Source organism: Micromonospora sp. CA-269861, from assembly GCF_050948505.1.
GTDB lineage: Bacteria > Actinomycetota > Actinomycetes > Mycobacteriales > Micromonosporaceae > Micromonospora.
In genome coordinates this window covers 4163504-4276562 of the sequence record NZ_CP192014.1, presented here as the reverse complement: position 1 = coordinate 4276562, position 113059 = coordinate 4163504, and the positions used below count along the sequence as shown (strand labels likewise).

Below are 113059 nucleotides of genomic sequence, written 5' to 3'. Positions count from 1 at the left end.
GCGGTCATCGTGGCCCGCGCCTGATCCGACGCCCGGCCATCGGATGTGCCGTGGGCGCCGCCCTGGGACACCGTCGCCGGCACGGGCGTCGACGGCGCCTGCGAAGGACGCGAGGCAACGCGTGCGGCCGCGGAGGCCGCGGCGGATGGCGCGGACGTGACCTGCGGGGACGACGGGGGCCGGGTCGGCCGGCTCGATGGAACGGTGGCGGGGCTGGCCGACGGCGTCGGCACCGGAACATCCGACGGCAGGGGCAGCGGGTCCGTCGACGGTAGAGGTAGGGGCAGGGGCAGCGGGACGACGACGGTCGGCAGCGGTACGGGGACGGACAGCTGCACCTCGACCACGTCGGCTACCGAAACCTTGACGCCCTGCGGCGAGGTGGCGATCTCCACCAGCGGGAGACGCGACGGCGGCGGGGTGTCGGCGTGGGCGGGGTTGGCACCGAGGACCGCGCCCAGCGCCACCGCGCCGAGCGCCACCGGGGGAAGGCTGTGCCTCAGCCGCATCAGAGGGAGGCCGTCGGCAGCGGTGTGGCCAGCCCCGCCCGGTCCGGCTCACCGGTGCGGTGCCGCTGGCCGAGCGGGTGCCCCTCGCACCCCGCCGTTTCCTCCATGTGCGGGTTCTTGCCCCGGGAAACCGCGGACTACACCTCCTGTCGATGTCTCCGTTGGGCTATGTGGACCGAGCTTGAGTGCAACTGGCCGGTTCACACCCGGGCCTCGGTGGGTGTCGGGGTGGCGTCGAGCGGCAGGTCACGCAGCCGGCGGATCGGCGTCGACAGGTAGATGATCGGGGACAGCACGGTGAGCGCCCCGAAGATCAGCAGGGTGGTGCGGGCACCGAGCGGCCCGGCCAGGATGCCGGCAAGCAGACCGCCGAGCGGGATGGCACCCCAGGAGACGAACTTGACAGTGGCGATCACCCGGGACAGCAGCTCCGGCGGGCTGGCGAGCATCCGGTAGGTGCGGGTGGTCACGCTGAGCACCACTGTGGAGCTGGCGAAGATGAGGTTACCGACGGCGAAGGCCAGGAATGCGGCGGTGCCGCTGCCCAGCGGGATGATGAGCGCGCCGACAACGCCGACGAAGGCCGAGATGATCAGGCCACGGGCGGTGCCGACGCGGTCGGTGATTCGGGTGGTCAGCGCCGCGCCGATGAGCGTGCCGAGGCCGTCGGCGGCGAGTAGCAGCCCGACCATGAACGGCGATGCGTGCAGTTCGCGCACCAGGTAGAACGGGAAGAGGGCCAGCATCGCGCCGTTGACGAAGTTCGTCGCGGTGGCGTCCCACATGGCCGGCCCGATGATCGGGTGTCGGAGCACGAAGTGCCAACCCTCACGGATCATCGTGACCATCGGTGTCCGCTCGGCCGGTCGCCGCACCCGCCGGGCCGGCAGGGTGCGCAGCAACACGGCGGACATCAGATAGCTGACGGCGTCCACGAACAGCGTCGGCACGGCACCCAGCAGCTGCACCGCGAGACCGCCCAGGGACGGCCCGCCCAGCGAGGTGGCGGCATGTGTGCCGGAGGTGAGGCTGTTGCGGGCCTGCAACTGCGCGGCCGGCACGATCTCCGGCAGGAAGGTCTGGTTCGCCACGTCGAACAGCACGTTGGCGAAGCTCATCACCAGAGCGACCGCGATCAGCTGGGCCACCGTCAGCATGTCGAACCACCAGGCCAGCGGGACCGACGCGATGGCGAGGGCCCGGACCAGATCCAGGGCGACCTGCATGCCGCGCAGCGCCACGCGCTGCACGATCACCCCCGCCGGCAGGCTGATCAGGAGGTACGCCAGATAGCCCGCGGCCGTGATCAGACCCATCTCGAAGGCCGACGCGTCGAGCACGGTCAGCGCGGTCAGCGGCAGAGCCACCGCACCGACCGCCGAGCCGAGGTGGCTGGTCGTGCCGGCGACCCACCACCGCCAGAAAGTAGTAAGTCCCATAATGGAACTCACTATAGGGGCCTGCGGGAGACGGCGTCGACCCCGCCGATGCGTTCGGCGAGGCGGGTGGAGGCCGTCGGGAGAGGACGTTTCACAGTCGCCTAACGGGTATCCAGGCGTACCAGTGCGACCGGCGGTGAACAGCTTCACGGAGTGAGGGGGCACCTGTCATGCCTGATCCACAGCCCACCATCGTGCTCGTGCACGGCGCGTTCGCCGAGTCAGCGAGCTGGAACGGTGTGCTCGAGCGGCTGGGCGCCGCGTACGACTCGGTAGCCGTCGCGAACCCGCTGCGGAGCGTCGCAGGCGACGCCGCCTACGTGCGGGATGTCGTCCGGGGGATCGGCGGGCCGGTCGTTCTCGTCGGCCACTCGTACGGCGGCATGGTGATCACCCAGGCCGCGGCCGGCGACACCTCGGTGCGGGCTCTCGTCTACGTCAACGCCTTCGCCCCGGACAGCGGTGAGTCGGCGCTGATGCTGTCCGCGAAGTTCCCCGGCAGCACCCTCGCGGACACGCTGGTGCAGTACCCCGTGTCGACAGGTGGGAACGAGGTGGCGATCGGCCAGGACCAGTACCACGCGCAGTTCTGCGCGGACTCGTCGGACGACGTGGCCGCGCTGATGGCCCGGACCCAGCGGCCGATCACCGAACAGGGCCTGGGCGACAAGCTCACCGGCGACCCCGCCTGGCGGTCGCTGCCCAGCTGGTTCGTGTTCGGGGACGCTGACAAGAACATCCCCGCCGAGGCGCACCGTTTCATGGCCGAGCGGGCCAACCCCCGGGGGCAGCGCGAGGTGGTCGGCGGCTCGCACGCGATGGCGGTCGCTCGGCCGAGCGAGGTCGCCGAGACGATCATCGAGGCGGTTCGGGGCGTGAGCTGAGCGGGCCGGACGGGCAGTCGAGAGGGTGGGCCGACGACGAGAGGTCGCCGACCCACCCCGTCTGCTGGACTACCGGATCCGCAGCTGCTGGTGGACCCCTGCGGTGGGGGCGTGCACCTGGTCACCGGAGTAGGCGACGTGCACCGGGTACACCCCTGCGGACAGCCCGTCGGTCGGCAGCTTGACGACGGCCGCGCCATCGCGGAGCGCAACCACCTGGGTGGTGCCGCCGAAGGTGACGGCGACCTCGCCGGTCACCTTCGGAGCCTTCCGGTGCGGCGACTGCGCCCGCACGTCGACGGTCAGCTCGAACGTCCCACCGCGGACGACCGAGGCCGGCGCCGCCTTCGCCTTCACCACGGCTCGTGCCGTGCCCGCAGGCGTCAGTGTGACCTGGGCGGAGCGTGACTTCGTCGGGTCGAGCACCGACGTCGCCATGACGGTGAGCGACGACGCGGTCTCCGTGGCGGCCACCGAGAGCAGACCGTCCGCGGAGATGGTGGTGCCCGTGGAGGTCGCGCCCTGGACCGACCACGTCACCGCCGGGCTCACACCCTCGTTCGTCGTCACCTGAGCGGTGAACTGCCTGGCCCAGTCCCAGCCCTTCGTCAGGTGCACCGTCGCGGGCGTCACCGCCACGGAGTCGACTCCCGACCAGAGGTGGTCCCGGGCGAAGATCGTGAACAGTTGGCCCGCCGTCATCCCGTCGTGCGCGCCGGGGACCTGGGTCGTCGCGGCAGCGTACCCCCGGGCCCGGAAGTTGGCGGCGATGGCGTTCTGGGCGTTGAGGTTGCCCTCGAAGACGCCATTGCCGAGGAAGACGGAGAGGTCTTCGTCCCCGACCGCGTTCGCGATGGTGTCGTAGTCCTGGGTGGTGAGCGACGGATTGCCGGAGAAGTGTCCGTAGAACGCGAACGTGGTCGGGTAGTTCTTGATGACGACGCCGCCCGTCATCCCGCCGTAGGAGAACCCGGCGTAGGCGCGCCCCGAGCGTTCGGTCGAGACGTTGTAGCTGCGCTCGATGAGGGGGAGGATCGTCTGGACCAGGTTGTTGGCCGCGTTGGTCTGGTTGTAGGAGGCGAAGCCGAGGCTGGTGCCCGTGAAGTGGTTGCCCATGGTGACGACCACCGTGGGCTCGATCTCACCCTTGGCGGTCATGTTGTCCAGGATGTTCGGGACGTTCGCGGGGACCATGAAGTCGGTCTCGTCGCCGAAGATGCCGTGGGCGAGATACGCGACCTTGTACGGCTGCGCGCGGTTGGCGTCGTAGTTGGCTGGCAGGTAGACGCCGAGGTAGTGACCGCTGTCGCCCAGGATCGTGGTGTACGGGACGTACGTGACGCTTCCCCGCTTCGTGCGGTCGGCGATCGGCAACTCGTAGTCCGCACGCTCCCTCAGCACCGGGTCGTTCTGCTTCTTGGCGTACGGCACGTGCACGGCATCGAGAACGTCGTTGTTCCTGACCCGGAACGAGGATTCGCCCGGGGGTCGAGGGTTCGTCGAGGCGGGATCCCAGATGCGCTTGTTCTCCCAGCCCTGGGTCGGGTCCCAGACCCGGTACCAGTAGCTGAGCCCTCCGGCGTGCAGCGGGACCGAGACCGACCAGTTCCCCTTCGGGTCCCTGGTCATGTCGCGGAGGAACTCGGTGCCTCCGGAGTGGTAGCGCCCCGGCTGCCACTCCTCCGGCTGATACCGGGTGGTGCCGGTGTTGACGTCGAGCACTGTCAGGTCCCCGGCAAGGCGGACCTGGGTGGCGTCGGGATTTCGGTAGACGAACGTGACGGTGTATCCGGTCGGCGAGTGGCGGTCCGCCTTGACTGTCGCACCCTGCACGATCGTGGGCCTGGCGGCGGCGGCCGGCGCGGGGACGACGGCCCCTGCGGCGAGTGCCGTGAACGCGAGAATCGAGACAGCAAGCCGTGGCCTGCGTCTTCCTGACGTTTCCCTCATGCGCGAAGACTCCTCTGTGGTCGCTCGTCGAGGTCTGGATCGGGCACTGGCAGTCGAGGGCTTCGATGGCCGCTAAATCGAATTAGCATCCGGAAGTGTGGCTGCGTACACCTTTCGATGTCAAGGGTGTCCGGCGCCCGGGGTCGGCGCGCGCCTCGACGGGTGCGCCACCCGCGGCCTGCGGATCCACCCGGCTGGCCACCGCTCGGATGGCAAGGTGATGTCCATGGACAGGAAGCACGTCGAGGATTGGCTCGCCGCCTATGAGCAGCTCTGGCGGACGCCGGGCACGGACGCGCTGGTCACGATCTTCACCGACGACGCGAGCTACCAGCAGGGGCCGTACTGGACGCCCGTCGTCGGTCTGCCGGCCATCGCCCGGATGTGGGACAAGCAGCGCAAGGGTCCTGACGAGGTGTTCCAGATGACCACGGAGATCGTCGCGGTCGACGGCGACACCGCCGTGTCGCGCCAGGAGGTCCGCTACGGCGACCCGGTCGACCAGGAGTACCGCGACCTGTGGGTTATGCGGTTCGCCGACGACGGACGGTGCCGGTCATTCGAGGAGTGGCCGTTCTGGCCGGGACAGCAGCCGGCCGACCCGCCTGACGGATCGTGACGACGAGCCAGCCGACAAGACCGCCGTGTCGCTCCACCCGCCGAGGAGAACCGATGACCGAGAAGAAGGAACCATCCAACGCGCAGAAGATGTTCGGCGACTTCGCGCCCGATCTTGTCGACTACACCGACAATCTGCTGTTCGGGCAGGTCTGGGAGCGCGCCGAGTTGGCGAAGCGGGATCGAAGTCTGGTCACCGTCGCCGCCCTGGCGAGCAGCGGCAACACCGAACAGCTCGCGTTCCACCTGGCCTTTGCCAAGCGCAACGGCCTCACCGAGGCCGAGTTGATCGAGGCGATCACCCACCTGGCCTTCTATGCGGGCTGGCCCAGGGCGGTGTCCGCGATGACCGTGGCCAAGCAGGTCTTCGCCGACCAGGACGACTGACCCGCCACCCGCACCGCGGGAACGCGGCGGTGACGCCGTAGCCGACAACGACCCGACCGAGCCCCCGTCCTCCGCGTGTGCGCCGTCACGGAGGTGGGCATGGTCGGGTCGTTGGGGTGCCGCGAGAGGGCTGCTACAGTCGAGATTGTTGCGGCCGCAAATTTATCAGCGGCAACTACTTTCCTGGGAAGGATGCCTGCGATGACCAAGCTCTCCGTCATCTACTACTCGTCCACCGGTACCCTCCACGCCATGGCCAAGCGCCTCGCCGAGGCTGGCGAGAAGGCCGGCGCCGAGGTGCGGCTGCGTCAGGTTCCGGAGCTCGCCCCGGCGGAGGCCATCGCCTCCAACGCCGCCTGGAGCCAGCACTTCGACGCCACGAAGAACGAGGCGAAGGCGACCGCCGACGACGTCGTCTGGGCGGACGCGGTGCTGTTCGGCACGCCCACCCGTTACGGCAACGTCGCCAGCCAGCTCAAGCAGTTCCTCGACACCCTCGGCCCGCAGTGGGCGCAGGGGCTGCTCGCCGACAAGGTGTACGCCGGGTTCACCGCGTCCATGACCGCGCACGGCGGCCAGGAGTCGACCCTGCTGGCGCTCTACAACACCATCCACCACTTCGGCGGTCTGGTCGTCGCCCCTGGCTACACCGACCCGCTCAAGTTCGCCGACGGCAACCCGTACGGCGTCTCGCACGTCACCGGTGGAGGCAACGACGCCCCGCTGGGCGACGCCCAGTTCGCTGCCCTCGACCACATGGCCGAGCGCGTCGTCAAGATCGCCGGGAAGCTCAGCGCCTGAGCGCGCTGCCGCCGTACCGGCGCCCGCGTCGACGCGGGCGCTCAGCTGGCCGAGGGCCGGTCTCCCGTCACGGGAGACCGGCCCTCGGCGCGCTCAGACCGCGATCGCCGCGATGGCGGCGAGCGGTCGGTGCTTGTCGGTGCCGGGCCGCCGGAGGCGTTCGACCTCCCGGAAACCGGCCTGGCCGAGTCGCTCGGAGATCTCGTCGACCGGCCAGCGGTAGGCGGTCAGGACCTTGTGGTCGAAGGCGCCGACCTCCTCGGCGTCGAAGACGCCCAGGACCAACCGTCCGGCCGGGACCAGCATCCGGCGGAACTCCTTGAGTACGCCGTCGAGCTCCTCCGGCGGAAGATGGATCAGCGAGTACCAGGCGAGGATGCCGTCGATGGAGTCGTCGGCGGCATCGAGGTGTTCCATCGAACCGAGGTGGAACTCGACGCTCGGGTGGGCCGCCCGTGCATGCGCGATGAACTCGGGGACCAGGTCGATCCCCACAGCGTCGACGCCCAGCTCGCAGAGGTAGCCGGTGATGTGGCCGGGCCCGCACCCCAGGTCGAGCACCCGACCGGGCCGGTTCGCCAGGTGTCGTCTGATGAAGGCGAGGTCGTCGAGGTCCACCTGCTGGCGCGTGCCGAACAGCTCGATGTAGAGCTCCGCTACGGATGTGTAAGCCTGCCGCACCGTGTCCGTTTCCATCGCGGAACTATACGGGCACCGGGCCGTGCCGAAGCGACGGCGGCTTGCCCTTCGCGGCTAATGCGGTTAGCCTTTAGCTAATCACGTTAGCTTCCTTGGAGGGCGTCATGACCGAATACCTGGGCATTGCCGGCAACACCATCGCCTACGAGGTGACCGGGCAGGGCCCGCTGGTCGTCCTGGCGCACGGCATGGGGGACAGCCGGCACTCCTACCGGTTCGTCGCTCCGGCCCTGGCCGCGGCCGGCTACCGGGTCGCCAACGTCGACATCCGCGGCTGCGGCGACTCCAGCCTCGGCTGGGACGGCTACAGCCGCACCGACATCGCTGGTGATCTCGTCGCCGTCGTGCGCCACCTCGGCGGCCCGGCCGTGATCATCGGCCAGTCGATCAGCGGCGGTGCCGCGACCATCGCGGCGGCCACCGCGCCCGAGCTGATCGCCGGCGTCATCGAGCTGGCGCCGTTCACCCGCGCGCAGTCCTTCGACCTGGGTGGGTTGGTACGGGTGAAGCGCTTCCGGGCCGGCTACCTCCAACTGGCGCAGGTGCTCATCCGGGGCAGCCTGGCGAACTGGCGCAGGTACCTCGACGTGGCGATCCCCACCAAGCCCGCCGACTGGGACAGCGAGCTGGCGCGCATCGGGGCCAAGATGAGTGAGCCCGGCCGGATGAAGGTCCTCCAGGCCATGGGCAAGACCAGCCCGGCCGACGCCGGTCGGCAACTGCCCCACGTCACCCGCCCCGTCCTGGTGATCCAGGGCAGCGCCGACCCCGACTGGGCCGACCCGCGGGCCGAGGGCGAGCGCATCCTCGCCGACCTGCCGCGAGGCCTCGGTGAGCTGGCTGTCATCGAGGGCGCGGGGCACTACCCGCACGTCCAGACGCCCGACCAGGTCCTCGCCCTGGCCCTGCCCTTCCTCGCCCGGACGCTGACAAGTGCCTAAGGCTCGACTCACCCCGGCGTCGGTCACCGAAGCCGGAGCCGCGCTCGTCGACGAGGTCGGCTTCGACAACCTCAGCATGGGCCTGCTCGCCGAGCGGCTCGGGATCAAGACCCCGTCGCTCTACAAGCACGTCGCCAGCCAGGCCGACCTGGCCCACCGGATCGCCATCGTGGCCATGACCGAGGTCGGCGACGCCATCCGCGACGCGACCCAGGGCCGGTCCGGCGGCGATGCTCTCGCCGCGGGCGCGCAGGCGATGCGGGCGTACGTGCGGGAACACCCCGGCCGGTACGCGGCAGCCAACGCCGCCCGCCCGACCGGCCCCGACGACCCGCTCATCGCGGCCAGCGAACGGGTGCTCGCCTCCTTGGCGGCGATGCTGAACGGGTACGGGCTCAATCCCGGCCAGGAACTCCACGCCATGCGGACGCTGCGCAGCGTCGTGCACGGGTTCGCGACGCTGGAGGTAGCCGGCGGGTTCCAGATCGACGCGTCCGTCGACGAGAGCTTCGCCTGGCTGATCAACTTCATCGATCAGGGCCTTCGCGCCGGCACCACCATCGGCAGCGTCGTCACCCGCTGACACCGGGCCGCGTCGACGCGTACGGGCCGCCTGGCCGTGCGGTGCCCATCCCCGGCGAGGGCTGCACGGATTCGCTCAGGCGTACGCGAGCAGGAAGTCGACGGTGCCGGTGCCGCCGGGTTGCCCGGCCGGAACGGGCAGGCCGGGTTCGCTGTTCAGCACGTAGAACCCGCCGCCGCCGATCAGGCGGGGAGTCACGGCCAGGATCTGCGCGGCCATGCTCGCCCCGGTCGGACGCACCACGCTGTCCAGGAGGAGTCGGAAGAGGTTCCCGTTCAGGTTCGCGACGTGCAGCACACGGTACGAGCGGGGGGCGGGCAGGCCGGTGCTCGTCAGGCCCCAGATCGGCACGATCTGGTTGCGCCACCGCGACGGGTCGTTGCTGATCGCACTGTCGTGGTTGTTCAGTTGCGTCTGGATTCCCGAGTGGATCCCCGCCAGGTGAATGTGCAGCTGGTCCTGCATCCGGATGGTCGGGTCGGCCGAGTTGACGCCCAACCCGATGTGGGGGTAGACGACGTGGCCCGGCTGCCCCGGCTGCGCGTTGTTCCACGCCTCCAGCCAGTAGTTCGGCGCGTTGGCGGTGGTGATGAACGGACACTCGATGCCGCTGATCCGGCAACTGGGGACGAGCAAAAAGTCATGGTTCGAGCCCGATCCTCCATTGAGGATGACGTACGTGGAGGTCGTCCGCAGACACTGGGGAAACGGTGGGCCGGTCTTCGTGCCCGCGCAGACCTGAACCCGGTCCCACAGGTCGTACCTGCCACCGGTATCGGTGGGGTAGCCGCACAGGGCCGAGGGTGTGGGGCAGGCAGCGGCGCCAGGGCCGCCGGGTCCCGATGGGGACGGCTCGGGGGCTGCGCCTCCGTCGGCCAACGCCCGGTCCGCGCCGACCAGACCCAGCAGTCCGGTGGCGCCGGCAGCGGTCCCCGAGAGCCTGACGAACTGACGTCGCGGCATTCCGCCCATCGTCACCCTCCGTGTTGCCTGTCAAGGCGAACATGAACGAGTCGAGATTAGGGCGAAAGCGGGCAATCATTGCGTCGGCCGGCGAACGGGTCGCCTGATCGTGTCGTCGCCGTGCGAGGATTTCCGGCGTGGCAGAGCCTGCTTCGACGCTGACCGGGATCCGCGCTCTGATCGACGAACTGGATGGGGAACTGGTCGGCCTGCTCGCCAGGCGGGAGGCGCTGGTCCGGCAGGCCGCCCCGCTCAAGAGCGACGGCCAGGCCGTCCGCGCGCCGGACCGGGTCGCGCAGGTGGTGGCCCGGGTCCGCACGCTGGCCACCGAGGCCGGCGCCGACCCGGATCTGCTGGAACGGATCTACCGGGGCATGATCCAGGCCTTCATCGACATGGAGGCCGACGAGCACCACCGCGTCAACGGCGGGTCGGCGCCGAGAACGCGGTGATCGCCCGGGGCGTACGCCGTCAGCTCGTGGAGCGGCCGTCACCGTCCGGGCTCGGCGAGGATGGCGGCACGTAGCCGAGCTCGTACGAAATCTTGTCGGCGGTCTCCAGGAGCAGCGGAAGGTTGCTCCTCAACTGATCGAGGCTTGCGATGACCTCGATCGCGGTGATCGAGGCGGCGGCGATGACCTGCCCCCGCGAGTCCCTGATCGGCGCGGCCACGCACATCACGTAGGCGTCGTGCTCGCCGTTGTCCACGGCCCAGCCGCAGTCGTGGATGCGGGCAAGTTCGGCTTCCAGGGCGTCGGGGTCGGTGAAGGTGGTGTCGGTGAATCTCTCGAAGACGACGTGGGAGAGGAGGCGGTCGCGTTCCTGGCGGGGTAGGTAGGCCAGGATCGTCTTGCCCACGGCGCTCGCGTAGATGGACACCGCGCGTCCCACCCGCGACGGCAGCTTGACGGCGTCGAACGCCGGGCTGTCCACCTTGTCGATATAAATGATCTCGTCGCCGGTCAGCTGCGCGAGGTGTACGGTGTGGCCGGTCTCGCGTTGCAGCGCACGGAGGTGTGCGGCCGCGGGCTGGCGGAGGTCCATCGAGCCGAGCGCGAGCTCGGACAACTCGATCAGGCCGCTGCCGAGCACGTAGGTGCCGGCGCCGGTCCGGCGGACGAAGCGCGCGGACTCCAGTGTCTGCAGGATCCGCAGGGCCGTGGACTTGTGGACGCCGAGCACGTCCGCGGCCTCGGTAAGGGACAGCGGGTGCTCCGCGGATCGACGGATGAGGTCGATCGCGCGGCGAATCGATTGCGCCAAGGCTCTGTCTCCGTTACCTCTCAGTGTGCTTGAGTGGGCACATGATTAGTAGTCCCGCCTTGCGGTGGGATGGTCCCGGTCTTCTCCGCAGGTGCGGTGCCGGGTTGACGTTTCACAGCCACCGGCCCGCCGAGGGGGGTCTTATGGTTGGCTCCACGTCCAGCCACCGGGCCACTCCCGGCGGTGCCGCAGTCGGCCGCGAGAGCGGCCAGGTTTCGTGCGGCGTTCAGGTCCCGGTCCAGGATCAGGCCGCAGGCGGTGCAGGTGTAGGTCCGCTCGGACAGGGCAAGTTTGGTTTTCGCCACGCCGCAGTCTGAGCAGGTCTTACTGGATGGATACCAGCGGTCAGCCAGGGCCAGTCGACCGCCGTTCCATATGGTCTTATACGCCAGTTGGCGGCGCAGTTCGGCGAACCCGGCGTCGGCGATGTGCCGAGCCAGCCGCCGGTTACGCAGCATCCCGGCCACGTGCAAGTCTTCTATCACGATCGTGCCGTACTCGCGTGCGAGCCCGGTGGTCAGCTTGTGCAGACTGTCGCGGCGCAGGTTCGCCACCCGCGCATGTGCCCGCCCGAGCCGGGCTTGAGCACGCTGCCACCGCCTGGACGGCCGCTGCCCGGACAGCCGGTCCGGGCGGGCCTTGCGCGACAGACTCCGTCCGAGAGCACGTAGCTTGCGTTGTGCGTTGTTGAGGTGGCGTGGGTTGGATACGAGCTCACCCGTCGACAACACTGCGAGGTGCTTCACACCCACGTCCACGCCGATCACCGCGCCGGGGCGGGCAGGCGTTCGTTCGGAGCGCTGCACTTCGACGGTGAATGACACCTGCCACCGGCCACCATCGCGGCGCACCGTGGCGGACAAGATCCGCGCCGTGTCCGCGTCGAGGCGGCGGGCGAGTTTCCGCGCTGACTCGTGCAGCTTCATCCGGCCCAATCTCGGCAACACGACGTGTCTACGGTCGGGTTCGACCTGGATGGCGCCGGTGGTGAATCGCACCGATGGGGTGGTGCGGCGGCGGGACTTGAAGCGGGGGAACCCGACCGCACGTCCGGCGCGTCTTCCCGATCGGGAGTCGGCCCAGTTCTTCAAGGCTCTGGCCAGGGCGTCGAGGCCGGTGTTGAAGGCTTCTTTGGAACACTCACGCCACCACGGCGCAACCTCGTCCTTTGCCGTGTTCCACGTCTTTCGAAGCGCGGGTAGTGACCACGCCATGGCTGGGATGAGCAGGTCCTCCGGTATGCCGTAGGTACGTTCGGCGACCCGCTGGTCCATCACTGCTTTCACCCGGGCCAGCGCCCAGTTGTGTGCGACTCGGGCCGCCCCCGCATTCGCTAAAACCGCGCGTTCCTGCGTCGGAGTGAGGTCGAGAGCGAACCGGTACGCCTGGATCGTCTTCACGCCGGGCCGTCCCCGATGGCAACCTCGACCGCCCGGCGGACACGGCTCGCGCCAACGCGACGTCCGTAAAGACGAGTGCACAACGACGTCAGGATCTCCGTCACGTCACGAACGAGGTCATCGTCCACCTCGGCAGGGTCGACCACCAGCAGCCGGCGACCCTGCGCGGACAACGCGGCCGCCACGTACTCAGCACCGAACCGGGCGACGCGGTCACGATGCTCGACCACGATCGTGGAAACCGCCGGGTCGCGCAACAGGGCGAGGAACTCCTTACGGTCGCCATTGAGCGCCGTGCCGACCTCGGTAACCACCCGATCGACGGAGAATGCTTGGCCGGTGGCCCAGACCGTGACCCTTGCAATTTGTCGGTCGAGGTCCGCCTTCTGGTCCACCGACGACACGCAGGCATACACCACAACCTGGCCCTTGCCCGAGGCCGCACCGGTCAACGGTTCGCCGACCATGATCAGACGCCCAAGTCGGTACGTGGGAACAGGCAGGGCCCCAGATTCGTGGCGTCGGCGTGCCGTCGCATACGAGATCCCGGTCTGCGCCGCCCACTGCTTCAAGTTCACGCGGCCACCATAGCGAACTAAAGCACACTCCTGACGATGGAGCGTCAGCTGCACCGCTTCCTCGCGCAACGGGCAGTGCGCCGCCGACGTTGTTGCAAAGAGCGCAATGCAGATAACGCATTGCGCAACCGCTACTTGACACTGTTGCGCATGACGCTACGATCGGTGGCAATTTGTCGGCTTGACGTCGCCTCGTGCCAGTGGAGTAACGATGGGTAGTCAGCGCGCTTGTTTCAGCATCGCCATTAGCGGACGACGCAGTTGGAACGGATCTGCCAGACCACCAAAGTCGCCAAGGAGATCGACCAGTTCGACCCGGTGCGGTTCGAGAAGCCCTGCGCACCGGACAACCTCGACGCGCTCGTCGACATCCGTCGCGCGTCGCCGGTGCCGATCACCGTGGGGGAGCGGTACTGCCGGCAGCGCTTCGCGCCCGGGCTGGCCCGCCCGGCGGTCGACTTCGTCTAGCCCGACGTGACGCACGCCGGCGGGATCGCCGAGCTCGCCTTCACCTCCACGTTCGCCGCGATTGAGCAGCACTCCCCCACACCGCGGCCGCTGCGGATGTTCCAGGACGCTGTCTTCGACATCCGTCCCCGCGACGAGCGGTCCTTCTTCAACCTGGAGAGCGCCTCATGACGGTGCCACGGCCCCGAGGACTGGCCGCGGACGCGGACTGGGTCGGTACCGCCGCCGAGGCGTTGCCGGACGATGCCGACAGCGTCCTCATCGGCCGGATCTGGGACCCGTCCGGCGACGGCCCCTCGCCGGTCACCGTCCGCGACGGCGAGGTCATCGACATCAGCCACCGGTTCCCGACCGTGCGCGACATCTGCGAGCTGCCCGATCCCGCCGCGACGGTGGCCGGGCTCGACGGGCCGCGGGTGGGCGACTTCGGTGAGATGCTGGCCAACACGGGGGCCGCGACCCGGGACCGTAGCCGACCCTGGTTGCTCGCCCCGGTGGACCTCCAGGCCCTCAAGGCCGCCGGAGTGACCTTCCCCATCTCGATGATCGAACGCGTGATCGAGGAACGGGCGCGGGGTGACCTGGCGCTGGCGGCGGACATCCGGCACCGGATGTTCGCCGACGTCGGTGTCGACCTGCACAGCCTGGAGGCGGGCTCGCCGGAGGCCGATCGGCTCAAGAGCCTGCTGGTCGCCGAGGGCATGTGGAGTCAGTACCTGGAGGTGGGGATCGGCCCGGACGCCGAGATCTTCACCAAGGGGCAGATTCTCTCCGCCGTCGGCACCGCCGTTCCGGTCGGTGTGCTCGCCGCGTCGACCTGGAACAACCCGGAACCCGAGGTCACGCTCATCATCCAGTCCAGTGGACGGATCGTCGGCGCCACCCTCGGCAACGACGTGAACCTGCGCGACATCGAGGGCCGCTCGGCGCTCCTGCTTCCCCTGGCCAAGGACAACAACGCCTCGTGCGCACTCGGCCCGCTGATCCGGCTCTTCGACGACGGGTTCGGTATGGATCGGGTACGCCAGCTCGAGGTGCGCCTGGAGGTCAGCGGCGTGGACGGCTTCCACCTGGAGGCGGTCTCGGAGATGACCCGGATGTCGCGTGACCCGGAGGAGCTGGTCCGCCAGCTGATCGGGCCGCACCACCACTATCCCGACGGCGCGGCGCTGATGCTCGGCACCATGTTCGCGCCGATCCAGGACCGGGACCGCCCCGGTGAGGGCTTCACCCACAAGGTCGACGACGTGGTACGGATCAGCTGCCCGGCGCTCGGCACCCTGGTCAACCGGGTGCGGCACGCCGAGGAGTGCGAGCCCTGGCACTTCGGCGTCCGCGATCTGATGGGCAATCTGGTGAGGAGAGGACTGCTGTGAACGTGGTCATCACGGTCGATCCGCGCGACGGACAGCGTCGCGCGACGGATCTCACCGAGACCGACGAGGCTCGGCTGGAGGTGATCGCCGGTCAGGCGTCGGCGGCGGCGCAGTGGCTCGCCGCCCGCGGGCGGCTCGGCCGCGCGGAGCTGCTGGACGCGATCGCCGCGTCGCTGGAGTCCCGTCGGGTCGACCTGGTCGCTGCCGCCGAGGCGGAGACCGGGCTGAGTCACGCGCGACTCGACGGGGAACTCACCCGGGCGGCGCTCCAGTTCCGGATGTTCGGCGAGGTGCTGCGCGACGGGGCGTACGTCGAGGCGACGATCGACCATGCCGCGGACACACCGCTCGGGCGCGGCCCGGACCTGCGGCGGATGCTCGTACCCCTCGGGCCGGTCGCTGTCTTCGGGGCCAGCAACTTCCCGTTCGCCTTCTCGGTTGCCGGCGGTGACACGGCCGCCGCGCTCGCCGCCGGGTGTCCGACGGTCCTGAAGGCCCATCCGTCCCACCCGCTGACCTCACACACCTCCGCCGCCGCGATCGAGGCGGCCGTCCGCGACCTCGGCGGGCCCGAGGGTGTCATCGCGATCGTGTACGGGGAGCAGGCTGGCCGTTCGCTGGTGCGCCACCCGGCGATCCGCGCGGCTGCCCTGACGGGCTCGGTCGGCGCCGCCCGCGCCATCCAGGCGGCCATCGACGAGCGGCCCGACCCCATTCCCCTGTACGCCGAACTGAGCAGCGTGAACCCGATCGTCGTCCTGCCCGACGCGGCAGCCGACCGGGGGGACCAGATCGCGGAGGGGCTGTTCGGCTCCTTCACGAACTCGGGCGGTCAGCTGTGCACCAAGCCCGGCCTGGCGTTCATCCCGTCGGATCCGGGTGGTGACCGCCTGGTCGACGCCATGCGGGCCAGAGTCGACTCGTCGGGCGGCACGGTCCTGCTCAACGAGCGCATCCGGGACGCGTACGAGAACCGGGCCGCGGAGTTCGAGCGGGCCGGTGCTCGGGTCTCGGCGCGTCCGCAGGTCGACCCCGGCGTGGGCTTCACCGTGGCCCCGACGCTCCTGGAGGTCGGCCTCTCCGGCCTGACCGCCGAGATCGCCGACGAGTGCTTCGGCCCGCTCCTGGTCGTGGTCCGCTACGACGACGACGCCGACCTCGACGCCGCGTTGGCCGCCGTCCCACCGTCGCTGACCGGCTCGCTGCACCGCGGACCGGCCGACGACGCCGACGTCGTCCGTCGACTGGTCGACGTGCTCGCGGCCCGCGCGGGCCGCATCGTCTTCGACGGCTACCCCACGGGTGTTCGGGTGTCGTGGGCCCAGCACCACGGTGGACCCTGGCCGTCGACGAACAACGTGCACACGTCGGTGGGCGCCACGGCGATCCGACGGTTCCTGCGCCCGCTGGCGTGGCAGGACGCCCCGGTCTGGGTCCTTCCGGACGAGTTGCGCGACGAGTACACCGCCATTCCCCGGCGAGTCGACGGGAGGTTGGCGCCAGCGGCCGAATAACCGCGTGAAGCTCATCATCCTGGGCTCCCTGGTGTCCGTGATCCCGCTGGTCATCGCGTTCTTCAGCCTCCAACGACACTGGCGCGGCGGACTGTCCGTCGGAGGTCTCCGGTAGGCCGCGACCAACCCCACCACACGCATCGATCGCCGCACAGGACGCGGCCGGACGGATGACAGAGAGGTGTGCTGATGTCGACGACGAATCGACCGCTGCGCAGCGCGCAGTGGTTCGGTGCGGAAGGCCGCAACGGATTCATCCATCGGTCCTGGATGCGCAACCAGGGGTTCGCGGACGACGTCTTCGACGGTCGCCCGGTGATCGGCATCGCCACCACGTGGTCGGAGCTGACACCGTGCAACGCCCACCTGCGCGACCTGGCCGAATCGGTGAAGCGCGGTGTGTGGGAGCGCGGGGGACTGCCGCTGGAGTTCCCGGCGATGAGCCTGGGCGAGCCGCTGATGCGACCCACGACCATGCTCTACCGCAACCTGCTGGCCATGGAGTTGGAGGAGTCGGTCCGCGCCAACCCGCTCGACGGGGTGGTCCTGCTCTCCGGCTGTGACAAGACCACACCCGGCCTGCTGATGGGAGCGGCGAGCGTCGACCTGCCGACCCTGATGATGACCGGCGGCCCGATGCTCAACGGCAAGTTCCGCGGCCAGGACATCGGCTCGGGCACTGTCGTCTGGCGGTTCACCGAGGAGATGCGGGCCGGTCGGATGACCGCGGCCGACTGCTCCGAGGCGGAGGTCGGCATGTCCCGCAGCCGGGGTCACTGCATGACCATGGGTACCGCCTCCACGATGGCCTGTGTGACCGAGGCGCTGGGCGTGCAACTGCCGGGGGCTGCCGCCGTGCCGGCGGTCGACTCCCGGCGGTACGCGCTCGCGCAGGCCGCCGGACGTCGGATCGTCGCCATGGTCGAACAGGACCAACGCCTGTCCTCGGTGCTCACGAGGCAGGCGTTCGAGAACGCCGTGCGGGTCAACGCCGCGATCGGCGGCTCCACCAACGCGGTCGTACACCTGCTCGCGATCGCCGGGCGCCTCGGCGTCCCCCTGTCACTGGAGGACTTCGACACCCTCACCGCCGACGTGCCCATGCTCGTCAACCTCATGCCCTCCGGGGCGTATCTGATGGAGGACTTCGCCTACGCGGGCGGCCTTCCGGTGGTGATGAAGGAGCTCGCCCCGCTGCTGCACATGGACCACGTCACGGTCAGCGGCAAGAGCGTGGCGGACAACGTCGACGGTGCCCAGTGCTGGAACCGGGACGTCATCGGCACCATGGAGGAGCCGATCCAGCCCGCCGGCTCGGGCACCGTGGTGCTGCGCGGTTCGCTCGCGCCGTCCGGGGCGGTGTTGAAGGTCTCCGCCGCTTCCGCGCAGCTCCTCACGCACACCGGCCCGGCCCTCGTCTTCGACCGGATCGAGGACTACGTTGTCGCGGCCGACGACCCGGACCTCGATGTCACCCCGGACACGGTGATCGTCGTCCGCAACGCCGGGCCGAGGGGCTACCCCGGCTTCCCGGAGGTGGGCAACGTGCCCATGCCACGACGGTTGCTCGCCGACGGCATCACGGACATGGTGCGGATCTCCGACGCCCGCATGAGCGGCACCGGCTACGGCACCTGCATCCTGCACGTAGCGCCGGAGGCGTCGGTGGGCGGTCCTCTCGCGCTGGTACGTACGGGTGATCTGGTCGCCGTCGACGTCGCGACGCGTCGCCTGGACCTCTTGGTCGACGACGCCGAACTCGCCCAACGTCGTGCCGCCTGGCAGCCTCCGAAGCCGGTGGCCGACCGGGGTTGGGTACGGCTGTACAGCGAGCACGTTCTGCAGGCCGACAGCGGCGCCGACCTCGATTTTCTCGTCGGTGGCAGCGGCAGCGAGGTGCCGCGTCACTCACACTGACGGCCACGAACGGACGAGGCCCACGAGGAACTGACTCCATGAAAGAACGGACGGCCCGCCAGTGCGAGTTCACGCAAAGACCGCTGTGACAGCGGCCGACCGGCCACCGGTGATGGCCGACGTCGCTCGCCTGGCGGGCGTGTCACACCAGACGGTGTCCCGGGTCATCAACGGGGCGCCCAGCATCAGGCGCGAGACGCGGGAACGGGTCCTCGAGGCCATTCGACGACTCGACTACCGCCCCAACACGGCCGCCCGTGCGCTCGTTCGCGGACGGTCCGGCATGATCGGCATCATCGGCACGGCCAGGACACTGTTCGGTCCGACGAGCATCCATCGCAGCGTCGAGGACGCCGCCCGAGCGGCCGGCTACTTCGCCACCTCGGTGAGCCTCTCCGAGGTGACGGTACGGGCGCTCAGCGACGCCACCGAACACCTCATGCGTGTCGGCGTGGAGGGCGTCGTGATGATCGCGGGCAACGACGAGGCTCTCGAGGTGGTGCGGATGACGCGCTCGGGTGTCCCCTTCGTCGTCGTGGAGGGCGACCTGTCCAGGGCCAGCGTGACAGTCGGCGTCGACCAGGTGCTCGGTGCCCGGATGGCCACCGAGCATCTCCTCGATCTCGGGCACCGAGAGATCGTGCACGTGAGCGGCCCACTCAACTGGGCCGAGGCCCGCGCCCGCCTCGAAGGCTGGCGGCAGGCGATGAGTGCGGCGGGCCTACGCCCACCGGAGCCGGTCGAGGGCGACTGGCGAGCGCACAGCGGCTACGTCGCCGGCCTGCGGATCGGCGCCATGCGCGCGACCACCGCGGTGTTCGCCGCCAACGACCAGATGGCCATCGGCGTGCTGCGCGCCCTGCACGAGCGCGGGCGGCGGGTGCCACACGACGTCTCCGTCGTCGGGTTCGACGACGTCCCCGAGGCTCCCTACCTCATTCCGCCGTTGACCACGATCCAGCAGGATTTCGGCGCGGTCGGTCGACGGGCCATCACGGCAGTCACCCAGGCCATCGACGACACCGTTCCGCAGCGCCTGCCGCTGGTCATCCCCAAGCTCGTGGTGCGGCAGAGCACGGCGCCGCCGACCCGGACCGGCGCCTGAACGGCCGCGACCTCCGTGATGTCCGCCGGCCCGTTCGGTTGGGTGGTGGGCGGCGGGTCGGTCGGTGGCGGGGTGGTCGGCGGCGGGGTGCCGTCACCGGCCGCAGGCACCGCACGGGGTGCGCGTGCGCAGGTGGTAGTCGGTGGACGTGACGACCAGGCCGAGCCCCATGACGAGGTACGCCGACATCGCCACCCACAGGAACGCGTCGGAGAACTCGCTGTACGAACCCGACGTCACCTGCACTATGCCCATGCCGAAGTAGGCCACGATGCCCGCGCCGAGCCCGAAGCCGGGCACCAACAGCAGCGGACGAGGAATGGTGCGACCGGCGAGCAGCGGCACCCACCCCGGCCAGACCTCACCCCAGTGGTGCACCAGCGCCAGCGGCAACAGCACCCCCGCCAGCACCAGGCCGATCTCCAACCCGATCAGGGAGGGATCCTGGTTGAGGATGTCGAATCCCACCACGAACTGAGCCGCGAAGCGGGTCACGAGGCCGGCCACCGCGGCGTATGCGGCCCAGCGCGCCCACCGCGCGGGTGTCGAGCGTCGCGCACCCGGTCGGACCGTCCGGCAGCAGTCCGGGCAGTCGCCCCGGGTGCGTCGCTGATAGCGCGCGGTGGTTAGCGCGAGCAGCACCGCTCCGGTGACACAGGCGAGCCGGCTGGCGAACGCCAGTGGGTCGAAGTACGGTCCGACGGTCAGCAGCAGGAAGCCCACCAGCTCCGGCAGCAGGATCGCGCTTGCCGCGACGAGCGCCCCGGCAACGGTCCAGGCCAGCCCCGCGAGCGCCGGCCGCCAGGTCGCCGCCCGGTCCAGGGCGACCGCCAGTACGCCTGCGGCCGCGCACAACGCCACCGACCGCCACCCGGTGAAGCCGAGCAGGTCCATCCCGAGCCGTCCGAATTCGGGAGCCTCGCCGACCGTCCACGCCAGACGCACGCCCCCGTATGCCACGGCCCAGCCGAGCACTGCGTACGTCAGGCCGTGGACGGTCCGACCGACGATCGGTGTCGATGTCGTCATGCGCCGATCCTGCCGGCGTCCGTCAACGGACGGACCCCGCTGACAGGGGACGCTGCTCCCTCGCGGGAGGGACCCGGCCGAACCGTGCGTACGGCGATCGGACCCGGGGGAGTGGCTGTTATCCGGACTGGGTGGGGTCGCCGGGCCCAGACAGCGTCGAGGTTCCGGTGCCGGACGCGGATCACGGGCGGTGCGAGTGGCGAGCTCGTCAACCAGCGCTGTCCCCTGTGGAGGCACCTGGTGTGGTGTGGATCCCCGACCTTCTATACCGTGGCACGGTCACGGGCGGCCACCTCCTGGGGCGGGCTGTCCCGCGACGACGTCGCGTACGCGTTCGATATGGGGGTTCGTCGTGACCATGGAATCGCCGACGACCGGCCACACCGAGGCTGGCGTGCAGCAGAAGATCGACACCTCGGTGCCGCATTCGGCGCGGATCTGGAACTACTGGCTCGGTGGCAAGGACAATTTCGCGGTCGACCGCGAGGCCGGGGACCAGTACCGCCAGGTCTTCCCCGGCGTTGTCGACGTAGCCCGGGCCTCCCGGCAGTTCCTGGTCCGCTCGATCATGTTCCTCGCCGCCGAGGCGGGCGTCCGTCAGTTCCTCGACGTCGGCACCGGCCTGCCGACCGCCAACAACACCCACGAGGTGGCCCAACGGATCGCGCCGGACGCGCGGATCGTCTACGTCGACAGCGACCCGCTGGTGCTGGTGCACGCTCGCGCGTTGCTGGTCGGCACGGCCGAGGGCAGGACCGCCTATATCGACGGCGACCTGCACGACCCGGCCGCGGTCATCGCCGAGGCCGGCAAGACGCTCGACTTCGCGCAGCCGATCGGTCTCATCCTCAGCGGCGTCATGGGTCACGTGCCCGTCTACGAGACGGCCCGCTCGATCACGCGGGAGTTGTTGGCCGTACTACCGAGCGGCAGTTACCTCTCCCTGAACGACGGCACGAGCCTGATCAGCGCCGAGATGCAGCAGGCGCAGGACGACTACAACGACAGCGGGGCGATTCCGTACACCCTGCGCTCATCCGACCAGATCGAAGGCTTCTTCGACGGCCTGGAGCTGGTCGAGCCCGGTGTCGTGCCGTGCCCGCAGTGGCGACCCGACGACGCGGTGGACACGCCTGCCGACATCGACGCCTTCGGCGGGGTGGGCCGCAAGCGCTGACGTGCCTGCGAACGGCTCAACGTCGGTGGTGATGTGCCGGCATCGTCAAATCAACCCGCACGGGTCGCCGCCCGCCTGATGATGTCAGGACGGGCGTTGGGGGTTGGGAGGACGATCAGCAGTGGCCGATCAGGCATCGGGAACGGTCGTCCTCACGGGAGCGACCAGCGGGATCGGAGAACCCGACGACATCGCCCGGATCGTGCTCTTCTTCGCCAGCGACGACTCGCGGTTCGTGACGGGCAGCGAGGTGGCTGGCGACGGCGGGCAGGTCGCCGGACAAGCCGACTATCAGGGCTTGCCGCAATAGCGGGCCGGCCGAATGCGTTCGGGCAGCGCCCACGCGGCGCGGGGTGAGGTGCCGGCCGAGGACGGCTACACCTGCGGCTTCGCCGCACTCGGCGTCGCCGGGCTGATGGCGCTTCTCGTCGCTCTGGCGGTGCCGAAACATCTGTCGCCGACACCGCCGGACACCGTTGACTCCCTTTGGGTCGAGGCGGTGTCCGTCCGGCGGTCTGAGCTACTGGGTCGGTTGCTCGGTCGGAGGCAGGACGCTCTGCACCGCCACGCAGGGGTCCGTCGCGGGTGCGGTGGCGTGGATCGCCTCGGCGGCGCGGGCGGCGAGGTCGCGGAAGACCCCGCGCTGCTTCTCGGGCAGTCCACCCAGCACGTGGTCCTCGGCGTGGGCGACGCGCCGTTCGGCCTCGATGAGCGTCTGACGTCCGCGTTCGGTGGCCACGATCCGTCGGGCGCGCCGGTCCTGGGGGTCAGGTCTGCGCTCGATGAGACCGGCGTTCGCCAGGTCGTCGATGACGTACGTCAGAACGCTGCGGTCGATGGCCAGGCGGGTGGCCAGGGCGCCCTGCGTGGGCACCTCCTCGTGTACGACGACGGCCAGGATGTGGTAGCCCCGGCTGCCGTGCGGCAGGTCCTTCAGTAGTTCCTCGACGTGCTCGTGCCAGCGGCGCAGCACCATGCCCAGAGACCAACCGAAGTTCGAACCGCGCTCGCGGTCGGCCGGCAGCTCGCAGGGGTCGGTCACGGACATATCCCGATGCTAGTGGGCGGCACGTTGATCATCTTCCGGCATCGTGGCAGCCGGGAATGATCGGCTCTGGAGATGTGTTGTCTGACAAACGTTAGGCTCAAAACATGATCTGTTGATCAAATGATCGCGTGGATGGTGGAGCAATGTCGGATTACGGGCACGAACTCCAGTTCGGGTCGTTCCTGACGCCGAATGCGCACGACCCGGACCGGGTGGTGGCGCTGGCCGAGCTGACCGAAGCGGCGGGACTGGACCTGGTCACCTTCCAGGACCACCCCTACAACGCCGAGTTTCTCGACACCTGGACCCTGCTGAGCTGGGTGGCCGCCCGCACGGAACGGCTACGGATCTCGGGGAACGTCCTCAGTCTGCCGCTGCGGCCACCGGCCGTGCTGGCCCGCGCCGCAGCGAGCCTGGACGGGCTGTCGCACGGCCGGTTCGAGCTGGGTCTCGGCGCTGGCGCGTTCTGGGACGGGATCGAGGGCATGGGGGCGCGCCGACTGACCGCGGGTCAGGGGGTCGCGGCTCTGCGGGAGGCGATCGACGTCCTGCGCGGTGTCTGGGACGACACCACCGACGGGCCGCTGCGGCTCAACGGGGAGTACTACCCCGTGCCCGGCATGCAGCGCGGCCCGAGGCCAGCACACGACATCAGCATCTGGCTCGGCGCGTACCAGCCGAAAATGCTGGCCCTGACCGGCCAGAAGGCCGACGGATGGCTTCCGACGCTGGAGTACCTGCGATCTCCGGACCGCACGACCGCCAACCGGCTCATCGACGAGGCGGCCATCGCCGCCGGCCGCGAGCCGCGGGAGATCAGGCGGCTGCTCAACCTGTTCACGGTCGACGTCTCGTCGCGCAGTCGTGGCTTCCTTCAGGGGCCCGCCGAGCAGTGGGTCGACCAGCTCCTACCGCTGGTCCTCGAGGAGGGGTTCAGCACCTTCCTGATCGGCCGTGACGACCCGCGCCTCATCCAGACCCTCGGGCAGGAGATCGCCCCCGCGCTGCGGGAGGCGGTCGCCAAGGAGCGCACCGGGGGTGGCCTCGGCGCCGACCGGGTCCGCGCGACCGCCGCGCTGGCCGAGCGGCACCCGGGCCTCGACTACGACGCGCTGCCCGCGTCGCTGGCCACCACGTCCGTCGAGCCCGGTGACCCGGAGTACGAGCGCGTACGCCACACCTACAGCTGGCACGGATCGCCGGCCCTGGTGATCCGCCCGCAGAACGCCGCCGAGGTGGTCGAGGCCGTGTCGTACGCCCGGACGCAGAACGTTCCGCTGTCGGTGCGCAGCGGCGGGCACGGCATCAGCGGCCGGTCGACGAACGACGGGGGAGTCGTCATCGACATGTCGAGGATGAAGAAGGTCGAGGTGCTGGACCGGGCGACCCGTCGGGTGCGGCTGGAGCCGGGTGCCCGGTGGGGCGACGTGGCCCAGGCGCTCGCCCCGTACGGCCTGGCCATGAGCTCGGGCGACTACGGGGACGTGGGTGTAGGTGGTCTCGCCACCACCGCCGGCGTCGGATACCTGGCGCGCAAGCACGGCCTGACCATCGACCACGTCGTCGCCGCGGAGATCGTCACCGCAGACGGCCGCCTGCTCCGCGTCGACGACGAGCACCACCCCGACCTGTTCTGGGCGGTCCGCGGCGCCGGTGGGAACTTCGGCGTCGTCACCGCGCTCGAGCTGGAGGCGTACGAGGTCGACAACGTCGTCTACGCCCAGCTCGTCGCGGACGCGACCGACACCGCCCAGCTGCTGCGCCGCTGGGGCCACCTCGTCGAGGACGCGCCACGGGAGCTGACGAGCTTCCTCTCCCTCTTTCCCGGCCGCCGTGGCAACCCACCTACCGCGCAGGTCACCCTCGTCTACGCCGGTGATGACATCGAGGCGGCGCAGTCTGCCCTGAGCCCGTTCCTGGAGATCGGGCCGATCCTCGATCAACAGGCACAGCTCGTGCCGTACCCGGCAATCGTCGTGCCGCCGGGCAACCAGCATCGTGGGCAGGGGCTGCGCGACACCCGGAGCGGTCTGTTGCACCACGTCACGCCGGAGGCGGCCGACCTGATGGAAAACATGATCCATTCTGGCGACGTGATGATCATGCAGCTTCGGTCCGTCGGCGGAGCGGTCAACGACGTCCCCCGCGGAGCGACCGCCTACCCGCACCGGGAGCAGAACTTCTCGGTGCTCGCCGCCACGGTCCCGGACCGCAGGCCCCGGCTCGACAAGCTGTGGGCCGAGCTGTACGCGCATCTCGACGGCATGTACCTCAGCTTCGAGAGCGACACCGATCCGGCTCGGCTGCTGGACGCCTGGCCCGAGCCCACCCTCGGCCGGCTGCGCGCCGTCAAGGCCACCTACGACCCGGACAACGTTTTCAACCGGAACTTTCCGATCCCACCGGCTGAGGCCATCGTCTAGAGGGCACCGGACAGGTACTCGCGGCGACGCTGCGGCTCGAACTTCTCGATCGCGTACCGCAGCATGACCCGTGGCATGACCCGGTAGCGGCGGACGAGGAACTCCTCCTCCGCCGCTCTGTCCCGGTTGCCCACCTCGCGCAGCATCCAGCCCACCGCCTTCCGGACGAGGTCGTGCGGGTCGTGCAGGAGCCGGTCGCCGAGTCGGAAGGTCCACTCGAAGTCGCCGGCCTTGATGAAGGCGAAGGTCGCCAGGACGGCGATACGCCGGTCCCACACGAGGCCCGAATCAGCCAACCGATCCAGGACGCTCCGGTCCTTGTCGATCAACCAGGGACCGACGATGTACGGCGCGGACGAGTCCACCAGGTCCCAGTTGTTGATGCGGTCGGTGTTGGCCAGGACGGTGCGGAAGATCTGACCCCGTTCCGGCTCGTCGCCCCTGGAGAACTTCCGGACCAGGATGAGCAGCGAGGTCAGCCGCTCCTCGTGCACGTCACAGGTGAGCAGCTTCGTCGCCTCGGCCAGCGAGAGGTCGCGCCAGAACCGGGCGGCCACCCTGCGCTGGTCGGGCACGGAGACACCGAGGGCCCGGTCACCCTCGCCGTACCCGCCAGGGACCATCTGGAGGAACCGGCTCGATGCCTCGGCTCGACGCGGATCGGCGAGGTTGGCGAGTTCCCGACGCACGTCGACGTTGGTGACCATGACCGCCCACGCTACCGGCTGAGCAACGCGGTCTCCCTGAAGTCAGAGGGTGGTCTCGTTGGGCAGCCCGAAGAAGTCGTGCCACTTCGCGCCGCCGAGAAAGCTGGTGCCGGTGGAGAGGCCGACGTAGACGTCGTTGAGGCTGCCCTTGGTGAAGGCGATGACGTCGTCCTTGCCGTCGCCGTTGTAGTCACCCAGGTAGGGGAACTCGCCAGGCAGGCAGAAAAAGTCGTTCCACTTGACGGTGGTGCCGGCGAACGAGGTGCCGGTGGAGACGGCCGCGTAGACGTCGGCATCGGCGTTGCAGGTGAACGTGACGATGTCGTCGCGGCCATCGCCGTTGATGTCCCCGACGCGCGGCTGTTCCGTCCCGACCGCGAACACGTCGTGCCACGTCTGCGCCGCCCCGAACGCGGCTCCCGTGGACAGGGCGACGATGACGTCCGACGCCGTGGCCGGTCCCTGGGTGAAGGTGATGATGTCGTCGCGGCCGTCGCCGTTGACGTCGCCGATGGCCGGGTACTCGCCGGCGATCGAGAAGTACTCGTGCCACTTCAGCGCTGTTCCGGTGAACGACGAACCGGAGGAGAGCGCGACGTGCACGTCTCCGGCACCGTCGTGGGTGAAGGCGACGATGTCGTCCCTGCCGTCACCGTTGACGTCCCCCACCGCGGCGACCTCGGTGTTCGGAGCGAACCAGTCGTGCCACTTGGTCGCGCCCGCGAAGGACGACCCGTTCGACAGTGCCACGTACACGTCGGCGAGCGAACCGTGGGTGAAGGCCACGATGTCGTCGCGCCCGTCGCCGTTGAAGTCCCCGGACAGCAGCGTCTCGTCGTTCAGGCCGAAGAAGTCGTTCCACTTCACCGACGTCCCGGCGAAGGAGGAGCCGGTGGACGCCGACACGTACACGTCGTTGAGCCCCCCACGGGTGAACGCGACGATGTCGTCGCGGCCGTCACCGGTGAAGTCCGTCGGCGATCCGGCCAGGTACCGGCCTCCCGAGCCGCCAGCGTTGACCAGAGAGATGTAGTAGTTCCAGTTCCAGTTGGGGCCGGGGTCGGTGTGGTCGTTGCCGGGCATCTCGTTGTGGCCCTTGATCGCCGCACGGGTCTTCGGCAGCCCGTACTTGTCACAGAGGTAGCGGGTCAGCGCGGCGGACGACCGGTACATGGCGTCGGTGAACCAGGCCGGGTTGTCCACGAACCCCTCATGCTCGATGCCCACGGCGTACGGATTGGCCGAGCGCGCGTGGTAGGCCGTGTCGCCCTCGCGCACCATCTGGGTGATCTCGCCGTTGCTCGATTTCACCACGTAGTGCGCACTCACCCCCGCCGACGGGTTCTGGAACCAGCTCACCGTGCCGGCGTACGACCCCTGGGTCACGTGCACCACCACCGTTGTTATCCGCGCGGATCGGCCGGCCTGGTAGTTGCCGCCGTAGGCGGACACCCACCGGGCCGGCGCGTACTCCGGCACCGCCGCCGTGACGTTCGCGCCGGCGGGCGCGACCCCGGCGTAGCGGCCGAGTTCGGGTCGGAGCGGTTGCGGCGCGACCCGTACCGGGCCCGCGGCGATACCGGCACGCAGCAGGTCGTAGACGTGGTCGGCGTAGAGCCGGGCGGTCGGCGCGTCGACGGCGGCGCTGTAGCGCGCCACCACCGGGTACCAGGCGGAGAGCCGGTCTCGTGCACTGCCGGTCAGACCCTCGTGGTCGGCCAGGTCGCGGAGCACCGCCGCGCCGCCCCGGACGTTGGCGGCGTCGACCGAGCGCAGGCGGTCGACGGGTTCGCCGGTGAGCGTGGCCGCCCGCTCCAGGCTGTGCTGGGTGGGGTTGCTGACGAGGTGCATGATCCCGTACCCGTTGGCCTGGCTGGGTAGGCCGCCGTGCCCGTCCAGGCGGGTCTCACCGTAGGCGACGGCGACCAGCAGGTCCCGGGGCACGTCGAACTCGGCGGCGGCCCGGGCGAAGTCAGCGGTGAGAGAACCGGGTGCCGCGGGGCGAGCCGCATCGGCCGGCGTGGCCGCGACCTGGCCGGCGAGCGCCGCCACCAGGAGAAGGGCGCACGTGCGCCTGGTCAGTCGCATGAGGTCTCCATTCCGCTGATCACAGCGTCGTCTCGCCGGTGAGGCCGAAGAAGTCGTGCCATCGGGTGGCGCCGAGGAAGCCGGTGCCGGTGGAGAGCGCGACGTGGACGTCGTTGGTGGCACCTTTGGTGAAGACGATGATGTCGTCCCTGCCGTCCCCGTTGGCGTCACCCAGGTACGGGAACTCGCCGGTCAGGCAGAAGAAGTCGTTCCACTTCACCGTCGTCCCGGCGAAGCCGGTGCCGGTGGAGGTGGCGGCGTACACATCGGCGTTGGCATCGCAGGTGAAGGTGACAATGTCGTCCCTGCCGTCGCCGTTGATGTCGCCGACGCGGGGTAGTTCGGCCCCGACGGCGAACAGGTCGTGCCATTTCTGTGCGGCGCCGAAGGAACTGCCGTTCGACAGGGCGACGATGACGTCGCTGGCGGTGGCGGGGCCCTGGGTGAAGGTGATGAGGTCGTCGCGGCTGTCGCCGTTGACGTCACCGAGGGCGGGAAACTCGCCGAACGGGCTGAAGAACTCGTGCCACTTGAGGCCGGGCCCGAAGCCGTTACCGGTGGAGAGAGCGACGTAGACGTCGCCGGCGGGGTTGTGGGTGAACGCCACGATGTCGTCGCGGCCGTCGCCGTTGACGTCGCCGACCGCGCCGATCTCCGCGCCGGGGGCGAACCAGTCGTGCCACTTGCCGCCGCCCCCGAACGAGGTGCCGGTGGAGAGCGCGACGTGGACGTCCCCGGTGTTGCCGTGGGTGAAGGTGACGATGTCGTCGCGGCCGTCACCGTTGACGTCGCCGGTGGACGCGGTCTCGCCACCGATGGAGAAGAAGTCGTTCCAGCGCACCGAGGTGCCGGTGTAGGAACTGCCGGTGGACGCCCCCACGTAGACGTCGGCGAGGGCGTTCTGGGTGAAGGTGACGATGTCGTCCCGGCCGTCGCCGGTGACGTCGGTAGCGGATCCACCAGTGATGGCGTGGGTGCGGGCCGCCTCGTTGAGCTGGATCCGTGCGGTGGCAGCGACCTGGTCGTACCGGTCGGGGAAGCCCGACCGTTGGACGCACTGGGCGATCTGGCCCGCGCTGTATCGGGGGTTGTCGCGGTCGCAGACGATTGCCCGGGTGACGTACTGGGTGCTGGCGTAGACCGGGTCCATGATCTGTTCCGGGGTACCCCAGCCGTAGTCCCAGCGCTGCTGGAACACCCCGAGTGACGACTTGTCGCCACACGGGAGGTTGTTCATGTGTGACTCGACCCAGCCCGCCTCGAACGCGGACAGCATCACCTTCTCGTTGGCGTTGTACGCGCGAGCGACCCGGTAGACGACAAGGGTCACCGCAGGATCGCGGTTGGCGGGGATGGAGGGGCAGGCCAGGGTGCCGACCGGGTCGGCGTGCGCGGGCGCTGCCGTGACCGTCGCCGCGGCGGTGCCGAGGGCGACCAGCACAGCCAGGAGAGAACGTCTCACGCTGCTCCTCACGGGGGTCGGGTGGTCAGCCAGGTGGCGTCACGATGCCGCCGGTGACGGGGATGTCGATTGCTGAGAGTGCCATCAGGGCGGTGATCGCTGTCAATGTCCCCTGAAGAATTCCTTCAATGCGAGGGTCGAGACAGGCAGGTATTGACAGCGACGATTGTCGTGGGTTTACTCGCCCGCAACCGCTGTCCATCCGCGCAGCGCGGCTGGACGAGTGCGTCAGGAGGGCAGTCATGGGTATGCGTCGTCGCACGCTTCTCGGTCGAGCCGCCGCGATAGGTGCGGCCAGCACGATCGGTTCCGTGAGCACGGTCCTGACAACGGCTGCCCCGGCTCGGGCTGCGGTGTGGAAGAAGCGGTTGACCGGTGCGGACCTTGACACGAACAGCCGCTGGCGGGTGGCAGGCACCGATCTGGGCATCCCGTACGTGCTGGAGAACGGATCGATCGGCTACCTCTTCGGTGACACCTTCAACACACCGTGGCCCGAGGGCCCGCCCGTGCCGAACGACTGGCGTTCACCTGTCATGTTGCGTTCCGCCGTCCATCCCGGTGCGCCGGGCGGAGTGGTCTTCGACAGCGCGGCCCGGGTCGTCGGCAACGGACGCGCGCCGGAACTGATGCACAACGGCCACCACGGCGTCGGCATCGACGGTCTTCCGGAGGTGACAGTCATCCCCAACGACGGCATCAGCTTTCCGGAGACCGGTCGGCAGGTCATCTCCTACATGAGCATCGAGAACTGGAACTCCGCCGGCCCGGCCGGGCCGCAGTGGAAGTCCCGCTACGCGGGGCTGGCCTTCTCCGACAACGGCAACGACTTCGTCCGTACGCCGCTCAAGTGGTGGAACGGCCCGGACAACAAGGACCCGTTCCAGATGTGGACCATGCAGCGCCACGGCGACCACGTCTACGTCTTCTCGGTACGGTCCGGACGGCAGGACGGCCCGATGATGCTGCGTCGCGTCCGGTGGGACCGGCTGTTCTACCCGGAGTCGTACGAGGGCTGGGGCTGGAACGGCGCGAACTGGGGATGGGGGCGGCCCTGCACTCCCATCCTCACCGGTCGCTTCGGCGAGCCGTCGGTGCGCCGCCTGAGTGACGGGACCTGGGTGATGTCGTACCTGAACTGCCAGAACGGCTGCGTCGTCACCCGGACCGCACCGGGGCCCGATCGCGTGTGGACGGCCGAGAAGATCCAGGTGACGAGCTGGCAGGAGCCCGCGCTCTACGGCGGGTTCATCCACCCCTGGTCGAGCGGCAACGCCGACGACCTGCACCTGATGATCTCGAAGTGGACCCGCACGCCGGACGGCCGGAGCACCGCGTACCACGTCAGCCAGTTCGTCGGCTCGGTCTGACCGCCTGCCGTTGCGCCGGGGTGCCCGACGCCGGTCCCACGCCGTGTGGGGCGGTGACGTGCTTAGCTGGACGAATGATCACTCCCGTTCCCCTCGGTACGTGGCCGACGCCGTTGGAGGCCGCGCCCCGGCTCGCCGCGCGGCTGGGGCTGGCCGAGCTCTGGTTCAAGCGTGACGATCTCAACGGCCTCGGGGGAGGCGGCAACAAGATCCGCAAACTCCGGTACACCTGCGCCCAGGCGATCGCCGACGGCGCCACCACACTGATCACCTCGGGGGCGCCGCAGAGCAACCACGCCCGGCTCACCGCTGCTGCGGCCGCGCGGCTCGGCCTCTCCTGCGTGCTGGTGCTCGCCGGCCCGCCCCCGGAGAGTCGGCGGGGCAACCTGCTGCTCGACGGGCTCGCCGGCGCGGAGATCGTCTGGGGCGGGGATCGTCCGCTCGCCGAGGTGGTGGCGGTCGAGGCGGAGCGACGGTCGGCGTACGCCATCCCGTTCGGCGGCACCTCACCCGCGTCGATCCAGGGCTATGTGGACTGTGGTCGGGAGCTGCGGGCCCAGTTGCCGGGCATCGACGGGGTCGAGGTCGTGGCGGCGCTCGGCTCCGGCGGGACGATGGCCGGGCTGGTGCGGGAGTTGGGCGCGCAGCGGGTGGTCGGCGTGGATGTCGGGGCCGTGCCGGACCCGCGGGCGACAGTCGCCGGTCTGCTCGTCGGCGAGGTCGAGCCGGACGCGCTGCGGATCGACGGCAGCCAGGTGGGTGCCGGTTACCGCACGCTTACCGACGCCGTCCGGGCGGCGCTGGAGGTGACCGCGCGTACCGAGGGGGTCTTCCTGGACCCGACGTACACCGGTCGGGCGATGGCGGCGCTGCTGGCCGGCAGCTTTCCGCGCGGTGACCGGGTCGTCTTCCTGCACAGCGGCGGCCTGCCGGGCCTCTTCGGCCACCCGGAACTGTAAAGGGCACCAACCGGGCACGTATGGCGGTGCCCCCCGGCGGGTTCGCTCCGGAGGGCACCGTGCCGGCCTGTCGACGGGTCAGACGCTCGCGAAGTGCTCACGGTAATCGCGGACGAACTCGGCGAAGGTCCGTGGCCGCCGGCCGACGATTCGCTCGACATGGTCGTTGGTGAAGTCGCCCCACCCGGAGCCGTAGGCGACCCGGTACTCGGCGAGGACCTCTGCCGACCACGTGTCGAGGCCGGCCTGGAGCAGGCCGTCACGTGCCTGGTCCGGGCTCTGCGGCACGTAGCGCACCGGCTGGCCGAGCGTACTGGCGATCTCGTCGGCCGCCTGGTCCAGGGTGATGCTCTCCGGCCCGGTGGGCATGTAGATCCTGCCCTCGTGCTGCTGCGGCGCGGCGAGGATCGCCGCCCCTGCGGCGGCGATGTCCCGGGCGTCGATCAGGCCGACCTTCGCGTCGCCGAAGAGGCCGTAGAGGTGTTCACCGGCCTTGGCGCCGAGAAGGTTCTGCATGAAGTGACTCGGTCGCAGGATCGTCCAGGGGATGCCCGACTCCTGCAGCTCGGCGTCGGAGAGCGCGTGCAGTCGGCCGTTGCGGGTGGGTGCGTCGTGCGCGGCGCCGATCGCGGAGAGCCGGACGATGTGCCGTACGCCGGCCTGCCGGGCCGCCCAGACCGCGTTCATGCTCTGGCTCGGTGCCAGCGGGCCCATCGGCATCAGCAGCCACAGCGTCGACACGCCCTCGAACGCCGGGGTCAGCGTGGTGGGACGGTCCAGGTCGCCGACGACGTACTCGACCCCGTCGAGCCCCGGCGTGCGGGACGCGTCCCGCACGAGGGCGCGGACCGGCTGCTTGCCGGCCAGCTCGCGCAGCACCTCCCGCGACACGGTGCCATTTGCCCCGGTTATCAGAATGGTCATGGTCATCCTCTCGGTCAGGCGGACCGCGGTCGGGCCACCGATCGCCGCCAGCGACGATATAGTCCATAAGTTGTACCGTCCAATGATTGGACCAAATTATGAAGCGCAGCACACTGAAGGAGCAGGACCCCGACCTCGGGATCCTGGCCGTGCAGCTCTCCGCGCGCGTCCAGCGGGAGATCTTCCGACGCTCGGCGGAGCAGGGGTTCGACGACGTTCGGCCCCGCCACGGCGCGGTCCTCGCGTACCTGGACGCCGAGGGCACCCGACCCGGCGAGCTGGCCCGGCTGGCCGGCCGCAACAAGCAGACGATGGGCGCGATCCTCGACGAGTTGGAGCGGCTGGGTTACGTCCGGCGTACGCCCGATCCGGCCGACCGCCGGGCAAAGTTGATCGTGCCGACGGAGCGGGGCCTGAGCTTCATGGCGGCCTCCGACGGCTTCGTGCACCTGATCGAGCAGAGACTCGCCGACACGCTCGGCCCCGACCGCTACCGCGACTTCAGGGACGCCCTGGGTCGCGGCGTGGCGAGCCTCCCGGCGACCGGCCAGGACACCGAGGGCTGAGCCGGCATGCGCCGGCGTCAACCGGGTACGCCGCCGTGGCCCCCAGGGCCGGCGGAACGCCCAGGCTGACCGCTTTCCACGCAGCCGAGGAGCACCGACATGCCTATCGCGGGGCGGGCCCGACTCTCACCGACGGTCTCCCTGGTGCTGCTGGCGTCGATCCTCGTGTCGTTCCTGGCCGCGTCGGCGGCCCCGACCCCGCTCTACGGTGTGTACCAGGAACGCTGGCACTTCTCGCCGGTCACGACCACTGTGGTGTTCGCCGTCTACGCGCTCGCGGTGCTGGCATCGCTGCTCACGTTCGGCAAGTTGTCCGACCACGTCGGTCGGCGACCGGTGCTGGCCGTCGCGATCGCGGTGCAGATGCTCGCGCTTGTCGTCTTCATCTTCGCCGACGGCGTTCCGTCGCTGCTGGTCGCCCGCCTCGTGCAGGGGCTGGCTGCCGGTGCCGCCACCGGCGCCGTGGGTGCCGCCATGCTCGACATCGACCGTGCCCGCGGCACGCTCGCGAACTCGATCGCCCCCGGTATCGGCACCGGAAGCGGTGCCCTGCTCTCGGCGCTGCTCATCCAGTTCCTGCCCGCGCCGACGCGACTGGTGTACGTCGTGCTGCTCGTCATCCTGCTGATCCAGGCCGTCGGGGTCGCGCTGATGCCGGAGACGGTCACACCGATGGCCGGGGCACGACGCAGCCTGCGGCCGGACATCACGCTGCCCCGCTCGGTGCGCCAACCGGTCCTGGTCGTCGTCCCGGTGCTCTTCGCGGTCTGGGCACTGGCCGGGTTCTTCGGCGCGCTCGGTCCGGCGCTCGTCCGCAGTCTCATGAACACCTCGATCGTGGTCGGCGGTCTGGTCCTCTTCGTCTTTGCCGTCTTCGGGTCGGCAGCCGTTCTGGTGCAGCGCAACACCGCCGCGCGGACCGTGATCCTGACCGGGATCGTCGCGCTCATCCTGGGCATGATCGTCACGCTGGTGGCGGTCATGGCGCAGTCCGTCCCGGGCATCTTCGTCGGCCTCGCGCTCGGCGGCGTCGGCTTCGGCAGCGGCTTTCAGGGCAGCCTCAAGACGGTCATGCCGCTGGTTGAGGCGCACCAACGCGCCAGCGTGCTGTCCGTGCTCTACGTCGTCTGTTACGTCGGCTTCGGTCTGCCCACGGTGATCGCCGGCTTCCTCGTGGTCTACGCCGGAGGCCTGCCGCAGACCGCCGACGAGTACTCCGTCGCCGTCATCCTCCTCGCCCTGGTCGCCCTGCTGGGGCTCCGCAGGGCGACCAGCAGGGCGCCGGGTTGATGCCGGAAAGCGGCGCCGAGCAAGAGCGCAACAAGTAGCGTGATGATCAGGAAGGGGGAGGCGATGAGCCCGAAGGTTGCCCAGGGCGACGCGAGTGCGACGTCGCGCATCGAGAGCCTCGACGTCAAGCTCGAGGTGATCGTCATCCCGGTGTCGGATGTCGACCGGGCGAAGGCGTTCTACCAACGGCTCGGGTGGCGGCTCGACCAGACCCCGCCCGGCATCGTCCAGTTGACGCCGCACGGCTCCGCGTGCTCCGTACAGTTCGGCCCCGGGCTCACGCCGGCGCCACCCGGCTCGGCCATGGCGTACCTGATCGTGTCCGACATCGAGGCGGCCCACGACACGCTCGTCGCGGCCGGTGTCGAGGTCGGCGACGTCTTCCACGTCAGCTCGGACGGCCCGGTCGACGGGCCGGACCCGCAGGGGCGCAGCTACTTCTCGCGCGCCACGCTGCGCGACCCGGACGGCAACACCTGGCTGATGCAGGAGATCACTACCAGGCTTCCCGGGCGCATCGAGGGTGGCCTGACGTCGTTCGGCTCCACGAGCGACCTGGCGGGCGCGCTGCGGCGCGCCGAAGCCGCGCACGGTGAGCACGAGAAACGTACCGGTGAACGGGACGACAACTGGCCCGACTGGTACGCGGCGTACATGGTGAGCGAGCAGTCGGGGGCCAAGCCGCCCGAGTGAGCCGGGCCGACCCGTCCGGGCCGGCTCGGCCGGTCCTGCGGTGCATGTGTGGATGCCCGTACCGAGGTTCGGTACGGGCATCCGTACGCGCAGGTGGATCAGCTGCCGAAGGTGCCGATGTAGAGGAGTCGGTTCGGTGAGCCGCTGCCCGGGTTGATGACGACGTTCGGGGTGGCCGCAGCCACGATCGCGGAGTTCACCGTCGCGGGGCTGGCGGTCGGGTTGTTCCGCAGGTAGATGGCGGCCGCGCCGGCCACGTGCGGTGCGGAGAAGGAGGTGCCGTTTCCGGTGTAGGTGGCGGTGTTGCTGGTCCGCCAGGCGGCCGTGATCGCTACGCCGGGTGCGAAGAGATCCAGGGCCGAGCCGTAGTTGGACCAACTCGGTCGGGTGTCGGTGCGGTCGGTGGCGCCGACCGTCAACGCCTCGGTGACGCGGGCCGGCGAGGTGCCGGAGGCCAGCGCACCGGAGTTACCGGCAGCGATGGTGTACGTGATACCGGCGTTGATCGACCGGCGGACCGCGGCATCCAGGGTGCTGCTCGCGCCCCCGCCGAGGCTCAGGTTGGCCACCGCGGGCCTGGTGGCGTTCGCGGTCACCCAGTCGATGCCTGCGATCACACCCGCAGTGGTGCCGGACCCGCTGTTGTTCAGAACCCGTACGCCGATGATGTTGGCGTTCTTGGCCACACCGTAGGCGTTGCCGGCGGCGACTGAGGCGACGAACGTGCCGTGTCCGTTGCCGTCGTCGGTGTTGTAGTCGTTGTCCACCGCGTCGTACCCGTGCGAGGCCCGGCCGCCGAAGTCCTGGTGGCTGATCCGTACCCCGGTGTCGATCACGTAGATCCGGACCCCGTTGCTCGGTCCGTAGGTGAAGGACTGGTTGAGCGGCAGGTTGCGCTGGTCGATCCGGTCCAAGCCCCAGGACGGCGGGTTGGTCTGGGTGGCCAGGGTGTGGACCCGCTGGTCCTGTTCGACGTAGCTCACCGCCGGGTTGGCGGCCAGTCTCCGCGCGGCCGTCGCGCTGAGGTTGGCGACGTAACCGTGCACCGTGCGTCCGAAGACCCGGGTGACGTTGCCGCCGTACCTGGAAGTCAGCGTCCCGGCGGTGGCCTGGTCCAGTCGCTGCCCGTCCTTGAGGACGACGAGATAGCTCCCGGCGACCGCGTCGGGGCTCGTCGCACCGAGGACGTTCCCGGTGGCCGGGGCCGCCGCCGCCGGTGGAACCGCGACCGTGGCGAACAGCGCGCCGGCCAGAGCTGTGGCGCCCAGTGCACCGAGGTAGCGGCGTACCGCCTGGGGGTTGATCGTCACTGCCGTCTCCTTGCCCTCTGCCGGTCGGGCGGAACCCGGACCGGCTGCTTCCGGCCACGGGCACGGCTGCGCCACGCGTCGGAATCGCGGTGATTGCGCCGGATCCGGCGCACCCACAACGCTAATCGGCACTGATCAATAGATGGTTTCGTTGTCTTTAGGCATCGGTTATCAGGTTGGTCCAGTTGTGACGGAGAGGGGTCGCTGCGCGGGGGAGTGCCACGGCGGCCTGGGCGGTGCGGGTTCCATGCAGTGGGCGAACCCTTGTGGATACCCCACTAAAGCTGTAGGAAATGTAGGTCATAGTGATCGGGAGAAGCCGTGACCGTTGCCGCAGCAGTGCAGACCGTGGGTTCCGATGTCGGTGCCCCACCTCCAGCGCGCCCCTCGCGCTCAGCGTCGCGAGCGGGGTGGTGGCGCCGCATCGCGCTCCGTGCCGTCTCGCTCGGTGTCCTGCTGGCGATCTGGCAGATCCTCGCGATACTGACCGACAATCCCACGTTCATCCCGTCACCGGGCGCCGTGTGGGACCGCCTGGTGCAGACCTCGACCACACACGACGGTGTCCGGGGTTACAGCGGTCACCTGCTGATCGAGCACCTCGGCGTCAGTCTGCGCCGCATCCTCATCGGCTCGGTGGTGGGCGTGGCGGCCGGGCTGGTGCTAGGCCTCGTGATGGGCACCGTCGCCTGGGTGCGGGTCGCGACCGAGCCGGTCGTCACCTTCGTCCGCGCGCTGCCACCACTGGCGTACTTCAGCCTGTTCATCATCTGGTTCGGCATCGACGAGACGCCGAAGCTGTGGCTGCTGTCCATCGCCGCGCTGCCCCCGGTCGCGGTCGCCACCGCCTCCGCCGTCAAGGCCGCGCCCGCCACCCTCGTCGAAGCGGCCAGGGCGTTGGGCGGCGGCCGCTGGGCGGTCACCCGCGACGTGGTGCTGCCGCACGCGCTCCCGGAGATCTTCACCGGCATCCGGCTCGCGGTGGGCATCGCGTACTCGTCGGTTGTCGCCGCCGAGACCATCAACGGCGTACCGGGCATCGGCGGCATGGTCCGCGACGCGCAACGGTACTCGCAGACCGACGTGGTGGTGCTCGGGCTGTTCGCCATCGGCCTGTCCGGCCTCCTCATCGACGCGCTGCTGCGCACAGCGGAGGACCGGCTCGTTCCCTGGCGCGGTCGAAGCTGACCCGCGCTCCCCACACCTCTCAGAATGGGCGTCCCGTGCGTAGACCGATCACCAGAATCCTCATCGCCACCGCTCTGCTCGCTGCGGCCGTACCGCTCGCCGCGTGCGGCGACGGTGCCGCCAGCGGCGGCGGCGATCCGCAGCGCAAGAGCCTCCGGCTCGCCTACCAGGCATTCCCGAGCGGCGATCTGATCGTGAAGAACCAACAACTGCTGGAGAAGGCGCTCCCGGATTACAAGATCACCTGGACCAAGTTCGACTCCGGCGCGAGCATCAACACCGCGTTCGCTGCCGGCAGCGTGGACATCGCCGCGATCGGCTCCAGCCCTGTCGCGCGAGGCCTGTCTGCGCCACTGAACCTGCCCTACAAGGTCGCCTTCGTGCTCGACGTCGCCGGCGACAACGAGGCGCTGGTGGCCCGCAACGCCGCCAACGTCGCCACCATCACCGACCTGCGGGGCAAGAAGATCGGCACCCCGTTCGCGTCGACCGCGCACTTCAGTCTGCTCGCCGCCCTGGAGCGAGCCGGAGTGAAGGAGAGCGAGGTGACCCTGGTCGACCTGGAGCCACAGGACATCCTCGCCGCCTGGACCCGCGGTGACCTCGACGCCGCGTACTCCTGGCTGCCGTCCCTCGACGAGCTGAAGAAGACCGGGAAGGTGCTCGTCAGCAGCCGGGAACTGGCCACCGCAGGCAAGCCCACACTGGATCTCGGCGTGGTCTCCACGGCGTTCGCCGACGCGCACCCGGAGGCCGTCGACGCGTGGCGCAAGGCCGAGGCCAAAGCCCTCGACCTCATCGCGAGCGACCCGACCGCCGCGGCGACCGCCGTGGGCCGTGAGCTGAACCTGGACACCGCCGCGGCCCAGCACCAGCTGAGTCAGGGTGTGTTCCTCAAGCCCGCCGACCTGGCCAGCCCGGAGTGGCTGGGCTCGCCCGAGAAGGTCGGCGCGCTCGCCGAGAACCTGTACAACGCGGCGGTCTTCCTCAAGGGGCAGAAGAAGATCGACGCGATCCCGGACCGTTCGGTGTTCGAGGCCGCGATCTACACCAGGGGTCTGCCGAATGTCCTCCAACCCTGACGCCGCGGTCGAGGTCCGCGACGTCACCCACACCTACGGGAGTGGGTCGGCGGCGGTCACCGCCCTCGGCCCGGTCGACCTTCGCGTACCGCCGGGCGCCTTCCTGGTGATCGTGGGCGCCTCGGGCTGCGGCAAGACGACGCTGCTGCGGCTGATCGCCGGTTTCGAGCGGCCGACGGCCGGCACGGTGAACGCGGCCGGCCTGCCACCGGTGCCGGGGCGCAACGCCGGTCTGGTCTTCCAGCAACCACGGCTGCTGCCCTGGAAGACGGTCGGCGGCAACGTCGGGCTCGCGCTGCGCTACGCCGGTGTCTCCCGTCCGGAGCGGTCCCGTCGGGTGTCCGCGCTGCTGGACCGGGTCGGCCTGCCGCACGTCGCGCACCGGCGCACCTGGCAGCTCTCCGGCGGTCAGCAGCAGCGGGTAGCCATCGCGCGGGCACTGGCCGTGGACAACCCGTTGCTGCTGCTCGACGAGCCGTTCGCGGCCCTCGACGCGTTGACCCGGGAGCGGTTGCAGGAGGACCTGCGCCAGGTCAGCGCGGAATCCGGCCGTACCTGTGTGTTCGTCACGCACAGCGTGGACGAGGCCGTGTTCCTCGGCAGTCGGGTGATCGTCCTGACCCGCCGACCCGGTCGGGTGGCCCTCGACCTCGACGTCGACCTTCCGCGCACCGGCGTCGAACCAGACGAGTTGCGTGGCTCACCGGAGTACGCGTCCCTGCGCGCCACGATCGGCCACGCCGTACGTGCCGCTGCCGCCTGAAACGAAAGGGCACCGTCATGACCGACACTCTCGTGAAACTGGCACTGGAGGCACTCGGGCCGCACTTCGGGGCCGAGGTACGGGACCTGGACCTGCACGGCGCGACCGATGCGGAACTCGCCGCGGTACGGGAGACGTTGGTGCAGCGCAAGGTCCTGTTCTTCGCCGACCAACGCCTCGACGACGACGGCCAGGTACGCCTCGGTCGCCGGCTCGGCGAGCTGACCGCCTCGCATCCCGTGGTCGGCGGTGTCGACGAGAAACATCCCGAGGTGTACGCGTTGGACAGTGCGGACAACGGCTTCGCCGACGTGTGGCACACCGACGTGACCTTCGTGGCCCGTCCACCGCTCGGCTCGATTCTGCGCGCGGTGACACTGCCGCCCACCGGCGGCGACACGACCTGGGCGGACAGTCAACTCGCGTACGACTCCCTCGCCGAGCCGGTACGGCGGCTGGTGGACCAGTTGGTCGCCGTGCACGACGGCAACCGGGAGTTCGGCTACTACCTCGCGCAGCGCCGTGGCGGTCGGGGCAACGTCTGGGAGGGCGAGGTGGTCACCCGACTGGACCCGGTGGAGCACCCCGTCGTACGCGTCCACCCGGAGACCGGTCGCAAGGGCATCTTCGTCAACCCCGGCTTCACCTCGCACATCGTCGGCGTCTCGGAGGCCGAGAGCCGGGCGGTCCTGGACCTCCTCTACGCCCACCTCACCAAGCCGGAGCACCTGGTGCGACACCGGTGGCGGCCCGGCGACGTGGTGATGTGGGACAACCGCAGCACCGCGCACTACGCCAACCGCGACTACGGCAGCGCGCGACGCGTCGTACACCGGATCACCCTGCGCGGCGATCGCCCGCAGGGGCCGGTCGATCTCTGGCGGGGCGCGGTGGCCTGACCGCCTGCGGGTCAGCGCACTCCGCGGATGAGGTTGTCGACAAGGGTGCGGGCGAAGTCCTCGGTGAGCGGCAGGTCGCCGATGAGCAGTCGGTGGTAGCAGGCGCCCCAGAGCTGGTCGACGACGGATTCGGGGTCGATGTCCGCGCGGAGCTGCCCACGGGCCATGGCCCTGGTGAGGGTTTCGACGGCCAGCGCCCGACGGGGGCCGGAGTAGCGCTCGCGGTAGGCGGCGGCCAGTTCCGGGTCGGTCTGGGCCTGCCCGATGAGTTGGCTGATGACCCGCCCGGCGGTGGTGTCGCGCACGAGGTGGACGAAGGCGACGAGCTGGTTGGTCAGGTCGGCGACGATGTCGGCGGTGTCGGCGAAGGCCAGGGTGGGCGCGACGACTGTGAAGTAGCCGTCCAGGGCGAGCGCCCCCTTGGAGGGCCACCATTTGTAGATGGTCATCCGGCTGGCCCCGGCGCGGGCCGCCACCTTTTCGATGGTGAAGCCGGCCATGCCCTCGGCCAGCAGGAGTTCACCGGCGGCGGTGAGGATCTCGGCGCGTACCTGATCGGCGGGGCGACGGCCGCGACCACGGCGCGCTGTGGTGTGGGCGTCCGGCGTGAGCTGGGCCACTGGTCCTCCCGGTTATATGGACACGTTGTCTACTGGCTGGTTATATGGACACAGCGTACACAGCGGTGTCCGGACACCACGACGCACCGCGACGACGACCGAAGGAGACGAGCGACATGACGGATCTACGACGGCGACGGTTGGGTGCCACCGGGCCAGAGGTTTCGATCATCGGGCTCGGCGCGATGGGCATGTCCGACCTGTACGGTCCGGCCGACGAGGCGGAGAGCGTAGCGACGCTGCACGCGGCGATCGACGCCGGTGTGAACCTGGTCGACACCGCGGACTTCTACGGGTCGGGCCACAACGAGCTGCTGATTGGCAGGGTGCTGCGGGAGCGTCGCCGGGACGAGGTGGTGCTCAGCGTGAAGTTCGGCGCACGCCGGACACCTGACGGCGGCTTCCAGGCGGCGCCGTACGACGTGTCGGCGGCGGCGGTGAAGGACCGGCTGGCGTACTCGCTGCGGCGGTTGGGCACCGACCACATCGACATCTACCGGCCGTCCCGTCTGAATCCGCAGGTGCCGATCGAGGAGACCGTAGGCGCGCTGCTCGAGATGCAGCAGGCCGGCTATATCAGGCACATCGGGCTCTCCGAGGTCGGCGCGGACAACATCCGCCGGGCCGCGGCGGTGGCGCCGATCAGCGACGTCCAGATCGAGTACTCGCTGCTCTCCCGTGGCCCGGAGGCCACCATCCTGCCGACGTTGCGCGAGCTGAGCATCGGGTTGACCGCCTACGGGGTGCTGTCCCGAGGTCTGCTGAGCGGCCACTGGTCGGCGGACCGTGAGCTGACCGGTACGGACTTCCGCGCGAACAGCCCACGGTTCCAGGGCGAGCACCTGGCCGCCAACCTGCGCCTGGTGGAAGCACTCGGCCGGGTCGCGCAGCGGCTGGGCGCGACCACCAGCCAGGTGGCGATCGCCTGGGTGGCGGCACAGGGCGACCAGATCGTGCCGCTGGTCGGGGCACGGCGGCGCGACCGGCTGACCGAGTCGCTGGCCGCCGTCGATCTGGTGCTCGACCAGGACACGGTGGACGAGATCGAGCGTGCCGTCCCGGCCGGTGCCGCCTCCGGGCAGCGGTACGCCACCGCGATGATGGCGCTGCTCGACAGCGAGAAGTAACTCTCAGGAAGCTGCTCGCCAGACCCAGTTGCGGCGTTCGTAGAGCGGCACCAGCCCGGCCCGGCACAGGTTGTTCAACGACGGGTTCTGCTGACCGGGCGCGGGCTTGCCGGTCTCGGCGAACAGCCACCGGCACCCCGCCTCGGCGGCGGCTCGGGCGCGGGCGGCGATCAGCGCCGACTGCGCCCCGAGGCCGCGGTGACCGGAGGCTGTCGCGGCGGCGTTGAGCGCACCGGCCTCGCCGTGCAGGAACAGGTTGCCACCCGCCACGAGGTTGCCGTCGTCCCAGGCCGCGTACGGTCGCCACGCCGGCCGGCCGACGGTCGCGGCCAGCATGTCGGTGAGCCCACCGGCCGGCATGCCGAACCCGGTGAGCAGCACGTCGGCCCAGCGCTGCGCCTCGACGGCCGGCACCGGGCCGACGCGCAGGTGGGTCTGCGCGGCGGCGACGTCCTCGGGTCGGGCGGCGAGCTTGATCCAGGTGCTCCCCGGCTCCAGCCCGCGTGCGGCGGCGATCTCGTCGAAGCCCCCGGGCAGCACCGACGAAACGAGCTGGAGGACGGCCTGGCCGACGCCCTGCTCCCGGTAGAAGTCGAGCACGCGATCCAGGGTCTGCACGGTGAACGGCTCGGTGGTGCCGAAGCCGAGGGCCTTGCTCCAGTACCCGCCCGAGGGATCGTTGCGCATGGCGAGGGCGACACCGCCGCCGATGCGGGTGGTCGCGATGCCGAGATCGGTGTACGTGGACCCGGGCGCCTGTGACTCGTAGGAGTACATGAATTCGCTCTCCGCGGCTTCGGCGAGCGGGGTCAGGTCGGCTGGCGCGGTCATCGGCCGATTATCGTCTGGTCCGTTCCCAGGCCCGCACCAGCTGCATCCGGTTGTGGATGCCCAGCTTGTGGTATATGGACCGGAGCTGGGTGTCCACGGTGTGGAAGGAGACGAAGAGCGTCCTGGCCGCCTCCTTCTTCGTGGCGCCGGCCGCGAGCATCTCGGCCACCCGCTCCTCGGCCGGGGTGAGCGCGTCGATGCCCCCGTTCGGCGACTCGTCGATCGACGGCCGGTGGCGCGGGGTGGCGGCGAGGTCGGCGCAGCGCCGGTCGGCGATCGCCTGGTCGCCAGGGGCCCCGATCCGGGCGTAGAGGGCAGCCGCCTCGTGCGCGGCGTCGCGCGCCTCCCCGGATCGCGCCCGAGGGCTGTTCGCGAGGTCGAGCAACGCGTCGGCAAGCGCCGGTCGGGCGGCGGTGGTGCGCAGTTGGTCGACCGCCGACCGGAGCGCGTCCGGGTCGCCGTCACGCAACCCCCGGCTCTGGTCGGCAAGCGCGTGCCACAACGGCACCGGCGTACGGGTGGACACCAGCTCGACCAGTTCGGTGACCCGTCGGGCGGCCCGGGTGTCGTCGGCGGCCACCGCCGCGCGGACCAGTCGGGGGCCGAAGTGCGGGACGGGCAGGAGCGGCCGGACCGATCGATGCAGGTCGGCGACCACCCTGGTGAGCAGGCCCGCCGGCGCGCTGAGGGCGGGGTCGCGAACCGCCACACAGAACGCGAGGGTCCACATCGTACGGTCGGGCCACCGATCCTCGGCGAGGCAGGCGCGGAGGATGGCGCGTGCGTCGTCGTGTTCGCCACGGCGGTAGCGGACCTCGCCGATCACCGCGACCAACAGGGCCCGTACCTCCCGACTGATGTCCGCCGGGCCGGAGCTGAGCGTCGTGACGGCCAGCGCGGCCGCCTCGGGCAGCTCTCCCACGGCCACCATGCGCAGGCAGTCCAGCGCGGTCAGGCCGGTGAGCGGAACATCTGTCTCGTCCGGCGCCTGGCGGGTCGCGGTCCGCGCGTCCTGGTGCCGGCCCAGGCCGAGCTGCACGAGGATCCGTTCGGCCCGGATGGACGGGGCGTCGGCCCGGGCCACCCAGGAGCCGGGGTCCAGGGCCGCCAGCACGGCCTGGGCGCCCGGCAGATCGCCGTGCGCGAGCGAGCGGGCGGCCCGGCCGAGGGCGAGGTGGCGAGCGGACGACTGGTCACCCGACGCGGCGTGCGCGGTGCCCGCGTCACGGAGCAGGGCATCGGTGTCCGGATGTCCGGTGCGGGCCGCGATCGTGGCGACCAGGGCGAGCAGGGTGCTGCGGCTGCGGGCGTCCAGTCGAAGGTTCAGCGCCTCCCGCAGGCCGGCGAGGGCGATGGTCGGCTGCTCCAGCGCCACGGTCTGCGCGAGGCGACCGAGCAGGTGGGCGCGGTGGCGCTCGCCGCTGTGACTCGTCGCGATCTCCGCTGCCAGGACGTGCAGCGCCTCCATCCCGCGCCCGGCGAGCCGGAGTTGATCCGCTGTGGCGAACAGCCGGTGTCGTCGTTGCTCGGCGGCGGTGGCGGTGTCGTCGACCGGGAGGGTTCCGGCGTTGAAGGATGATTCGGACAATGGCGTTCTCCCCGGTTGTTACCAGGCGCGTCGAAATGCCGTCCTGCGACCGAGCCTAGCCAGGGTGGCCGGTACGGGCGACCAGATCGACGAACCGGCGTGATTGCGTTGATTGGCCCAGGGCGTCCGGGATTTCGCGCACGGCAATGGCGCGATCACGTGATGCGACGGTGAGTGCTCGGCGTCGATTATCGAATCATGGCCCAGCTCACCGAACTTCCCGGTCTGCATCGGCTCCGGGTCGTACTGCTGATGTTCGTCCTCTACGCCGGCACCGGGGCGGCTGGTCACGCTCCGGCGTGGACCCGCCTGGTGCTGATGGTGACCGCGGCGGCGATTCCGGTCGCGATCGCGATCCAGTACGGCTGGCCCGGAGTGCGGGCCCTGCTGGGGATCTCGTCCCGGCTACGGCTGCGGGCCGGGTCCGTTCCCGCGCCCAATCCGATCCAACCCGAGTGAGGAGACAGCGATCATGGCGAACAACGATCCCCAGCCGCGACGCGGAGACCAGGGTGCCGCGCCCCTCGCGGGCCGCAACGTCGAGATGGAGCGGCAGAACCCGGACCTCGTCGTGCCGCCGACGACCGACAGTCGACTGGTGCCCAACCTCAAGTTCTCGTTCTCGCAGGCGCACACCCGGGTGGAGAAGGGCGGCTGGACCAGGGAGGTCACCAGTCGCGACCTGCCGATCGCCACCCAACTGTCAGGTGTTCAGTTCGGTCTGGAGCCGGGCGGATATCGGGAGATCCACTGGCACCAGCAGTCGGAGTGGGCGTACATGCTCAGCGGCAGCTGCCGGATCAGCGCCGTCGACCACGAGGGACGCAACTTCATCGAGGACGTCAACGCGGGCGATCTGTGGTTCTTTCCGCAGGGCGTACCGCACAACATCCAGGCGCTGGCAGACGGCGCCCAGTTCCTGCTGGTCTTCGACGACGGCGCGTTCTCGGAGAACAACACGTTCCTGCTCAGCGACTTCTTCGCGCACACACCCCGGGAGGTCCTGGCCAAGAACTTCGGCTGGACGATGGAGCAGATGGAGAACCTGCCCGAACGGGAGAAGTACATCTTCCAGGGCGACGTGCCACCGCCCCTGCAACAGGACCGGGTGGTCAGCCCGACCGGCGACATCCCGCGAAGCTTCAAGCACCGGATGCTCGCGCAGACCCCGCAGCGTTTCCGTGGCGGAACGGTCCGAGTCACCGACTCCACCAACTTCGCCGCCTCGGTGACCACCGCCGCGGCACTGGTGGAGGTCGAGCCGGGCGGGATGCGGGAGTTGCACTGGCATCCCACCACCGACGAGTGGCAGTACTACATCTCCGGCACCGGACGGATGGGCGTCTTCGCCTCGCAGGCCGCGGCTCGGACGTTCGACTTCCAGGCGGGCGACGTGGGTTACGTCCCCTTCGCGTACGGGCACTACATCGAGAACACCGGCGACGAACCGCTGGTGTTCCTGGAGATGTTCCGCCATCCCCGGTTCGAGGACATCTCCGTGATGCAGTGGATGGCCAACACGCCCCACGAGGTCATCGCCGACACGCTCAACGTGCAGCGGTCGATCGTCGCCAGCCTGCCGAACACCAAACAGGTCGTGATCTGAGCGAACCGGCCGTCCGTCGTCTGACGGACGGCCGGACCTGCGGATCAGCTCCCCGCGGGTGCCGGGGAGGTGGGCGCTGCGACGGGTCGTCGGCGTCGGGACACCGCACCCACCACCGCGTCGATGGCGAGGAAGGCGAGCAGGGTCAGCCCGAACAGGGGCAGCGCCCAGCCGATCGCCACGGTCACCGGTACGCCGATCAGCAGCGCCCAGACCGGCAGGCCGCGTACGCCGCCGCGCGCTGGTGGGGTGCCGGCGATCGCCCGGCGGTCGGCGCGGGTGGGCCGGCGTTGCCACCACATCCGGTAGCCCCAGACGATGACGCAGAGCAGCCCGAGGGTGAGCGCGGCGAGCAGGATCTGGTTGACAAGGCCGAAGAGGATCCCCATGTGGGCCTGGATGCCGAGGCCGCTCAGTTTGGCCAGCAGAGGCCAGTCGGCGAAGTCGCTGCGGGCGGTAACCGTGTCGGAGGCCGGGTCGACGGCGATGCGGTCCTTGTGGACCGGCCAGGTGTTGTCGACCTGCGTGACGGTCCAGGCCGAGCCTGGCTCCGGCGCAGGGCTGATCTCGACCGGACCGGAGAGGCCCGCGCCGCGAGCGACGGCCACGACCCGGTCGAAGGCCGCCGACTCGACGACCCCGCCCGCCCCGGCGGCACCGTGCTCGTGGCCGCCGCCGTTCTCGGCCGGGGCGGCGGGGCCGGTGGCGAGGCTCGTGGAGATCTCCGGAGTGCGGGCGCTCAACGCGTCGAGTCCGGCCGCGAAGTTCGCGCCGGCGTACCGGGACCAGGTCAGACCGGTGACCGAGAGGAAGAGCAGGCCGACGGTGAGCCAGATGCCGGTGGTGGCGTGCCATCCCCGGGTACGGCGGACGCCCTTCCCCGTGGAGAGGTCCGGCACGAGCAGATGCCGGGCGGCGGCTCGGGCGGCACCGCGTCGACGCCACCAGAGGATGACCCCGCCGAGCGCCATCACCCACAGCCAGCTCGCGGCCAGCTCGGAGTAGTGCTCGCCCACCGTGCCCAGGTGCAGGTGGCGGTGCAGGTCGTCCAGCCAGGTGGTGGCCGGAGTGGACCCGAACCAGGTCGTGAGCTGCCCCTGCGACTCGCCGGTGTACGGGTTGATGTAGACGGTGTGCTGGTTCTCGCCCAGCTCGGGCAGCGAGAACACCACCTTTGTGGTCTGGTCACCGACGCCGGGTTGCACTGTGGTGATGCTGCCGTCGGGATGCGCGTTGCGGGCTGCCCCGATCTGCTCGGCCAGCGGGAGCTGACGGTCACCCACCTGGGCGACGGCCAACTGGTCGCCGTAGAGGATCGCGTCGAGTTGCGGGGTTGTGGTGTAGGCCAGGCCGGTCAGTGCGGCGACCACCAGGAACGGGGCGACGAGGATGCCGGCGTAGAAGTGCAGCCGCAGCAGCAGCGCACCGAACGGCGACGTGCGCCGGGCCGGTCGGGCCGGTTTTTCGTCGGTCGTGGAGGGTTCCGGCGTCGATGTGCCGGACAATTCGGTGAGAGACATGGTGATCCGATCGGAAGAGTCGGGAGCACCTGGAAGGCGTTTCCCGTACTGGCCTGGTCGCCCGGTGGTTTGTCGCGTCGGCCCTGACTGGTAGTCGGGGCGGAGACGCCGGCGGTTCCCAGGGGATGTGGAGGATCGGTCTCCGTCCTGGGCCCGCGTCGGCGAGGTGAGCCGACCGCACGGTGGCGGGTCGGATCAGCGGCGGGCCGCCCGTCGCCACAGCAGCCCAGCCGTCGCCAGGACGAGGACGGCCAGCGCGGCGCCTGCGACGAGTACACCGGCGCTCGGACCACCGCCGGGCTCCGCTGCGGCGGCGGCGGGGGACGGGGCGGGCGCTGACGTGCTGACGTTGGCGACCGGCGCGGCGCTGGACGTGGGGTCGGCCACTGTGAACGGGTACGACCCCTGGACCGGGTGCCCGTCTGCGGAGACGACCCGGTAGGCGACCGTGTATGTCCCGTTCGGCAGTGTGCCGGTCACCTGGACCGTGCTCTTCGCTCCGGTGACCACCGGTTCGCCGGTGGGAAGCTTCCGCTTGGCGGCGTCGGTGAGCACGATCGTGGTGAATGTGGGGTCCAGCCGTTGCATGAATTCGAGCGTGACCTCGGTCGGTGCCCTAAGCACTGTCGCGTCCCGAGCGGGCGTTGCCGTCCGGAGCGAGTTGTGCGCCCAGGCCGGGCTGGCCGGGATGAGCACCGCCACGAGGACGGCGAGGACCGCCGCGCCGAGCCGGACGGCGGCGGGGCGGGACGACGGTACGGTCATGACGGGTCTCCGGTTGGCGTGCTCATCCGAGCACCTGCTCGCCGATCCAACCGCCCGGTGGACATCCGGGCGGGATGGCGAAGACGGCGGACCCGATCGGCGTGGTCCATTCGTTGAGCAGGTCCCGGTCGGCCAGCCGGCGCTGGATGGGCAGGTATTGGCGGGCGATGTCAGCCTGGTAGGACGTGAAGATCAGGCCGCTGTCGGCGTGGCCCTCGGCTGTCGGCACCCCGTCGTAGTTGTAGGGCCGGCGCAGGATCTTCAGCCGGTCGTCGGTGACGTGGGCGCGGGTCAGATGAGAGAAGTCGGGGATGACGGTCAGGCCGTCGGCGTCGGTGGCGGCGAAGTCGGGTTCGTCGTGTTCGGCGGTGCCGGTGAGCGGGGCGCCGGTGTCGAGCCGCCGACCGACGGCGAGTTCGCGATCGGTTCGGCCGAGCAGGTCCCAGGTCTCCATGTTCATGCTGATCCGCCGGAGCACCAGTGTGGTGCTGTCGCGCAGCCACGCCGGGCCGTCCGGCACCCAGAGCGCGGTGTCCATCGGCGCGCCGGGCCGGGGGTTGGCGGTGCCGTCGAGCTGACCGAACAGGTTGCGTTGGGTGTGGCCGCCCGGTTCGACACCGGGGCTGCGCCGGAAGCCCTGCTGAACCCACCGGGCGGTGGCGAACGGTCGGCTGTCCTTGAGCAGGACCCGTTGCGCGTGGGCGACGGTGATCGCGTCGTCCGCACAGATCTGCAGCAGCAGGTCACCGCCGGACCAGGCCGGCTGGAGCCGGTCGATGCGGAACGACGGCAGGTCGGTGACCGATGCCGGCCGGCGGTCGTCGACGCCGGCCGCCCGGTAGAGGCCGGGCCCGAAGCCGAAGGTCACTGTCAACCGCGCGGGCAACAGCCCGAGTTCGGCCTCGGTGTCGGCCAGAGCAGGGCGGCCCTGGGTGAGCCGGGAGGCGTCGTCGCTGAGCAACCGCAACATCCGACCCAGCGCGGCCCGGTCGACGCCGGCTCGCAGGGTGAGTGCCACGAACGACGCGTGCGCCTGCGGTTCGGTGGCCACCCCGGCCTGCCGGGCGCCGTGGAACGGCTCGACCAGGCCGCCGACCGCCGCCACCGGCGTCGCGTCGGCACCTACCGCGTCCGGTCGCCCGAATTCGTCGGTACGCGTCGTGGCGATCGCGGCACCGCCGACCACGGCGCCGCCGACAGCGAGAGCCCCGCCGGTGAGCAGGCCACGCCTGCTCACCGGCCGGACAGGTGGCGTGCCGGTCACGATGCCGGGCTCATGCTCATCCCCGGCGTGGCGCTCATCCCGGTCATCGGCTCGCCGTGCCCGGGGGCGTAGCTCTCCTGTGCGCCGGTGAACGGCTTGGCCACGGCGCTGAACTGCTGGGTCCTACCGTCGGCGAAGGTCAGCGTGAAGGTCAACTCGTCGCCGGCCTGGACGGGCCTGGTGAGGTTCATCAGCATGAGATGGTCGCCGCCGGGCTCCAACGCGTGGGTGCCCCTGGCCTTGATCACGATGCCGCCCTGCTTCAGCCGCATGACCATCTTGCCGTCCTTCATGGCCATCTCGTGCAGCTCCATCGGAGACAGGGAGGTCGTGGCACCCGTCACCGTGACATCGGTGTCGCCGTCGTTGACCAGGGTCCCGAAGGCCGCCGTCATGCCCTTGTCGGCCGCCTTCACCCACGGGTCACGAATGCCGAGCAGGCCAGCATCCGGGTTGGCCGAGGTCGACGCGGACGGGCCCGCCTGCGCGTTCGACGGAGAGCCGGACGCGCCACAACCGGCGGCGCCAACCGTCAGGATCGCGGCGGCGAGGACGGCGGCCGAGCGGCGGCGCGGACCCAGTGGGCTGGTGCTGAGCATGTGTTCTTCCTCCGATGGTTGCTGCTGGCTGGTTGGTCGGCCGCAGCACGGAGAAAGTTCCAGGCTCAGGGCACGTTGATCGTGTACTCGGCGGTGTGCACCTTGCCGGCGACCTGGAAGTCGAAGAAGGCCCGGTACCGGCCTGAACTCGGTGCGGTCAGCCAGAACTTGACAGTCCCGTCGACCAACTCCGGCTCGGGGTGGACGTGCACGTAGCCGAGGTCGCCCTCACGAACGACGACCAGGTGCCCGTACGCGCCCAGGTACCGCTCCAGCTGCGCGGGCGTGGCCGAGTCGGCGGGGTTGACCTGGAAGTGGATCGGCGCCGTCGCCCCCACCGTCGGGTTGCCGGTCATCGACACCGCGTACGGACCAGCCGTCGCCTGGGCCTGCACCGGCGGCAGCGCGGTCGGGCTGTGCGCGCCGGGCACGGTGTGGTCGACACCCAGCACGAGGGGCTGCTGCGTGCCGTTGGCCGCGGTGACGGAGAAGTCGGCGTAGACGCGGTAGCCGCCGGGTCGGGCCAGCGTCAGGGGGACGCTCCAGGTGCCGTCTGCTGCCATCGTCGGATGCAGGTGCTGGTAGCCGGTCAGGTCGCGGCCCACCACGATCAGGTGCAACGGCTTGTCGTGGACGACCGCGAAGCGGGTCGCCGCCTGCCTGTCGGTCCCGACGATCCGGAACCGGTAGTCCGCGCGTACGCCAGGCGGTTGGGTTCGTTCCAGCGGTTGCAGCGTGTACCCGCCGGCGCTGACGGTCGTTCCGGTGGCCAGCGCCTCGCCCGTTGCGCCGTCGCCCCTGTGCGTGTGCGGTCCGGTGCCCGCCGGGTGTTGGTGTCCGTCGTTCGCGGCTACCGCCGGGCCGGAGGCGGGCGGACCGCCCGCCGACTGCCGGGCGGTGCCGGCGGCCGTGCCCTCGTTACCGTTGATGCGCGCCAACCCGAAGCCGGCGAGCAGGGACAGCACCAGAGCGCCGACGAACAGTGCCAGGCCGGTGTTGCTCAGCCGGGACCCGGGCGTCGCGGTGACGAGGTCCGGGTCGGGCGATGCTCCGAAGTCGACGGGCGGTCGGCTGTCCGTCGTGGCGGGGGTCGTCGCGTCCGCAACGGTCGCAGTCCTGGCGCGTGCGGTTCTGCTACCGGCGACCTTGGCACTGGCGACCTTGGCACTGGCGACCTTGGCACTGGCGGTCTTCGTGCCGGGGGTTCTGGTCCCGGGGCGGGTACCGGCGCCGCGTCGGCCGGATGTTCCCGGTGCGGTACGGCCCCGACCGGTGGGCCTGCCAGTGGGGGACGTCCGCCGACGCCAGACGACGAATCCGGCCGCCGCGACCGCTGCCGCGACCGCCGCCAGGCCGGTCCACGCGAGCGCTCCGGGGCCGCTCTCATCCGCCGAGTCGCTCGGCGGGGCCGCTGCCGCGGACGGCGGGACCGCCGTCTCGGCCGCGACTGTCGGCACTGCCGAGACCTGCCCGGAGGACCCGTGTTGCTCGGCGGTGGCCAACAGGGCCGGGTCTGGCTGGGTCGTCGGCGGACTCCACCCCTGCGGCGCTGCCGTCACCCGCCCGTTGTAGCGGAAGGTCAGGGTGCCGCGTACGGGGTCGCCGTCCGAGGCGACCGACAGGTAACTCACCGAGTACTCGCCCTTGGCCGGCAGGTGCGTCACCGCCACCGTCGCGGGAAACCCGGTCGTGTACTCCCGTGGCTCGAACTGGCCGTTGACCAGGAAGTACTCCCGCACCGGCTTGTCCAGCGGCTTCGGCTCCCCGTACGACCAGCCGTTGTCGACCCGGATGCCGCCCGGGGCGGTGATCGTGAAGAACGCGTTGGAGGCGGCCTTCTCGGTGAAGTACAGCTGCACCGACGTCAACGGCTCGCTCACCGTGGCGCCCCCCGCCGGCGTGGACATCGCCAGGGTCCCGTGGGCTCCGGCGGGTTGGGCGGACGCGAGCAGAGCGACCGCCGAGGCGAGGAGGAGCGCGAGGAGGCTCGAGAGCACCCGCACCGGAGTCTGGGGGAGACGATGCATCTGAATATCCTCGCCGTAGTGAGACTTTTTTCAAGAGGCGCTGGACTTTTTCCTCGGATGGCAAAAGCCGAGCACCCCTCGGGGTCGCCTGCCGCGCTGAGTGAACGTCGTCCCTGGCCAGCTATGCTCCGCGTGGCGTTGGTTCGCCTGGTCGTGGCTGACTGGGCGTCGTAAGAGGGAACCCGGTGGAAATCCGGGACTGCCCCGCAGCGGTGAGTGGGAACGACAGCCGTCATCAGCACTGGGCCACCGGCCTGGGAAGCGACGGCCAGTAGGAGATCGGCGTGCGGCCGGTCGGGCCCGCGAGTCCGAAGACCTGCCGGCGCCGCGTACACAACCGTGTGCGCTGCCGTCGGCCTCGCGGGTGGGCTGAGCGGGTGACGTGCCGCGCGGTGTGCGCGGTGGGTGCTCCTCAGCGTGTGTCCGCGTTCCGGCGGTGTGGTTTCCCGAGGGACGGACTACCGCTGTGCACGACATCATGACGATCACCGGCCGACCACCGTCGGCGTCGCACCTGACCCTGTCGCAGATCATGGATCAGCACCACACGAACCTGATGGGTACGGTGCACGGCGGCCGGATCCTCAACCTCATCGACTCCGTCGCCGGGGTGGTCGCCGCCCGGCACTCGGACGGGCCGGCCGTCACCGCCGCCATCGACGAGACCGCCTTCCTGCGCGCGGTGCGGGTCGGTGACGTCGTCCACGTCGACGCGCGGATCACCTGGGCGGGCCGCAGCTCGATGGAGGTGGCCGTGAAGGTCACCGCGGACCGGTGGGACAGGGCGGTGCCGCCCACCGACGTGGCCACCGCCCACCTGGTCATGGTCGCCATCGACGACGACGGACAGCCGCGTACGGTTCCGCCGCTGTTGCCGGAGACGGATGGGGACCGGCGTCGCTACCGGGAGGCGGAGATCCGCCGGGAGCACCGGTTGGCCCTGCGGCGGGCGCTGCTCGACGGTGCCGAGGAGTCCACGGCCTGAGGCGGGTGGCGGTTGCGGCGAACATCCCCGGACCGCCCCCTGGTGCGGGCAGGATGAGGTGGGATTCGCCCAGCGACACGGTGAGCGGGGGTCGGCCGTGAACGACGGATTGGTGACCAGGCGGAGCGCACGGGACGTCGGAGAGACGGTCTCCGCGCTGCGGGCCGAAGCCGAACGCATGGGCGCCGCGGTGGCGGCGGTGGTCGACCATGCCGCGGCCGTTCGCAAGGCCGGGCTGAGCATGCCCGACACCCAGGTGATCATCTTCGGCAATCCGCAGGCGGGCACTCCACTCATGCAGGCCCATCCCGAGATCGCGATCGACCTGCCGTTGCGACTGATGGTGCGGGACGACGGCCAGCCCGGGTCGGTCGTCACCTGGCAGGACCCGGCGTACCTCGCCCAGCGCTACGGACTGGGCACGGATCAGCTGGCACCCCTGAACGCCCCAGCCAAGATCGCCTCCGTGCTCGACGGCCGCTGAGCGAGGCCCGGGTCGGCCGGGCACCTTCCGTGGTGAGCGGTATACCTCTGAGGAATATTTATGCCTCAGAGGTATACCGCTCGAGAGCGAGTGGCCCACTCCGACGGCGGCTCTCCAGCCGGGCGCCGGCCAGGTCGACGATCCGGTCGCTCCAGCGGCCCAGCAGGGTCTGGTCGTGGGTGATGACCAGGACACCGGCGCGCTGGGTCCGCTGGTAGTCCCTGATGACGGCGGCGACGTGCGCCTGGGTCGAGGCGTCGAGCATCGCGGTGGCCTCGTCGCAGAGCAGGTAGTCGGGGCGGTGCGCGAGGGCCCGGGCGAGGCAGGCGCGTTGCAGTTGCCCGTCGGACACCGCGTGGGGACGCCGGCCGCGCAGATCCGCGGTGAGACCGACGAGGTCGGCGAGTTCGGTCACCCGTTCCCGGATTGCCGACTCGGGCGTCCGGGTGGCGCGCAGCGGTTCGGCGATCAGGTCGGTGAGGCTCAGTCGAGGGTCGGCGGCGGCGCGCGGGCTCTGGAACAGAGCGGCGACGCGGGTCCGGAGGGCGACCGGCACGGCGTACCGGACGGCGTCGACAGTGGTGCCGTCGATGCTGACCCGGCCCCGGTCGGGGCGGTGCAGGAGGGCCAGGACCCGGACCAGTGTCGATTTTCCGCAGCCGGACGGCCCGCGCAGTCCGACCGTCTCTCCCCGGCTGATCCGCACTGTGACGCCGTCGAGGACGACCTGGTGGCCGTACCCGACGGTCACCTCGTCGGCGAGCAGGTGCTGCGCGTTTGTCACGTGGTGGCTCCGGTGGGAATCGGGTGGTGGCAGGCCACCACGCCGCCGCCGGCGACAGGTGTCGGCTGTGGCCGGTCCGCGCAGGTGTCGGTGCGGCGTGGGCAGCGGGGCGCGAACGCGCACCCGGGCGGCAACGCGGTGAGCATCGGCGGGTCGCCCGGCACCGGTCGGAAGGCCCGGTCCGGCAGGGCGTCGAGCAACGCCGAGGCGTACGGGTGGGTTGGTGCGGTGAAGAGTTCGTCGCTGTCGCGGTGTTCCACGATGCGGCTGGCGTACATCACGGCGACGGTGTCGGCGACCCGGCGTGCGGCGGCCAGGTCGTGCGTGATGAGCACGACGGCGGCGCCGTTGTCGCAGCGGCGGCGCAGCAGGTCGAGGGTGTGGTCGACAAGCGGCCGGTCCAGCCCGGTGGTGGGCTCGTCGGCGATGAGCAGCGACGGGTCGGGTGCCAGCGCGAGCGCGGTGACCAGACGCTGTGCCATGCCGCCGGACAGCTCGTGGGGGTAGCGGTCCAGGTCCGCCGGGTCGAGCCCGACATCGACCGCGAGCTGGTCGGCGTCGGCGCGGTCGCGGCCATGTGCCCGCAGCGTCTCGGCGAGCAGTCGCCGTCCGGTGCGGACCGGGTTCAGGGCGGTCGCCGGGCTCTGCGGGACCAGCCCGACCCGGCGCCCGCGTACCCTGCGGGCAAGCTGGCGCTGGCCGCAGGTGACCAGGTCGACCGGGTCGACGCCGGGGTGGTGCAGCACGGCGTGACCGCTGGTCGTGGCGTTGCCCGGCAGGAGGCCGAGCAGGGCGTGGGCCAGGACGGACTTGCCGCAGCCGGACTCGCCCACGATGGCCAGCAGTTCGCCGGCCCGGACGGTGAGGCTGAGTTCGGTGACGGCGCGCACGCGCGCGTCGCGGAGCCGGAACTCGACGCCGAGGCCGTCCACGGCGAGCAGCGGCTGCCTCGCGGCGGCGCGGGGCGACGCCGGCGCGGAAATGGTTTCGGTGGTGGTCACAGGTGCAGCTCCGCTCGGACCCGGGGATCGAGGCGGTCGCGCCAGCGGGCGGCGAGGACCGCGATGGCGAGGGTGACGACGACGATGACCGCGCCGGGTGCCAGGCTGGCCCACCAGGCGCCGGTCAGTAGCGAACCCTGGCCATCGTTGATCATGTTGCCCAGCGAGGCGAGGTGCGGTGGCAGGCCGAGGCCGAGGAACGACAGGGCGGTCTCGTGCCACACCGCGTGCGGGATCATCAGGGTGGTGGCCAGCGCCAGCCGGGGCAGGACGTGCGGCAGCAGATGCCGGGTGAGGACCCGGAGCCGGCCGGCTCCGCCGCTGATGGCGGCGTCGATGAACGGGCGGGTCCGAAGGCTCAACAACTCGGATCGGACGATGCGGGCGGTGGAGAGCCAGTGGGTGAGCCCGACGGACGCGATCACGGCACCGAGGCTGGGACGCAGCATGGCGACGATGAAGATGCCCAGCAGCAGGTGCGGCATCGCGGCGATGGTGTCCACGACCCGCATCAGGATCCGGTCCACCCGGCCGCCGAGCGTGCCGGCGATCCCACCGACCACGCCACCGAGGACTGTGGCGACGAGCGCGGCGACCGCGCCGACGAGCAGCGAGACCCGCAGCCCGTAGACGGCGCGGTGCGCCACGTCGCGGCCCAGGTCGTCGGTGCCGGCGAGGTGGGCCCAGGACGGCGCCGACCGGGTCTGGTCCAGCGCTACAGCGCTCTGGTCGAGCGGCCAGACCAGCGGGGCGAGCAGCGAGCCGGCGACGGCCACCAGCAGGACCAGACCGGCCGCTACGGCACCGGCCTGGCCGGGCCGCAGCCGCAGCCGCGATCGAGCCAAGTGGAGCAGCGGCGGTCGCGCAGCGAGGTCAGCCATCGAGTCGTACCCTCGGGTCGGCGGCGGCGTAGGCGAGGTCCGTCGCGAGGTTCGCGGCCAGCACCACAGCTGTGGTGACCAGCGTGATCGCCGCCAGCAGCGGAAAGTCGCTGCCCAGCGCGGCGGCGACCGTGACGGCGCCGAGGCCCGGCAGCGAGAAGACCGTCTCGACCAGCACCGCCCCGCCGACCAGTTCGGGCAGGTGGGTGCCGACCAGGGTGAGGAACGGCAGTAGCGCGGTCCGCAGCGCGTGCCCGAACAGCACCGTCCGACCGGGCAACCCGCGTGCCCGCGCCGCGAGCACGTGGTCGTCGCGCATGCTCTCCGCGACCGCGTCCCGGACGAACAGCACGAACCACGGTGCCTGGGACACGGCCAACACGCCGACCGGCAGGATCAGGTGGTGCGCCACGTCGGCCCAGGAGGTGCCGGTAGCTGTGACGTCGGTGAGCCCGCCCGCCGGCAGCCAACCCAGGGCCAGCGCGAACACGGCGATCGCGGCCAGGCCCAGCCAGAAGACCGGCATCGACTGCACCGCGTACGCCGCCGTCCGCAGTGCACGATCGAACAGCCCACCCCGGCGGTACGCGGCCAGCGCGCCCAGCAGCAGACTCGCGACCAGGACCAGGGCCAGGGCCACACCGATCAGGAGCAGCGTCCAGCCGGCCCGGGCGGCGAGCACCGAGGCGACCGGCTCGTGGCGGCTGGTCGACCAACCCAGGTCGCCCTGGACCAGGTTGCCGATCCAGCGCAGGTACTGCACCGGCAGGGGGTCGTCGACGCCCCAGTTCGCGCGGAGCTGTGCCAGGTTCTCCTCGCTGGCGGTGAAGGCCGCCGCGCCCGCGTACTGCTTCGCGGGGTCGACCGGCGAGGCGGCACCCAGCGCGAACATCCCGACGCTTGTCGCGACGAGCACCGGGACGGCGACGAGGAGCCGACGCCGAACCACCGCGCCGGCCCCGGCCAGCCGACCGGGTCGGGTCACGACCGCGTCCAGGTGTCGATGTTCCACCAGAGGCTGTTCGCCACCCCGTGCTCGTGTGCCTCGACCCGCGGGGCCACGCCCTGGACCGAGGACTTCAGCACATAGGTGTGCCGCAGGTAGGTGAGGAACAGCCACGGTACGTCGGCGGCCAACTGCTTCTGGAACTGCGCGTACGCGGCCTTGCGAAGGGCAGGGTCGATCTGGTCGCGTCCCTCCTGCAGGGCCCGGTCCGTCACCTCGGAGCGGTACGAGCCGGGGTTGAAGTAGCCCTGCCCGGCGAACGTCGAGCCGAACAGCTTGTACGAGACGAAGTCCGGGTCGTACGGCGTGCCGTAGCCCATCAGCAGGGCGTCGGACTTCATCCGAGGGTCGATGGCGTCCCAGGTGAGCCCTGCCGGTGTCACCTCGATGCCGATCTTCTTCGCGTCGGCGGTGACGGCAAGGGCCAGGTCCTTGCGCAGCGTGTCGCTCGCCGGGTACATCAGCGTGAACCGGGCCGGCCGGCCGCCCTTGACGCGTACCCCGCCGGGGCCGGGGGTCCAGCCCGCCGCGTCGAGCAGCGCTCCCGCCGCCGTCGGGTCGGCGGTCGGCTTGCCGATGATCGAGGGGTCGGCGAATTCGGAGGTCGGGGGGATCGGGCCGAACGCCGGTTCGCCGGCGCCGCCGAGGAGCCCGGACACCATCGCGGCCCGGTCGACGGCCAGGTTGAGCGCCCGGCGGACCGCCGGGTCGGCGAGGACCGGGTTGCCCGTCGGCAGCATCACGCCGCGGTAGTCGGCGGTCGGCACCCGCTGCACCCGGTACGTGGCGTCGGTGTCGAAACCCGAGGCCAGCTTGGGCGGCAACTCGGTGGCGTCGAACTCGCCGGCCCGCATCCGCTGGGCCCGGACGTTGTCGTCGGCGACGAACGCGACCACCACCCGGTTGTTCTTCGGCCGGCCACCGAAGTAGCGCTCGTTCGCGGTGAGCACCAGCCGGTCGCCCGGCGTCCAGGACTCGACCTGGTACGGCCCGGTCCCGATCGGCTTGCGATTGAACCCGGCGGTGTTGATGTCCTTCCCGCTGAGCAGCTTCGCCGGCACGATGCCGAGGGTGAGCCGCTGCAGGAACGGCGCGTACGGGTAGCGCAGCTTGAATACGACAGTGCTCGCATCGGGCGCGCTCACCGACTCCACCATGTCCAGGTCGGAGCGGAGCGTCGAGTCGACAGTCGGGTCCAGGACGGCCTGGTACGTGAAGACGACGTCCTGGGCGGTCAGCGCGGTGCCGTCGTGGAACTGCACGCCGTCGCGGAGCTTCGCGGTCACGGTGCGCTTGTCGGGCGACAGTTCGGGCAACGCCGTGGCCAGACCGGCGACGAGGCGGTTGTCGTCGTCCCGGGTGACGAGGCCGTCGAAGATCAGCGAGGCGCCGTCGACGCCGTAGTTGAGCACCGGGTTCAACGCGTCCGGCTCGTCGGAGGTGGCGACGACGAGTGTCGCACCGCCGGAGGAGCCGTCGGGGGTGGCCGGGGCCGAGCATCCGGCGAGGACGAGCATCCCCGCCGCCGCGGTCGACGCCACGAGGCGTCGGAGGGTCGGACGCATCCGGGTCACAGAGGGCTCCTGTGGTGTGGGGAGGAATCGTTTGTCGGTAGGCGCAGCGCCGGAACCGTTGATCATCACGGTGGCACAGTTGCAAGTCTTTGGCAATTGCCACACACAGGCATGATGCCGATGATCAACAACTGTTCACGTCGCGGTCCGGTGCCGAACACCCATCCGGAGCTGCGCGTTTCCGCGCGTTCGACACGGTGGGCACGAATTCTGCCGCCGCTACCCCGGAGCGCTCCGTGCCCCTGCCCAGACGTCGTCGACGAGACGCGGTGACCGTCCTCGCGCTGGTGCTGCTCGCCGTCACAGCGACCGTCACGGCCCATCCCGCCCCGGCCTCCGCGCACCCGTTCGGTGATCCGCAGACCGTGTCCATCACGCGCGACGAACAGCGGCCAGAGGTCGTACGGGTGCGGTGGCGCGTCGGCGGCCCCGACGACCTGACGCTGCTCGGCGTCTCGCTCGGGCTGCTGCCGCCCGACCGCGTCCTGCTCGACGGCGCGGTCGACTACCGGACGACCGACCCCGCGGTGATCGCGTCGTCCGAGCTGTTCTCCGCCTACCTGCTCAGGCAGATCACGGTGGCCGACGGCGGACGTCGCTGCCCCGGCGCGGTCGCCGAGTCCAACGCCCTCGCGAGGGCCGGCGCCACAGTTGACTACACCTGCCCCGGGCCGGTCGACACGGCCACCGTCGCGGTGCGGATGTTGACCGACCTCAACCCCGCGTACCGTGCGATGGCCACCGGCCCCGCCGGGCAACGCGCGGTGTACGGCTCGGGTGAGGATTCGCACGACTGGGCCCTCACCGGCGTTCCGGGCGCGGGCAGCGCCGGTCGCGGCCGCAGCGCCGCCGTTCAGATCGTCGCCCTCGTCGGCGCTGCCCTGGTGGTCGCTGTCGGCGCGCTGCTGCTGGCGCGGCGACTGCGGCGACGGCGGGTCGCGGCATGACCGCGACCACCGTTCTCGCGACATCCGTCGCCGACCGGATGCAGGATCTCGTCCACTCGCCGGGCGTGCCGCCGCTGGCGTTCGCGCTCGCGTTCATCGCCGGCGCGGGGCACGCCGTGGCCCCCGGGCACGGCAAGAGTCTGGCCGCCGCCTACCTGGTCGGCTCCCGGGGCCGGATCCGGGACGCCGCCTGGCTGGGCGGCTCGGTGGCCGTCATGCACACGTTGTCAGTGCTGGTGATCGGCGTGGCGTGGACGTTCCTGTCCCTCGCCGACGTCATCCGGATGGAGGAACTCACCAGCTGGCTGCAACTCGGTGCCGGTGTGATCGTTCTGGCCACCGGGCTGTGGATGGTGCGCCGGCACCTGCACGCGGCCGATCACTCCCACCCGCACAGCCACAGCCACAGCCACAGCCACAGCCACGAGCATGAGCACGGGAAGCGTCCCGGCCTGTTCCTGCTCGGCATCTCCGGCGGCCTGACCCCGTCTCCGGCCGCCTTCCTGGTGCTGGCGACCGGGCTGTTCCTCGGCCGCGCCGGCTTCGCCCTGCTGCTGGTCCTGACGTTCGGCCTCGGGATGGCCGTGGTGCTCTTCGGCGTCGGCGTCCTCGCGGTAGCCGGAAGTTCACTTGTCACCCGAGGTGCCCAGTCGCGCGCCATCCTCGGGCTGGCCACCCGCGTGGCTCCGGTCCTCGCCGCCAGCGGCATCACGCTGTTCGGCGCGGGACTCGTCACGGTCGCGGCGGTCCAGCTCGTCACCCTCACCTGACCACCCATCAGTAGGGCCGGCGGCGGGCGCGTTTCCGGGCCGCCCCGACGTTCACCGTCGGTGGTGACGGTCAGCGGTGACCGGCTAGGGTTCCGGGATGTTCCGCGCCGTCGTGTTGATCGCTGCTGTGGTGCTCGCCACCGATCAGGCCACCAAGTACTGGGCCGAGTCCGCGCTGTCCGACGGGCAGACCATCACCCTCCTCGGTGAGCTGCTGCAACTGCGCCTCGTGTACAACCCGGGCGCCGCCTTCTCGATCGGCTCCGCGTACACCTGGATCTTCGCGGTGTTCGCGGCGGCGGCGGTGGTCGCGGTGACAGTCGTGGCGCGGCGGGTCACGTCGCGCGCCTGGGCGGTGGCGCTGGGCCTGGTGCTCGGCGGCGCGGCGACGCACCTGCTGGACCGCCTCTTCCGGGAGCCGGGCTTCGCTCGCGGGCACGTGGTGGACTTCATCGACTACGCCGGGTTCTTCGTCGGCAACGTCGCCGACATCGCGCTGGTGGTCGGCGTGGGCATCGTCATGCTGCTCAACGTGCGCGGCATTCCGCTGCATGCGGCGGCCACACCCGGCGAGACCCGCAGTGACGAGCAGGTGTCGTCCTCAGGCGCCTGAGGTGCCCGCAGGGCCGACCAGGACGACCTCCAGCCGGCGCGGGCCGTGCACACCCTCGACGCGGTTCAGCTCGATGTCGCTTGTCGCGGACGGGCCGGAGATCCAGGTCAGCGGCGCGCGTGGGTCCAGTCGGGTGAGCGCCTCCGGCAGCAGCCCGACGACCTGGTCGGTGCGGACGACGCAGATGTGCCGGTCGGGTACTAGGGTGAGCGCGCGTCGCCCCTGCGCCGGGCCGGCGTCGAGGATGATGGTGCCGGTGTCGGCGACCGCGACGGCGCAACCGGTCAGGACCGCGTCCAGGTCGTCGAGTGCGGCCGGTGACAGCGGGGGCGCGTCGCGGTGCAGCTGCCCGGCGTAGCCGGTCAGCCAGTCGGCGGGGACGTCGGTGGGGACGGCGAGCCGGTCGACCTCACTGAGCAGCCTGGGGAGGGCGTCGATGCCATGGTGGACGACCGCCCGGTAGTCCTCCAGCCGGTCGACCAGAGTCTCGATCAGGTCGGGGCGGTCGTCGACCCGGCGGTACCGGCGGGGCACCTGCACCGGCGGTGGGCTGTCGGCCAGGGCTGTCCGGAGTCGCGCCAGGATCTCGTCACGTGCGCTCACTGCTTTCCCCACCATTCCCGGAAGGTCTGCGGCGCGGGCAGCGGCAGGTCGCGCGACCGGGTCCACGCCGACGCGGGCCAGGGCAGTCGCCGCAGCGTGCGAGCGCCGGTGCGCCGCTCACGGTACGCCCCGAGCGGCCCCGCGCCGGCCCGGGCCAGGCGCAGGGCGGCTGCCCAACGTCGAGGGCTGCGCATCACCCAGGACAGGACGCCCATGGTGGCCCGTTCCGCGGGCGGGTGCGGTGCCTGCTGGCGGAGGTGGACAAGGATCTCCGGAATGTTGATCTTCACCGGGCACACGTCGTAGCAGGCGCCGCAGAGCGTCGACGCGTACGGCAACGAGGCGTTGTCGGCCACACCGGTCAGCTGCGGGGACAGGATCGCCCCGATCGGCCCCGGATACACCGAGCCGTACGCGTGCCCGCCGGCCCGCTCGTACACCGGGCAGACGTTGAGGCATGCCGAGCAGCGGATGCAGGACAGCGCCGGCCGCCCGACCGGGTCGGCGAGCACCGCGGACCGGCCATTGTCGACGAGCACGACGTGCACGTCCTGCGGGCCGTCGCCGGGGGTGACGCCGGTCCACATCGAGGTGTACGGGTTCATCCGCTCCCCGGTCGAGGATCTCGGCAGCAGTTGCAGGAAGACCTCCAGGTCGGTGAAGGTCGGCAACAGCTTCTCGACGCCGACGACGCTGATCAGCGTCTCGGGGAGGGTGAGGCACATCCGCCCGTTGCCCTCGGACTCCACCACCACGAGCGTGCCCGTGTCGGCGACGGCGAAATTGGCGCCGGAGACGGCGACCCGGGCCGAGAGGAAACGTCGTCGCAGGTGGGCGCGGGCCGCCTCGGCCAGCGCGGCCGGTTCGTCACTCAGGTCGGCAGGCGCGTCGGCCATGCGACGCTGGAAGATCTCCCGGATCTGGGCCCGGTTGTAGTGGATCGCCGGCACCAGGATGTGCGAGGGAGTGTCCTCGCCGAGCTGCACGATCAGTTCCGCGAGGTCGGTCTCGTACGCGGCGATCCCGGCGGCCTCGAGCGCCTCGTTGAGCTCGATCTCCTGGGTCGCCATCGACTTGACCTTCACGACCTCGTCGGCCCCGGCGGCCCGGGTCAACGCGACCACGATCCGGCACGCCTCGGCCGCGTCGCGGGCCCAGTGCACTGTGGCGCCGGCAGCGGTGACGGACGCCTCGAACTGCTCCAGCAGCTCCGGCAACCGACGTTGGACGTCCGCCTTGATCGCCGAGCCGGCGTCCCGCAGGGCCTCCCAGTCGGGTACCTCGTCGACGACCCGGGCCCGCTTGGCGCGGATGGTGCGGGTGGCCCGGTGCAGGTTCGCCCGGAGCTGCGTGTCCGCGACGGCCGGCTTGGCGGCGGTGGGGAAGGGCAGCGGTGTGCGGATCCGCCCGCCCCCGGTGGCGGGTGCGACCGGATGGCTCATGAGCTGGCTCCCGTCTCGGCGAGAATCTCGGCGTAGTGCACGGCCCGTACGCCCGCGCGGTGGCGGTCGAGGCCGCCGCCGATGTGCGCCAGGCAGGAGTTGTCCGCCGCGGCCAGCACCCGCGCGCCGGTGTGGCGGACCTGGGCGCACTTGTCGGTCAGCATCGCGGTGGAGACGTCCGGGTTCTTCAGGGCGAACGTGCCGCCGAAACCGCAGCACTCCTCGGCGTCGCCCAGCTCGACGAGCTGGATCCCGCGTACCTGGCGCAGCAGGGTCAGCGGTCGGTCTCCGAGGCGGAGCATCCGCAGGCCGTGGCAGGTGGGGTGGTAGGTGACCGTCTCCGGGAACTCGGCGCCGACGTCGGTGACACCGAGAACGTCGACGAGCAACTCGGACAGCTCGTACGTGCGGGCGGCCACCGAGGTGGCGGGCGGGTGCAGGCTCGGGTACTGGTCGCGGATCATCGCCGTGCACGACCCGGACGGCGCGACGATGGCGTCGTAGGAGTCGAAGGTGTCGACGTAGTTGCGCACCATCGGCATGGCCCCGGCCCGGTAACCCGTGTTGGCGTGCATCTGCCCGCAGCAGGTCTGGTCGGTGGGGAAGTCGACGGTGTGGCCGAGTCGCCGCAGGATGCGGGTGACCGCGATGCCGGTGGCCGGGAACGCGAGGTCGTTGACGCAGGTGATGAAGAGGGCGATCCGCATGGCGGCTCCTCGGGGGTGTGGGGGTGGGTCACGCCGAGTCGCGCGGTGTTCCGGTGGCGGGGAGCCGGTCGAAGGCGGGCAGGTGGCGCTCCCGGGCGGCGCTGAGGTGGGCGCGCATCGCCTCGGTGGCGGCTGCCGCGTCACCGGCGACGATGGCGGCGGCGATGCGCTGGTGCTCCGTGTTGGTGTCCGGCGCGCCGGCGACCGGGAAGTACAGCCGGTGCAGGTGCAGGTGTGAGTGCAGCCGCGTGATGGTGTCGCGGAGCAGCGGGCTGCCGGAGACCTCGGCGATCAGGTCGTGGAACCTCGCGTCCAGCGCGGTGAAGGCGGCGTGCCGGCGGTATCCGTCGCCGGCCTCCACGTCGATGCTCGCTGCCGCCTCGGCGCTGATCCGTTGGCGCGCTTCGGTGGAGGCGTGCGTGGCGGCCCGTCCGGCGGTGGCGCCCTCCAGCAGTTGACGGACGTCGAAGAGGTCGTCGAACTCGGCGCGGCTCAGCAGTGGCGTGGTGGTGTAGCCGGAGAGCGGGCGTTTGCGGACCAGGCCGTCGGCCTCCAGCCGGGCGAGGGCCTCGCGGACCGGGGTGGGGGAGACGTCCAGCTCCCGGGCGAGCGCGTCGATGTTGACCCGCTCGCCGGGCGGAAGGATGTGGTCCATGACCAGCGTCTTTATCGACTCGTAGACGTCCTCGGTGAGGGTGAGTCGACGGGCGGGACGGAGTCGACCCTCGCGAGGTTCCTGCTGGGCCATCTCGTCTCCTCAGCAACCCCTTGACTGTGCCGGTGTGAGCGAGTACACACTAGCAAAGCAACATCCTATAGGAAATAGGTTCCCCCGCCACCGTCTCACCACCACCACCCCCGAGGAGACGAACATGTCGCGCAGAATGCTGTCCCGAATCGGCTCGGGCCTCACCGTCGTGGCCCTCGCCACGACCACTGTGGCCTGTACGAAGAAGAGCGACACCACCGACGCCGAGGCCGGTGGTCGGGAACCGGCGCAGGTCAAGGTCGCGCTCGTGCCCGGCGGCTCGCACCCGTACTTCCAGCCGTGGAAGGACGCTGGGGCCAAGGCCAAGACCGAGCTCGCGCTCGGCGACGTCACCTTCAACGAGACCGCGGGCTGGGACCAGACCAAGCAGAACGACGTCCTCAAGTCCCTGGCCGCCCAGGGCTACAACGCCTTCGGGGTCTTCGGCGTCTCGCCGGACAACATCAACTCCACCTTCGAGGACCTCAAGCGGCAGGGCTTCCCGGTCGGCTCCCTGGCCTCCTGCCCGGCCGGGGCCAACAAGGCCGACTTCTGCCTCTCCACCGACGTGGAGGTCGCCGCGTACAAGGGCGCCAAGGCCGCCATCGACGCGATGGGCGGTCAGGGCAACCTGGTGCACCTGACCGGGAACAAGGTCGACTCCAACACCCAGCGCCGGATCGCGGGCGTGGAGAAGGCGGTCGCCGAGACCGGCGGCAAGGTGACCCTGATCCAGAGCGTCACCGACATCGACAAGGACCTGCAGAGCGCGCAGAAGGCCGTTGCCGACCTCCTCGCCGCGAAGGGCCGGCAGATCCAGGCGATCGTGAACACCGCCTACAACCCGGCGGTCGCCTCGGCCGAGGGCGTCCGCCAGTCGAAGCTGCCCATCAAGGTCATTGCCATCGACGACGACCCGACGGTCCTCGACGGGCTGCGCGGCGGCTCGGTGGCCGCCACCATCCTGCAGAACCCGGTCGGTCAGGCCCAGGTCGGCTCGTACGCCCTGATGAAGCTCAGCGGCGGCTGCACCATGACCGAACCCGGAGTGACAATCGACTCGGGCTCATTCGTGGTCACCAAGGACAACCTGGACGGCTACGAGGCCGACCGCACCGCCACCACCGAGGCCCTGCGGAAGAAGTTCGACGGCGACCTCCTCAAGTGCAGCTGATGTCGACCATCACCAAGGCCGAGGCGTACCTCGTCGACATTCCCGTCGAGACCGTCCGCACCGACGCGGTGCAGGCGTTCCTCAAGCAGGAGACGCTCTTCGTCGAGGTGCGCACGGCCGACGGCGGGCACGGCACGGGGTACGCGTACACGATCGGGACGGGCGGCACGGCGGTGCTCGCGCTACTGCGCGACTACCTGCTGCCCCACCTGGTCGGCCGTGATGCCGCCCGGGTGGAAGCGATCTGGCGTGACCTGCACGCCGCCACCCGCGCCACCGCCGTCGGGGCCATCACCTCGTTGGCGCTCGCCGCGATCGACACCGCGCTGTGGGATCTCCGTGCCCGCGCCGCCGGCCTGCCGCTGTGGGTGCTCGCCGGTGGCGCGAAGGACCGGATCCCCCTGTACGACACCGAGGGCGGCTGGCTGCACCTCACCGAGGACGAGCTGGTCGCCGGCGCGAAGGCGTCCCAGGCGGCCGGCTGGCCCGGCGTCAAGCTGAAGGTTGGCAAGCCGAACCCGGCCGAGGACGCGGCTCGGATCGGCGCGGTCCGGGCGGCCCTCGGCGACGACTTCGACGTGATGGTCGACGCCAACCAGTCGCTGACCGCCGCCGAGGCGATCCGCCGAGCCCGGCTGCTCGAACCGCACCAGCTCGCCTGGTTCGAGGAGCCGCTGCCCGCCGACGACGTCGCCGGGCACGAGTTGCTGGCCCGCGCGACAAGCATCCCGGTCGCGGTGGGGGAGTCGATGTACTCGATCGGCCAGTTCGCCGAGTACCTACGCCGCCAGGCGGCAGGCGTCGTCCAGGTCGACGTCGCACGCATCGGCGGCATCACCCCGTGGCTCAAGGTGGCGCACCTGGCCGAGGCCTGCAACGTGGTGGTCTGCCCGCACTTCCTCATGGAACTGCACGTGAGCCTCTGCGCGGCCGTGCCGAACAGCCGCTACGTCGAGCACATCCCGCAACTGCGCGCGATCACCCGGACCGAGATCGCGATCGTCGACGGCCACGCGCTCGCCCCCGGCGAGCCGGGCCTCGGCATCGACTGGGACCGCGACGCGATCGAGGACAGGAGGGTGGCGTGAAGACGGAAACAGCGCCGGAGGCGCCGGCGGTGCCTCCGGCCGCGGAGCCCAGACCGCCGGCCAGGGCCCTGCCGGTCTGGGCGAACCCCCGGCTCGGCCTGCTCATCGTCATCGCCGTGCTTGTCGTCCTCTTCTCGTCGCTCACCCCCGCGTTCCTCGACCCCCGCCTCACCCTGGCGCCGCTGCAGGCCGACATCAGCGTGTACGCAGTGGTCGGTCTCGCCCAGCTCGCCGTGCTCTCGCTCGGGCACATGAACATGGCAGTGGGCCGGATGGCCGCGCTGTCCACCTTCGCGATGGGCCTGGCCTACGACCGGCTCGGCGTACCGCTGCTGGTCGGGCTGCTCGTGGGTCTCGCCGTCGGGGCGGGCATCGGCGCGCTCGCCGGCCTGCTCATCGCCAAGACCGGCGTGAACTCCTTCGTGGTGACCCTCGCGCTCGACTTCGGGCTGCTGGGCCTGGTCACGATCCTCTACACCTGGGCGACCGGCGGGGTGTCGTTCGCGGTGCAGCCGAGTGGGCTGTCGGCCCTGCGCTTCGACACCTTCGCCGACTACTGCATGGGGGAGGTCTGCGGGCCCCGGATCCCGCTTGTCGTGCCGATCGCGGTGGCTGCGGCGCTCGGTGTCGGGCTGCTGTTCCGGCACGCCCGGCTGGGTCGGGAGATCCTGATGACCGGTTCCAACACGGTGGCCGCCGAGCTGTCCGGCATTCCCACGCACCGCCGGGTCGTCGCCGCGCACGCGTTGAGCGGGCTGCTCGCCGCGCTGGCCGGGTTCCTGCTCGCCGCCAACAACGGCGCCTTCTCGGCCAACATCGGTGAGTCGTTCCTGCTGCCGTCGTTCCTGGCCCCGGTGCTCGGTGGGACGCTGCTCGCCGGCGGCGCGGTGAGCGTCCTCGGCACCGCGCTCGGCGCGACCCTCACCCAGGTCATCTACAAGGGCCTCAACCTGCTCCAGTTCTCGCTGGAGGAGCTGAAGCTCTACATCGGACTCGTGCTGCTCGCGGCGCTGTCACTGGACCGGCTGCGGGCCGTGCTCGCCGAGCGAAGGGCGGTGTCACCGTCATGAGGAGCGTGATCCGGACCAACGAGTTCACCCTCGCGGTGATCGCGGCCCTCGGGTTCGCCGCGCTCGCGGTCGCCACCGACTTCAACCTGCTCACCGCCGGCACCCTGGACGCCTTCCTGCGCTTCCTCGCCCTGCCGATCGTCATCGGTCTGGCCCAGATGGTGGTGCTCGCCGTCGGTCAGATGAACCTCTCGGTCGGCGTGCTCACCGGTTTCTGCGCGGTGGCCTCGGGCTGGCTGATGATCGACGCCGGGCTGCCAGCCCCAATCGCGGTGCTCGCCGCGCTGGCCCTCGGGGCCGTCGTCGGGCTGATCAACGGTTTGTTGGTGATCTTCACCCGGATCAACGGGTTCATCGTCACCCTCGCCACCATGACGATCCTCGAAGGGCTGCGGTACGGGGTGAACGGCACCGGCACCTACCAGGGCTACTCACCCGGCCTGCGGGAGTTCGGGCAGGCGTCCCTGGCCGGCGTACCCGTGGTCTTCCTGCTGGCGGTAGCGATCGCCGTCGCGGTCGCCCTCTTCTTCCGTCGTACCGTGCCCGGACGGCACCTGCTCGCCTCCGGCGGCAACCCGTTCGCCGCCCGGCTGTCGGGCATCTCCAACGACCGGGCGCTGGTGCTGGCCCATACCCTGTCGGGGCTGCTGGCCGGCTTCGCCGCGGTGATCGTGGTGGCCGCCTTCGGCTCGGTGAACGCCTCGATCGGCGATGACCTGCTGCTGCCCAGCTTCGCCGCGCCGATCATCGGCGGGGTGGCCCTGGCCGGCGGCATGATCAGCGTGACCGGCACGGTGCTCGCGGCCTTCCTGGTGCGGCTCGTCGACGTGAGCCAGTCGCAGTTCGACATCAACCGGCGGTGGGTGGACCTCATCATCGGCGCTGTCGTCCTCGGCGCGGTGCTGCTCGGTCAGTTCCGCGACAAGCTCTCCGGAGGTACCCGATGAGCGTCGTGCTGTCCGCGGAGAAACTCGTCAAGACGTTCCCCGGGGTACGCGCCCTGGACGAGGCGACGCTGACCCTGACCGCCGGCAGCGTGCACGCGCTGCTCGGCGAGAACGGCGCCGGCAAGAGCACCCTGATCAAGATCCTGACCGGGGTGTACCGACCGGACGGCGGGCACCTGCGGCTGCCCGGACCGGACGGTGAGCTGCGCGCGGTGCAGCTCGGCAACCCGCAGGACGCCCAGCGGGCCGGCATCGGTGTCGTGCACCAGGAGCGGAACCTGATCCCGGCGTTCAGCGTCGCCGAGAACATCTGCCTGCAACACCTGCCCCGCCGCGTCGGCCTGCTCGACCGGGCGGCGTTGCGCGCCGAGGCCCGCCGTTGCCTCGATCTGCTCGACCTCGACCTGGACCCCGACCTGCCGGTGTCGCGGCTGTCGGTGGCCCAGATGCAACTGGTGGAGATCGCCAAGGCGTTGTCGGCCGACTCGACAGTGCTGTTGCTCGACGAACCGACCGCGTCGCTGACCAACGACGAGGCCGACCGGCTGTACGGCATCGTGCGTCGGCTGTCCGAGCGGGGCCACGCCACAGTGCTGGTCAGCCACAAACTGGAGGAGGTCTTCGCCGTCGCCGACACGGTGACAGTGCTGCGCGACGGGCGCAGCGTCGCCGAGGCGGAACCCCTCGCCGACCACAGCCGCGAGGAGATCGTCGACCTGATGGTCGGCCGGGCGTACCAGCAGGTGCACCTGGCCGCCCGGACCGTCGCGGCGGACGTCGAGCCGGCGTTGGCGCTCGACCACGTCGCCACCACCGCCGGCCACCACGACGTCAGCCTCACCGTCCGCCCCGGCGAGATCGTCGGCCTGTACGGGCTCGTCGGCGCGGGTCGCAGCGAGCTGGCCAAGGCGCTTCTCGGCCTCGACCGGATCACCGCCGGTGAGGTGCGGGTGCACGGGCGCCCGGCCCGCATCCGGGACGTGGGCGACGCCCTGCACCGGTACCGGATCGGCTACGTCACCGAGAACCGCAAGGAGGAGGGCCTCTTCCTCGACCAGACGGTGGCCCGCAACACCGCCGTGACGGTGTGGCGTCGGCTGGCCCGGCTCGGTCTGGTCCGCTACCGCTCGGAGCGGACGCTCGTCGACGAGTACGCCGATCGGCTGGGCATCCGCCTCGCGTCGCCCGACCAGCACGCCGGTCAGCTCTCCGGCGGCAACCAGCAGAAGGTCAGCCTGGCCAAGTGGCTGGCGGCCGACTGCGATGTGCTCATCATCGATGAGCCCACGGTCGGCATCGACGTCCGCACCAAGGCGGCCTTCCACGAGCTGATCGCCGGCCTGGCCGCGCGCGGAATGGCCATCCTGCTGATCTCGTCGGACCTGCCGGAGATGGTCACCCTCGCCGACCGGATCGCGGTGATGCGGGAGTTCGCCATCGTCGGTGAACTGGACAACGATCACGACTACGACCGGATGAGTCAGTCGGTGATCCGGTTCATCCACGACGGGCAGGGGGTCGTCGCGTGAAGGCCACCGAACCTGTGACCCTGGGGCGTACCGACGTGGTGGTGACCCGGCTCGGGCTCGGGCTCGCCCCGATCGGCGGAATGTTCGACGCCGTCGGTGACGAGACCGCCCACGCCACCGTCGAGGCGGGATGGGATCTGGGGCTGCGGTACTTCGACACCGCCCCGCTCTACGGCTGTGGCCTGTCCGAGCGGCGCGCCGGGGCGGTCCTCGCCGGCAAACCGCGCGGCGCGTTCACCCTCTCCACCAAGGTGGGTCGGCTGCTCGTCCCCGACGGTGGTGACCGGCAGGAGTTCTGGGCCGAGCCGACCGACCTCGCGCCGCAGTTCGACTTCTCCGCCGCCGGGGTACGCCGATCGCACGCGGAGAGCCTTGCCCGGTTGGGGTTGGACCGGGTCGACATCGCGCACATACACGACCCGGACGACCACCTCGCCGAGGCGGTCGCCGGAGCGTACCCGGCGTTGGCGCAGCTGCGGCAGGCCGGCGAGATCGGCGCGGTCAGCGCCGGAATGAACCAGGCCCCGGCGCTTGTCGAGCTGGCACACGCCGGCGACTTCGACTGCTTCATGCTCGCCGGCCGGTACACACTGCTCGACCAGTCCGGCCTCGACGAACTGCTGCCGCTGTGTCAGGCGAAGGGCATCGCGATCATCGCCGCCGGCGTCTACAACTCGGGCCTGCTGGCCGACCCGAGGCCGGGCGCCCCCTACGACTACGCCCCGGCCGACCGGAGGCTGCTCGACCGAGCAACCGCGATCCGGTCGGTCTGCGAGCGGCACGGCGTACCGCTGCGGGCCGCGGCGATCCAGTTCCCGCTCGGGCACCCGGCGGTCGCCAGCGTGGTGGTCGGCGCCCGAAGCCCCGAGCAGATCGCCGACAACGTCGCGATGTTCGAGTGGGACGTGCCCGGCGCGCTGTGGGCCGACCTCAAGGCCGAGGGGCTGCTGCCCAGCGAGGTGCCGACACCGTGATCATCGACGCGCACCACCACCTGTGGACCGCCGACTACCAGTGGCTCGCCGCACCGGGCCTGGAGGCGATCCGGCGCGACTACACCCTCGGCGACCTCGTACCCCGGCTGGACGAGGCCGGGGTGACGGCGACAGTGCTCGTCGAGGCGGGCCGCTGCGACGTCGAGGAGACCGCCGAGTTTCTGGCCCACGCCGCCACCACGCCCCGGATCGCCGGCGTGGTCGGCTGGGCGTCGCTCACCGACCCGGCCATCGCCGCCACTCTCTCCGGCTACCGCGACCTGCCCGGCGCGACGAAACTTGTCGGGCTCCGCGACCAGGTGCAGGGTGTCGCCGACCCGGGGCACCTGGCCCGCCCCGACGTGCGCGCCGCCCTCGCGGCGATCGGGGCCGCCGGCCTCACCTTCGACCTGGTCGTCCACGTCGGACAGCTGACGAGCTGCGCCGAGGCCGCGCGGGCCACGCCGGGCACCACATTCGTCCTCGACCACCTGGGCAAGCCGAGGATCACCGCCGCCACCGGCCTCGCCGAGTGGCGCGCGGCGGTACGCGACCTGGCGGGCTGCGACAACGTCGTCGCGAAGGTCTCCGGCCTGCTCACCGAGGCCGGCCCCGGGTGGCGGGTGGCCGAAATCCGGCCGTACGTCGACACCGCGCTGGAGTTGTTCGGCCCGCACCGGCTGATGGCCGGCTCCGACTGGCCCGTCTGCGACCTCGTCGCCTCGTACGGCGAGGCGTGGACAGCGATCGACGCCAGCCTGGGCGAGCTGTCCGCCACCGAGCGGGCGGACGTCCTGGCCGGCACCGCAATTCGTACCTATGCACTGGAGGTTGGTTCGTGAGATTCATGCGCGTCGGGCCCGTGGGGCGGGAACGCCCCGTGCTGTACGTCGACGGACGGCACTTCGACCTGTCGTCGCTCACCGCCGACATCGACGGGGAATTCCTCGCCGGTGACGGCGTCCGGCGGGTCCGCGAGGCAACCGACCTGCCCGAGATCGACGTCACCGGTCAACGGGTCGGCGCACCTGTCGCCCGGCCCGGGGTGGTGCTCTGCGTGGGGCAGAACTACGCCGCGCACGCCGCCGAGTCCGGTGCCGCGCCGCCTACCGATCCGATCATCTTCTACAAGGCGCCCAACACCGTCGTCGGCCCGTACGACGAGGTCCTGATCCCGCGCGGATCGACGAAGACCGACTGGGAGGTGGAGTTGGCGGTGGTGATCGGCCGAACGGCCCGCTACCTCGACTCGCCGGCCGACGCCTTGGCGCACATCGCCGGGTACGTGCTCTCCAACGACGTCTCCGAGCGGGACTTCCAACTCGCCGTCTCCGGCGGCCAGTGGTCGAAGGGCAAGTCCTGCGAGACGTTCCAACCGCTCGGCCCGTGGCTGGTCACCGCCGACGAGATCGGCGACCCGCAGGCGCTGCGGCTGCGTTCCTGGGTCAACGGCGAACCCCGCCAGGACTCCAGCACCAAAGACATGATCTTCGACGTGGCGTACCTGGTCTGGCACCTGTCCCAGTACACCGTCCTGGACCCGGGCGACGTCATCAACACCGGCACCCCGCAGGGAGTGGGGCTCTCCGGCCGGTTCCCGTACCTGGCGGTCGGCGACGTGATGGAGGTCGAGATCGACGGCCTCGGCCGGCAGCGCAACACGCTCCGGAACGCCTGATGGCGGTGATCACGTCCGTCGACACGTACGACGTCCGCTTCCCGACCTCCCGGGACCTGGACGGCTCCGACGCGATGAACCCCGACCCCGACTACTCGGCGGCGTACCTCGTGCTGAGCACCGACGACGGCCCGGACGGACACGGTTTCACCTTCACCATCGGGCGGGGTAACGACGTCTGCCGGGCGGCCATCGACGCGCTGGTGCCGTACGTGGTCGGCCTCGACCCGGACACCGTGGACCTCGGTGCGTTCGCCCGCTCGCTCACCCAGGACTCGCAGTTGCGCTGGCTCGGCCCGGAGAAGGGCGTGATGCACCTGGCCGCCGCAGCGGTGATCAACGCGATGTGGGACCTGGTCGCCAAGAGAGCCGGTAAGCCGGTCTGGCGCTACCTGGCCGACCTCAGCCCCGAGCAGATCGTCGACCTGGTCGACTGGCGCTACCTCACCGACGCCCTCACCCCGGACGAGGCGCTGGAGATCCTGCGTGCCGCCGAGCCGGGTCGGGCCGACCGGATCGCTCGGTTGACCGAGCGGGGTTATCCCGCGTACACCACGTCACCCGGCTGGCTCGGCTACTCCGACGACAAGGTGATCCGGCTGGCCAGGCAGGCCGTGGCCGACGGCTTCACCCAGATCAAGCTGAAGGTGGGCGCGGACGCCGCCGACGACGTGCGCCGCCTGAAGATCGCCCGGGAGGCGGTCGGCCCGCAGATCCGGATCGCGCTCGACGCCAACCAGCGCTGGGACGTCGCCGAGGCGGTGGACCGGATGCGGGAGCTGGCGCCGTACGACCCGTGGTGGATCGAGGAGCCGACCAGCCCCGACGACGTGCTCGCCCACGCGGCGATCCGGTCCGCCCTCGCCACCAGCGCACCCGACGGCGGGCCGATCCGGGTCGCCACCGGCGAGCACGTGGCGAACCGGGTCGTGTTCAAACAGCTGTTGCAGGCCGGCGCCGTCGACGTCGTGCAGATCGACGCGTGCCGGGTGGGCGGCGTGAACGAGAACGTCGCCATCCTGCTGCTGGCCGTGAAGTACGGGGTGCCGGTCTGCCCGCACGCCGGGGGAGTCGGCCTCTGCGAGCTGGTGCAGCACCTGTCGATGTTCGACTTCGTGGCGGTGTCCGGCTCGATGCGCAACCGGATCGTCGAGTACGTCGACCACCTGCACGAGCACTTCCTCGACCCGGTGGTGATCAGGGACGGGCACTACGTGGTGCCCGACGCCCCGGGATTCTCCGCCGCGATGCGTCCGGAGAGCCTCGCCACCTACGCGTACCCCGACGGGCCGGCATGGGTCTGACGAACCGCGACACGCACGACCGCACCGCCGCGTCGACGGCGGTGCGTCACCTCAGCGAACTACTCGGAAGGGGAGAGCAGCATGCGGTGTGACGGTCTCGTGGCGGTGGTGACCGGAGGCGGGTCGGGGATCGGGCTTGCCTGTGTGCGGGCGTTCGCCGCCGCCGGCGCCCGGGTCGGTGTCCTGGACCTGGAGCTGTCCGGTCTGCCCGAGGATCCCGCCGTACTCGGCGTCCGGGCGGACGTGGCCGACAGGTCCTCCCTCAGCGCGGCCGTCGCCTCGGTCGCGGAGGCGTTCGGCGGCATCGACATCCTGGTGAACAACGCCGGCATCTCGGCAGTGGGCACTGTGGAGGAGGACGACGACGAGCAGTGGAGCAGGGTGCTCGACGTCAACGTCTCCGGCGTGGCCCGGACCAGCGCTGTCACCCTGCCGTACCTGCGCCGGTCGTCGTCCGCGGCGATCGTCAACATCTCCTCGATCGCGGCGACCGTCGGCCTGCCCCGACGCGCGCTGTACTCGGCGTCGAAGGGTGCCGTGCACGCCCTCACCCTCGCCATGGCCGCCGACCTGGTGACGGAGGGTGTCCGGGTCAACTGTGTCGCCCCCGGCACCGTCGACACGCCCTGGGTGGCCCGCCTGCTCGCCCGCGCGGCCGACCCGACGGCGGAGAAGCGGCAACTGGCCGCCCGCCAGCCGACGGGCCGCCTGGTGACCGCCGACGAGGTGGCCGCCGCCGTCGTCTACCTCGCGTCGCCCGCGACCGGGTCGGTGACCGGTTCGTCGTTGCCGGTGGACGGCGGCATGTCCGGCCTGCGCCTACCCGCCCCGGTCCCGCCCGCGGCCGGTACTGCCGAACCGGGCGCGTGACATGATTGCGCAATGGGGAAACAGCAGGACGTCGGCGAGGCCGACAGTCACAGCGGGTCCGGCACCACCGCCCACCGTCCGATCGGTGGCAGCGCTGACGCTCGGCTAGCCCTCGCACAGGACCCCACAACACCACAAATGACCCTTATTGACCTGGCCTCCGACCCGTCGGCCCTGGTCCGCAAGGCGGTCGCCGCTCGCGCCGACGCTCCCGCGCAGGCCCTGCGACCGCTCACCCGGGACCATGATCGTCAGGTCCGGGAGGCGGTGGCGAGGAACCCGTCCACCTCGATCGCCAACCTCATGCGTCTGGTCAAGGACGCCGACAGGTGGGTCCGCTGGGCTGTCGCCGGCAACCCGGCCTGTGACGAGTCGATCCGCCAGGTCATGGCGAAGACCTCGGACAAGGAGCTTCGCGGTCTCCTCGCGGAGAGTCGCGAGCTGGAGCCGGAGTTGGCCGCCAGGCTGATCGACGACGTCTCACCCGAGGTGCGGGAACGGCTCGCCACCCACAGCCACGACCCCGACGTGATCACCGCCCTGCTGGCCGATCGCACCGCACGCGTACGCAAGGGGGTTGCCCGCAACCCGCGGACCACCGCCGGACAGCGCAGCGCGCTCGCCGCGGACCCGGTGGTGGACGTCCGTGCCGCGCTGGTGCGGGCCGTCGAGCTGAGCGAGAAGGACCTGGCGCGCCTGGTCGACGACCGCGCGGTGCAGGTCCGGCTGGCGATGGCGACGTCCGAGTTCGTTCCGCCGCACGTTCGGCAGGCGCTCGCTCGCGATGCCGACGAGATGGTGGCCAGCGCCGCACGGGACTACCGCCCGGGCGCCGGCACCGCCTCCGCCGTGCGGGCGCCCCGCATCGCGCACCGGCCCTCCGCCGCCGGCGGGGGCCGATCGGGCAGCACCTCGCGGTAGGACCGCACCGCGTCCCGGGCCGTGCGGAAACGGAAAGTACAGCTCGGGTACTCGGGTTGGCCCCGAAGCATTCACATGTGTCGTCCCGATCTTCTCTACGCTGCGAATGCCCACTTATGGGCGGATGTCGGCAAGGGAGGATCAGCGGTGCGTATCAGGAGATCCAGGTCCAGGTTCGTGGCGATGGCCGTGGCGATGGTGGTCGCCGTGGCCGGCGGAACACTCACCAGCGGCACGGCGAACGCCGCCGAGCCCTCCCAGTTCACCGTCGTGGACGGTGCGATCCGCACGGCGACCGGCACCCCCGTGCCCGCCTCCGGCACGCACGCCTCGCTCTGGGGCAACTCCAGTTACGCCACCACCAGCATCAGCGGCTCCGGGCGGGTGCTGATCGGGGCCATCGGGGACAACTGCCAGGGTTGGCCGACCGTCCGGGTGACTGTCGACGGTGTCGCAATCGGTCAGACCACCATCGTCAGCGCGACCAGCTACGGCACCTACCCGGTCGGCGCCGCGGTCGGCGGTGGGCAGCACACCGTGCGGATCCAGCTCGTCAACGACTTCCGGGCCGACCCCTGCGACCGCAACGTCCACATCGCGTACGCGCGGATGGAGACCGCAGGCGCCACCGACACGAAGTTCAGCTTCGCCGTCCTGCCGGACACCCAGCAGGAGGTGCTGAACAGCTCGGACACCCGGTTCCGCAACCGCACCAACTGGCTGGCGCAGAACCGTTCCGCGCTCGACCTGCGCTACGTGACCCACTCCGGTGACGTGGTCAACTGGGACACCCCCGACCACTCCCAGTACGTCATCGCCCGCGACGCGATGCGCCCGATCGAGACCGCGGGCCTCCCGTACTCGCTGGCGATCGGCAACCACGACACCCAGGCGACCGGCGAAGGCGGGTCCGCTCGGGACCCCGCCCACACCAGGGAACTCGTCCGGGACACCACCGTTTTCAACAGGTACTTCACCGCCAGCCAGTACGGCGCGGTGAAGGGACAGTTCGAGGCCGGCAAGGTCGACAACTCGTACTCGACCTTCGAAGCCGGCGGGGTCCAGTGGATGGTGCTCACCCTGGAACTCTGGCCCCGGATCGACGCCGTGAACTGGGCCAGGAGCGTCGTCGCCGCAAACCCGCGGCACAACGTCATCGTCGTTACCCACGACTACATCGACGGCAGCGGCAACATCGAGCAGAGCGCCTCGTACGGCGCGACCAGCCCGCAGTACCTCTTCGACAACCTGATCAAGCAGTACGCCAACATCCGTTTCGTCTTCTCCGGTCACGTCGGCATCGCCGCCAACCGGGTCGACACCGGAGTCAACGGCAACAAGATCTACACGTTCCTCCAGACGTTCCACTCCAACACCACCAATCCGGTACGCCTGGTCGAGGTCGACACCGCTGCGAACTCGCTGCGGACCTGGATCTACGCCCCTTACAACAACCAGTCGTTCACCGAGTACGACAGGTCCTTCACCGGGCTCGGCGTGGTCCGCTGACGGGTGGGTGCGCTCACCGCAGTGATGAGTTGTCGTCCTCGCGCCCGTCATACCTACGACAGGACATGACGAGGCGGAAGGATGACGCGATGAGTGCGGACACGCGGCTGGAGGAGCTGGGCGTGAGCGGTCTGGGCGAGGTCGAAGAGCCGGCGTTCTCGGGGCTGGCGCAGCGGCACCGGCGGGAGTTGCACGTGCACTGCTACCGGATGCTCGGGTCGTTCGAGGACGCCGAGGACACCGTGCAGGAGACGTTCCTGCGTGCCTGGCGGCGGCGGGAGACGTTCGAGGGGCGGTCGACGTTCCGGGCCTGGCTGTACCGGATCGCCACCAACGCCTGCCTGGACCTGCTCGCCAAGCGCCGCCCGGAGCCGGCGACCGGCGGCGAGGTGCTGTGGTTGCAGCCGTACCCGGACCGCCTGCTCGACGAGCTGCCCGCGGGCGACGCGGACGAGCCGGAGACCCTCGCCGTCGCGCGGGAGACGGTCGAGCTGGCGTACCTGGTGGCGGTCCAGCACCTCGCGCCGCGTCCGCGGGCCGTGCTGATCCTGCGGGAGGTGCTCGGCTGGCCGGCGAAGGAGGTCGCGGAGCTGCTCGGAGACTCGGTCAACTCGGTCAACAGCGCGCTGCAGCGGGCTCGCGCCGGGATGCGGGAGCACCTGCCCGCCGAGCGGCAGGACTGGACCGGCGGCGAGGAGGACGCCGGGACGCGCGAGCTGGTGCGCCGCTTCACCGACGCCAGCGTGGCCACGAACGTCGACGCGCTCGCCGCCATGCTGCGCGACGACGTCCGCTGCTCGATGCCGCCCACGCCGGGTCTGCACGTCGGCCGGAACGCGGTGGTGAACAACTGGGTCGAGGATGGCTTCGACGGCATGACGGGCCTGCGCGCGGTCCCCACCGCGGTGAACCGGCAGCCCGCCGTCGCCTTCTACCAGTGGCGGAAGCAGGAGGGCGCGTACCTGCCGCTGACGATCGACGTCCTGCGGGTCACCGGCGGCGCGATCACCGAGATCATCACCTTCCACGACGACCAGTTCCCGCGGCTCGGGCTGCCGGAGCGCCTGCCGGCGGACGGCACGGAGTAGTCCCGATGTGGACGCTCACGCTGCCCGGTGGCGCGCGTGCCGCGGTGGCCGCGACGGACTGGTACGACGCGTTCGGTGTGGTCACCAGTGGGCGGGTGCAGCTGGAGCTGCGCGACGGCGAGGCCGGGCCGGTGCTCGGCCGCGATGCCGGGTTCTGGCTGCCCGGAAATCGCGGTGTCCTGGTTGGTGCGACACCGCGACTTCACGGAAGCCGAGTTGATTACGGGGGCAGCCGCCTCACGGCCGCGTGACGACACCCAGGTCTGGTTCGAGGGTGATGGCGTCGACGTTGACGTTGCCGTTGTCGGTGGGGCCGAAGACGAGGTCGAGCGAGTGGCCCCGGGCGATCGGCAGCCGCACGGTCTGCTCCGACCAGGTCGGCCAGGTCGCAAGGGTCGGCATCTGCACCTGCACCGACGCCGTTCCGCTGGCCAGAGTCATCGTCTGGGTGGCGCCCATGGCGTTGCCGTACCGCAGCCGGACCAGGTAGTCACCGTCACCGGAGACCGGGGCGGTGAACCGTACGCCGCTGTTCTGGGTCTTGAGGCAGGCCACGAAGCCGCTGCCGGTGTATCCGGCATGGTTGGTCCGTAGGCAGGCCTCACCGAGCAGTTGCGCGGCCTCCGCCTGGAGGGTGCTCGGCCCGGCGGTGAGCGCGGCGGTGGAGGCGAGCAGCGTCGCCGCGACCTCCGGGGTGATCTGCCCGGCCGGAGCGGTGGTGACGCGAGCACCGAACCTGTCGAGAGCCTCCCGCATCGCGGCGGTGTCGTTGGCCGACGCGGACCGGGTCGCGGTGGCGATCTCGCCCAGGAGCCGCCTGGACAGCGCGGGGTCGATGCTCCGCAGGTCCGCGGCCAGCCGCACGTTCCTGGCGACGGAGAGCATCCCGCGTGGAGGCCCGAGTCGAACGCTGAGCAGGTCGTCGATCGCGGTGCGCGCCGTCAGGGTCGCCTCCGTCAGCGGCTGACGATAGAGATCCAGGCGCAGGTTCTGCAGCGCGCGCAGTCGCCCGTTCACGTCGCCGCTGTTCAGCTCGGCCTCGGCCTGGGTCACGCGCTGCTGCAACGTGCTGAGCGCCGCCTGGCTCACGTCGCCGGACCTGTGCAGCTGCTGAAGGAGCCGCTGCATCGAGCGGGTCTGCGGCACCCGGACCTGCTTGCCGTGCTCGCCGGTCGGTGCGCCGACGGCAACCTTGAAATCCTGGTCGGGAACCTGGGTCGCCGGCAGGGTCAGCTCGACGGTGGTGCTCGCCGCTCCGGCGACGCGAACCGTGCGTGTCTCGCCGACGGCGCGACCGTCGACGAACAGCTGCACGGGGAGGGCGGCCACTGTGCTTCCGGTGTTGGTGAGCGGCGCGGTCACGGTCAGCTGCTGGGTGGTCTCGTCCAGTGTCGCCTCGGCGGCGCCGACCTTCGCCCGCGGCGCGGCGTACCAGTCGAGGTCACGCAGGTCCTCGTCGGAGGCGGGCCGGATCCGCACCGCCTGGCCGCCGCCGGCGACCAGCGACATGCTGAGGTCCGTCGACTGTCGGACGAGAACCCTGCGGATCTCGACGGGCAGTGGGTTCCCGCGCCAGGTCGTCTCGGCGGCGTCGGCGTAGATCTCCGCCACGTACGAGCCGCGGGACAGGAACGACAGCGGCGTCGTGAGGGTCCGGTCGTTCTCGTCGGTGATGGCGCCGACGTACCAGGTGTCGCCGTGCCGGCGGGCCGTCGTCGTGTAGTCGCCGATGACGCTGTCGAGCACCCGGCTCTCGTCCCAGGTGGTCGGCAGATCCTTCAGGTACGCGAAGCCGGGGTGCGCGGCGTAGTTCTCCGGGGTGTCCGCGAGCATCTGCAGTGGGCTGTAGAAGATCGTCGAGAGCGCCAGCTGGGCGGTGGAGGTGGTCTGCACGCGGGTGCCGAGCTTGGCCGGGTCCCAGGTCACGTTCAGCACGCCGGGGGTGTAGTCGGCCGGGCCGCCCATGAACCGGGTGAACGGCAGGATGGTGGCCTGCGCCGGCGGGTTGCCGTTCGCGCCCTTGTAGTTCTGCTGCTCCATGCCGGCGACGCCTTCGCCGCTCATCATGTTGGGGTAGGTGCGCGCCAACCCGGTCGGCTTGATCGACTCGTGGGCGTTGATCGTGATGTGGTGCCGGGCGGCGGCGTCGATCACCCGCTGGTAGTGGCGGACCGCCTCCTGGTCGAAGTGGCTGCGGTTCACCCCGCCCAGCAGGAACTTGGTGGCGTAACCGGTCTTGATGGCGTGGATGCCGAGCGCCTCGTACCGGGAGAAGATCTCCTCAAGGTGCCTGTCGTAGTAGTCGACATCGCCGCGGGTCTCGTTGTGCGCGATGTACTCGACGCCGTTCTGCTTGGCGTAGTCGAGCACGGCGGGCAGGTCGAAGTCGGGCTGCGGGGTGAGGAAGTCCTGGTTCGCCCAGTTGCCACCGGCGTTCGTGTTCCAGCCCTCGGCCAGTACGAACTTGGCGCCGGCCTGCTTCGCCAGGTCGATGTACTGCTTGAGGCGGGCCGTGGTGGCGCCATGGGTCGGCCCGTACGTCCAGGTGGTCTGCCGGCGCTGTAGCTCCCACCAGACGCCGACGTAGCTGGCGGGCTTGATCCAGGACGTGTCGTCGGCGCAGATCGCGCAGGGGTCGTTGAGGTTCTCGATGAGGTGGGACTCGGCCAGGTCGCCGGGTCGCTCGCCGATGGTCAGGGTGCGCCACGGGGTGGAGAAGTCGCCGCGCAGCTTCGCCTTCGTGCCGTCCGGCAGGCTGATCAGGTCACTGGAGAACCGTCCGGGCTGCCCCGGCACCGCCTTCAGCGTCATGCTCGGGTAGTCGGTGAGGTCGGCCTCGTGCACCACCAGGTACGTCTTCCCGGTCGCCACGGTGATGGGGGTCTGCGCCGTCGGCACCGCTGACAGCGGCTGGTCGCGGTAGTGCTGCTCGTCGGCGTTCCAGTCCTTGCCGGCGGCAATGGACCAGCTCCGCGCCGCCGGGTCCAGGGTGAACTCGGTGCGCTCGGCGGTCACCGTGTAGTCGTCAACACCTGGCTGGGCCGGGATGTGGTAGCGGATCCCGACGCCGTCGTCGAAGACGCGGACAATGACGTCCAGACGGAACCCTGTGCCCGCCTGCACGGCGTGGACAGTGAGCTCACGAGCGTGGTTGCGGACGGCGCCGTCGGTGCCCCAGAGCGGCTTCCACGTCTCGTCGATGGTGCGGCGTTGCACGGAGACGACGCTCATCGCCTCGGTGAGGCTGGGGCGTCCGGCGAGGTCGAGGCCGAGACCGGAGGCGCCGACGACGACCTTCCCACGGTTCGTCACGCTGTACGAGAGCCGCCCACCGTCATCGCTGACGGCGACGCCCAACGTCCCGTCGGGAGAGCGGACGGCCTGCCCGTCGTTCACCGCGGCGGCCACCGGCTCGGCGGCGTACGCAGGTGCCCCGAGAAGCCCGGACGAGACCGTGAGCGCTGCTGTCACCAGCAGGCCCAGTCTCCGTGTCAACCCTCGACCAACTTGATGCATCCGTCTGTCCCCATCCTTGCCCGAGGCCGTGATCCGGCCGCAACACCTGGGGACCCTAGATCCGAATGATCATGCTCCGGTCATCGGGGCGTCGTCGGACCGCCATCGGTGTTCCGGTCGGGCATGCCGATCTGCTCCCACAGCGACTTCATCTCGCCGAATGCCTGCTCCATCAGCTGCACCATCGCCTGCCGGGCGCGGTCACCGTCGCGTCGCTGGATCGCCTGGGCGACATCGGCGTGCATCTGGAGGGCCTGCTCGTGCGGGTGGTGTGGCATGAGGTGGTGCTTGTGCCGGCCGGTGAGCACCTCCGCCACCAGATCCTGGAGCCGGACGAACATCTCGTTGCCGGAGGCGAGCAGGACGCGCCGGTGGAACTCGATGTCAAGGTGCAGGAAGCGCTCCTCGTCGCCGGCCTCGCCGGCCGCCCACATCTTCGCGGCCAGCCCCACGAGGTCGCTCGCCTCGTCACGGCCGATCCGGCTGGCGGCCAGGAAGGCCGCGTGCGGCTCGACGGCGGTGCGTAGTTCGGTGATCGAGCGGAGCTGGGCCATCCGGCCTGCCGAGGCGAGACGCCAGCGGATCACCTGCGGGTCGAAGACGTTCCACGCGCTGGCCGGCCGGATCATCACGCCCACCCGTCGGCGTGCCTCGATGAAGCCGATCGAGGCCAGCACCCGCAGCACCTCGCGGACGACCGAGCGGGACACCGCGTACCTGTCGACCAGCTCGTCGATGTTGAGGACCGATCCGGGTGCCAGCTCGCCGCCGCAGATGGCGGTGCCGAGGTGTTCGAGGACGCGCGCGTGCAGGCCGGACTCGGCGGGGAGGGCCGGCGCGACTGCAACCTCTGTTGAGGACGGTTCCACCCAAAGATCATATCATTTGTATGTACCTCTTGAGGTAATCAGCTTTTTCGGCCTAGCATCCCGATGTTAAGCGGATGTAACACCGAGGTAGCGGCTCCCACCGGAGCAGCGGCCACGACAGAAGGAGAGACAAGCGTGCGACGTCGATCGATAATCGGCACTTCTCTGGCCGTGGTCACCGCCATGAGCCTGACCGCCTGCGGCGGCGACGGCGGCGGCGAAGACTCGAAGACCGTTCGCGTGACACTGGTCAACCACGTGTGGACAGAGAACATCAAGAAGGTCCTGCCGGAGTTCGAGAAGCAGTCCGGCCTCAAAGTCGAAGTCACCCAGCTCGGTGAGGACCAGCTCTCCGACCAGTACAACGTCAAGCTGAACGCCGGGTCCGACGACCTCGACGTGATGATGTACCGGCCCCTGCAGGAGGGGAAGCTGTTCGGCAAGAACAAGTACCTCGCCGACCTGAGCGAGAAGGCCAAGTCCGACAGCGCCTTCGAGTTCGGTGACTTCCAGGCCGGGCCGTTGCAGGCGACGACCTATGCGGACAAGGTCGTCGGGCTGCCGATCATCACCGAGCAGGAGGTTCTCTACTACCGCAAGGACCTGCTGGCGAAGTCCGGCTTCACCGCGCCGCCCAAGACCCTCGACGAACTCAAGACGCAGGCCGCGAAGGTCGAGGCCGACAACCCGGGCGTCGCCGGATTCGTCGCCCGTACCGGCAAGGCCGCCGCAGTCACCCAGTTCTCCAGCTTCCTCTTCAGCTTCGGCGGCGACTTCGTGGACTCCAGCGGAAAGGCCACCGTCAACACCGAGCAGGCCAAGCAGGCGTACGCCTACTACGGCGGGCTGCTCAGGGACCACGGCCCGGAGAACATCAGCACCGACATGAGCTGGTCGGAGGCGATGGCGATCTTCACCCAGGGCAAGGCCGCCTTCTACACCGAGGCCAACTCGCTCTACAAGAACGCCACCGACCCGACCAAGTCCAAGGTCGTCGACTCCGTCGGCTTCGCACCCTTCCCGGCCGGCCCGGCCGGATCGAAGCCCTACAACATCCCGTCCTGGGCGCTCGGCGTGAACGACAGCTCGGAGAACAAGGACAACGCCTGGAAGTTCATCCAGTGGGCGGCCGGCAAGGAGCAGGCGCTGGCACAGCAGACTGCCGGCGTACCCGGTGCCCGCAGCTCGGTCTGGGCGAACCCGGCGGGTACCGCCTCCTACCCGAAGGACCTTGCCGAGGCCAACACGGTCAGCACCGCCAACGGCGTCGGGCACGACCGTCCGCTGGTGGTCAAGGTGGCCCAGGCACGGGAGATCGTCGGCCAGCCGATCGTCGACGCGATCACCGGCAAGGACGCGGCCAGCTCGGCCGACACGGCGAACGCGGCGTTCCAGAAGTTCCTCGACGACGAGGCGAAGTAACCCACGCGCTGGGCGGCGGGGCCGACGGGCTCCGCCGCCTCGCCGGGACCTGGCCCCTCCAACCCGGAGATCTCAATGTCAGCCGTTCTCACCCCCCGTACCGATTCGCCCGAGGCCCCCGCGGCGTCAGTGGACACGACGTCGGCCTGGTCGCGTTGGGCCAACGAACACCGCAAGTGGCTTTTCGCGGCACCCGCCATGGCGTTCGTCGCCGTGCTGATCATCTTCCCGGTGGCGTGGACCGGGTACCTGAGCCTGACCGACGCCGAGGGTTCGGTGCGCGCCGAGTCGGAGTTCATCGGCTTCCAGAACTACCTCGACGTGCTCACCGACACCGACCGGTTCTGGCCGGCGGTCTGGCGTACGGTCCTCTTCACCGGCGTCGTGTTGTTCTTCGAGGTCATCCTCGGTATGGCGATCGCCCTGCTGCTGTGGCGGCCCTTCCGGGGTGAGAAGTGGGTCCGCGTCGCGATCCTCCTGCCGCTGGTGGCCACTCCGGTGGCGGTCGGCATGATGTGGCGCCTGATCTTCGACCCCAACATCGGGATGGCGAACCAGCTGCTCGGCTGGGTCGGGATCGGCCCCCAGCCCTGGCTGGCCGGGCAGCACTCGGCCCTGCCGACGACGATGTTCATCGACGTCTGGCAGTGGACCCCGATGGTCGTGCTGATCCTGCTCGCCGGGCTCACCTCGCTCTCCGACGAGCCCCAGGAGGCGGCCCGGATCGACGGCGCCAGCAGCTGGCAGCGCTTCCGACACGTCACGCTCCCGCTGCTGATGCCCACGGTGATCGTCGCCATCCTGCTGCGCGGCATCGACGCGCTGAAGACGTTCGACATCCTCTACGCCACCAAGGGTCGCGGCGGCGGGTCGTTCCACGAGGTCGAGACCCTCAACGTGTACGCGTACGGCCTCAGCTTCGACTACAACGACTACGGCGTCTCGTCGACAGTCCTCATCATCTTCTTCCTGATCATCATCGGGGTGATGTGGGCCCTCACCTATCGCAAGAAGGGGCTGGGCCGATGAAGCCGAGCAAGCCGTACCGGGTGTTCCGCACGTCGGCTCTCGTCGTCGTGGTGTTCGCGCTGATGGCGCCGCTGCTCTGGATGATCACCGCGTCGTTCAAGACCAACGTGGACATCTACGACACCGCCAAGGCGTTCGTCTTCTCGCCCAGCCTGAAGAACTACGAGACAGTTCTCCAGCAGGCGAACTATCTCGAGTTCATCGGCAACAGCCTCTGGGTGGCGTTCGCGGCCACCACGCTCTCGCTGCTGCTCGGCGTGCCCGCCGCGTACTCGATGAGCCGGTTCGCCATGAAGAAGTCCGCGCTCGTCGTGCTCATGGCCCGGGTGATCCCCGGCGTCTCGCTCCTGGTGCCCTGGTACTACGTCTTCTCGAACCTGAAGATGGTCGGCGGGTTCACAGTGCTGATCCTGAGCCACATGTTCGTGTCGCTGCCGCTGATCGTCTACATCATGATGGGCTACTTCGACGGCCTGCCCGCCGAGTTGGAAGAGGCCGCGCTCGTCGACGGGCTGACCCACATCGGCGCGTTCCGGCGGATCACCCTGCCGCTGTCGGTGCCCGGCGTCGCGACCGCCGGCATCCTCTCCTTCATCTTCTCCTGGAACAACTTCATGTTCGCGCTGGTGCTCTCCGGCTCGGACACGAAGACGCTCCCCGTCGCGATCTTCGACTTCGTCGGCTACGCCAGCATCGACTGGGGCGGCCTGATGGCCGCGGCGACGGTGGTCACCCTGCCGATCATGCTGATCGCCCTGTTCGTGCAGAAGTACGTCGTCTCCGGCCTCACCGCCGGTGCCACGAAGGGCTGACCGCGTCATGACGACAATCGCCAAGGTCGAGACCTTCCTGGTCGCGCCCCGCTGGCTCTTCGTCCGGATCGAGACGGAGTCCGGCATCGTCGGCTGGGGCGAGGCGACCTGCGAGGGCCGGTCCGAGACCGTACGCACGGCCGTCCACCAGCTCAGCGAGGTGCTGGTGGGTCGGGACGCGCTGCGCATCGAGGACCACTGGCAGGTGCTGACCAAGGGATCCTTTTACCGGGGCGGCCCGATCCTGGCCAGCGCGGTGTCCGGTCTGGACCAGGCGCTCTGGGACATCGCCGGCAAGCACTACGGCGCCCCCGTGCACCAGCTCCTCGGTGGGCCGGTCCGGGACCGGATCCGGGTCTACGGCTGGATCGGCGGTGACGAGCCCGCCGAGATCCGCGACCAGATCAGCGCCCGGATCGAGGCGGGCCTGACCGCGGTGAAGATGAACGCGTCCGGGCGGATGGGCGCGCTCGCCTCGGTCGCCGACCTCGACGCGGTGGTGCAACGGGTGGCCGCCGCCCGCGAGGTCCTCGGCGACGACCGCGACGTCGCTGTCGACTTCCACGGTCGGTTCACCCTCGCCAACGTCCGGCGGGTCGCACCGCTGCTGGAGCCCTACCGACCGTTCTTCCTGGAAGAACCAGTGGTGCCGGAGAACTCGCACCTGATCGGTGAGGTCGTCCGCTGCACGACCACCCCCATCTCGACAGGGGAGCGGCTCTACAACCGGCAGGAGTTCCTGCCCGTGCTCCAGGCCGGCATCGCCGTGGCCCAACCGGACCTCGCGCACGCCGGCGGCATCACCGAGGTTCGCAAGATCGCCACGTTGGCCGAGGTGTACGACGTGCAGCTCGCCCCGCACTGCCCGCTCGGGCCGATCGCTCTCGCCGCCTGCCTCCAGGTCGGCTTCGCCACACCCAACTTCCTGATCCAGGAGCAGAGCATCGGCATCCACTACAACCAGGGCGCCGAGGTGCTCGACTACTGCCTCGACCAGACCCCGCTGACCTTCGTCGACGGGTACGTGCGGCGGTTGACCGCGCCCGGTCTCGGCATCGAGATCGACGAACACGCGGTGCGGACCGCGGACAAGCGCGGGCACGCCTGGCGCAGCCCGACCTGGCGGCACCCCGACGGCTCCTACGCGGAGTGGTGAGACCCCGACCGGTAAGAACGAAAGGCACCCCGTGAAGATCGTCGCAGCAGACATCATCGTGTCCAGCCCCGACCGGAACTTCGTCACCCTCAAGATCACCACCGATGAGGGCCTCACCGGTCTGGGCGACGCCACGCTCAACGGCCGTGAGCTCTCCGTCGCCTCGTACCTGCGCGACCACGTCGCCCCGCTGCTCATGGGCCGCGACGCGCACCGGATCGAGGACACCTGGCAGTTCCTGTACCGGTCGGCGTACTGGCGGCGTGGCCCGGTCACCATGGCGGCCATCGCCGCGGTGGACGTCGCGCTCTGGGACATCCTGGCCAAGGCCGCGGGCATGCCGTTGTACCAACTGCTGGGCGGGGCGTCGCGGACCGGCATCATGGCGTACGGGCACGCGTCGGGGCGGGACATCCCCGAGCTGTTCGACTCGATCCGCCGCCACCTCGACGAGGGCTTCCGGTCGATCCGGGTGCAGACGTCGGTGCCGGGGATCAACGCGGTCTACGGTGTGGCCGCCCAGCCCAGCGCCACCGGCCAGCGCTACGACTACGAGCCCGCGCAGCGCACTCCGCTGCCCGTCGAGGAGGACTGGGACACCCGCGCGTACCTGCGCCACCTGCCGTCGGTCTTCGAGGCGGTCCGCGGCGAGTTCGGCCCGGAGTTGCCGCTGCTGCACGACGGTCACCACCGGATGACCCCGATCCAGGCCGCCAAGCTCGGCAAGGCCCTCGAACCGTACGACCTGTTCTGGCTGGAGGACTGCACCCCGGCCGAGAACCAGGAGGCGTTGCGGCTGGTGCGCCAGCACACCACCACCCCGCTGGCCATCGGTGAGGTCTTCAACACGGTCTGGGACTACCAGACGCTGATCCGGGAGCAGTTGATCGACTACGTCCGCTCCGCGGTCACCCACACCGGCGGCATCACCGCCATGCGCAAGCTGCTCGACTTCGCCGCCCAGTACCAGATCAAGTCCGGCATCCACGGCCCCACCGACATCTCCCCGGTGGGTATGGCCGCGGCGCTGCACCTGGACCTGGCCATCCACAACTTCGGGATCCAGGAGTACATGAAGCACACCCCGCTGGCCAACGAGGTGTTCCGGCAGTCGTTCACCTTCACCGACGGCTACCTGCACCCGGGCGACCAGCCGGGGCTCGGGGTGGAGCTCGACGAGGAGGCGGCGGCCCGATTCCCGTACGAGCCCGCGTACCTGCCGTTCAACCGGCTCAAGGACGGCACGGTCCATGACTGGTGAGCGGCGCGGCGCCCGGCCCAGCCGGCACGTCGTGGTGATGGGCGTCTCCGGGGCCGGCAAGACCACTGTGGCGCGTGGGATCAGCGCGGCGACCGGGCTGACGTTCGCCGAGGCGGACGAGTTCCACTCCCCGGAGAACGTGGCGCGGATGCGTTCCGGTGTGCCGCTGGACGACACCACCCGGTGGCCCTGGCTGCGGGACATCGCGTCGTGGATCACCGATCGCGGCGCTGACGGCCGGTCGACGGTGCTGGCCTGCTCGGCGTTGAAGCGGTCGTACCGGGACGTGCTCCGCCGGGGCCCGCTGCGGGTGGACTTCGTGCACCTGGACGGGCCGGCGGAGGTCATCCGAGCCCGACTGGCCCGGCGTGAGGGGCACTACATGCCGGCGAGTCTGCTGGAGTCGCAGCTCGCCACGTTGGAACCGGCCGAGCCGGACGAGTCGGTGCTCGTACTCGATGTGTCGTTGGCCCCGGAGGCCCTGGTCGCGGCGGCCGTCAGGGGCCTCGGCCTGCCGGTCTCGGCGCCGGTGGGGGAGCGGTAGCCGACCCTGCAAGCCGGTTGCAGGGGGCCTGCAGGACGACCGTTGGACAGTCGGTGTCCCGGCGAGCGACAGCTCGCCGGGACACCGCGTCAGCTTTGGTGAGGAGTGTGTTGAAGACTAAGCGCTGGCTCGCTGCGGCGGGCATGTCGTTGGCCCTGATCACCGGGTCGTTCCTGTTCGCCGCGCCAGCAATGGCGGACACCTGGATCAAGACCTCGGACGACAATCCCGGCGGCGACCTGATGTTCAAGGCCTACGGCGACATCGTCGAGGTCTGTGACCTTCAGGCCGACGGTTTCTATGTCGATGGTCGGGTGTACTACGGCTCCACATTGATCTACAAGATTCAGGCACACGGTAACGACACCTGCACGATGGCGCGGGCGAGCCAGGGCGGGTCGCATGACCTCGTCGAGGGCCGGGAGTACCGGATCGTGGTGTGTCTCGACAACGCCGACGGCGGGCTGCGGTTCTGCCGCAGCATCAACCAGACCGCCTAGGTCGAGGGGAAACGCAGATGAGATTGCGTCGTACGCTGGCCAGCCTCGGCATGTCCGGTGCAGCCGTCCTGGCTGCACTGGCGGTAGCCGTGCCCGCCCACGCGAGCTTCGGCCCGGTCTGGACGTGGAACGGCGACGGCGGTTCGATGACCTTCACCAGCCACGGGGATGTGCTCACCGTGTGCGATGAGGAAGCCGACGGCCGTTACGCCGACCTGCGGGTCTACACCGCCAGCACCCTTATCCACCGCTACACCATCCAGGCCAAGAGCAACGGGAGTTGTGTCACCCGGTCGGCCTCCAACGGCGGGGTCCACGACCTGGTGGAGGGCGTCACCTACAAGTTCGTGCTCTGCCTCGACTGGGGCGGCGGGGATCGGTACAACTGCGTCACCGAGTACGACCAGGCCTGATCGGCTTGTGCACGAGGGCACGGCGGCGGTCATCGGACCGTCGCCGCGCCTCCGTGCCACCGGGTGCTTCCGTCGAGACCGTCGGGTGCCCTCCCGTCCGGCCCGGTCCAGCGACGGCATGTTAGGTTAGCCTGCCCTTATCGTAGTGGAGTCTGCCGCCATGCCCTCACCCATCCGAGCATGACCGTCGCCAAGATCAGCGCCGGAGTGGTGTTCCGCCGCGCCCTGCGCCGACAGCGCGGTCGTGTCCTCCTCGGCATCGCGCTGCTCTGCACGCACCAGGCCACCGAAGCGCTCGTCCCGGTCGCCATCGGCGTGGTCATCGACCGGGCGGTAGCCACCGGGGACGTGCGCGCCCTGCTGCTCTCGCTCGCCGGGCTGGCCGCCCTGTTCACCGTCCTCGCCTTCGCCTACCGGGCCGGCGCCCGGCTGGCCTTCGCCGCGGTGGAGCACGAGGCACACGCCATCCGCGTCGAGATCGCCCGCCGCGCCCTCGACCCACGAGGGCACAGCTCGGGCATGCGCGACGGAGAGCTGCTCTCCGTCACCGCGTCCGACGCCGAACTGTCCGCGCTCGTCGTGCGGGTCGTGGGGCTCAGCGCCGCGGCGCTCACCGCCATCACTGTCGCGGCTGTCGCGCTGCTCGTCGTCGACATCCCCCTCGGCCTCGGGGTGCTCGTCGGCGTACCTCTGCTGGTCGTCGCCCTCCAGCGGATGGCGCCGCTGCTCACCCGGCGCAGCACGTCGCAGCAGGAGGCCCTCGCGGCCACGACCGCCCTCGCCGTCGACCTCGTCAGCGGCCTGCGCGTGCTGCGCGGCATCGGCGCACAGGATCACGCCGCCCGCCGGTACGCGGGCGCCAGCCGCCACGCGCTCGACGTCACCCTGCGCGCCGCCACCACCAAGGGCCTGCACCTCGGGCTCACCACCACTGTCAACGGCCTCTTCCTCGCGACTGTCGCCGGAGCCGCGGGCTGGCTCGCGCTGCAGGGCCGGCTCACCATCGGCGAACTCGTCGCGGTGGTCGGTCTCGCCCAGTTCATCGCCGAGCCGGTGCAGACGCTCGGGTACTGCGTCCAGTTGTTCGCCATGGCCCGAGCCTCCGCGGGACGGGTCGCCCGGGTCCTCGGCGCCGCGCCCGTCGTCCAGCCGGGTGACGCCGGGCCGCCCGCCCCGAGTCAGTCCCGGCTCGCCCTCGACTCGGTCTCGTACGCGGGCCTCGACGACGTCAGCCTGCGCGTCCGCGCCGGTGAGATCCTGGGGGTGCTCGCCTACGACCCGAGCGAGGCCGAGGCGCTCGTCGCGTTGCTGGCCGGCCGGGTGCCCCGCGCGGAGCACCGGGGGACGCTCCGCGTCGACGGCGTGCCCGCCGACGAGCTGCACATCGACGCCGCGCGCGCCGTGGTCCTGGTCGAGCAGCACGACGTGGCGCTGTTCGAGGGGACGCTGCGCGCCAATCTCAGCGCCGGTGCCGCCGTCGACGACGGGGTCCTGCGTGCCGCCGTGCGGGCTGCCGCAGCCGAGGACGTGCTCGCCGCGCACCCGCACGGGTTGGACCGCCTGCTCACCGAGCGCGGGGCGAACCTCTCCGGTGGGCAGCGGCAGCGGATCGGGCTGGCGAGGGCGCTCGTCGCCGACCCGCCGGTGCTGGTGCTGCACAACCCCACCACGGCTGTCGACTCGGTGACCGAGGGATTGCTCGCCGCGAGGCTGGCCGCGGCACGCGGGACGGGAACCCGCGGCACGGTGCTGATCACCACCAGCCCGGCGCTGCTGCGGATCACCGACCGGGTCGCGGTGATCGACCGGGGACGTGTCGTCGCCGAGGGCCCGCACGAGCGGTTGCTCACCAGCGACGCCCGCTACCGCGAGGAGACCCTGCGATGACATCCGAGCCGATCACCCGGCACCTGCTGCCGACGGCCACCGGCCGGCAGACCTGGGCCGCCCTCCGTACCGAGCTGGCCCTCCTGCCGGGGCTCAGCACCGTGGCCGGCACGTTGCTGGTCGCCGCCGCCGCGACCGGGCTCGTCGCCCCCTGGGTGCTCGGTCGCCTCGTCGACGACGTCATCGCCGGGACCGACACACCGCGGGTGGTGGCCTGGGCCGGCGTGATCGCGGGCGCCGCCGTGCTCGCGGGACTCCTCACCGCGGCCGGAGCGGCGGTCGCCGCGCGCCTCGGCGAGACCGTGCTGGCCCGACTCCGGGAGCGGGTCCTCGACCGCGCCCTGCACCTGCCGTCGGCCACCCTGGAGAGGGCCGGGACCGGCGACCTGGTGGCCCGTGCCGGCGACGACGTGGCAGTGGTGACGAACGTGATCGCCACCAGCGGCCCCGCCTTCCTCGGCGCGCTGCTGTCCGTCGTGCTGACCGCAGCGGGGCTCTTCGCCCTCGACTGGCGGCTCGGCATCGCCGGGCTGGTCGCCGCCCCGGCGTACGCGGTAGCGCTGCGCTGGTACCTGAAGCGTTCGGTGCCGTACTACGCCCGGGAGCGGGTGGCGACGGGTGAACGCGCGCAGGCGACGGCCGAGGCGCTGCGGGGCGCGGCGACCGTGCGCGCCTACCGGATGGAGGACGCCCACGTCGCCCGGATCGCGGACCGCTCCGGCGTCGCCCGCGACCTGTCGCTGGAGATCTTCGGTCTCTTCACCCGCTTCGGGCTGCGCATCAACCGCTCGGAGTTCGTGGGGCTCGCCGCCGTGCTGCTCGCCGGCTTCCTGCTGGTACGCGGCGACCTGGCCACCGTCGGCGCCGCCACCACGGCCGCGCTCTACTTCCACCGCCTCTTCAACCCCATCGGCCTGCTGCTGTTCGAGTCGGACTCGGTGTTGCAGGCCGGGGCCAGCCTCGCCCGACTCGTCGGGGTCACCACACTGCCGGACACCGCGGCCCCCGTCGGCGCCGAACCCACCCGCCCCGATCGGGCCGTACCGGCGGCACTGGAGGTGACAGTCGCGCAGCACCGCTACGACGACGGGCCGGTCGTGCTGCGGGACATCGCCCTGCGTCTCGCACCCGGGGAGCGCGTCGCTCTCGTCGGCGCGAGCGGTGCGGGCAAGAGCACCCTGGCCGGCATCATCGCCGGCATCATCGCGCCCACCGACGGTGCGGTGACGCTGCGTGGAGTGCCGCTGGCACAGCTCGGTGAGCACCGCCTCCGTCGCGAGATCGCCCTGATCAGCCAGGAGGTGCACGTCTTCGCCGGGCCGCTCGCCGACGACCTGCGCCTCGCCAACCCGGACGCCACCGACGCCGAGATCGTCACCGCCCTCGACCTCGTCGGCGCCACCGAGTGGGTGCGGACCCTGCCGGACGGTCTCGCCACCGCGGTGGGGGAGGGCGGGCGGCAGCTCACCTCGGCCCAGGCCCAGCAGCTCGCGCTGGCCCGCCTCATCCTCGCCGATCCCGCCGTCGCGGTCCTCGACGAGGCCACCGCCGAGGCGGGTAGCGCGGGCGCCCGCGACCTGGACCGCGCCGCCGTGGCGGCCACCGAGGGCCGTACCACGCTTGTCGTCGCCCACCGGCTCAGCCAGGCGGCCACCGCGGACCGCATCGTCGTCCTGGACCAGGGGCGGGTCGCCGAGCACGGCACGCACGCCGAGCTGCTCAGGGCCGGGGGCGGGTACAGCCAGCTGTGGCGCTCGTGGAGCATGCCCGACCTCGTGGTCCCGAGGGAACGCGAGAGCGCGGACCAGCCCGTTTCGAGCTGAGCGGACCCCGTTCCGTCACCTCGGACATCCGCCAGATCAGTCGAAGGTGGGAACCCCGGGAACTTTTCCGACCCGGCCGGCGACCACCAGAGTGCGCGGCCGACCGGCGGCGCTCCGACGACGGCATCTCGGCATGAGGGAGCGCCCGTGGCACACAGGACGGTGGTCTGTGCGGAACGGCGTCGCTGACGACGACCAGGTGACCCGGTGGGCGCGGGAGGCGGGCCAGGGTGACCGGCAGGCCGCCACGTCGTTCATCCGGGCCCTACAGGACCAGGTCTGGCGGTTCCTGTCGCACCTGGCCGGGCCGGGGGAGGCCGACGACCTGACCCAGGAGACGTTCCTGCGGGCATTTCGCAACCTGCCCGGCTTCGCCGGCCGCTCGTCGGCCCGCACCTGGGTGTTCACCATCGCCCGGCGCGTCGCAGTGGATCACGTCCGGACGGCGGTGGCCCGGCCGAGGATGGCGTCGGTGCCGGACTGGCAGGCGGCGGCCGAAGCCGCCGGTGCGATCACGGCCGGCGCCGACGAGGGCGTGACCCTGCACCAGTTGGTCGCCGGCCTGAGCCGGGAGCGCCGCGAGGCGTTCGTCGCCACCCAGGTGCTCGGCCTGTCCTACGCCGAGGCGGCGGACGTCTGCCAGTGCCCCGTCGGCACGATCCGCTCCCGGGTCGCGCGGGCGCGCGAGGATCTCGTCGCCGCCTGGCGGGCCGACACCGACCCGAGCCACGAGCGACGAACCGGCTGACGGTGGATACTGCCGCAATGACTGTGCGGCGTTCCCTGTTTCTGCACTCGGAGCTGCGCCGTCGGCCTTACGACCTGCTGCGGTCGATGCTGGCCCAGGTCGACCCGGCCACGCCGCCGCACGGGCCGGACGGGCCGGTGGCCGCCCTGGAACGGCGCGTGGCATCCCTGCTCGGCAAGGACGAGGCCCTGTTCTTCCCGTCCGGGACGATGGCGCAGCAGGTGGCCCTGCGCATCCACGCCGACCGCCGCGGCAGGCGGGCCTTCGCCGCCCATCCGCAGTGTCACCTGGACGCCTGGGAGCAGCAGGGGTACGCCGTCGTGCACGGGCTGCGTTTCCAGCCCGTCGGCGACCGCCACCGGCTGATGACCCTGCCCGATCTCACCGCCGTCGCCGAACCGCTCGCGGCGGTGGTCTGGGAGCTGCCGCAACGTGACATCGGGGGTGTGCTGCCGGAGTGGGACGACCTCGTCGCGCAGACCACGGCGATGGGTGAGCGCGGTGCCGGGCAGCACCTCGACGGCGCGCGGCTGTGGGAGGCGCAGACGTACTACCAGAGGCCGTTCGCCGAGATCGCCGCGCTGTTCGACACCGTGTACGTGTCCTTCTACAAGGGACTGCAGGGCGTCGGCGGTGCCGCGCTCGCCGGGGACGCCGCCCTGGTGGCCGAGGCCCGGGTGTGGCGTCGCCGGCTCGGCGGCGACGTCTACGACGCGTGGCCGCTGGCGCTCACCGCGCTGCACGGCCTGGACACCCTGCTGCCCCGGCTGCCGGCGCACCGGGAGCACGCGGTGGCGATCGCGGCTGCCATCAACGCCGACGGCGTGGCCCGCGCCTTCCCGGACCCACCGCAGACGCCCCTGTTCCACGTCCATCTTCCCGTCGGCCCGGATGCCGCGATGCGGGCCGCCGACGCCCTGCTCGCCGCCGACGGGGTGGAGCTGTTCGGCCGCGTACGGTCGGCGCCCGCTCCGGACCGGTGCTCCTTCGAGGTGAGCGTCGGTGAGAACGCCATGGAACTCACCCCGGACGAGGTCGTCACGCTCATCCACGAGCTGCTACGCCACGCCAGGTGACCTGAGGGCTGCGAGCGGCACCCCCGCTCGGTCGACGAGATGGACGAGGCGGGTCGCGCTTCCTAAGATCACGCCGGTGAACACCGAACCTCTCAACGTCGACGGCGTGGCTGGCCCGATCGTCGTCGCCACCAAGGCATTCATTGGCCACCCTGCCGTCACCGTCGGCGGAGTGCCGGCCCCCAGGACGGGCAGACGCTTCGCGTTGCCGGCGGTGGGCGGTGGTGTCGTCCAGGCCACGGTACGCACCGTCCTCGCCGACCCCTACCCGACCGTCGAGGTCAACGGTGTGCAGCACCGGACCGGGCCCCCCATGCCGATCTTCCTGCGCATCCTGGTTCTGCTGCCGATCCTGCTGTTCACCGTCGGTGGCATCCTGGGCGCGCTGGTCGGGGCGTTGGGCGTCGCGGCGAACCTGACTGTTGCCCGCACCCGCATGGCGACCGCCGTCAAGGCGCTCACCATGGTCGGCGTCGGTATCGGCACTGTCATCGTCTGGCTCGCCGTCGCCGTCGCGCTGAACGCGGCGCTCAGCTAACCCGCGCAGCACGTCACCCCCGTACGGTCAGCGCCACCGGTCGACGACCGGTGGCGCTGACGTTGTGGGCGTGCCGGCCGTGCTAACCCAGGCGGGCCTCGATGGCCTCGATGATGCGCGGACGCAGCTCGGCGGCGCGGATGACCGCGTCCACCGAACCGACCTCGACCGCACGGTGGATGTTGTGCACCCGGTCGAACTCCGAGGCCACCTCGCCGAGCTTCTCCGCGCGCACCGACGAGCGCAGCTCGTCGAGTTCAGCGGTCAGCGCGGCGCGTTCGGTGCCGGTCGCGGTAGCGGTGCGGGCCTCCAGGTCCCGCACCCGCGGGTCGGCCGCCGTACGGGCGTTGACGTCGGCGGAGAACACCACAGCGGCGGCGGGTGCGCCACCGAGCACCGAGGCGAACGAGCCCTCCAGCGCCAGCACCGTCATGGTCGGGTTCAGTGCCTTCGAGAAGACCACGAACGCACCGCCGTGGTAGCGCGAGATCACGCAGAAGACGATGGGGCCCCGGAAGTTCACGATCGCCCGGCCGATCTCGGCGCCGTACTCCAGTTGCAGCTTGCGCATCGACTCGGGTGAGCCGTCGAAGCCGGACAGGTTCGCCAGGACGACGAGCGGCCGGTTGCCGCTGGCCGCGTTGATCGCCCGCGCGGCCTTCTTCGACGAGCGGGGGAACAGCGTGCCCGCCGTGTAGGTGTCCGGACCGTCGGTGGGCGGGAAGCCGTGCCGCGGCACCGACCGGGACTCGATGCCGAGCAGGCAGACCGGGATGCCACCGAGGTGGATGTCCTGCACGACAGCGGTGTCCGCGTCCGCCATGCCGGCCCAGCGTTCCAGCACCGGGTGGTCCTGGTCGGAGAGGGCCCGCATCACCGTACGGATGTCGAACGGCTTCTTGCGGTCCGGGTTGGCCTCGACGGAGAAGATCTCCCCGACGGTGGCGAAGGCACTTCCCGCCACGTTGTGCGGGAACTCGGAGATGTCGCGGTCGGTCGGGTCGGTGGTGACCGCCCGTCGGGGCGCGTCCTCGCCGGGCGCGACGTACGTGTGGTCGTAGTGCGCCATCACCACGTCCCGTGCGGCCGTCAGGTTCGGCGCCCAGTACTGCGCCTGCCCGTTCGGCCCCATCACCCGGTCGTAGCCGCCGATGCCGAAGTTGTCCTCGGCGGACACGCCACCGGAGAAGTCCAACGACTGCTTGCCGGTGAGCACCATCGCCGAGTCGGGCGTCATCACCAGGATGCCCTTGGTGTGCATGAGCATCGTCGCCTCGGCGTTCCAGTACGGCTGGGCACCGACGTTGATGCCCGCGACGACGATGTTGATCTCGCCGCCGGCCTGGGTGAACTCGACGATCCGCTTGAGCGCCGCGGCCACCCAGTCCATGTTCTCCGTACCGGAGGTCATCGAGATCCGCGCGCCGGCGGACAGCGCCCACCACTCCAGTGGCACCTGCATCCGCTCGGCCAGGTCCAGTGCGGCGATCACGCGCCGGCACTCCGGCTCCGACAGGGCGCCGAGCGACTTCGTCGGGTCACCGAGCAGCACCACCCGGGTGACACCCTGCGGGTAGCGCTCGGTCGGCGTCGTGATCACACCGGCCACGATGGCGGCGCTGTTGCGCCCCTTCGGCCGGTCCACCGGTACCAACACGTGGTCGTCGTCGAGGTCGTGCTCGACGAAGTCGCCGAGCCGGCCGGTCAGCTCGTACGGGTACACGGTGTTGCGGCTGCTGGCCCGCAGCACCTTGAGCCGGTACTCGTCGAGCGGCTCGATCGGCTCGACCGGCGGCTCCCCGACGGCCAGTTCGGCGCCGCCCGCGGCGTCGAACGAGATCCGTACAGCGATCTTGGTCAGCTCGCCGGTCCGGCGGTCGCGCTGCCGAGCGATGAACAGGATCTCCTCGAGGCCGGCGCCCGCGGTCGTCGGGCGGACACGCCCGGCGATCATCTCCATCTCCTCGCGGGTCAGCTCGCTCGGCGGCCACACGTAGACCACGATCCGGTTGGTGTTGAAGCGCGTCTTCGACGGCCGCCGCGACTGGGCGCGGCGGATCGAGTCGAGGCAGGCGGCGATGGCGTCCTCGGTGGTCGGCAGCGCGACCAGGCGGCCGTCCTGCTCGCGCAGCTCGGTGAGGTCCCGCACCTGCGCGAACGCGACGAGGCGCTCGTCGGCCCGGTTCTCCCGCGCCACGCACTGGAAGAGGTAGACCTCCTCGTCCGACGACGGCAGCCGGGTCAGGTCGAACTTGTGCAGCCGCTCCAACTGCATCCGCTGCGCGATGTACGGGTGCAGCCCGCGGATCAGCCGGTCCTCGGTCAACTGGGCACCCGACGGACGGAAGGTGAAGTGGTGGTGCATCACCGCCCCGCCGCGACCCGCGACGGTGGTGGTCAGCCGACGGACCTGGGGCGGCAGCGGGTGCGCGGCGATGACCTCGGCCAGTGCGGCCGCCATCGCGTCGAAGTCCTCCGGCTGGTTCTCCCAGCCGAGGTAGATGTCGGCGTCCACGGAGTCCTCGCCGGTGGCCAGCTCGGCCAACCCACGCAGCGCGCCGCCCAGCGCGTCGAAGCTCACCGCCGTGGAGACCACGCTCGAGTCGGCGCGCTCGGCGACCACGAACGTGCATCCCGCGACCTCGCGGGTACGCACGCTGGTGAGCGACCGGTTGCCGTAGTACCGGCGGGTCAGCACCTCCAACATGACCGCGTTGTCGAGGTTGTCGCGGACGAGCCGCTGGCCGAGCAGCCGGACCAGAGGCTCGGTGCTGCGCACCATCTCGGCGATGCGCTCAGCGCGGTCCGGTGCGTCCGGGTGTGCGTCGAGGTGCCGCAGGTGCCCGCGGACCTCGGCGTAGACGCGGGCGCGGTTGCGCCGCAGCAGCGGCTGGGCGAACCAGGCGAACACCACGCCACGGGCGAGGTCGGCGACCACGGGGAAGCGGACCTGCGTCGCGGCGATCAGCCGCTCCAGCGCGAGGCCGGCCGGCTCACGCAGCGTCTCGTCCGGCGGGGTCTCCAGCAGCCAGGCGCGCAGCAGCGTCGCGACGACCTGCGCGTCCGCGGACGCGCGCTGCTGGGCGAGGAAGATCCGGAAGACGGCGGCTTCGAGGGCTGGGGTGCGTTCCAGGTCGGTGACGCCGTACCGGCCGAGCGCCTTGCCGAGCCTGGTCTGGAAGGCGTCCGGCAGCCCGGCCCGCTCGACGTCGAGGCTCTGCAGGTAGGTGTGGAAGTACTCCCGGGCACTGTGCACGTGCGCGGCGCCGCCGTCCTCGCCCGTCGGCCGGTTGCGGCTCAGCTCGGCGAGATCGGCGAACACCTCGATGAGGTCGAGTTCGGCGGCCAGGGGCCGCTGACCGGCTTCGGTGGTCACCCGCCGTGCGGTGAGGTAGCCGTCGAGCACCCGGCGGTCGTCGTGCGGGTCGACGTCGAAGCCGAGCAGCAGACCTCGCAGGTCCTCCTGACCGCGCCTGCTGCGCTCGTCCGCCGGGATGTCCTCGGCGGCGGTGGGCAGGTCCAGTTCGACGGCCTCGGCGGTCGGGTCGTCCGCGGCCTCCTCGGCGTCGTCCGCGAGCGGCTCCAGGCGCAGCAGCGGCGCACCCGCCTCCACCTGGCTGCCCACCGAGACGGCGCACTCCTTGAGCCGCGCCCGGAACGGCGCCCGCAGCACCGTCTCCATCTTCATCGCTTCCAGCACCAGCACCGGCGCGCCGGCCTCGACCTCGGCGCCGACCTCCAGTGGCGTGGCGACGACGAGCGCAGGCATCGGGGAGCGCAGGACACCGCCCTCGTCCCGGCTGACCCGGTGCGTCACGCCGTCCACCTCGACCAGGTGGGTCGGCCCGTACGTGCCGGTGAGCAGGCGGTAGCGGATGCCGTTGACGACGATCTGACCGGTGTGCCGGTCGAAGCGGTCGAGTTCGACGTCGGCGGTGCGCACGACCGGGCCGGTCTCGATGCCGACCCGGAACCGGTGCGCGCCGACGCGCGCCACCCGGGTGCGGTAACCGACGCCGCGCAGCTTGAGGTCCAACGGTCGGCCGCTGGCGTGCTGCACCTGCGGGCGACCGCCGGCCGCCGTCGACAGCAGCCGCTGCCGCTCGACGCGCTCCTCCTCCTCGTACGCCTCGATGGCGGCGGCCGCCAGGGCGACCGCGGAGTGGCGGTGGGTGACGAGCCGGCCCTCACCGCGGACCCGGTCGATCCAGCCGGTGTCCGCGCTGGCGTCGATCACCTCGGGCTGGTCGAGCAGGTCGAGTACGAAGCTCTTGTTCGTCGCCCCACCCTCGATGATCACCGTGGTGTTCGCCATCGCCCGCCGCAGCTTGCCGAGTGCCTCGTCGCGGTCGCGGCCGTACGCGATGATCTTCGCGATCATCGAGTCGAAGTCGGCCGGAATGGTGTCGCCCTCACTGACGCCGGTGTCCACCCGGATGCCGGGGCCGCTGGGCAGGTCCAGCCGGGCGATGCGGCCGGGCGACGGCGCGAAGTCGCGGTCCGGGTCCTCGGCGTTGAGCCGCGCCTCGATGGCGTGCCCACGCTCGGCCGGCGGCGCACCTTCGAGGCGCCCGCCGGCGGCGACGTGCAGCTGGGCCTTGACCAGGTCGAACCCGGTGGTCAGCTCGGTGATCGGGTGCTCGACCTGGAGGCGGGTGTTGACCTCGAGGAACGCGAACAACCTGTCACCCGGGTGGTAGAGGAACTCGACGGTCGCCGCGCCGCGATAACCGACCGCCACGGCCAGCCGCTCGGCCGAGGTCTTCAGCTCGGCGGCCTGCGCCGGGTCGAGCACCGGCGACGCCGACTCCTCGATGACCTTCTGGTTGCGTCGCTGCACCGAGCAGTCGCGGACGCCGAGCGCCCACGCGGTGCCCTGCCCGTCGGCGATCACCTGGACCTCGACGTGCCGAGCCCCGGTGACCAGGCGCTCCAGGAACACGATGCCGCTGCCGAACGCCCGCGCCGCCTCCTGGCTGGTGCGCTCGTACGCGTCGACCAGCTCGGCCTCGTTCCTGACCACCCGGATGCCGCGCCCGCCACCGCCCGCGGTCGCCTTCAGCATCAGCGGGTAGCCGATCTCTGCCGCCGAGGCACGGGCGGCGTCCAGGGTCTCGACGGCCCCGCGGCTCCACGGCGCGACGGGCACGCCGACCTTCTCGGCGATCAGCTTCGAGCCGATCTTGTCGCCGAGCTGGCGCATGGCGTCCGCGCTCGGGCCGACAAAGGTGACGCCGATCTTCTCGCACAGCTCCGCGAACGCCGGGTCCTCGGCGACGAAGCCCCAGCCGACCCACGCGGCGTCGGCCCCGGTCTCGGTCAGGGCGCGCTCCAGCACCGCCAGGTTGAGGTACGGGCGGGCGGATGCCGGGCCGAGGTCGTAGGCGATGTCCGCTTCGCGGACGAATGTGGCGTTACGGTCGACATCGGTGTAGAGGGCCACGGTTTCGAGCTGGATGCCGGTCTCCGCGGCCAGCTCGCGGACCGCGTGGATGAGCCGCATGGCAGCTTCACCACGGTTGACGATGGCGACACGGTTGAACACCCGAAAAACCCCTTAGCTAGACCTCGACCTGCGTGCCAGGAGACGACGGCTCCCCGCAGTGATCACCTTTCCGCGTGGCGGCGGCCAGCGCTATGGCGCAACCACCGAACCAACAGTCCCTCAGTTGTAGGAAGTACACAAAACTTTTTGGCACCCCGGGGGAGTGCGTCCGCCTCGGTCGACCCGCCCCGGCCGCTCCGGCAGTTGATCAAGACGGTGCGGGCGGTTCACGTCCGCAGCCTCCCGCGTTCACTCCCGGGTGATCGGCTGACCAGGAAGATCATCGCCGGTCCGGTCAACCGCCGGCCCGGCCCGACCATCCCGGCCCAGGCCAGGAACGCACCAGGAAAGGAGCGGCAATGAGGCCACTGCACCTCGTACGCCCACGTCTGGCGCTGCTGCTCGCGGCGGGGCTGACCGCGCTCGTCACGCCGGCCGGCGTCGCCCACGCCGCGACCGCCACGGTACCCGCGACGGAAGCCCCGATCACCTTCACCTCGTCCGAGCAGCTCGCCCCGGGCGTCACGTACGGCTCGTTCGAGGTGACCACGCCCCGGGGCGTCACCGTCGGTTACCTCCTCACGGCCGACCTCAAGAAGAACAAGGTCTCCCTGGACCTGCTGCACCCCGACGCGGTGGCGCAGCGCAGTGTCGTCTCGGCGATGACGAACGAGCAGGGTGCCGTCGCCGGCGTCAACGGCGACTTCTTCAACAACAGCGAGACGCACGCCGGTGTCACCCCGACCTACTCGTCGTCCGGTCCGGAGATCGCCGACGGCGAGGAGTTGAAGTTCGCGGTGCCGACCGCGCAGCGCTTCGGCCCCGGCCTCGCCCCCGGCACCTCGACCCGGGACGTGTTCGGCGTCGGCGTGAACGGCAAGGCGCGCGTCGACACCCTGAGCCTGGACGGCGAGGTGCGCAGCAGCAAGGGCACGATCGCGCTGGGCGGGCTCAACCAGTACGCGCTGCCGGTCGGCGGCGTCGGTCTGTTCACCGCCGACTGGGGTACCGCCTCCCGGGTCCGGTCCACCTGCGGCACCGACACCAGCCGCAGCGACCCGTGCAGCACACACACCTATGAGGTGACCGTACGCGACGGCGTGGTGACCGCCGTGGGTCAGACGCCAGGTGCGGGCGCGATCCCGGCCGACACGCAGGTGCTGGTGGGCCGCGAGGGCGGCGCGGACGCGCTCGACGATCTCGTGGTCGGTGACCGGGTGCAGGTGCGCGAGAAGCTCGTCTCCGCCGGCACGCCCAAGCTGACCTTCGCGGTCGGTGGCGCGCCGATCCTGCGCGACGGTACGCCGCTGGCCGGCCTGGACACCAAGACCGCCGCGGTACGCAGCTCGGCCGGTGTCAGCCCCGACGGGCGGACCGTGTACCTGGTCGCCCTGGCAGGGCGTGCCCCGGCCAGCGCCGGGTTCACGATCGCCGAGTTGGCCGACCTGATGCGCTCGCTCGGCGCGGACGCCGCCGTGAACCTCGACGGCGGCGGTTCCAGCACGGTCGCCGTCCGCGAGCCGGGCCAGGCCGCGGCCACCGCCCGCAACAGCCCGTCCGACGGTACGGAGCGAATGGTCGCCAACGGCATCGGGATCTTCGTGGGCAAGCACTGATCGGTGCACCCACTCGAATTCGCCCCGCCCGGTGCCCGCCGGACGGGGCGAGTTCGCGTACCCGAGACGCTCGGGCACCCGGACTGTCGGCCCCGGGTCAGATAATGAGGCCGGCCGAAAGGACCTGATGACCGTTCTCGACACCCGGGCGCTCAACCGCGCGACGCTCGCCCGGCAGTTGCTGCTCGACCGCGCCGACCTGCCGGCGCTCGACGCCGTCGCCCATCTTGGTGGCCTCCAGGCCCAGGAGCCGCAGGAGCCGTTCATCGGGCTGTGGTCGCGGCTGCGCGCGTTCGACCCGGCGGTGCTGTCCACCCTGCTGACCCAGCGACACGTGGTGCGTACCCACCTCATGCGCCGGACCGTCCACCTGCTCGTCGCCGACGACGTCGTGGCGTGGCGCACCCGGCACGACGCCATGCTGCGCCAACGCGTGCTCGGGGTCTACCGGAGCGAGCTCGACGGGGTGGACCTCGACGATCTCGCCGTAGCCGCACGGGCGGTGGTGGCCGACGGTGAGCCGCGCTCGATGCCCGAGATCGGGCGGGCGCTCGGTGAGCGCTGGCCGACGCCGGGGCTGCGGGTGCTGGGCGAGATCGCTGTCGCGCTGCTCCCGATGACACAGGTGCCGCCGCGCGGCGTGTGGCGGGCGAGGGCGGGCGCACGCTACGTCCTGCTCTCCGCGTGGCTCGACCGGGAGATCGCCCCGCCGGCCGCGGAGGGCGCCGATCCGGTCGGCCAGATGCTCGTACGCCGCTATCTGGCCGCGTTCGGCCCGGCGGCCACGGCCGACCTGCGCGCCTGGTGCGGCCTCGCCGGCCTGCCGGCCGCGGTGGCCGCGCTTCGCGACGAGTTGGTGACCTTCCGCGACGAACGTGGCCGGAAGCTGATCGACCTTCCCGACGCGCCGCGCCCCGACCCGGACACACCCGCCCCGGTGCGGTTCCTGCCGGCGTTCGACAACGCGATCCTGGGCTACGACGATCGCAGCCGGATCATCGACGACGCGCACCGTCTCCTCTCGGTGGCCGGCGAACGCGTGGTGCTCGTCGACGGTCGGGTCGCGGCGACCTGGACCGTCGAGTCGGGCACGGTGACCGTCAGCCCACTGCGCGGCTTCTCCCGAGCGGACCGGGCCGCCGTGACCGAGCAGGGGCAGGCCCTGGCGTCCTTCCTCTCCGACAACGAGAGCGACCGGGTACGGGTCGAGTCGTCTCCCCGGTGACGGACCAGGGCGGTCCGACACCGGGGGGACGACGAGATCAGTCGACGGTCGGCGGGGCCGTCCTCGCCGCCTCGGCGAGCGCCGCCGCCGCGCTGGCGTACGGGTTGTAGCTGTAGGTGCGGGCCAGGCCGGTCGGCACCGTGAAGTACGCGGCCGACAGTTTCGCCGGGTCGCTGGCGATCTCGCCACGCGCGGGGGCGTCGTTGCCGTCGTCCCAGCCCCAGGGCGCGTTGGCCGAGTTGGTCGAACAGCTCCAGGTGCCGACGCCGCAGTCGCCGGACGTGTCACCGGCGAACGTGCCCAGGCTGGCGAACAGGCTCGCGTTGGACCGCTGCGCCCACAGGCCGCCGGTGGCGAAGATGTCGATCAGCTGATACCGCACGTCGCGGTCGTTGCTGCTGCTCGGCGTCTCGGCGACGGTGGACGGGTAGTAGACCAGGCCGTCGCCGTTGATGTCGTACTGAGGGTGGGCCTTGAGGCCGTGGCCCTGCGCCTCCTGCGCCGTCACCGGGTGCTGGAACGTGTCGTGCGGTGACGCCTGGAACCGCAGGGTGCCGTCGATGCTCTCCCCGCCGCTGGTCCAGGTGCTGCCGGTAGGCGTGTAGGAGAAGAAGTCACTGTGCGCGACCGTGACGGCCGAGCGGAGAACGCCGTACGTGGAGCCGTCGCGCTCGATCGCGAACAGCGCGCCCTCACCGTCGTTCTCGTGTTCGGTCTCGAAGAACGGGTGGTCGGTCCAGTCGCGCGGGTGGAAGAAGAGGTACGTGATGTACCAGTGGGTGCTTGTCTCCACCACTGAGTAGTACACGTGCGCGGCAAGCGTGGTGCCAGCCTGGCCAGCCCGGTCCCAGTTGTTGCGTCCGTCCAGGTCGCCGTCGAGGTCGACCCGGGTGAGGTAGTCCGACTGGCCGCTCAGGGCATGGCTGCCGGTGGCGTCGACGTCCTGGTAGTGGATGGGCGCCCAGCGGAGGGCAAGCTCGGCCCGGCTGACGGCGGCGTCGGCGGGGGTCGGTGCGGCCAGCGCGGCAGCCGCCAGCACCGCCGCAGCGCCTGCCGCGACCAGTGCCCTCACCACCCGGGGTCGCCGGGTCGTGCTGATTGCGTCGAGCATGGTGTGCTCCCGTGTCCGAACGAATAGACCACAATGGATTATTCGCGTCCCGAGGGCCTGGCGGGTGTCCCTGCGGCGACGGGAAGACGGACGATGCCCGACGGGAGCGGGATCGGGTTGTATCGATGCCAGCCGGCTGCCATGCTGTGGTTCGGTCGTGCTCGGGGAGCCAGCGCGCACCGGATCTCCTCCGGTCAACGGGGCGCACGAGGTGGCCAGGTCACCCGTGCCGGGCGGCCTCGTCGGCGACCGGAAACCCGAGCGCGGCACCGGCTACCACCTCGGTCATCGGTGCCCGGTAACCACGGAGGTACCGATGCTTCGCATGTTCCTCGCTGTCACGACCATGGCGCTGGCCGCCTCGGCCGGGACAGCCGTCGCCGCCGAGGCGACACCCACGCCGTCGGCCACGCCGACACCGTCGCCGTCGCCGACGATCACCTGCCCGCCGGTGTTACCGATCAGCGCGAACGTGACCGGGACCACCACCACGAGCCTGACCATCACCTACTACCTGTTCCTGAGCCCGCCCTGCGGTTACAACCCACCGATCACCGTCAGCCTCTTCGCCAGCCGCGAGGACGCCCAACAGTGGCGGACGCCGGTGGCCGTGGTCGTCTCCGGGCCGGAGCGCAACGGCACGGTGACCATCGGAGGGCTGACGCCCGACACGGAGTACTGGTACCGGTTCAGTGACCCCGACGGTAAGCGCGATCCGTACCTGATCGGGTCGGCGCGGACCGCCCCGCTGACCGCGTGCCGGGCGACGGCCACGATCGACGCCCGCTGGGGCAGTGGTTTCGTCGCCACGGTCACGGTCCGTAACACCGGGACGCAGCCGTTGGACCGTTGGCGCGTCTCCTGGCGGTGGTCCGGTGACGAGCGGGTCCAGACGGCCTGGGGTGGGGTGGTCGAGACCGTCGGCGCCGACGTCACGGTCCGCAACGCCTCCTACAACGGGACGCTGGCGCTGGACGGGGCGACGACGTTCGGTCTGGTCGTGACGGCCAGCGCGGTTCCCGACGGGTTGACCCTGAGCTGCGCCCGGTGAACCACGTCCGCCCCGCTTCCGGCGCGAAGGCGGGAGCGGGGCGGACGTCGTGTGGATCAGGGCTTGCGGGCCACCGCTCCGTACGCGTCGATGGCGACGGCGTCGGGATCCTCCGGCCGCCACAGGGGGATCGGCACCAGGCCCGGCTCGACCTTGGTCAGCCCTGCGAAGCAGGTGTCGAGCTCCTCGGGGCTGCGCAGGATGTACGGGACTCCGCCGCTCTGTGCCAGCCGCTCGGCGCCGGCGACCACCTCCGGGCTGGTGTCGGTGCCGTCCCAGAGTACGAGATGGCTGCCGGACGGCATCGCGGCCATCGTCCGCTCGACGATCGATCGCACCTCGGCCAGGTCCGGCTCGTAGCCCATCACGCCCATGTACATCACGGCAATCGGTTGGGTGAAGTCGAGCGTCTGCGCCGCCTCGGCGAGGATCTTCTCCGGGTCGTGGTAGTCGGCCGGGACGTAGGTGGTGACACCCTCCGACGTCGTGCTGGCCAGCAGCGCCCGCGCGTGCACCAGCACCATCGGGTCGTTGTCCACGTAGACGATCCGTGCGTCGGGCACGATGCCCTGAGCGACCGCGTGCGTGTTCTGCATGCTGGGCAGGCCGGTGCCGATGTCCAGGAACTGCCGGATGCCCGCCTCGGCCGCGAGGTAACGCACGGCTCGCACCAGGAACACGCGCGACTGCTGCGCCATGAGGACGATCTCCGGGTAGACCTCGGCGACAGCGTCGCCGGCCGCCCGGTCGGACTGGAAGTTGTCCTTGCCGCCCATCCAGTAGTTCCAGATCCGTGCCGCGTGCGGCACGTCGGGCTGAAGCTTCGCGGCGAGTTCGGCGTCCGGGCCGGCCATGCCTGGCTCCTATCGAGGGGTCGTCAGCTGGAGGTCACCACAGCGGTACGCCCGGGATCGTACTCCGGTGATGTCCACTGTCGACCGGGGGTGGACCGGCCGCCGCCGACGGGCTCAGGCTCGTCGTCCTCCTGACGAGGCGAGAGGCTGGGTCAGCGGGTGGGACGCCAACCGAGCGCGGGGCCGAGCCGGGTCGCCATGTCGGTGAGGATCTGTGCGTAGTCCGTCGACGCGAAGGTGAAGGGCAGCGCGAAGGCGACCTCGTCGACCTCGCGGAACGCGGCATGGTCGAGCAGCCGTTCGGCGATCAGGTCCGACGGACCGACGAGGTCAGGGGCGAACATCATCCGGGCCGGTCCCTGCGGCGCCGCCGTGCGCGGCGTCCGCTGTTGGGCGTACTGCTCGTAGCGGGCACGTTGTGACGCGGTGGCGGTGTCGGTCGGGATGACGACGAGCCCCTGCGAGACGCGGGCCCGGTCACCGTCCGGATGGTGGGCGCGAAACGTCCGGATGTGGGAGAGCTGGATCTCGGCGAAGTCGGTGGCGTCCTCAGCCTTGACCACGCTGCTGGTGAGCAGGTTCATGCCCTGCTCGCCGGCCCAGCGCGCGGAGCTGAGGCTGCCCGCCCCGTACCACATTCGGGAAGCCAGCCCGGGAGAGTGTGGCTGCACCCGTCGGGAGAACTCCTCGAAGCCCTCGAACCCGTCGACGTCGCTGGCCGGCTCGCCGCGGACGAGGTCAAGCAGCCGTCGTACCCGCGTGTAGCTGAAGTCCTCCGCGTCAGCGGTGTCCGGGTACAACGATCGTCGCACCCGGTCGAAGTGCATCGGCGGGCCGACGCTCACCCCGGCGTTGAGCCGTCCACCGGACAGGATGTCGACGGTCGCCAGATCCTCGGCCAGCCGCAGCGGGTTCTCCCAACCGAGCGGAATGACCGCCGTGCCGAGCTCGAGATGTCGTGTCCGCTGCGACGCCGCCGCCAGGACCGCGACCGGTGACGAGATGCCGTACTGGAGGTGGCGATGGCGTACCCAGGTGCTGTCGAACCCGAGTTGCTCGCCCAGCTCCATGAGCTTCAGGGTCGCCTCGTGGCCGGCGCGAGGATCGGCCTCGTCGAACAGGCCGATGGTCAGGAAGCCGAGCTTCCGTAGCGGCGCTGATCGTCCGAGTGCGCCTGGTTTCGTCACCGTCTAACTCCATGCCTGCCGAGGATGCGTGAGCGAAGGGCTTGAAATCCTACCTTGTTGGTAGGAAAATCGATCGCATGCCGCCCGTTCGGTTGTTCACCTCTCGCCGGGTCGTCGACCTGATGCGGGTTGCCACGCAGCTCTGTCCGAGCGCGTCCAACCCCGCCTGAACGGGCTCTTCAGCCCTCGCTCGCCCGGCCGCGCCGCCGGTGCGCGACCGGTATCCCCGCACTCCGCCAGCGCGGAGGTGCACCCCGTCGAGGAGGACCTGTGACGATCAACAACGCCCCAACACCCGCCGCCGTGGACCCCCGGCTCCAGTTCGACGAGGAGTGGCGGCAGTGGCACCGACGTCACGAGGAGGTCCGAGCCGACCCGCACGGCTTCCTCGCGGTCACCGGTCTGCACTGGCTCACCTCGGAGCCGCAGCGATTTCCCGACGTACCGGGGGAGTGGCACACCGGTGGGACCGGACCGGTGGTGGCCCTCGGCGACGACGAGGAGCTGATCATCGACGACCTGCCGGTTCGGGGCCGGCACGAGTTCGGGCCGATCGCCGAGCGCGGTGGCGTCACCGTGGGCATCGACGGTGGGGTGCTGGAGGTGGCCCGCCGGGGTGGGCACGACATTCTCCGTCCCCGGCGCCCGGATCACCCGTTCCGGGTCGCCTACCGGGGCACTCCGACCTATCCGCCCGCCCGCCGATGGGTCCTGCACGGCCGCTTCGTGCCGTTCGACAGCCCTCGACCGACCACTGTCGGCGCGGCCGTGGAGGGGCTCACGCACGTCTACGACGCCCCCGGCCAGATCGAGTTCGCGGTTGACGGGGTGCCGCTGAGCCTGACCGCGTTCAACGGCCACGCGCCCGGGAGCCTGTCGGTGCTGTTCACCGACGCCACCTCCGGCGTCACTACCTATCCGGCCAACCGGTCCCTCGCGGTAGGCGCACCCGACGAGCAGGGTCGGGTCACCGTCGACTTCAACCGGGCGACCAACCTGCCGTGCGCGTACACCGACTTCGCGACCTGCCCGTTGCCCCCGGCGGAGAACCGGCTGCCGATCGCCGTCGAGGCCGGCGAGAAAACCCCGTACGAACGGCTGGCGGACACCCCCGCCGACCGTTCGTAGGCCCAGCGGACCAGACCCTCGGGAGGAACGCCATGACCCAGTTCACCGACACCCCGATCGACGCCGACAGCGACACGCTGCGGACGTTGCTGCGCCACCAGGCCAGCACCGTCACTGTGGTCACCGCTCCGGGCTCGCCGGCGGTCGGCTTCACCGCCACCTCGTTCACCTCGGTCTCGCTGGCGCCGCCGATCGTCTCGTTCTGCCTGAACCTCGGGTCGTCGAGCTGGCCCGCGGTTGCCCGTGCCCGCCACGTGGCCGTGCACCTGCTCGCTCACCATCAGCAGGAGTTGGCCCGGACCTTCGCGACGAGCGGCATCGACCGGTTCGCGACACCCACCCGCTGGCGGGCCGGCCCGGAGGGGGTGCCCATCCTCGACGACACTCTGGCCTGGCTCCTCTGCCGGGTCGTCGACCGGGTGACCGTCGGCGATCACGCCGTGGTGCTGGCCGAGCCGGAGGTGCTCCGGCACGCCGACGTCGGTACGCCCCTGCTGTACCACCGAGGGCGCTACGCCGGGCTGGCCGGCGACCACCCGGTGTCCCGCCGTCCCGCCGCCTGAGCGGCGCTGTCACCGGCCCATCCCCACCGAGGAGGTTCGCCGTGCGCGCGATAGTCGCCGCCCCGGACACGCCCGAAGGCTTCCGACTGACGGACCTGCCCGATCCCGTCCCCGGCCCTGGGCAGGTCCTCGTCGAGGTGCGGCACGCCGCCGTCAACGCAGGCGAGATCCGTCACCTCGGTGTCTGGCCGGCCGGGAGCGTGCTCGGGTACGACGCTGCGGGATACGTGGCGCGCGGGGCGACCGACGGGACCGGACCGCGCGAGGGTGAGCGCGTGGTCGCCTTCGGCGCGGGCGCCTGGGCCCGACTCGCGGTGTTCGACGTGGACAGTGTGGCGGTGGTCCCGCCCGCCGTCGACCTGGCCGAGGTGGCCGCGCTGCCCATGGTTGGCCTGACCGCCCTGCGCACCTTGCGGACGTCAGGCGCGCTCCTCGGTCGCCGCGTGCTGATCACGGGCGCGTCCGGGGGTGTGGGTCGGGTCGCCGTCCAGCTCGCCCGGCACGGTGGGGCGTACGTGGTCGCGGCGGTGGGCTCTCCGGCTCGTGGTGGCGGGCTGGCGGAACTGGGCGCCGATGAGGTGGTGGTCGGCCTCGACGCGATCGCCGACCCGGTCGACGTGGTGCTGGAGACGGTCGGCGGCCCCTCGCTGGTGGCCGCCTGGGGTCTGCTGGCCCCTGGTGGGGTGCTGCACAGCATCGGCTGGGCGTCCGGTGAGCCGGCGGCCTTCCCGGTGAACTCCACCTTTGCTCCGGGCGCGGCACGGACACTGCGGTCCTTCGGCGACGCCAGCGCGGCCGGGCCGGATCTCGGGGTCCTGGCCGATCTCGTGGCGCGCGGAGTGTTGCGCTCGCCGATCGGTTGGCGCGGCTCGTGGCAACGTCTCGGGGAGGCGGCCGACGCGCTGCGGGGGCGCCGCGTGGCGGGCAAGGTCGTGCTCGATCTGGATTGAGGGCTGGCCCAGCACTCAGGCGTGATCCCTGCAAATCCTATAGCCTTAGTAGGGTATGCGTCAACGAATCGACGTCCTCCCGTGCGATAGCCGACATCCGGCGACGGATTCGTTGACACCACCACGCGCTGGAGGTGGACTCGGTCCCATGTCCAGCGAGCTGCGGCTGACGATCCGCGGCCACATCGACTTCGGTCGGGTGTGGTCGAGTTCCTGTCTGGCCTGACCCGGCACCCTCGCCCGTAGCCCGGCCCGCCGCACCGGCCTGCCGGGGTGAGGCGCACCGCCGCGCCGCCACCGCACCCGACACCCTCACCGGCCCACGCCCCTGCGCGCGGCCGGGTGTCGGCCTACCCGCTTCCGCCTGCTGGACAGGAGATCTCACCATGCCCGCGAACCGTCTGCGAATGCTGGCCGCCGCCGCGCTCGCTCCACTGCTCGCCGTCGCCGCCGGTTGCTCCACCGGCGCCGCCCCGGCCGCCGAGGCGGCTGGCCAGCCCCGCTCCGGCGGCACCCTCACCTGGGCCGTGGAGACCGAGCCGATCACCCTCAACCCGCACCAGTACGCCCAGGCCAAGGCCCGCCTGCTGGTCTGGAACACCTTCGAGTCGTTGCTCACCTACGACCAGCGGGGCAAGCTGGTGCCCTGGCTGGCGACCGGCTGGACGGTCGCGCCGGACGGGCTGTCCTACACCCTGACGCTGCGCGACAGGGTCACCTTCTCCGATGGCACGCCCTTCGACTCGGCCGCCGTCAAGGCCAACTTCGACAAACTCCGGGAACCCGGGTACGCCCCGGCCGTCGCCGCCGTCCAACTGCGCAACCTCAGGGCCGTCGAGGCGGCCGACCCGCGCACCGTCCGGCTCGTCCTCAGCGCGCCGGACGTGCTCATCCTCGACTTCCTCGCCTCCCCGCAGGGCGCGCAGATCTCCCCGACGTCACTGCGCCAGGCGAAGAACCTCAAGGCCGGTGGCATCGACGTGGTCGGCACCGGGCCGTTCGTGCTGGACCGCTACGTCCCCGGCCAGGAACTGCACTATCGGCGCAACGCCAGTTACGACTGGGCGCCGCCCACCGCGACGCACACCGGCCCCGCCCACCTCGACGGGATCACCTACCGGTTCCTCAGGGAGTCGGCGGTACGCGTCGGCGCCCTCACGTCGAGCCAGGTGCAGCTCATCGAGGGGGTGCCGGCCACCGACCAGCCGCTGATCACCG

Annotated in this window: 105 protein-coding genes and 1 riboswitch (2 of these 106 cut by a window edge); of the genes, 67 read left to right on the top strand and 38 right to left on the bottom strand. The window is 70.8% G+C overall.

All coding sequences use genetic code 11. The features are described from left to right. Both ACQP0U_RS19625 and ACQP0U_RS19620 read right to left on the bottom strand, forming a co-directional pair. Positions 1-509 carry the 5' portion of a hypothetical protein gene (locus ACQP0U_RS19625; RefSeq protein ID WP_433309084.1) on the bottom strand. It extends 268 nt beyond the left edge of the window, so 509 of the gene's 777 nt are visible here — the first part of the coding sequence; it begins with the start codon at positions 507-509; its stop codon lies off the left edge, out of view. Positions 510-709: 200 nt separating this feature from the next. Then, positions 710-1948, bottom strand: coding sequence for an MFS transporter (locus ACQP0U_RS19620; RefSeq protein WP_433309082.1), 1239 nt, complete (start codon positions 1946-1948; stop codon positions 710-712). 170 nt (positions 1949-2118) lie between these two features. Here ACQP0U_RS19620 and ACQP0U_RS19615 point away from each other — a divergent pair, with 170 nt between their 5' ends. Continuing rightward, positions 2119-2832 (top strand): alpha/beta fold hydrolase, encoded by a 714-nt coding sequence (locus tag ACQP0U_RS19615; RefSeq protein ID WP_433309080.1) that lies wholly within the window; start codon positions 2119-2121, stop codon positions 2830-2832. Positions 2833-2901: 69 nt separating this feature from the next. On the opposite strand, the gene ACQP0U_RS19610 is transcribed toward ACQP0U_RS19615, so the two are convergent. After that, positions 2902-4665, bottom strand: coding sequence for an alpha/beta hydrolase-fold protein (locus ACQP0U_RS19610; protein WP_433309078.1), 1764 nt, complete (start codon positions 4663-4665; stop codon positions 2902-2904). A 343-nt stretch (positions 4666-5008) separates the two neighbouring features. Here ACQP0U_RS19610 and ACQP0U_RS19605 point away from each other — a divergent pair, with 343 nt between their 5' ends. The 3 genes from ACQP0U_RS19605 to wrbA all read left to right on the top strand — a co-directional run bounded on the left by ACQP0U_RS19605 (position 5009) and on the right by wrbA (position 6588). Further along, positions 5009-5401, top strand: coding sequence for a YybH family protein (locus tag ACQP0U_RS19605; RefSeq protein ID WP_433309076.1), 393 nt, complete (start codon positions 5009-5011; stop codon positions 5399-5401). A gap of 53 nt (positions 5402-5454) precedes the next feature. Continuing rightward, entirely contained in the window at positions 5455-5787 is a 333-nt protein-coding gene (locus ACQP0U_RS19600) for a carboxymuconolactone decarboxylase family protein (protein WP_433309074.1), read from the top strand. Between the two features lie 192 nt (positions 5788-5979). Next, positions 5980-6588, top strand: a complete 609-nt coding sequence (gene wrbA, locus ACQP0U_RS19595) for an NAD(P)H:quinone oxidoreductase (RefSeq protein ID WP_433309072.1) — start codon at positions 5980-5982, stop codon at positions 6586-6588. 93 nt (positions 6589-6681) lie between these two features. Here wrbA and ACQP0U_RS19590 read toward each other — a convergent pair whose 3' ends face one another. Then, positions 6682-7284: a class I SAM-dependent methyltransferase gene (locus ACQP0U_RS19590; RefSeq protein WP_433309070.1), complete on the bottom strand. Its 603-nt coding sequence runs from the start codon at positions 7282-7284 to the stop codon at positions 6682-6684. Between the two features lie 107 nt (positions 7285-7391). Here ACQP0U_RS19590 and ACQP0U_RS19585 point away from each other — a divergent pair, with 107 nt between their 5' ends. Beyond that, complete coding sequence (locus ACQP0U_RS19585; RefSeq protein WP_433309068.1) at positions 7392-8228, top strand: alpha/beta fold hydrolase; 837 nt, start codon at positions 7392-7394, stop codon at positions 8226-8228. Then, on the top strand, positions 8221-8811 hold the full coding sequence (locus ACQP0U_RS19580; RefSeq protein ID WP_433309066.1) for a TetR/AcrR family transcriptional regulator: 591 nt from the start codon (positions 8221-8223) through the stop codon (positions 8809-8811). The genes ACQP0U_RS19585 and ACQP0U_RS19580 overlap by 8 nt, the downstream gene beginning before the upstream one ends. Before the next feature lie 75 nt (positions 8812-8886). Here ACQP0U_RS19580 and ACQP0U_RS19575 read toward each other — a convergent pair whose 3' ends face one another. Further along, a complete protein-coding gene (locus tag ACQP0U_RS19575; RefSeq protein WP_433309064.1) occupies positions 8887-9774 on the bottom strand; it encodes a CDP-diacylglycerol diphosphatase in 888 nt (295 codons plus the stop codon). Between the two features lie 137 nt (positions 9775-9911). On the opposite strand from ACQP0U_RS19575, the gene ACQP0U_RS19570 reads away from it, so the two are divergent. Further along, positions 9912-10226 carry a chorismate mutase gene (locus ACQP0U_RS19570; RefSeq protein WP_433309063.1) on the top strand — a complete coding sequence of 105 codons (315 nt, stop codon included), beginning with the start codon at positions 9912-9914 and terminating at the stop codon, positions 10224-10226. A 19-nt stretch (positions 10227-10245) separates the two neighbouring features. Here the strand turns inward: ACQP0U_RS19570 and ACQP0U_RS19565 are convergent, their stop codons facing one another. The 3 genes from ACQP0U_RS19565 to ACQP0U_RS19555 are packed head-to-tail and all read right to left on the bottom strand — an operon-like array spanning position 10246 to position 13015. Next, positions 10246-11037 (bottom strand): IclR family transcriptional regulator, encoded by a 792-nt coding sequence (locus ACQP0U_RS19565; RefSeq protein ID WP_433309061.1) that lies wholly within the window; start codon positions 11035-11037, stop codon positions 10246-10248. 20 nt (positions 11038-11057) lie between these two features. After that, a complete protein-coding gene (gene tnpB / locus ACQP0U_RS19560; protein ID WP_433309059.1) occupies positions 11058-12437 on the bottom strand; it encodes an IS607 family element RNA-guided endonuclease TnpB in 1380 nt (459 codons plus the stop codon). After that, positions 12434-13015: an IS607 family transposase gene (locus ACQP0U_RS19555; protein ID WP_433309057.1), complete on the bottom strand. Its 582-nt coding sequence runs from the start codon at positions 13013-13015 to the stop codon at positions 12434-12436. The genes tnpB and ACQP0U_RS19555 overlap by 4 nt, the downstream gene beginning before the upstream one ends. A 261-nt stretch (positions 13016-13276) precedes the next feature. Here ACQP0U_RS19555 and ACQP0U_RS19550 point away from each other — a divergent pair, with 261 nt between their 5' ends. The 6 genes from ACQP0U_RS19550 to ACQP0U_RS19525 all read left to right on the top strand — a co-directional run bounded on the left by ACQP0U_RS19550 (position 13277) and on the right by ACQP0U_RS19525 (position 19395). Continuing rightward, entirely contained in the window at positions 13277-13483 is a 207-nt protein-coding gene (locus tag ACQP0U_RS19550; RefSeq protein WP_433309056.1) for an enolase C-terminal domain-like protein, read from the top strand. A 6-nt stretch (positions 13484-13489) separates the two neighbouring features. Beyond that, complete coding sequence (locus ACQP0U_RS19545; RefSeq protein WP_433309054.1) at positions 13490-13654, top strand: hypothetical protein; 165 nt, start codon at positions 13490-13492, stop codon at positions 13652-13654. After that, entirely contained in the window at positions 13651-14859 is a 1209-nt protein-coding gene (locus ACQP0U_RS19540) for a fumarylacetoacetate hydrolase family protein (RefSeq protein ID WP_433309052.1), read from the top strand. The genes ACQP0U_RS19545 and ACQP0U_RS19540 overlap by 4 nt, the downstream gene beginning before the upstream one ends. Beyond that, positions 14856-16373, top strand: a complete 1518-nt coding sequence (locus ACQP0U_RS19535; RefSeq protein ID WP_433309050.1) for an aldehyde dehydrogenase family protein — start codon at positions 14856-14858, stop codon at positions 16371-16373. The genes ACQP0U_RS19540 and ACQP0U_RS19535 overlap by 4 nt, the downstream gene beginning before the upstream one ends. A gap of 189 nt (positions 16374-16562) precedes the next feature. Next, entirely contained in the window at positions 16563-18290 is a 1728-nt protein-coding gene (locus ACQP0U_RS19530) for an IlvD/Edd family dehydratase (protein ID WP_433309048.1), read from the top strand. A 139-nt stretch (positions 18291-18429) separates the two neighbouring features. Beyond that, the gene (locus ACQP0U_RS19525) at positions 18430-19395 is read left to right on the top strand and encodes a LacI family DNA-binding transcriptional regulator (protein WP_433309046.1); all 966 of its coding nucleotides are present in this window, start codon (positions 18430-18432) and stop codon (positions 19393-19395) included. 93 nt (positions 19396-19488) lie between these two features. Here the strand turns inward: ACQP0U_RS19525 and ACQP0U_RS19520 are convergent, their stop codons facing one another. After that, positions 19489-20424 carry a hypothetical protein gene (locus ACQP0U_RS19520; RefSeq protein ID WP_433309044.1) on the bottom strand — a complete coding sequence of 312 codons (936 nt, stop codon included), beginning with the start codon at positions 20422-20424 and terminating at the stop codon, positions 19489-19491. A gap of 358 nt (positions 20425-20782) precedes the next feature. On the opposite strand from ACQP0U_RS19520, the gene ACQP0U_RS19515 reads away from it, so the two are divergent. Then, positions 20783-21601, top strand: a complete 819-nt coding sequence (locus ACQP0U_RS19515) for an SAM-dependent methyltransferase (RefSeq protein WP_433320959.1) — start codon at positions 20783-20785, stop codon at positions 21599-21601. Positions 21602-21722: 121 nt separating this feature from the next. Beyond that, entirely contained in the window at positions 21723-21911 is a 189-nt protein-coding gene (locus tag ACQP0U_RS19510) for an SDR family oxidoreductase (protein ID WP_433309042.1), read from the top strand. Positions 21912-22121: 210 nt separating this feature from the next. Here ACQP0U_RS19510 and ACQP0U_RS19505 read toward each other — a convergent pair whose 3' ends face one another. Then, complete coding sequence (locus ACQP0U_RS19505) at positions 22122-22649, bottom strand: MarR family winged helix-turn-helix transcriptional regulator (protein ID WP_433309040.1); 528 nt, start codon at positions 22647-22649, stop codon at positions 22122-22124. Positions 22650-22792: 143 nt separating this feature from the next. Between ACQP0U_RS19505 and ACQP0U_RS19500 the strand changes: the two genes are divergently transcribed. Further along, complete coding sequence (locus ACQP0U_RS19500) at positions 22793-25072, top strand: LLM class flavin-dependent oxidoreductase (RefSeq protein WP_433309038.1); 2280 nt, start codon at positions 22793-22795, stop codon at positions 25070-25072. Here the strand turns inward: ACQP0U_RS19500 and ACQP0U_RS19495 are convergent. The 3 genes from ACQP0U_RS19495 to ACQP0U_RS19485 are packed head-to-tail and all read right to left on the bottom strand — an operon-like array spanning position 25069 to position 29329. Next, positions 25069-25779 carry a DNA alkylation repair protein gene (locus ACQP0U_RS19495; RefSeq protein ID WP_433309036.1) on the bottom strand — a complete coding sequence of 237 codons (711 nt, stop codon included), beginning with the start codon at positions 25777-25779 and terminating at the stop codon, positions 25069-25071. The genes ACQP0U_RS19500 and ACQP0U_RS19495 overlap by 4 nt on opposite strands. Positions 25780-25821: 42 nt before the next feature. Beyond that, entirely contained in the window at positions 25822-27867 is a 2046-nt protein-coding gene (locus tag ACQP0U_RS19490; RefSeq protein ID WP_433309034.1) for an N-acetylmuramoyl-L-alanine amidase, read from the bottom strand. A 19-nt stretch (positions 27868-27886) separates the two neighbouring features. Next, positions 27887-29329, bottom strand: coding sequence for an FG-GAP repeat domain-containing protein (locus tag ACQP0U_RS19485; RefSeq protein WP_433309032.1), 1443 nt, complete (start codon positions 29327-29329; stop codon positions 27887-27889). Positions 29330-29571: 242 nt separating this feature from the next. Between ACQP0U_RS19485 and ACQP0U_RS19480 the strand changes: the two genes are divergently transcribed. Beyond that, positions 29572-30699, top strand: coding sequence for a DUF4185 domain-containing protein (locus ACQP0U_RS19480; RefSeq protein WP_433309030.1), 1128 nt, complete (start codon positions 29572-29574; stop codon positions 30697-30699). A gap of 74 nt (positions 30700-30773) precedes the next feature. Further along, entirely contained in the window at positions 30774-31658 is an 885-nt protein-coding gene (locus ACQP0U_RS19475; RefSeq protein ID WP_433309028.1) for a pyridoxal-phosphate dependent enzyme, read from the top strand. Positions 31659-31736: 78 nt separating this feature from the next. Here the strand turns inward: ACQP0U_RS19475 and ACQP0U_RS19470 are convergent, their stop codons facing one another. Further along, on the bottom strand, positions 31737-32582 hold the full coding sequence (locus ACQP0U_RS19470) for an NAD(P)H-binding protein (protein ID WP_433309026.1): 846 nt from the start codon (positions 32580-32582) through the stop codon (positions 31737-31739). Positions 32583-32680: 98 nt separating this feature from the next. Here ACQP0U_RS19470 and ACQP0U_RS19465 point away from each other — a divergent pair, with 98 nt between their 5' ends. The 3 genes from ACQP0U_RS19465 to ACQP0U_RS19455 all read left to right on the top strand — a co-directional run bounded on the left by ACQP0U_RS19465 (position 32681) and on the right by ACQP0U_RS19455 (position 35131). Beyond that, positions 32681-33148, top strand: coding sequence for a MarR family winged helix-turn-helix transcriptional regulator (locus ACQP0U_RS19465; RefSeq protein ID WP_433309024.1), 468 nt, complete (start codon positions 32681-32683; stop codon positions 33146-33148). Positions 33149-33247: 99 nt separating this feature from the next. Continuing rightward, on the top strand, positions 33248-34438 hold the full coding sequence (locus tag ACQP0U_RS19460) for an MFS transporter (protein WP_433309022.1): 1191 nt from the start codon (positions 33248-33250) through the stop codon (positions 34436-34438). 63 nt (positions 34439-34501) lie between these two features. Beyond that, complete coding sequence (locus tag ACQP0U_RS19455) at positions 34502-35131, top strand: VOC family protein (RefSeq protein WP_433309020.1); 630 nt, start codon at positions 34502-34504, stop codon at positions 35129-35131. A gap of 98 nt (positions 35132-35229) precedes the next feature. Here ACQP0U_RS19455 and ACQP0U_RS19450 read toward each other — a convergent pair whose 3' ends face one another. Next, entirely contained in the window at positions 35230-36441 is a 1212-nt protein-coding gene (locus ACQP0U_RS19450) for a S8 family peptidase (protein ID WP_433309018.1), read from the bottom strand. A 321-nt stretch (positions 36442-36762) separates the two neighbouring features. Here ACQP0U_RS19450 and ACQP0U_RS19445 point away from each other — a divergent pair, with 321 nt between their 5' ends. Genes ACQP0U_RS19445 through ACQP0U_RS19430 form a run of 4 tightly spaced genes read left to right on the top strand, consistent with a single transcriptional unit; the run spans position 36763 to position 40373 of the window. Next, the gene (locus tag ACQP0U_RS19445; RefSeq protein ID WP_433309017.1) at positions 36763-37629 is read left to right on the top strand and encodes an ABC transporter permease; all 867 of its coding nucleotides are present in this window, start codon (positions 36763-36765) and stop codon (positions 37627-37629) included. A gap of 35 nt (positions 37630-37664) precedes the next feature. Further along, positions 37665-38711, top strand: coding sequence for a taurine ABC transporter substrate-binding protein (locus tag ACQP0U_RS19440; RefSeq protein WP_433309015.1), 1047 nt, complete (start codon positions 37665-37667; stop codon positions 38709-38711). Further along, complete coding sequence (locus ACQP0U_RS19435) at positions 38695-39474, top strand: ABC transporter ATP-binding protein (RefSeq protein ID WP_433309013.1); 780 nt, start codon at positions 38695-38697, stop codon at positions 39472-39474. The genes ACQP0U_RS19440 and ACQP0U_RS19435 overlap by 17 nt, the downstream gene beginning before the upstream one ends. A gap of 17 nt (positions 39475-39491) precedes the next feature. After that, positions 39492-40373 carry a TauD/TfdA dioxygenase family protein gene (locus ACQP0U_RS19430; RefSeq protein ID WP_433309011.1) on the top strand — a complete coding sequence of 294 codons (882 nt, stop codon included), beginning with the start codon at positions 39492-39494 and terminating at the stop codon, positions 40371-40373. Between the two features lie 11 nt (positions 40374-40384). Here ACQP0U_RS19430 and ACQP0U_RS19425 read toward each other — a convergent pair whose 3' ends face one another. After that, positions 40385-40993 (bottom strand): TetR/AcrR family transcriptional regulator, encoded by a 609-nt coding sequence (locus ACQP0U_RS19425; protein WP_433309009.1) that lies wholly within the window; start codon positions 40991-40993, stop codon positions 40385-40387. 116 nt (positions 40994-41109) lie between these two features. Here ACQP0U_RS19425 and ACQP0U_RS19420 point away from each other — a divergent pair, with 116 nt between their 5' ends. Then, on the top strand, positions 41110-42120 hold the full coding sequence (locus ACQP0U_RS19420) for an aldo/keto reductase (RefSeq protein WP_433309007.1): 1011 nt from the start codon (positions 41110-41112) through the stop codon (positions 42118-42120). Positions 42121-42123: 3 nt separating this feature from the next. Here the strand turns inward: ACQP0U_RS19420 and ACQP0U_RS19415 are convergent, their stop codons facing one another. Continuing rightward, the gene (locus ACQP0U_RS19415) at positions 42124-42951 is read right to left on the bottom strand and encodes a GNAT family N-acetyltransferase (protein ID WP_433309005.1); all 828 of its coding nucleotides are present in this window, start codon (positions 42949-42951) and stop codon (positions 42124-42126) included. A gap of 7 nt (positions 42952-42958) precedes the next feature. Then, entirely contained in the window at positions 42959-44539 is a 1581-nt protein-coding gene (locus ACQP0U_RS19410; protein ID WP_433309003.1) for a LuxR C-terminal-related transcriptional regulator, read from the bottom strand. A 198-nt stretch (positions 44540-44737) separates the two neighbouring features. Between ACQP0U_RS19410 and ACQP0U_RS19405 the strand changes: the two genes are divergently transcribed. Together ACQP0U_RS19405 and ACQP0U_RS19400 are read left to right on the top strand one after the other, a co-directional pair. Beyond that, the gene (locus tag ACQP0U_RS19405) at positions 44738-44998 is read left to right on the top strand and encodes a hypothetical protein (protein WP_433309002.1); all 261 of its coding nucleotides are present in this window, start codon (positions 44738-44740) and stop codon (positions 44996-44998) included. Between the two features lie 13 nt (positions 44999-45011). Continuing rightward, a complete protein-coding gene (locus ACQP0U_RS19400) occupies positions 45012-46145 on the top strand; it encodes a cupin domain-containing protein (RefSeq protein ID WP_433309000.1) in 1134 nt (377 codons plus the stop codon). A gap of 44 nt (positions 46146-46189) precedes the next feature. Here the strand turns inward: ACQP0U_RS19400 and ACQP0U_RS19395 are convergent, their stop codons facing one another. From ACQP0U_RS19395 to ACQP0U_RS19375, 5 genes are all read right to left on the bottom strand, one after another. Further along, on the bottom strand, positions 46190-47665 hold the full coding sequence (locus ACQP0U_RS19395) for a PepSY-associated TM helix domain-containing protein (RefSeq protein WP_433308998.1): 1476 nt from the start codon (positions 47663-47665) through the stop codon (positions 46190-46192). Between the two features lie 195 nt (positions 47666-47860). After that, entirely contained in the window at positions 47861-48430 is a 570-nt protein-coding gene (locus ACQP0U_RS19390) for a copper resistance CopC family protein (protein WP_433308996.1), read from the bottom strand. A gap of 22 nt (positions 48431-48452) precedes the next feature. Further along, on the bottom strand, positions 48453-49694 hold the full coding sequence (locus ACQP0U_RS19385) for a Dyp-type peroxidase (protein ID WP_433308994.1): 1242 nt from the start codon (positions 49692-49694) through the stop codon (positions 48453-48455). Beyond that, entirely contained in the window at positions 49691-50293 is a 603-nt protein-coding gene (locus ACQP0U_RS19380) for a copper chaperone PCu(A)C (protein ID WP_433308992.1), read from the bottom strand. The genes ACQP0U_RS19385 and ACQP0U_RS19380 overlap by 4 nt, the downstream gene beginning before the upstream one ends. Before the next feature lie 65 nt (positions 50294-50358). Beyond that, positions 50359-52320 carry a copper resistance CopC family protein gene (locus ACQP0U_RS19375; protein WP_433308990.1) on the bottom strand — a complete coding sequence of 654 codons (1962 nt, stop codon included), beginning with the start codon at positions 52318-52320 and terminating at the stop codon, positions 50359-50361. A 122-nt stretch (positions 52321-52442) separates the two neighbouring features. Beyond that, positions 52443-52658: riboswitch (cobalamin riboswitch) on the top strand. A gap of 140 nt (positions 52659-52798) precedes the next feature. On the opposite strand from ACQP0U_RS19375, the gene ACQP0U_RS19370 reads away from it, so the two are divergent. Together ACQP0U_RS19370 and ACQP0U_RS19365 are read left to right on the top strand one after the other, a co-directional pair. Next, positions 52799-53305 (top strand): acyl-CoA thioesterase, encoded by a 507-nt coding sequence (locus tag ACQP0U_RS19370; RefSeq protein WP_433320957.1) that lies wholly within the window; start codon positions 52799-52801, stop codon positions 53303-53305. 112 nt (positions 53306-53417) lie between these two features. Next, the gene (locus ACQP0U_RS19365) at positions 53418-53789 is read left to right on the top strand and encodes a DUF302 domain-containing protein (protein WP_433308988.1); all 372 of its coding nucleotides are present in this window, start codon (positions 53418-53420) and stop codon (positions 53787-53789) included. 58 nt (positions 53790-53847) lie between these two features. Here the strand turns inward: ACQP0U_RS19365 and ACQP0U_RS19360 are convergent, their stop codons facing one another. The 5 genes from ACQP0U_RS19360 to ACQP0U_RS19340 are packed head-to-tail and all read right to left on the bottom strand — an operon-like array spanning position 53848 to position 59026. Further along, on the bottom strand, positions 53848-54573 hold the full coding sequence (locus ACQP0U_RS19360; protein WP_433308986.1) for an ABC transporter ATP-binding protein: 726 nt from the start codon (positions 54571-54573) through the stop codon (positions 53848-53850). Beyond that, a complete protein-coding gene (locus tag ACQP0U_RS19355; protein ID WP_433308984.1) occupies positions 54570-55574 on the bottom strand; it encodes an ABC transporter ATP-binding protein in 1005 nt (334 codons plus the stop codon). The genes ACQP0U_RS19360 and ACQP0U_RS19355 overlap by 4 nt, the downstream gene beginning before the upstream one ends. Beyond that, complete coding sequence (locus tag ACQP0U_RS19350) at positions 55571-56455, bottom strand: ABC transporter permease (RefSeq protein WP_433308982.1); 885 nt, start codon at positions 56453-56455, stop codon at positions 55571-55573. The genes ACQP0U_RS19355 and ACQP0U_RS19350 overlap by 4 nt, the downstream gene beginning before the upstream one ends. Next, positions 56448-57467 carry an ABC transporter permease gene (locus tag ACQP0U_RS19345; RefSeq protein WP_433308980.1) on the bottom strand — a complete coding sequence of 340 codons (1020 nt, stop codon included), beginning with the start codon at positions 57465-57467 and terminating at the stop codon, positions 56448-56450. Before ACQP0U_RS19345 ends, ACQP0U_RS19350 begins: the two co-directional genes overlap by 8 nt. Further along, positions 57437-59026 (bottom strand): ABC transporter substrate-binding protein, encoded by a 1590-nt coding sequence (locus tag ACQP0U_RS19340; RefSeq protein ID WP_433320954.1) that lies wholly within the window; start codon positions 59024-59026, stop codon positions 57437-57439. The genes ACQP0U_RS19345 and ACQP0U_RS19340 overlap by 31 nt, the downstream gene beginning before the upstream one ends. 278 nt (positions 59027-59304) lie before the next feature. Between ACQP0U_RS19340 and ACQP0U_RS19335 the strand changes: the two genes are divergently transcribed. The 3 genes from ACQP0U_RS19335 to ACQP0U_RS19325 all read left to right on the top strand — a co-directional run bounded on the left by ACQP0U_RS19335 (position 59305) and on the right by ACQP0U_RS19325 (position 61365). After that, a complete protein-coding gene (locus ACQP0U_RS19335; protein ID WP_433308978.1) occupies positions 59305-59982 on the top strand; it encodes a hypothetical protein in 678 nt (225 codons plus the stop codon). After that, complete coding sequence (locus tag ACQP0U_RS19330) at positions 59979-60752, top strand: urease accessory protein UreH domain-containing protein (protein ID WP_433308976.1); 774 nt, start codon at positions 59979-59981, stop codon at positions 60750-60752. The genes ACQP0U_RS19335 and ACQP0U_RS19330 overlap by 4 nt, the downstream gene beginning before the upstream one ends. Before the next feature lie 97 nt (positions 60753-60849). Beyond that, positions 60850-61365 carry a signal peptidase II gene (locus tag ACQP0U_RS19325; protein ID WP_433308975.1) on the top strand — a complete coding sequence of 172 codons (516 nt, stop codon included), beginning with the start codon at positions 60850-60852 and terminating at the stop codon, positions 61363-61365. Here ACQP0U_RS19325 and ACQP0U_RS19320 read toward each other — a convergent pair. Genes ACQP0U_RS19320 through ACQP0U_RS19305 form a run of 4 tightly spaced genes read right to left on the bottom strand, consistent with a single transcriptional unit; the run spans position 61354 to position 64865 of the window. Beyond that, complete coding sequence (locus tag ACQP0U_RS19320) at positions 61354-61968, bottom strand: LutC/YkgG family protein (protein ID WP_433308973.1); 615 nt, start codon at positions 61966-61968, stop codon at positions 61354-61356. The genes ACQP0U_RS19325 and ACQP0U_RS19320 overlap by 12 nt on opposite strands. Continuing rightward, entirely contained in the window at positions 61965-63410 is a 1446-nt protein-coding gene (locus tag ACQP0U_RS19315) for a LutB/LldF family L-lactate oxidation iron-sulfur protein (protein ID WP_433308972.1), read from the bottom strand. Before ACQP0U_RS19315 ends, ACQP0U_RS19320 begins: the two co-directional genes overlap by 4 nt. Next, positions 63407-64117, bottom strand: a complete 711-nt coding sequence (locus ACQP0U_RS19310; protein ID WP_433308970.1) for a (Fe-S)-binding protein — start codon at positions 64115-64117, stop codon at positions 63407-63409. Before ACQP0U_RS19310 ends, ACQP0U_RS19315 begins: the two co-directional genes overlap by 4 nt. A 28-nt stretch (positions 64118-64145) precedes the next feature. Then, positions 64146-64865 carry a GntR family transcriptional regulator gene (locus ACQP0U_RS19305; protein ID WP_433308968.1) on the bottom strand — a complete coding sequence of 240 codons (720 nt, stop codon included), beginning with the start codon at positions 64863-64865 and terminating at the stop codon, positions 64146-64148. Between the two features lie 124 nt (positions 64866-64989). Here ACQP0U_RS19305 and ACQP0U_RS19300 point away from each other — a divergent pair, with 124 nt between their 5' ends. From ACQP0U_RS19300 to ACQP0U_RS19235, 14 genes are all read left to right on the top strand, one after another. Next, the gene (locus ACQP0U_RS19300; protein WP_433308966.1) at positions 64990-66039 is read left to right on the top strand and encodes a sugar ABC transporter substrate-binding protein; all 1050 of its coding nucleotides are present in this window, start codon (positions 64990-64992) and stop codon (positions 66037-66039) included. After that, complete coding sequence (locus ACQP0U_RS19295) at positions 66039-67127, top strand: mandelate racemase/muconate lactonizing enzyme family protein (RefSeq protein ID WP_238659203.1); 1089 nt, start codon at positions 66039-66041, stop codon at positions 67125-67127. Before ACQP0U_RS19300 ends, ACQP0U_RS19295 begins: the two co-directional genes overlap by 1 nt. Further along, on the top strand, positions 67124-68197 hold the full coding sequence (locus tag ACQP0U_RS19290) for an ABC transporter permease (RefSeq protein WP_433308964.1): 1074 nt from the start codon (positions 67124-67126) through the stop codon (positions 68195-68197). The genes ACQP0U_RS19295 and ACQP0U_RS19290 overlap by 4 nt, the downstream gene beginning before the upstream one ends. After that, a complete protein-coding gene (locus ACQP0U_RS19285; RefSeq protein ID WP_433308963.1) occupies positions 68194-69144 on the top strand; it encodes an ABC transporter permease in 951 nt (316 codons plus the stop codon). The genes ACQP0U_RS19290 and ACQP0U_RS19285 overlap by 4 nt, the downstream gene beginning before the upstream one ends. After that, a complete protein-coding gene (locus tag ACQP0U_RS19280; RefSeq protein WP_433308961.1) occupies positions 69141-70673 on the top strand; it encodes a sugar ABC transporter ATP-binding protein in 1533 nt (510 codons plus the stop codon). Before ACQP0U_RS19285 ends, ACQP0U_RS19280 begins: the two co-directional genes overlap by 4 nt. After that, the gene (locus ACQP0U_RS19275) at positions 70670-71647 is read left to right on the top strand and encodes an aldo/keto reductase (RefSeq protein ID WP_433308959.1); all 978 of its coding nucleotides are present in this window, start codon (positions 70670-70672) and stop codon (positions 71645-71647) included. Before ACQP0U_RS19280 ends, ACQP0U_RS19275 begins: the two co-directional genes overlap by 4 nt. Further along, positions 71644-72489, top strand: a complete 846-nt coding sequence (locus tag ACQP0U_RS19270; RefSeq protein ID WP_433308957.1) for an amidohydrolase family protein — start codon at positions 71644-71646, stop codon at positions 72487-72489. The genes ACQP0U_RS19275 and ACQP0U_RS19270 overlap by 4 nt, the downstream gene beginning before the upstream one ends. Beyond that, positions 72486-73325 carry a fumarylacetoacetate hydrolase family protein gene (locus ACQP0U_RS19265; protein WP_433308955.1) on the top strand — a complete coding sequence of 280 codons (840 nt, stop codon included), beginning with the start codon at positions 72486-72488 and terminating at the stop codon, positions 73323-73325. Before ACQP0U_RS19270 ends, ACQP0U_RS19265 begins: the two co-directional genes overlap by 4 nt. Then, the gene (locus tag ACQP0U_RS19260) at positions 73325-74629 is read left to right on the top strand and encodes an enolase C-terminal domain-like protein (protein WP_433308954.1); all 1305 of its coding nucleotides are present in this window, start codon (positions 73325-73327) and stop codon (positions 74627-74629) included. Before ACQP0U_RS19265 ends, ACQP0U_RS19260 begins: the two co-directional genes overlap by 1 nt. Before the next feature lie 81 nt (positions 74630-74710). Continuing rightward, positions 74711-75499: an SDR family NAD(P)-dependent oxidoreductase gene (locus ACQP0U_RS19255; protein ID WP_433308952.1), complete on the top strand. Its 789-nt coding sequence runs from the start codon at positions 74711-74713 to the stop codon at positions 75497-75499. Positions 75500-75637: 138 nt separating this feature from the next. Next, positions 75638-76420: a hypothetical protein gene (locus ACQP0U_RS19250; RefSeq protein WP_433308950.1), complete on the top strand. Its 783-nt coding sequence runs from the start codon at positions 75638-75640 to the stop codon at positions 76418-76420. A 147-nt stretch (positions 76421-76567) separates the two neighbouring features. Then, entirely contained in the window at positions 76568-77929 is a 1362-nt protein-coding gene (locus ACQP0U_RS19245; RefSeq protein WP_433308948.1) for a carbohydrate-binding domain-containing protein, read from the top strand. 89 nt (positions 77930-78018) lie between these two features. Further along, a complete protein-coding gene (locus ACQP0U_RS19240; protein WP_433308946.1) occupies positions 78019-79017 on the top strand; it encodes an RNA polymerase subunit sigma-70 in 999 nt (332 codons plus the stop codon). 5 nt (positions 79018-79022) lie between these two features. Beyond that, on the top strand, positions 79023-79268 hold the full coding sequence (locus tag ACQP0U_RS19235) for a hypothetical protein (RefSeq protein WP_433308944.1): 246 nt from the start codon (positions 79023-79025) through the stop codon (positions 79266-79268). Here the strand turns inward: ACQP0U_RS19235 and ACQP0U_RS19230 are convergent. Next, positions 79255-82512, bottom strand: a complete 3258-nt coding sequence (locus ACQP0U_RS19230) for a glycoside hydrolase family 97 catalytic domain-containing protein (RefSeq protein WP_433308942.1) — start codon at positions 82510-82512, stop codon at positions 79255-79257. The genes ACQP0U_RS19235 and ACQP0U_RS19230 overlap by 14 nt on opposite strands. 101 nt (positions 82513-82613) lie before the next feature. Then, positions 82614-83402, bottom strand: coding sequence for a FadR/GntR family transcriptional regulator (locus ACQP0U_RS19225; RefSeq protein ID WP_433308941.1), 789 nt, complete (start codon positions 83400-83402; stop codon positions 82614-82616). Positions 83403-83537: 135 nt separating this feature from the next. On the opposite strand from ACQP0U_RS19225, the gene ACQP0U_RS19220 reads away from it, so the two are divergent. From ACQP0U_RS19220 to ACQP0U_RS19160, 13 genes are all read left to right on the top strand, one after another. After that, complete coding sequence (locus tag ACQP0U_RS19220; RefSeq protein ID WP_433308939.1) at positions 83538-84824, top strand: ABC transporter substrate-binding protein; 1287 nt, start codon at positions 83538-83540, stop codon at positions 84822-84824. A gap of 75 nt (positions 84825-84899) precedes the next feature. Further along, the gene (locus tag ACQP0U_RS19215) at positions 84900-85853 is read left to right on the top strand and encodes a carbohydrate ABC transporter permease (RefSeq protein ID WP_433308937.1); all 954 of its coding nucleotides are present in this window, start codon (positions 84900-84902) and stop codon (positions 85851-85853) included. Then, entirely contained in the window at positions 85850-86665 is an 816-nt protein-coding gene (locus tag ACQP0U_RS19210; RefSeq protein ID WP_433308935.1) for a carbohydrate ABC transporter permease, read from the top strand. The genes ACQP0U_RS19215 and ACQP0U_RS19210 overlap by 4 nt, the downstream gene beginning before the upstream one ends. A 7-nt stretch (positions 86666-86672) precedes the next feature. Further along, a complete protein-coding gene (gene dgoD / locus ACQP0U_RS19205; protein WP_433308934.1) occupies positions 86673-87821 on the top strand; it encodes a galactonate dehydratase in 1149 nt (382 codons plus the stop codon). Between the two features lie 31 nt (positions 87822-87852). Beyond that, complete coding sequence (gene manD / locus ACQP0U_RS19200) at positions 87853-89082, top strand: D-mannonate dehydratase ManD (RefSeq protein WP_433308932.1); 1230 nt, start codon at positions 87853-87855, stop codon at positions 89080-89082. Beyond that, positions 89072-89626 carry a gluconokinase gene (locus ACQP0U_RS19195; protein WP_433308930.1) on the top strand — a complete coding sequence of 185 codons (555 nt, stop codon included), beginning with the start codon at positions 89072-89074 and terminating at the stop codon, positions 89624-89626. Before manD ends, ACQP0U_RS19195 begins: the two co-directional genes overlap by 11 nt. A 110-nt stretch (positions 89627-89736) precedes the next feature. Further along, complete coding sequence (locus ACQP0U_RS19190; RefSeq protein WP_433308929.1) at positions 89737-90126, top strand: hypothetical protein; 390 nt, start codon at positions 89737-89739, stop codon at positions 90124-90126. A 17-nt stretch (positions 90127-90143) separates the two neighbouring features. After that, entirely contained in the window at positions 90144-90539 is a 396-nt protein-coding gene (locus tag ACQP0U_RS19185) for a hypothetical protein (RefSeq protein WP_433308927.1), read from the top strand. 180 nt (positions 90540-90719) lie between these two features. Then, the gene (locus ACQP0U_RS19180; protein ID WP_433308925.1) at positions 90720-92426 is read left to right on the top strand and encodes an ABC transporter transmembrane domain-containing protein; all 1707 of its coding nucleotides are present in this window, start codon (positions 90720-90722) and stop codon (positions 92424-92426) included. Then, positions 92423-94249 carry an ABC transporter ATP-binding protein gene (locus tag ACQP0U_RS19175; RefSeq protein WP_433308924.1) on the top strand — a complete coding sequence of 609 codons (1827 nt, stop codon included), beginning with the start codon at positions 92423-92425 and terminating at the stop codon, positions 94247-94249. The genes ACQP0U_RS19180 and ACQP0U_RS19175 overlap by 4 nt, the downstream gene beginning before the upstream one ends. 169 nt (positions 94250-94418) lie before the next feature. Then, positions 94419-94997, top strand: coding sequence for a sigma-70 family RNA polymerase sigma factor (locus ACQP0U_RS19170; RefSeq protein ID WP_433308922.1), 579 nt, complete (start codon positions 94419-94421; stop codon positions 94995-94997). Positions 94998-95014: 17 nt separating this feature from the next. Further along, on the top strand, positions 95015-96073 hold the full coding sequence (locus tag ACQP0U_RS19165; RefSeq protein ID WP_433308920.1) for a threonine aldolase family protein: 1059 nt from the start codon (positions 95015-95017) through the stop codon (positions 96071-96073). A 76-nt stretch (positions 96074-96149) separates the two neighbouring features. Continuing rightward, positions 96150-96611, top strand: coding sequence for a hypothetical protein (locus ACQP0U_RS19160; RefSeq protein WP_433308918.1), 462 nt, complete (start codon positions 96150-96152; stop codon positions 96609-96611). 82 nt (positions 96612-96693) lie between these two features. On the opposite strand, the gene ACQP0U_RS19155 is transcribed toward ACQP0U_RS19160, so the two are convergent. Further along, positions 96694-102114: a carboxyl transferase domain-containing protein gene (locus ACQP0U_RS19155; protein WP_433308917.1), complete on the bottom strand. Its 5421-nt coding sequence runs from the start codon at positions 102112-102114 to the stop codon at positions 96694-96696. Between the two features lie 401 nt (positions 102115-102515). Here ACQP0U_RS19155 and ACQP0U_RS19150 point away from each other — a divergent pair, with 401 nt between their 5' ends. Both ACQP0U_RS19150 and ACQP0U_RS19145 read left to right on the top strand, forming a co-directional pair. Next, entirely contained in the window at positions 102516-103772 is a 1257-nt protein-coding gene (locus tag ACQP0U_RS19150) for a phosphodiester glycosidase family protein (RefSeq protein ID WP_433308915.1), read from the top strand. Between the two features lie 127 nt (positions 103773-103899). Beyond that, the gene (locus ACQP0U_RS19145) at positions 103900-104997 is read left to right on the top strand and encodes a winged helix DNA-binding domain-containing protein (protein WP_433308914.1); all 1098 of its coding nucleotides are present in this window, start codon (positions 103900-103902) and stop codon (positions 104995-104997) included. 37 nt (positions 104998-105034) lie between these two features. Here the strand turns inward: ACQP0U_RS19145 and ACQP0U_RS19140 are convergent, their stop codons facing one another. Next, positions 105035-106108 carry a hypothetical protein gene (locus ACQP0U_RS19140; protein WP_433308912.1) on the bottom strand — a complete coding sequence of 358 codons (1074 nt, stop codon included), beginning with the start codon at positions 106106-106108 and terminating at the stop codon, positions 105035-105037. A 316-nt stretch (positions 106109-106424) separates the two neighbouring features. Here ACQP0U_RS19140 and ACQP0U_RS19135 point away from each other — a divergent pair, with 316 nt between their 5' ends. Beyond that, positions 106425-107159, top strand: coding sequence for a cellulose binding domain-containing protein (locus ACQP0U_RS19135; RefSeq protein ID WP_433308910.1), 735 nt, complete (start codon positions 106425-106427; stop codon positions 107157-107159). Positions 107160-107215: 56 nt separating this feature from the next. Here ACQP0U_RS19135 and ACQP0U_RS19130 read toward each other — a convergent pair whose 3' ends face one another. Both ACQP0U_RS19130 and ACQP0U_RS19125 read right to left on the bottom strand, forming a co-directional pair. Continuing rightward, positions 107216-108013: an SAM-dependent methyltransferase gene (locus tag ACQP0U_RS19130; RefSeq protein WP_433308908.1), complete on the bottom strand. Its 798-nt coding sequence runs from the start codon at positions 108011-108013 to the stop codon at positions 107216-107218. Between the two features lie 152 nt (positions 108014-108165). Beyond that, the gene (locus ACQP0U_RS19125; RefSeq protein ID WP_433308906.1) at positions 108166-109200 is read right to left on the bottom strand and encodes an LLM class flavin-dependent oxidoreductase; all 1035 of its coding nucleotides are present in this window, start codon (positions 109198-109200) and stop codon (positions 108166-108168) included. A gap of 270 nt (positions 109201-109470) precedes the next feature. Here ACQP0U_RS19125 and ACQP0U_RS19120 point away from each other — a divergent pair, with 270 nt between their 5' ends. From ACQP0U_RS19120 to ACQP0U_RS19105, 4 genes are all read left to right on the top strand, one after another. Further along, positions 109471-110328 carry a DUF1684 domain-containing protein gene (locus tag ACQP0U_RS19120; RefSeq protein WP_433308905.1) on the top strand — a complete coding sequence of 286 codons (858 nt, stop codon included), beginning with the start codon at positions 109471-109473 and terminating at the stop codon, positions 110326-110328. Between the two features lie 32 nt (positions 110329-110360). Next, positions 110361-110891 (top strand): flavin reductase family protein, encoded by a 531-nt coding sequence (locus tag ACQP0U_RS19115; RefSeq protein WP_433308904.1) that lies wholly within the window; start codon positions 110361-110363, stop codon positions 110889-110891. A gap of 41 nt (positions 110892-110932) precedes the next feature. Then, positions 110933-111841, top strand: coding sequence for a zinc-binding dehydrogenase (locus tag ACQP0U_RS19110; RefSeq protein ID WP_433308902.1), 909 nt, complete (start codon positions 110933-110935; stop codon positions 111839-111841). Between the two features lie 386 nt (positions 111842-112227). Further along, positions 112228-113059 carry the 5' portion of an ABC transporter substrate-binding protein gene (locus ACQP0U_RS19105; RefSeq protein WP_433308900.1) on the top strand. The gene runs 812 nt beyond the window's last position, so 832 of the gene's 1644 nt are visible here — the first part of the coding sequence; its start codon is at positions 112228-112230; its stop codon lies off the right edge, out of view.

Excerpts from the sequence above, each read along its gene's own strand:
- ACQP0U_RS19620 (WP_433309082.1), bottom strand. The coding sequence starts at position 1,948 with ATGGGACTTACTACTTTCTGGCGGTGGTGGGTCGCCGGCACGACCAGC.
- ACQP0U_RS19615 (WP_433309080.1), top strand. The coding sequence starts at position 2,119 with ATGCCTGATCCACAGCCCACCATCGTGCTCGTGCACGGCGCGTTCGCC.
- ACQP0U_RS19605 (WP_433309076.1), top strand. The coding sequence starts at position 5,009 with ATGGACAGGAAGCACGTCGAGGATTGGCTCGCCGCCTATGAGCAGCTC.
- ACQP0U_RS19600 (WP_433309074.1), top strand. The coding sequence starts at position 5,455 with ATGACCGAGAAGAAGGAACCATCCAACGCGCAGAAGATGTTCGGCGAC.
- wrbA (WP_433309072.1), top strand. The coding sequence starts at position 5,980 with ATGCCTGCGATGACCAAGCTCTCCGTCATCTACTACTCGTCCACCGGT.
- ACQP0U_RS19590 (WP_433309070.1), bottom strand. The coding sequence starts at position 7,284 with ATGGAAACGGACACGGTGCGGCAGGCTTACACATCCGTAGCGGAGCTC.
- ACQP0U_RS19585 (WP_433309068.1), top strand. The coding sequence starts at position 7,392 with ATGACCGAATACCTGGGCATTGCCGGCAACACCATCGCCTACGAGGTG.
- ACQP0U_RS19575 (WP_433309064.1), bottom strand. The coding sequence starts at position 9,774 with ATGCCGCGACGTCAGTTCGTCAGGCTCTCGGGGACCGCTGCCGGCGCC.
- ACQP0U_RS19540 (WP_433309052.1), top strand. The coding sequence starts at position 13,651 with ATGACGGTGCCACGGCCCCGAGGACTGGCCGCGGACGCGGACTGGGTC.
- ACQP0U_RS19530 (WP_433309048.1), top strand. The coding sequence starts at position 16,563 with ATGTCGACGACGAATCGACCGCTGCGCAGCGCGCAGTGGTTCGGTGCG.
- ACQP0U_RS19520 (WP_433309044.1), bottom strand. The coding sequence starts at position 20,424 with ATGACGACATCGACACCGATCGTCGGTCGGACCGTCCACGGCCTGACG.
- ACQP0U_RS19515 (WP_433320959.1), top strand. The coding sequence starts at position 20,783 with ATGGAATCGCCGACGACCGGCCACACCGAGGCTGGCGTGCAGCAGAAG.
- ACQP0U_RS19505 (WP_433309040.1), bottom strand. The coding sequence starts at position 22,649 with ATGTCCGTGACCGACCCCTGCGAGCTGCCGGCCGACCGCGAGCGCGGT.
- ACQP0U_RS19500 (WP_433309038.1), top strand. The coding sequence starts at position 22,793 with ATGTCGGATTACGGGCACGAACTCCAGTTCGGGTCGTTCCTGACGCCG.
- ACQP0U_RS19495 (WP_433309036.1), bottom strand. The coding sequence starts at position 25,779 with ATGGTCACCAACGTCGACGTGCGTCGGGAACTCGCCAACCTCGCCGAT.
- ACQP0U_RS19490 (WP_433309034.1), bottom strand. The coding sequence starts at position 27,867 with ATGCGACTGACCAGGCGCACGTGCGCCCTTCTCCTGGTGGCGGCGCTC.
- ACQP0U_RS19480 (WP_433309030.1), top strand. The coding sequence starts at position 29,572 with ATGGGTATGCGTCGTCGCACGCTTCTCGGTCGAGCCGCCGCGATAGGT.
- ACQP0U_RS19475 (WP_433309028.1), top strand. The coding sequence starts at position 30,774 with ATGATCACTCCCGTTCCCCTCGGTACGTGGCCGACGCCGTTGGAGGCC.
- ACQP0U_RS19470 (WP_433309026.1), bottom strand. The coding sequence starts at position 32,582 with ATGACCATTCTGATAACCGGGGCAAATGGCACCGTGTCGCGGGAGGTG.
- ACQP0U_RS19465 (WP_433309024.1), top strand. The coding sequence starts at position 32,681 with ATGAAGCGCAGCACACTGAAGGAGCAGGACCCCGACCTCGGGATCCTG.
- ACQP0U_RS19460 (WP_433309022.1), top strand. The coding sequence starts at position 33,248 with ATGCCTATCGCGGGGCGGGCCCGACTCTCACCGACGGTCTCCCTGGTG.
- ACQP0U_RS19455 (WP_433309020.1), top strand. The coding sequence starts at position 34,502 with ATGAGCCCGAAGGTTGCCCAGGGCGACGCGAGTGCGACGTCGCGCATC.
- ACQP0U_RS19435 (WP_433309013.1), top strand. The coding sequence starts at position 38,695 with ATGTCCTCCAACCCTGACGCCGCGGTCGAGGTCCGCGACGTCACCCAC.
- ACQP0U_RS19430 (WP_433309011.1), top strand. The coding sequence starts at position 39,492 with ATGACCGACACTCTCGTGAAACTGGCACTGGAGGCACTCGGGCCGCAC.
- ACQP0U_RS19420 (WP_433309007.1), top strand. The coding sequence starts at position 41,110 with ATGACGGATCTACGACGGCGACGGTTGGGTGCCACCGGGCCAGAGGTT.
- ACQP0U_RS19415 (WP_433309005.1), bottom strand. The coding sequence starts at position 42,951 with ATGACCGCGCCAGCCGACCTGACCCCGCTCGCCGAAGCCGCGGAGAGC.
- ACQP0U_RS19405 (WP_433309002.1), top strand. The coding sequence starts at position 44,738 with ATGGCCCAGCTCACCGAACTTCCCGGTCTGCATCGGCTCCGGGTCGTA.
- ACQP0U_RS19400 (WP_433309000.1), top strand. The coding sequence starts at position 45,012 with ATGGCGAACAACGATCCCCAGCCGCGACGCGGAGACCAGGGTGCCGCG.
- ACQP0U_RS19395 (WP_433308998.1), bottom strand. The coding sequence starts at position 47,665 with ATGTCTCTCACCGAATTGTCCGGCACATCGACGCCGGAACCCTCCACG.
- ACQP0U_RS19390 (WP_433308996.1), bottom strand. The coding sequence starts at position 48,430 with ATGACCGTACCGTCGTCCCGCCCCGCCGCCGTCCGGCTCGGCGCGGCG.
- ACQP0U_RS19380 (WP_433308992.1), bottom strand. The coding sequence starts at position 50,293 with ATGCTCAGCACCAGCCCACTGGGTCCGCGCCGCCGCTCGGCCGCCGTC.
- ACQP0U_RS19375 (WP_433308990.1), bottom strand. The coding sequence starts at position 52,320 with ATGCATCGTCTCCCCCAGACTCCGGTGCGGGTGCTCTCGAGCCTCCTC.
- ACQP0U_RS19370 (WP_433320957.1), top strand. The coding sequence starts at position 52,799 with ATGACGATCACCGGCCGACCACCGTCGGCGTCGCACCTGACCCTGTCG.
- ACQP0U_RS19350 (WP_433308982.1), bottom strand. The coding sequence starts at position 56,455 with ATGGCTGACCTCGCTGCGCGACCGCCGCTGCTCCACTTGGCTCGATCG.
- ACQP0U_RS19340 (WP_433320954.1), bottom strand. The coding sequence starts at position 59,026 with ATGCGTCCGACCCTCCGACGCCTCGTGGCGTCGACCGCGGCGGCGGGG.
- ACQP0U_RS19330 (WP_433308976.1), top strand. The coding sequence starts at position 59,979 with ATGACCGCGACCACCGTTCTCGCGACATCCGTCGCCGACCGGATGCAG.
- ACQP0U_RS19325 (WP_433308975.1), top strand. The coding sequence starts at position 60,850 with ATGTTCCGCGCCGTCGTGTTGATCGCTGCTGTGGTGCTCGCCACCGAT.
- ACQP0U_RS19315 (WP_433308972.1), bottom strand. The coding sequence starts at position 63,410 with ATGAGCCATCCGGTCGCACCCGCCACCGGGGGCGGGCGGATCCGCACA.
- ACQP0U_RS19310 (WP_433308970.1), bottom strand. The coding sequence starts at position 64,117 with ATGCGGATCGCCCTCTTCATCACCTGCGTCAACGACCTCGCGTTCCCG.
- ACQP0U_RS19305 (WP_433308968.1), bottom strand. The coding sequence starts at position 64,865 with ATGGCCCAGCAGGAACCTCGCGAGGGTCGACTCCGTCCCGCCCGTCGA.
- ACQP0U_RS19300 (WP_433308966.1), top strand. The coding sequence starts at position 64,990 with ATGTCGCGCAGAATGCTGTCCCGAATCGGCTCGGGCCTCACCGTCGTG.
- ACQP0U_RS19295 (WP_238659203.1), top strand. The coding sequence starts at position 66,039 with ATGTCGACCATCACCAAGGCCGAGGCGTACCTCGTCGACATTCCCGTC.
- ACQP0U_RS19285 (WP_433308963.1), top strand. The coding sequence starts at position 68,194 with ATGAGGAGCGTGATCCGGACCAACGAGTTCACCCTCGCGGTGATCGCG.
- ACQP0U_RS19280 (WP_433308961.1), top strand. The coding sequence starts at position 69,141 with ATGAGCGTCGTGCTGTCCGCGGAGAAACTCGTCAAGACGTTCCCCGGG.
- ACQP0U_RS19260 (WP_433308954.1), top strand. The coding sequence starts at position 73,325 with ATGGCGGTGATCACGTCCGTCGACACGTACGACGTCCGCTTCCCGACC.
- ACQP0U_RS19255 (WP_433308952.1), top strand. The coding sequence starts at position 74,711 with ATGCGGTGTGACGGTCTCGTGGCGGTGGTGACCGGAGGCGGGTCGGGG.
- ACQP0U_RS19250 (WP_433308950.1), top strand. The coding sequence starts at position 75,638 with ATGACCCTTATTGACCTGGCCTCCGACCCGTCGGCCCTGGTCCGCAAG.
- ACQP0U_RS19240 (WP_433308946.1), top strand. The coding sequence starts at position 78,019 with ATGAGTGCGGACACGCGGCTGGAGGAGCTGGGCGTGAGCGGTCTGGGC.
- ACQP0U_RS19235 (WP_433308944.1), top strand. The coding sequence starts at position 79,023 with ATGTGGACGCTCACGCTGCCCGGTGGCGCGCGTGCCGCGGTGGCCGCG.
- ACQP0U_RS19215 (WP_433308937.1), top strand. The coding sequence starts at position 84,900 with ATGTCAGCCGTTCTCACCCCCCGTACCGATTCGCCCGAGGCCCCCGCG.
- ACQP0U_RS19210 (WP_433308935.1), top strand. The coding sequence starts at position 85,850 with ATGAAGCCGAGCAAGCCGTACCGGGTGTTCCGCACGTCGGCTCTCGTC.
- dgoD (WP_433308934.1), top strand. The coding sequence starts at position 86,673 with ATGACGACAATCGCCAAGGTCGAGACCTTCCTGGTCGCGCCCCGCTGG.
- ACQP0U_RS19195 (WP_433308930.1), top strand. The coding sequence starts at position 89,072 with ATGACTGGTGAGCGGCGCGGCGCCCGGCCCAGCCGGCACGTCGTGGTG.
- ACQP0U_RS19185 (WP_433308927.1), top strand. The coding sequence starts at position 90,144 with ATGAGATTGCGTCGTACGCTGGCCAGCCTCGGCATGTCCGGTGCAGCC.
- ACQP0U_RS19180 (WP_433308925.1), top strand. The coding sequence starts at position 90,720 with ATGACCGTCGCCAAGATCAGCGCCGGAGTGGTGTTCCGCCGCGCCCTG.
- ACQP0U_RS19175 (WP_433308924.1), top strand. The coding sequence starts at position 92,423 with ATGACATCCGAGCCGATCACCCGGCACCTGCTGCCGACGGCCACCGGC.
- ACQP0U_RS19165 (WP_433308920.1), top strand. The coding sequence starts at position 95,015 with ATGACTGTGCGGCGTTCCCTGTTTCTGCACTCGGAGCTGCGCCGTCGG.
- ACQP0U_RS19155 (WP_433308917.1), bottom strand. The coding sequence starts at position 102,114 with ATGCGGCTCATCCACGCGGTCCGCGAGCTGGCCGCGGAGACCGGCATC.
- ACQP0U_RS19150 (WP_433308915.1), top strand. The coding sequence starts at position 102,516 with ATGAGGCCACTGCACCTCGTACGCCCACGTCTGGCGCTGCTGCTCGCG.
- ACQP0U_RS19145 (WP_433308914.1), top strand. The coding sequence starts at position 103,900 with ATGACCGTTCTCGACACCCGGGCGCTCAACCGCGCGACGCTCGCCCGG.
- ACQP0U_RS19140 (WP_433308912.1), bottom strand. The coding sequence starts at position 106,108 with ATGCTCGACGCAATCAGCACGACCCGGCGACCCCGGGTGGTGAGGGCA.
- ACQP0U_RS19135 (WP_433308910.1), top strand. The coding sequence starts at position 106,425 with ATGCTTCGCATGTTCCTCGCTGTCACGACCATGGCGCTGGCCGCCTCG.
- ACQP0U_RS19130 (WP_433308908.1), bottom strand. The coding sequence starts at position 108,013 with ATGGCCGGCCCGGACGCCGAACTCGCCGCGAAGCTTCAGCCCGACGTG.
- ACQP0U_RS19115 (WP_433308904.1), top strand. The coding sequence starts at position 110,361 with ATGACCCAGTTCACCGACACCCCGATCGACGCCGACAGCGACACGCTG.